Genomic DNA, 112,524 nt, shown 5'->3' on the forward strand with positions numbered 1-112,524 from the left:
GGCGCGAAGTCCGGCAGAGCGATCAGATCGCGCAATTTTTCGGCGATCTGAAGATAGAGACGGCGAGTGTCGGCAGGTTTGGCGGTCACGAAACGATTCCCGGCGATGTAGCTTGTGCAAGCCCGATAAGGCGAGCGCCGATTGTAGATCGAAGCGCCCGGCACGCAAACCGCGCGCCCTCGGCGGCGCGCTGACAGTGTTCGGGATTTCCCCAACTCCGTGTAAATTGGCTTGACCAGTATCGCACGCGCCGTTATTTTTGCAAATTGGTAAGGCCGGATTGACGCCACTTAGACGCCAGCCGTGCAGCCCTGCTGGTCGCTCCGCATCCCGATACCCGATCAATTTCTCCATGACGATGAAGACAGTCATTTGCGAACAACCCGGCCAGCTCGCGCTCGCCGAACGCGCGATGCCGGCGGTTCCTCGATCATCGGCTCGCCGACATCGCGCGAAATCACGAGCAAAAGAAAGAGCGGCGTTTCAAGCCGGTGATCGAACTCGCGCGCGAGCTTGGCGTGCGTGTCGAGCAACCGCGTCTAAGCGCGGCGCTTGCCGCGTGCACGCACGACGGCTAACGACGCGAGCCGCAAATCCGCAGTAGATCTGTAGCAGACCCCGGCAGCACACCCCGGCAGCACACCGGCGGCCACGAGGCCGCATGGTTCATCCAAATAGAGTAGATGCCAGCCCAGGAGGAGACGGTTTCATGAAGAAGAAGATGCGTTGGGTAGTGATTTTTCTGTGCTTTCTCGCGATCGCGGTGAACTACATCGATCGCGCGAATCTCGCGGTCGCCGCGCCGCAAATCGAAAAGGCGCTCGGCATCGGCCCCGCCGAGATGGGCTTCATCCTGAGCGGATTCTTCTGGACCTACGCGTTGATGCAGATGCCGTTCGGCTGGTTCGTCGATCGCGTCGGCGCGCGCATCGCGTTGCCGCTCGCGGTCGGGTGGTGGTCGGTGTTTACCGCGGCCACCGCGGTCACGACCAGCGTCGCGGGCATGTTCGGCTGCCGCCTGTTGCTCGGCGTCGGCGAGGCGGGCGCGTATCCGTCCTGCACGAAGCTCGTCAGCCAATGGTTCGCGCCAAAGGAGCGCGCGATCGCGACGAGCATCTTCGATAGCGGCTCGCGGGTCGGCTCCGCGCTGTCGATTCCCGTGGTCGCGCTGATCATCGGCACGCTCGGCTGGAAGGCCGCTTTTGTCCTCACCGGCTTGCTCGGCGCGGTGTGGATCGTCGGCTGGTTCGTGATTTATCGGAATCCCGTGCGGGACGCGATGGAGAGCGCGCGCAACGCTGCGCCGGCGGCTCGAGCGAGAGGCGGCGGCCAGGACGACGTGACGTGGGCATCGCTGTTTCGCCATCGCACGCTGTGGGGCATGATGCTCGGCTTCTTCTCCCTGAACTTCGTGATCTACTTCTTCATTACGTGGTTTCCGAGCTATCTCGTGCAGACGCGCGGCTTCTCGCTGAAATCGCTCGGCACGCTCGGCATGATTCCGGCGCTGATCGCGATTCCGGGCGGCTGGCTCGGCGGCTATGTGTCCGACGCGCTGTTCCGGCGCGGCTGGAGCCTGACGGCTGCGCGCAAGACCTGCATGGTCGGCGGCATGCTGGTGTCGTCGGTGATCACGCTGTCGGCGTTCACGGAGAACACGTATCTGATGCTCGCGTCCTTCGGTATCGCCTATGGCAGCCTCGCGTTCGCCGCGGCGAGCATCTGGTCGCTGCCCTGCGACGTCGCGCCGACACCGCGCCATGTCGCGTCGATCGGCGGCATCCAGAACTTTGCGTCGAATCTGGCGGGGATCGTGATCACGACGTTCACCGGCGTGATGGTCGCGATGACGAAGGGCTCGTTCACGATCCCGCTCGTCGTCGCGGGCGGCTTCTGCTTTCTCGGCGCGTTCAGCTATCTTTTCATCGTGGGACGCATCGAGCCGCTGTCGCTGGAATCGGAAAGCCGCGATCTGCCGAAGGGCGCGCGCTCCACGATCTGACGTATTCTGTGTCAACGCATACGGATAACCCTGTTTTCGAGGCTTTTCATGTCGACTCAAGCTAGCGTCGCGTCCGCGATCATCCGCCTGCATCCCGGCGACGACGTCATCATCGCGACCCGGCAGTTGTTGCCGGGCACGCGCATCGAGGCGGAACAACTGGTCGTCGCCGGACTGATTCCACCGGGGCACAAGATCGCGACGCGCGACATCGCGCAAGGCGAGCCGGTCAAGCGCTACAACCAGATCATCGGCGTCGCGCGTGAGGCGATCGCGCGCGGCCAGCATGTTCACACGCACAATCTCGGCATGTCGGAGTTCGCGCGCGAGCACGCGTTCGGCGTCGATGCGCAGCCGACCGTCTACGTCGACGAACCCGCGCATTTCATGGGCATTCGCCGCGACGACGGCCGCATCGCGACGCGCAATTACATCGGCATTCTGACCAGTGTGAACTGCTCGGCGACGGTCGCGCGCGCGATTGCCGATCATTTCCGGCGCGACGTGCGTCCCGACGCGCTCGCCGACTATCCGAACGTCGACGGCGTGATCGCCTTGACGCACGGGCTCGGCTGCGGCATCGACATGCAAGGCGAGGGCATTGCGATCCTGCGTCGCACGCTGGCCGGTTACGCGGTGCATCCGAACTTCGCGTCGGTGCTGTTCGTCGGGCTAGGCTGCGAGACGAATCAGATCGACGGCGTGCTCGCCGCGGGCGGTCTCGACGCCAGCACGACGAAGCTGCGCAGCTTCACGATCCAGGACAGCGGCGGTACGCGCAAGACGATCGAACTCGGTATCGCGATGGTGCGCGAGATGCTCGCCGACGCGAACCGCGTGCAGCGCGTGCCGGTGCCGGCTTCGCATCTATGCGTCGGTCTGCAGTGCGGCGGTTCGGACGGCTACTCCGGCATCTCCGCGAATCCGGCGCTCGGCGCCGCGGTCGATCGGCTCGTGCGGCACGGCGGCACCGCGATCCTGTCGGAGACGCCGGAAATCTACGGCGCCGAGCATCTGCTGACGCGGCGTGCGGTGAGCGCCGCGGTCGGCGACAAGCTGCTCGCGCGCATCGCATGGTGGCAGGACTATTGCGCGCGCAATGGCGGCGCGATGGACAACAACCCATCGGCGGGCAACAAGGCGGGCGGCCTGACGACGATACTCGAAAAATCGCTCGGCGCGGTCGCGAAGGGCGGCACGACGAATCTGGTCGACGTCTACGAATACGCGCAGCCGATCGCCGCGAAGGGCTTCGTGTTCATGGATTCGCCCGGCTACGATCCGGTGTCGGCGACGGGACAGGTCGCCTCGGGCGCGAACCTGATCTGCTTCACGACCGGGCGCGGCTCCGCCTATGGCTGCGCGCCGTCGCCGTCGTTGAAGCTGGCGACCAACACCGCGTTGTGGGAGCGCCAGCAGGACGACATCGATATCAATTGCGGCGGCGTGATCGACGGCAGCGCGAGCATCGACGAACTCGGCGAAGCGATCTTTCGCATGATGCTCGACTGCGCGTCCGGCACGCGCACGAAGAGCGAGCTGCACGGCTATGGGCAAAGCGAGTTCGTGCCGTGGCAGGTCGGCGTGGTGACCTGAGCGGGTGCATTGCAGCGACACGACCGAACAGCCGGATGGATCACGCATTGGAGGATGCAATTGGAACGCCGCCTTTATTCAGGCCGCGACGTGAAGCGCGCGCAGCGGCTCTGCCCGTCTGACGAACTGGAGATACCAGATGCAGCACGAACCGATCTCCGCGACCCGCGGTAACGAAGCCGCCGCCGCGCTGCGCGCTGCGCTCGGCGCGGACATCGTGAGCCTGCCGGCCGAATTTGGCGGGCGGCAGTTCGCGGACTGGAGCGGCACGCCATCGACCGATCCGATCGCGCTGATCCGCCCGCGCACGACCGAAGAGGTCGCCACCGCGCTCAGGATCTGCCATCAATTCCGGCAGCCGGTCGTCACGCAAGGCGGCATGACCGGGCACGCGGGCGGCGCCTGCGTGCTTGGCGGGGAGGTCGCGCTGAGCGTCGAGCGGATGAACGGCGTCATCGACATCGATCCGGTCAGCGCGACGATGACCGTGTTCGCGGGCACACCGCTGCAGGTCGTGCAGGAAGCGGCCGATCACGCCGGCTTCATGTTCGCGCTCGACCTCGGCGCGCGCGGCAGTTGCACGATCGGCGGCAACATCGCGACCAATGCGGGCGGCAATCGCGTGATCCGCTACGGGATGATGCGCGACCAGGTGCTCGACGTCGAAGCGGTGCTCGCCGACGGCAGCGTGATCGGCGGCGAGCGCAAGATGATCAAGAACAATACCGGCTACGACCTGCGCAACCTGCTGACGGGCAGCGAGGGCACGCTCGCGGTCATCACGCGCGCGGTGCTGCGCCTGCGGGCCAAGCCGCGCGCGATCTCGACCGCATGGTGCGGCATGCCGGACTACGCGGCGGTGACCACGCTGCTCGGCCGCGCGCAGGAGCGGCTGCCGGCCGGCGTGTCCGCGTTCGAGGTCATGTGGCCGAGCTATTGCGACTTCGTGCGGCAACGCCTGCCCGAACTGCGCGTGCCGCTCGCGAGCGATCACGCCTACTACGTATTGCTCGAGACTTGCGGCGCGGACCCTGAACGGCAGTCTGCGGCTTTCGAGGAATTCCTCGCCGACATGTTGGACGCCGGCGTGATCGCCGACGCCGCAATCGCGCAATCGGACGCGGACGCCGCGGCGTTCTGGGCGATTCGCGACGCGCCAGCCGAATATCCGCGCCTGATCCCGGGACGCATCTCGTTCGACATCAGCTTCGCGGTCGCGCAGGCGGGCGACGCGGCGCAGCGTTGCGACGAGCGGTTGCGCGCGCGCTGGCCGCAAGCGACGATCCTCGTCTATGGGCATCTCGGCGACGGCAATCTGCACGTAGTGGTGCAAGAACCTGGCTGGACCGACGAGGCCATCGACGACGTCGAGCGCGTCGTCTATGAACTGACGGGGGAAATGGGCGGCTCGGTATCGGCCGAGCATGGGATCGGCGAGGAGAAGCTGGGCGTGCTCGGCCTGTCACGCTCGCCGGCCGAACTCGCCGCGATGAAGGCGATCAAGCTCGCGCTCGATCCGCACAATATCCTGAACCCTGGCAAGGTGATCGCGATGTAGTGTGCGCGGCGCGAATCTGCGTGCGCAGCCACGGCGCTTTCAGCCGCTCGGGAACGCGCGCAGCATGTTGCGCGAGTCGCTTGCTCAGGCACTCGATCTCACCGAGCGCGACGTGTTCGAATTCGGCGGGGCGCAGTGCGATCGCATCGTTGCGAGCGTACTCACGGAAATATCCGGCGGCGCGTCATGGCATCGGCGACGCGGTACGCCGGAGCTGTACCGATTCAGGCGTCTTCGCCGGTTGCGAATACGCCGTTTTCCGGTGCCGTCCGTTCGACGTCGATGCATTGCACGCGCCAGTGCCCGCTCACCAGGATGCGGCCGTGCTCGGCGCACCACTGCACGCGGCCGACCTCGCCTTCGAACGGCCCGTCGAGCTGATTCAGATCGAGCCCCTCGAGCGCGCAGACCGGCGCGGAGCTATGCGGCGCGCACACGAGCGTATTGCCGCAATCCATATGCAACGCGCCCCATTCGGGCAACTCGAGCCCGAAATGACCTTCGCGCGACCATTGCCGCGTGTCCTTGTCGAGCCAGAGAATGGCGAAGGCCATCGGGTTGACACGATCGAACGTGTCGAGATGAACAGTCAAACGCATGACATGTCTCCGCAATGTATACAACTGATTCGCATTGCCGGCGCCATCGCGCGTCGGCAGCGGGCCCGCTGCGTGCGCATCGAGGCAACGCCGGCCGTCAGCGCGGACGCCGAGCACACGAGCAGACAGTTTCGGATTCGCGCAATCACGGCACGTACTCCCGTATCAGGAATAAGATCAGTGTACGGGCGGCGAAACCGCCCTCATTGACTTCGATCAAACGGTCTACGGCGCGGGCCGATCGCGCGACACAATGGCGCGCGCCTCGCTGTCTGCCATGACGGCAGCTTGTCGCCGCCGAAGTCTGAAGGAGAACCCGATGCGAGCGATGGTGTTCGACGGCAGCTCGGCGACGCTGACCGAGCGGGAACTGCCTGATCCGCGGCCCGGTGCCGGCGAGATCCTGATCGACGTTCATGCGTGCGGCGTGTGCCGCACGGACCTGCATCTGGTCGACCGCGAGCTCGAGCATCCAAAGCGGCCGGTGATTCCCGGCCACGAAATCGTCGGCGTGGTGGCCGAATTGGGCGCGGGCGTCAGCGGTTTCACGGTGGGCGAGCGGGTCGGCGTGCCGTGGGTCGGGCGCACCTGCGGCCACTGCCGCTACTGTCTGTCCGCCCGCGAAAATCTCTGCGACGACGCTGGCTTCACCGGCTACACGATCGACGGCGGCTACGCCGAGCGCACGGTCGCCGATAGCCGCTACTGCTTTCATCTGCCGCCGCACTACAGCGATATCGAGGCCGCGCCGCTGCTGTGCGCGGGTCTGATCGGCTATCGCACGTTGAGCATGGCGGGCGACGCCGAACGGATCGGCATCTACGGTTTCGGCGCGGCCGCGCATCTCGTCGCGCAGGTGGCGCGTCACCAGCAGCGCACCGTCTATGCGTTCACGCGTCCCGGCGACCACGCGGCCCGGCAACTCGCGCTGCGCCTCGGCGCGGCATGGGCCGGCGGCAGCGACGAGGCACCGCCCGGCGAACTCGACGCCGCGCTGCTGTTCGCGCCGGTCGGCGCACTGGTGCCGCTGGCGTTGCAGGCGGTCGCAAAAGGCGGTGTGGTGGTGTGCGGCGGCATTCATATGAGCGACATTCCGTCGTTCCCGTACGCGTTTCTGTGGGGCGAGCGGCGCGTGGTGTCGGTCGCGAATCTGACCCGCGACGATGGGCTTCAGTTCATGCGCAGCGCCGCCGAGATGCAGCTCGCGATCGAGACCACGACTTACGCGTTGCGCGACGCGAACCGCGCGCTCGACGATCTGCGCAACGGCAACCTGACCGGCGCGGCCGTGCTCGCGGTCCGCTCGTGATCCGCTAGCGAGCCGTTGGCGCTTGATACAGATCAAGCCGCGCGCCGCGTCGGCGTTCATCATGTAAGCGCGAACCGTTGGCGTCCCCGTCGCGGGCCGAGGTGTGAAGCGACGCGGTCGGCGCGCCGCCTCGCGGTGCGACGATCCGAGGAGAGCCGATGAACACTGCTGCCGAGCGCAACACCTTCCACCGCGTGATGATCGCGTCCGCGGGCGGCAGCGGACTGCCGCTCGGCACGCGCGTCGCCCGGCAGTTGGTCGCGGCGGATGCGCGCTTTCGTCTCGTCGATATCGTTTGCAATCCTGCCGCGCTTTATCCGACGCTGATGCTCAGCTATCCGGACTGGTGCGAGGCGCATCGCGCGATGCTGCACGGCGCGCAGGCCGCGCTGCGCGACGCGGTGATCGCGTTGCACGGCGTCGTCGCGGCGACCGACGCCGAGATCGTCGATCTCACCGCGCTGCATCAGGGCGCGGCCGAAGCGCTCGCCCACACGGCGACGCAATGGGACGCGGATCTGGTCGCGGTGGCCGCGCATCCGCGTGAACATCGCTGGGACAGCCGTATCGATCCCGAGGAACTGGTCGCGTCGATCGGGCGTCCGGTGCTGTACATGCCGGCGAGGTCGACCGACGCGAGCGATGCCTCGGCGGTGAGCCGCGTGCTGGTCGCGATCGATGGCAGCGACACCGCGCTCGACGCGCTGCGCACCGCGCTCGCGGTAGCGCCGCCCGACGCGCGCATCAAGGTCGTCTACGCGGCCGACGACCGCTTCGCGTGGTGCGAATGGCTGCCGTTCGAAGTCGTGTCGCAGCATCGAATCGATGTCTTGCGGCGCGGCGCGGCGATGCTCGAACAAAGCCGGCGCGCGGCCGAAACCGCATTGCTCGAGTTCGACGATGATTCCGGCGATGCGTCGAGCGCGATTCTCGACGAAGCGCAACGCTGGCACGCGGACCTGATCGTGATGGGTTCGCACGGCATGCGCGGCGCGCCGCACCCGTTGCCGGGGCACGTGACGTCGCGCACGCTGCGCGACGCGGCGTGTCCCGTGCTCGTGTGTCCGCGCGGCGCGTCGTCGTTGCGGGCGGACGACGTGCCGCACGGCGAGTGGCGGGAGCCGTATCCGGGCAGTCCGGGCGGGCCCTTTTATCTGTAGCAGGAGCGCGCCACGCGCGTTGACAAATCCAACCTCAGTGGAGAATCGGCATGTACCAACATATCCTCGTCGCGCTAGACGGCAGTACTTTCTCGAAACGCGCGCTGAAAGAAGCGGTGAATCTCGCCGCGTTGACGAAGGGCGTCGTGCATCCGGTTTATGTGGTCGACAAGACCCCGCTCTTTTCCTATGCCGGCTATTACGACCCGCTCACGCTCGTCGAAGCCTTGCGCCAGGACGGCCAATTGGTGCTGGAGGAGGCCGAACAGGCCTGCGCCGCCGCCGATGTGCCTTGCCGCCCTGAAATGATCGAGTCGGAGAGCCTGTCCGACGACGTCGCCGCGATCGTGCTGCGCCACGGCGAGCAGATCCACGCCGATCTGCTTGTGCTGGGCACGCATGGGCGACGCGGCGTGCGGCGCCTCGTGATCGGCAGCGTGGCGGAGCGGGTGCTGCGTTTCTCGACCTGTCCGGTGCTGCTCATGCGCGAGCAAAGCACCGAGGATGCGCCTGCAGAGTAACCCGCGACAGCGGGGCGCGACAGCGCGTGAGCATTACGCGAGCGCGTCGGCCGGTATCTGGATCGAGATCCTGAAGCCATGGCCCGGCGAGCTGGTGAACGACACGTTGCCGCGCAACTGCCGCACGCGTTCGCGAATGCCGAGCAAACCGAATGAATCTGTTCCCTGCGACCGATCCAGCGCGACACCCACGCCGTCATCCTCGATATCGAGCGATACGATGGGGCCCGCGCAGGTCATGTCGAGGCGTACGCGGCTGGCCTTGGCGTGCCGCGCGACGTTCGTCAACGCCTCCTGAACGATGCGAAACAGCGCCGTCGCCGCGAATTCGCCGCATACCGGCTCGGCCGGTTCGAGATGCACGCTCGAGCGCACGTTGTAGCGTTTCGTGAAGTCTTCGGCCAGCCAGTCGAGCGCGGCGGCGAGCCCGAGGTCGTCGAGCAGCGGGGGCCGCAGATCGGCGGCGATACGCCGCAGCGAAGCGGCCATCCAGTCGATCTGCTTTTGCAGTTCGTGCGTCTGCGCGGCCAGCGGCTCGGTGTCGGCCTGGCTTTTCAGCTTCGCTTCGAGCAGCGCGACGCTCATTTTCAGCGCGGTCAGCCGTTGGCCGAGATCGTCGTGCAGTTCGCGCGCCATACGTTTTTGCTCGTTTTCGCGGGCGATCTGCACGTGCGTGGATACCTGATTCGCGCGTTCGAGTTCCGCGAGGCGCATACGCTCGGTCAGGTCGCGCGTGATCTTGGCGAAGCCGAGCAGCGCGCCCGACGCGTCGTGCACGGCGGAAACGACCACGTTGGCCCAGAAACGCGAGCCGTCGCGACGTACGCGCCAGCCTTCGTCCTCGGCGCGGCCTACGGCTGCGGCGATTTCCAGTTCGCGGGCGGGCTTGCCGGCCGCGATGTCTTCCGGGGTATAGAACTTCGAGAAATGCTGGCCGATGATTTCTTCGGGCGCGTAGCCCTTGATGCGCTGTGCGCCGGGATTCCAGCTGGTCACGCGGCCGGACACGTCGAGCATGAAGATCGCATAGTCCTGAACCGCATCGATCAACATGAAATAGCGATCCTCTACTGGCACGTCCGACACGGACGCCGCACCGGTGAAGCAGGAAGACTCGCCGCTCGACAGACCCATCGCTCCTCCGGGTGGTCACGCAAGGTCGCGCACCGCAACGCACCGAGTTATATCAGTTCGGGAGCGCTTGTTCCAACCCGCATGTCCCGCGAACAAACGTGAGGCGAGCGTCGCGTCGGCGTTCAAACCCGAGCCAGTCCTTCCGCGTCTTCGATGCGGATCGTTTTGCCGTTCGCCTTGACGAGGCGCTCGCGCTGGAACTTCGAGAACATCCGGCTCACCGTTTCGAGCTTCATGCCCAGAAAGCAGCCGATTTCCTCGCGGGTCATGCGCAAATTAAACTCCGCCGCGGAAAAGCCGCGCGCCTTGAAGCGCTTCGACAGATTCAGCAGAAACGTCGCGACGCGCTGTTCGGCGCTCATCGTGCCGAGCAGCATCATCTGGCTCGATTCGCGCACGATCTCGCTGCTCATCATCTGGTAGATGTGATGCTGCATCGGCTTCATCTCGCGACAGATTGCTTCGAGCTGCGCGAACGGAATGATGCACACGACGCTGTCTTCGAGCGCGATCGCATCGCAATTCTGCTTGCCCTCGCTGATGCCGTCGAGGCCGAGCGAGTCGCCGGCGATCTGGAAGCCAGTCACGTGCTCGCGGCCGTCGCGATGCATGACCACGGTCTTGAACGATCCGGCGCGGATCGCGTAGATGCTTTGAAATGCGTCGCCCGCGCGATACAGCGGATCACCGCGTTTGATCGAGCGCGTCGAGCAGATCAACGTGTCGAGTCGGCTCAGTTCGTCGGATGTCAGCTCGGGCGGCATGCAGATCGCGCGCATCGCGCAGGTGGAGCAGCGCGGCACGGCGTAGCGTGTGGCCGCGGTGCGTGGCACGACGTGGATCGGTACGACGTGCGAAGTGCGGGGCGCGTCGTGGCGGGGTTCACAGACTGCGGCAACTTGCATGATCGGCTCCTGGCGGTCAGACCGGATGCGCACGACGCGCATAGGCAATCGCTTCGATGGCACGGCAGGCGAGTTCGAAGTCCGAGGTCTTGTCGAAGAAGAAGTCGGCGCCCGCCGCTTCGCACGCTCGGCGAAACGCCGTCGCGCAATGATTGGTCAACACGATGCTGACGATGGACGGCCGCACCCGCGACAGCGCCGCGAGCAGCAGCAGATTGGTCTTGCCCGAGAAGCACGGGTCCAGCACCGCGACATCGGCGCGACTCGCGACGATGTCGTCGAACGTGTGCTCGACGCCGGCGGACTCGCCGGCGATTTCGATGCCGGGAATCAGCGCGATCAGGCAAGCAAGCCGGCGTCGGACCTCGGTCGCATCGTCGACGAGGAAGACTCTCGATAAGGTGGCTGGCGGGGCGGTGTCCATACCGACCAGTATTGGCAACCTCATCTCAGAAATATATCGGCGGGGATTTAAGCGGCGCTAGGAGTTCGGGTAATGTTGTAGGAATATTCCTATGGTGTGGCTGCTTTGCTGTTCAATCAGAAGTGACGGGCGAACATATCGGCGTCGAAAATATATTAATACGAAGTGGCATTAAAGAAGTGGAAAGCTGTGCGATAGACCGGCCATTATGTATTTTCAATTATTCGAAGAATAGTAAGTATCTGAGTGGGCTTGTTACTGCCGGGGAAGACGTGCCTACGATGCAAATTATCGATATTTCCCACTCCTGCTCATCGTAGACCGTGCTGGCACGATAGACGATAACGTCTGGACGCTGCCTTCCGAGGCTGCCCGGCGTTTCTAGCCTGTCTGCTGTTAAATACCTCATCGGCGTGCGGCCATTTCGTCCTTGCCTTTTTCTTCTCCTTACCTAAATGCTAGGAGCATCGGAGGTGCCACTATGGCAGCAGCAACTATCACTTCGAAGGGCCAGGTCACGATCCCGGTGGACGTGCGCAACCAGCTCCCGAGCGGCGAGCCATTGACCTGCGTCAAGCCGCGCGGCGGCGCGCGCTTCACACTGTCGGCGCGGACACGCGACGGCACCGCTTCGGTTCATGCCAGCGCTTTCACAGGGAGTCCAACATGTATGCACGAATTCTGGTTGCGCTCGACGACAGTCCCAGCGCGCAGCGCGCCTTTGCCGAGGCGCTGAAGCTCGCGAAGCTGACGGGCGCCACACTCGAAGCCTGCTGCGTGGTAGGGCACGGCAAGTGGTCGGACAATGCCGATGTGGCTTTCGAGCCGGAACCGGCGACCGCGGCGCAAGAATTCGCCAGCCGCGCGCTCGATGCGCCGCGCGAGTTGATGCGCGAGGCGCAGGTGCCCGGCGGCGTGCGGGTGATCGACGCGTACGCCGAAAGCGTGTCCGCGGTGCTCGCGCGCGTCGCCGACGAGATCGAAGCCGATCTGATCGTGATGGGCACGCACGGTCGCCGCGGCGTGCAGCGCTTTCTGCTCGGCAGCGTCGCCGAGTCGCTCGTGCGTGCGACCGACAAGCCGGTGCTGATCGTGCGGCATGACGAACACGGGCACGCGCGGCCCTGAAGCGCCGCGTCGCGGAGCCGTGGCGCGATCGCGTCGGAGCGGCCGCGCAGCAGCCTGGTTTTCGCGGCTCAGGTGAGTTCGTTTTCGGCGCAGGCCGGGACTGACTGATCGCGCGTCGCGCCGTTCGCGTGCGCGGGAACCATCAGCACCGGGCAGCTGGCGCTGCGCAGCACGCGCTCGGCGACGCTGCCGAGCATCAGTCGTTGAACACCACGGCGGCCGTGCGTGCCCATCACGATCGCGTCGGCGTGCCATTCGAGCGCCGCCTCGACGATGCGATGCGCGACGTCTTCGCCGGTGATCGCGGCTTCGACGGTGCGGGCCGTGCCCTTGATCCCGCGCGCGGTCATCCGGCTCTGGGCATCGGCCGCGATCCGCTTGCCTTCCTCGATGAAGGCGTCGTGGATCACGCAAGGGTCGAAGCCGGGCGCGTCGTAGGCGATGACGGGCACGTCGATCACGTACAGCGGCTGCAGCTCGGCGCCCGATTCGGCGGCAAGGGTCAGCGCGGCGTCGAACGCACGGGAGGCAGTGTCGCTGCCGTCGAGCGCGATGAGTAGGCGGTGAAACATGGCGGACTCCTTAAGCGCGCACTTCAGTGCGACAACAGCACCGGCACGGTCATCGACTCGAGCATCGTGCGCGTCGCGCCGCCCAGTACGACTTCGTGCAGACGCGAATGCGCGTAAGCGCCCATCACGATCATGTCGCAGCCGAGGTCGGCCGCCTGCGACAGCAGCGCGTCGCCGACCGGCGTGCCGTCCGCGACGCTCAGTTCGCGCACGTCGATCTTGACGCCGTGACGCGCGACGGTGAGTGCGATGTCGTCGCCCGGAACCGTGTCGCGCGGCGGACGATCGCCCGATGAATGAACCGTCAGCAGCGTCACTTTGGACGCGTGCGCGAGGAACGGCAGCGCGTCGTGGATCGCGCGGGTGGCTTCGCGGCTGCCGTCCCACGCGATCAGCACGTGGCGGCCGGGCGCCGCGAAGGTGCCGCCCGACGGCACCAGCAGCACCGGCCGCCCGGCCGACAGCACGACGTGCTCGACGAACTGTTCGGCGACGAACGCCTCGGGGTCGGTCGGGTCGGTCTGCCCGAGCACGATCAGATCGGCGAGACGCGCATAGGGCGGCACCACGTCGTTCGCGTAGCCGTTCGCGGCGATCCAATGACCGTCGACGTTCGCGCGCGCGAGTTCCGCACGAAACAGCCGCTCCAGCGCGCTGGCACGCTCGTGCCGCAGGCGCTCGTGCTCCGCGTAGTAGTCGGCGGTGCCGGCCATCACGAAGAACGCGTGCCGCGGTGGCACGTACGTCGAAAACAGGCCGGTCAGCGTCGCATGAAAGCGGTGTGCGAGCTGCAATGCGATTTCGAGGCGCGGATGTGCACGAACGCTCGTATCGAGGTGAACGAGAATGCTTTTGTAGCTCATCGCCAAAGCTCCGTGACAGAAACGCGGGGAAACGGGCGCAAGCAGGCTCGAGCCCGTCGTCAAATGGAGTCTAAGGGCCCGGCGGCCGCGGCTGTTGATGCAGATCAAGCGGGGGCCGCCGCGCGCTCAAATTACAGTAGCAGGCGCGCTCGACGGTTTGCAACCGCGCCTGGCAATCCTATGCTGTGCTCTGGAGGGCAGCGATCATGGTTGCCGAATCCGATGCGCCGCCCGGGCGCCCCGCTTCACCGTGGACCTCGACGGCGTCCGGACCGCCCGAAGGCTGGCTCGACTACGCGGCGGCGTATCAGACCGCACAGGGCGAGGCACACGAGTACGCCGAGCGGTGCTTCGCCGACTGGAGCAAGTCGATCGCTTTCGTCGCGCAGCGCGAGGCGGACTGGTTCGGCGAGGCCAACCGCGCTTGCGCCGCCTGGTATGCGTGGTGGCAGGCGGTGTACGGCATCGCGCCAGGCGTCGCGCCGCTCGCGGGCGGCCTGAGCGCATGGTGGTGGAGCTCGCAGAACGCGCTGCCGTTCGCGGGCGTCGTTTAGCCGCGCGCGCCGGCAAGGCCGGCGCGCGCACCGTCAATGGCAGACACGGCAAGGAGGAGTTCAGATGGGAACGGATCGCGTGGCATTGGTCACAGGCGGGATGGGCGGTTTGGGCACGGCGGTCAGCCGGGCGCTTCATGACGCGGGCATGACGGTCGCGGTGACGCACTCGACGCACAACGATCACGTGTCGACATGGCTGCAGCACGAGCGCGACACGGGGCGCGACTTTCACGCTTACGAAGCCGACATCGCCGACTTCGATTCATGCGCGCGCTGCGCGCAACGCGTGCTGACCGAACTGGGCGCGGTAGACGTGCTGATCAACAACGCGGGCATCACGCACGACACGAGCTTCGCGAAGATGAGCAAGGAGCACTGGGACGCCGTGCTGCGCACCGATCTCGATGGCCTGTTCAACATGAGCAAGCCGCTGTTGCCCGGCATGCTCGAGCGGCGCCACGGCCGCATCGTCAACGTGGGGTCGGTCAACGGTTCGCGCGGCGCCTACGGGCAAACCAATTATTCAGCTGCCAAAGCGGGCGTGCACGGCTTCACGAAGGCACTTGCGCTCGAAACCGCGAAGTACGGCGTCACGGTGAACACGGTGTCGCCCGGTTATCTCGCGACCGCGATGGTCGAAGCGGTGCCGCGCGAGATCCTCGACACGAAGATCCTGCCGCAGATTCCGCTCGGCCGGCTGGGACGTCCGGACGAGGTGGCGGCGTTGATCGCGTTTCTATGCTCAGAGGAGGCGGCTTTTATCACCGGTGCGGACATTGCGATTAACGGGGGTATGCATATGCAGTGAGGGTGCTCGCCTTCACCGCGCTTGACCCACGTCAATGACCGCCTTTCTGGCAAGAACAGGATAAGCCCCATCGCAGGCGCCTGGACCCTGAGTCTGCGCGCAACAGGTTCGATCGACACTCGCAAGGGGAGGCGAAGATGGGCATCGACATGCAGATCGTCTACCTTGGCTTTGCGGGTGCCGCTCCGCTCGAAGCGGAAGCTGGTGCGCAACTGGTGCGTCTCGCGCGGTTTGGCGCGCTCGTGTCGCACTGCCATCTCGCCATCGAGGCGTTGCGTCCGGGATCGGCGCATCCGCTGTATGACGTGAGGCTGGATCTGGTCACGCCCGCGCACGAGCTCAAGCCCGTCGCGCACTGCACTGACGACGACGCCAAAGCGGCGATCCGTCGCGCGTTCGATGTGGCGGAAATGACCCTCGAAACAGCGATCGGCACCGAGCGTGGGAACTGACGAACTTGCGTCGTGACGTGACGCTCGGCGTTCGTCAGATGCGGACTGCTGACGTTTTCCCCGGCCACCTCACGCCGATTTGCGGTTTGCCGAACCCCTGGCCGCGCGGCGCGGCCGGCAAACCTTCAACGCGGCGTGCTCGACATCGCGCCAGAATTCGCAGAGCCCCGGATGAACCGCATCGCGCCAACGCGGCCCGATGAAGAGGTCGTAGTGATTGCACTGCTCGATGGTGAGCTGCCGCGCGGCTCGCATCGGCGATGCATCGCACAGCGCATGCGCGCAATGCGTTTGCCCCGCGCCCGTGATCTCGTCGCTGTCACCCTCGATCGTGCACAGCGGGGTATCGCGCAGCGCGGCGATTCGTACCCGGCGCCCGGCGACCGACCACAGATCGCGCGGCAACAGATGTTCGTGAAACACCACCCGAAGCATGTCGAGGAAGTAGCACTCCGCCATGTCGAGCACCGCGGCATATTCGTTTGCCGAGCGCAGCGCCTGCTGCGCACCGGGCATATCGCCGGCGAGCCATCGGGACCAGTAATCCGCTTCGAGTCGCAACTGCCGCTCCGGATGCGCGGCAAAAATCGCGGTCTGCTGGATGAAGCCCGGATACACGAGACGCCCCGCGCCGCAATAGGGCGGTGGAACGATATCGATCGCATGGTCGTGAAACCACTCGAGCGAATGGGAACTGGCGAAGCGGTCGGTGATGGTCGGGTTCAAACGGGTATCGATCGGGCCGCCGAGTAGCGAGAGGCTCGCGATCGGCGCCGCCTCGTCCATGGCGAGCAGCGCCGCGGCGCCGAGCGCAGGCACGCTCGCCTGACAGATCGCGATCACATGAACCGGCGAACCGAACGCGCGGGCGGCGCCGACGAAGCTTTCGAGCGCCTGCACGTAGTCGTCGAGCGATAGCGGGCCCGCTTCGCGCGGCACGTCGCGCGCGTCGGCCCAATCGGTCACGAACACGTCACGTTCCTCGAGCAGCGTTTCGGCGGTCTCGCGCAGCATGACTGAGTGATGTCCGGCGAGGGGCGCGCACAACAGCACCGGCAGTTTTGCGTCGGTAGGGGGTGTAGAGGGGGTGCGCTTGAACCTGAGCAGCGCGCCGAGCGGCAAGGAGGCGACGACGCTTTCGTCGACGGTAACGCGGCTACCGTTGTCGGCAACGGAGTGGATCGCGAATGTCGGCGTTCGTTCGAAAGCGCAGGCGGATCTCAGCAGCCAGTTGCTGAGCGCGTCGGCCGCCTGTTCCGGGCCGAGCCAGCCCGCTTGCGGGCGCGGCCCCGACTCCGGTTCGGACAGAACTCCCCCGACCATCGCGCGCGCGAGGCGTTGCTGTGCATCGATGAAGGCGTACCACATGATGAACTCCGACATTCGTCGATCATGAGGGCAGCGTTGCCGCACCGGCACGAACTCATGACGCGGATACCGTCGCAAAGCTTACCGCGAAACGTCGGGGCGAGGGGCGCGAAATCGGTGCACGCGGCGCGCTAAGCACGCCGCGTGCAAGAGGCGTTGCGCGTTTTCCCGGCAGGGTTTTCACGCGATGGCGTGCGTCTGAAACGGAGCTGAAAGTATCGGGGAAAGCGAACGACGTCGAGCGTGACTCATGGTTCGTGTTGACGGTTGACGTGGATCAACGAGAGAGGCGTTGCGGGTCATTACGCTGACGATGCCAGTCGCTCGCGACAACCCCGAGGAGCATCCAATGGCCATATCAGCAAACGCGCAGGAAGGAACCTGGTCCGTGAGCGTCGAGACGCGGGAGGCGCAGGAAGGCGGGTTTCTGTCGACGATCCATGTCAAACATGTGTCGCCCGAGGGTGACTTCGAACGCACCTTTCATCAGTCGCGGGTGTTCGCCGTGGAAAGAGAAGCGGTACTCGAAGGCTTGCGCGAAGGCATGACGTGGATCGCGCTGAAGACGACGCGGACCATCGGGGTGTAACGGCGCACCGCGCCTCGCGTGCTCGCCGCAACAGGCAACGCGTGCGAGGTAGCGGCGCTCAAGCGTCGCGATGCGTATCTTCAGATTCCGCTCGTCGGATCGACACGTGTCGCGGGATCGCTTTCGACGACACTGCGCGTCGCTTCCCAGTACGGTTCGCGATGATAGAACTGATGGACCGACGTCCCCCATGCGCGATCGGCCATCGCCGGCCAATGGTCCTTGTCGAAGCCCGGCGAGCTTTTCACCTGCTCGGCCGTGGCGTCCAGCTGGAAGCACTTGCGGTCCGTGTCGAGCGTCAGCGAACGCCACGGGATCGCGTGCAAGGTCCCGCCGATGCCGAGAAAAGCGCCCTCCGTCAGCACCGCATACGCGATGCGGCCGCTGCGCACGTCGAGCATGATATCGGAGATTTTGCCGAGGTCCTGGCCATCGGAAGAGATCACCTTGTTGCCGTCGAGCGTCGCGGCGGCCATGACCTCGGGTCCGGGACCGTCGCCGACGCCGCTGCCGGCGATACGTGCGCCGGCGCTGGGCTGTACGGGAGTCGCGGAGGCGTTCGAGTCGAGAGGATCGAGCGGGTTCATGTCGAAACTCCTGATTTCCACGGAATACCTGCCGTTTGCAAGACCCGTACCCGAGACCGGATTCGAAGACTAGAATAAAAACAGGCCGTGTCGAGACGGCTGCGCTGCGCCCGGATAGGGGGAGCGATCATGCGTTGTGGAATCGTTGGTCTATGCACTGGCGTGGCGGGCGTATGTGTGTTGTCTGGCTGCGTCTATTACGGTCCTTATTCGTACTATCCGGGAGCCGGTGGCTATTACGCCTGCACCAGCGCCACTGCCGCTGGCCCCGCGCAAGCATCGTCCGGCAACGCGCCTGTGCCGGCGAGCGGTACGGCGGCCGCGAATGCGGCGCCAAACGACTTGCCGTTGTCGGGACAGAATTGCACGTACGTCGCGGTACCTGCGCCTGCCTATTACGGCTATCCCGGGTATTACGGTTATCCCGGCTATTACGGCTATCCCTATGGCTATTCATGGCCGGGCTACTACGGATGGTGGGGACCGTCAGTGGTGATCGGAGGCTACTGGGGCGGTGGCTATGGCCGTGGCGGCTATTACGGCCACTGGCACGGAGGACATGGCGGGCACGGGCATTGAGCAGCCAGCACGCCAGCCAACTACGAAAACGTCTCCGGATAAAGATCCTCGCTCATGTCGAGATTGCCAGTCTGCGCGTAGATCAGCGGGTCGCCGTCCGCGCCGGCTAGCGCGCCATCGACGACACGCCCAACTATCAGCCGATGATCTCCCGCCTCGATGTCGCCGGTCACCCGGCAGTCGAAATGCGCGAGCGCATCGAGCAGCAGCGGCGCGCCGGTCACGCCGGTACGCCAGCGAGCCACCGCGAGCTTGTCGACGGCTCGGTCCGACTGCGTGCCGAAGTGCTCGGCGAGCTTCTGTTGATCCGCGCGCAACACGCTGATCGCGAACACCGCGCCGCTGCGCAGGAGTTCGTACGATTCATGCTCGGGACTGATGCCGAGCGCGATCAGCAATGGTGCAAACGAAACCTGCATCACCGAGCTTGCGGTGAACGCATTGCGGCGCTCGCCGTCCGCTACGCCGATCACATACACACCCGCAGTCAAATGCCGGAAAAGCTGCGCGATCCAATTGCTCATAGGGCCTTCTGGATAAAATTTCGTCGCGTGTTGCATGCCTGTGCGGCTGCTCCGGAAGATGCAAAACTTAAATATTGAATCGATATAAACATATCGAAATAGAATGAATCTCAGCGCGGTTGTTCGTCGCCAAGATCGGCAGGTGGGGCGTCTGTTTCGGCTTCACATCGGAGAAGGCTTTTTCGAAGCGGTAGAAACGGCCCTCGTGATCGAACGGCCGCTCTTCGGTCCAGGCCCGCGGAAGCAGACGTGACGCGGTGCACGCCTGTGGGACGAATTCAGGCTATCACCGGCTTATGCAAACGATAAATGTTCGGGGCGACCAAAAGCTTTGCACCAAGCGAGTGCGGCCGGCGACCTGAACATCAGTATCGCCCTGCGGCCCGGCGACACGAACAGCCTGATGGCGTCGCTGAAAGCCATGTGCGACGCCCTGGTGCGGGTCGTATCAGAGGTGCGCGAGAACGCCGAAGGTGTCGCGACTGCGAGTGCGCAGATCGCACAAGGCAATCTGGATCTGTCGAGTCGCACGGAGCAACAGGCGGCGTCGCTCGAAGAAACGGCTTCCAGCATGGAGGAACTGACTGCGGCGGTCCGCCACAACACGGACAATGCAACCCAGGCTGCCACGCTCGCGGGTACCGCCTCGAGCGTCGCGCAACATGGCGGCGAGATCGTCGGGCGCGTGGTCGACACAATGCGTGACATCTCCACCAGCTCGGCCACGATGTCCGAGATTATCGGCGTCATCGAAGGTATCGCCTTCCAGACCAATATCCTCGCGCTGAACGCAGCGGTCGAAGCGGCCCGCGCGGGAGAACAGGGGCGGGGCTTCGCTGTCGTTGCGGGCGAAGTCCGCACGCTCGCGCAGCGCAGTGCGACTGCCGCGAAGGAAATCAAGGAGTTGATCTCGGACTCTGTCAGCCGGGTGGAGGCAGGCTCGATGCTCGTCGAAGAAGCGGGCGGTGCGATCAAGGAAATCGTGCAGTCAGTGAAGCGCGTGACCGACATCGTGGGCGAAATCTCGTCGGCATCGAGCGAGCAAAGCACCGGTATCGAACAGGTCAATCAGGCAGTCAACCAGATGGACCAGGTCACACAGCAAAACGCTGCGCTTGTCGAAGAGGCGTCGGCGGCAGCCCAGACAATGGCCCGGCAAGCGGAAAGCCTGCGCAAGACGGTCGCTTTTTTCAAGGTCGATGGCGAGAAGGCTGCTTCATCGCGAGCGACGACGCAAGCGGCAGTACCGCAACGGACGGCCCTGAACCGCGCCCCGTCCTCTGCTGTAACCCCGGCAAAGGTTGCGAGGAGACCAGTCCCCTCTTCAGAAGGTCCGGTAGTCGTCGCCGCCGCGACTGAGACGGACTGGCAGAAATTCTGAGCGATTCCGACCGGTTCCGGGTGCTGGATGACGTCGATTCATACCGTCGGCGCGTGCCAGCCCCGCGGGAGTCGAGCGGGCGAAGATCCGCGATACACGTGCGCCGGATGGCTATCAATTCGCCGCGGCGACTGCCTCAGGCACGCAGGCAGCGTGGATGATCAACGGTGCAGCCAGGGCGTGTGATTGTGGACGGAGACACCCGTGCCCGCCGGTCAAGCGGGTTCGAGGAAATAGCGTGATGCGCGACTGCACTCGACGTGCAGCGCCTTGAATGTCGTCTCGCCGTCTCCGCGCACTGGCCATCGCCGATCTCGTCTCGCGCCGCTCCGACATGCAGCGCGTGACGGGCAGATGCGCAGCGGTGAGATTCGATTAACGGTAACTCGTGAGATCGTAATCAAAACTATGGGATCAAACGCTCCGCTCAATGTCTCGACAATGGTTGTGAACTCGTTGGAGTCCGTCGGAATAGACCACGTGTTCCTGGTCCCGGGAAAACTGATCTATCCGCTGCTGGACGCAATCGACAACTCCCCTTTGACTCGCGGAATCGTCGGCGCTCATGAGACTGGCAGTGCTTTCATGGCCGATGGCTATGCCCGCGCCAGCCGGAAATTCGGCGTTTGCGCAGGGATTTCCGGCCCAGGCACGATGAATTTCGTTCCCGGCATGGCAGCCGCTCACGCAGACCGGATTCCGATGCTCTATATTGCCGGCGGGATCTCGTCGCATGCGGAAGGCAAAGGGGCGTTCCAGGATGCCACGCCCGGAGGCATTTTTGAAAGCGGCGTGGTCAGAAGTCTGGTGACGGATATCGTCGAGCTAAAGAACAAGGAAAATACTCAGGCCGAGATGCGTCGTGCGATCGAAGGGTTGAACTGGATGCGTCGAGCGCAGTCATTCATCAGTATCCCCGTAGACGTTCAAAAGCAGGATGTCCTGCCCGGTCAGGACGTGGCACGGCAACCCTACGCTCACCGCGAATTTAACGCATGCGAAGTGCCCGCGAACCGCGCCGCTCTGGATGCGCTGTGCGATCAGTATCTGTTTCAGTCGAAGAGAGTCGCGTTTCTGGTCGGAAGTCGTGGCAATGATGCGGAAACTGCAAAGCTTCTTCTCGAGGTTGCCGAAGGCTTTCACATTCCAGTCGCAACGACACTATCGGGAAAAGGTGCATTTCCCGAGCAACATGCCCTTGCACTGGGTGTGTACGGATTTTCAAGTCATTCGCGCGCTGCACGGGCGATCAACTCCGACGAACTTGATGTACTAGTCGTGTTTGGTAGCGACCTGAACCAGCGAGACAGCATGAACTGGAGCAGGAGGCTGACAGGGGGGAAGGAGCTATTTATCTTTGATGACAGCTTCGATTCACCGGCGATGGGGCACATTTCGCGTCAAGGAATCTTCTCCGGAATTTCCGCGAGCTTCCGGTTGCTGGCCTAGAAAGCCGCGGACAACCCTCCCGGGCTGCCGCAAGCACTGCAAAGAAGAAAGGGGTGGATTGCCGAGATCAACGACACCCCCCTGTACGACCACCGGTTTGAGCAGTTAGGAGCCCGAGTTTCCAGCGGTGACGAAGCGCTATATCCTGGAGACGTAGTTAAGCACTTGTGCCGGATGCTGCCGAAGGACAGCAACGTCGTGGTGGATTCCGGAGCCCACCGCATCTTCATGGCCCATTACTGGCTGTCGTCAGGTAAGGGCAACTACTTTTCGTCGAGCTCGCTCGCCCCGATGGGCTGGGCCATCGCAGCCGGAATCGGCGTCAAGCTTGCAGCCCCGGAACGCCCGTGTGTCGTGGTGACCGGCGATGGGTGCATGATGATGCACGGCATGGAGATTCAGACCGCGGCTCGATACCGAGTCAAGGTGATCTATGTGGTTCTGAACAACGCCGCACATGGCGCAATCCATATCGACGCTATCAGGAGTGGTTCGATTTCAGAGCAGTTCACCAAATTGCCCTGTCATAGCTGGTCGGCTTTTGCATCGTCGATCGGTGTGGCCGCGCGCGCGGTTGAGCGCATCGACGAGCTTGATGGTGTATTGAGTGAAGCTTGTCAATATGACGGCCCCTTTCTGATTGAAGTCATCACCGGAGTTTTTCCCGCGCCGAACCGGTACTATGCAGAAGCCGAAGCCTGTCCGTGAGATTCCATCCCTCAACGCGACAAAGCCAACCGCATTGAACGCCGCGCCGCGGTTGTCAACGAAATGTCATTCGAACCGCCTAAGTTTAGACGTTCGGGCCGATGGCAAGGCTCGACGCGGCGATGGGCACGCCGGGCCTGCGGAGTGCGCAAGAGAGGGATCGCGGCGCGTAGCTTGCTGCAACCATTGAACCGGTCAGTCAATCTCGTGGAGGCAAACCATGCTGTTAAAACGCGGAATTGCAGTTCTTGCCGTTGCTCTACCGCTCGCGGCCGCGCAAGCGCAAACCGTCGACATCACCGGGGCGGGCAGCACTTTTGCGGCCCCGATCTATAACAAGTGGGCTGACGCGTACCATAAGGCGGGAGGCGGCAAGGTCAACTACCAAGGCATCGGTTCAGCGGGCGGCGTCAAGCAGATCATCGCGAAGACCGTTGATTTCGCAGGTACCGATGCGCCGATGAAGGACGACGAACTGGCGAAGACTGGCCTGTTCCAATTCCCGACCGTGGTCGGCGGCGTCGTGCCGGTCGTGAACCTGCCCGGCGTGAAGCCGGGTCAACTCATTCTGTCGGGTGCCGTGCTTGGCGACATCTATCTGAACAAGATCAAGAAATGGAACGATCCGGCGATCGCCGCGCTGAATCCGGGTATGAAGCTGCCAGATACGGACATCGCCGTGGTGCGCCGCGCCGACGGTTCGGGCACGAGCTTCATCTGGACGAACTTTCTGTCGAAGGTGAACCCGGAGTGGAAGTCGAAGATCGGCGAAGGCACGACGGTGAACTGGCCGACCGGTACGGGCGGCAAGGGCAATGACGGCGTTGCCGCGTTCGTGCAACGCCTGCCGGGCGCGGTCGGTTACGTCGAGTGGGCATATGCGAAGCAAAACAACATGATCTACACCAGCCTGAAGAATTCGGCCGGTACCGTGGTTGCGCCGAAGACCGAAACCTTCAAGGCGGCCGCCTCGGGCGCGGACTGGAAGACGTCCTTCTACCAGATCCTGACGAACGAGCCCGGCAAGGACGCGTGGCCGGTCGTCGGCGCGACCTTCGTGCTGCTGCATGCGACGCAGGACAAGCCGGCGCAAGGCGCGGCAGTGCTGAAGTTCTTCGACTGGGCGTTCAAGAACGGCGAGCAGGCTGCCAGCGAGCTCGACTACATTTCGCTGCCGGATTCGGTCGTGTCGGAAATCCGCGCGCAATGGAGGACCAAGGTCAAGGACGCGTCGGGAAAACCGGTGTTTCAGTGAAGGTCTCGATGCCACCCGCCTCAAACAGCTTGTAAGCGATCATGGAGGAAGTCAATTGACTCGGGTCAATTGACTGACGCATAGAGGCGGGTAACGTGTGTGTGACGGTCCTTTATCACCGCACGCCCGGAGCAAGCCATGGTCACGCGCAACGTCGAGGATGTCATCAGGCAGATTGCCGCCGCTACCGACACTCCTGAGGAAACGGTCTCGCAGATGTACGCGCAGACGTGGATTGAATACAGCGAAGGTGCACGAATCACGGACTACCTGACGGTGCTGGTCGCTCGTCGTGTGCGGGACGACTTGCGTAGGCGGCAAGTGCGGGATTCGCTGGTATCTCTCGGACAAGCTGACTAATATTCTGCGTGTGGGCCCACCACGGTTCACGCGACTCCGGTCGGATTGCGGGCCGATGGCGTCCAACTTCCGCGGAAGGGGGACATATGACACCTTTGTCATTAAGTCGTCCGACACTGCGCGCGCTCTATCGCCGACATCCGTTTCAACACATCTCACCTTTCATCGCCGGATTGTCGTTGGCGCACGCGGCCTTTGCCGGTGGCGTGCTTCCGCAGGGCGGGCACTATGTTGCCGGGGCGGGAACCATCGCCGGTCAGGGCAACGCGATCACCGTCACGCAGCCGAACTCGACTCGCGGCGTGATCGACTGGACCAGCTTCTCGATCGGCAAAGGCAGCACCGTCAACTTCGACAACGGTTCGGGCGCAACGCTCAATCGCGTGACGGCCTGCGCGCCTTCCGCGATTCTCGGCAGCCTGAAGGCAACTGGCAGCGTGTATCTGATCAACCCGCAAGGCATCGTGGTGGGTCGTAGCGGGACTATCACTACCGGCGGACGATTCGTTGCTTCAACGCTCGATCTGCCGAACACACCCTTCGTGAATGGCGGGACGCTGACGCTCACGGGCACATCGAATGGCAATGTGGTGAATCTCGGCAAGATCAGTTCCAGCGGAGGCGATGTTTTCCTCATTGCACGCGGTGTCGTGGTCAATGCGGGCTCGGTCAGCGCACCGAACGGCACCGCGGAATTCGTCACGGGGCAGCAAGTGGCGTTGCTCGAATCGTCGGGCAGCAGGCAGGTATTCGTGCAGATAGGCAGCACAGGAACCGTGATAGATCGCGGTGCCACGCAAGCCGCGCAGATCAATCTGGAAGCGGCCGACGGGAATATCTATGCCCTTGCAGGTGGTGGCTCGCGTATCCGCGCGACGGGCACGGCGATGCGCGGCGGCCACATCTGGCTGGTCGCCGACAACGGGCACGTCACGCAGCAAGGCACGATCGCCGCGACGAATGCCGACGGCAGCGGCGGCACCGTCGATACGCTTGCCGACACACTCACGCTGGCGCATGGCGCCCGCGTGCGAGCAGGGCTTTGGAACGCGTCGACGCCAAACTTCACGATCGATCGCGGCACAGCCGACGCTTTCATGCGCAGTCTGAACGCCGGCACATCCGTCGATGCAACCGCGACCGGCACGAACGGCGCAAGCGGCGACATGACGGTTGCGTCGAATCTCAACTGGCGAGGACCGGCGTCGTTATCGCTCGCGGCTTTTGGCAACGTGACGATCGCACCTGCGACGATGCTCAGGAGCACCGGCAGTGGCAACCTGAGTTTGCGGGCCGACGCGATGGGCATCGATAACGCAGCCAGCGTGACCAACCGCGGCACGATCGACTGGTCGGTAAGTACTGGTTCGGTGAGTTCGTTCTATGACATGAACGGCAGCTACAGCTCAGGGACCATCCGCTCGAATACCGCGTGGACTGCCGCGCCCTATAGCGGTCTTCTGACGCAAGTGACCGGCTACAAGCTCGTCAATTCGCTTTCCGACCTGCAGAACATATCGCTCGATCTGACCGGCAACTATGCGCTCGGCAAGGATATTAACGCGAGTGCGACAAATCTCTCTTCCACTCCCGCCGGCGGCGTCGACTTCATCTCGCTCGGCAGCGCGGCAACACCTTTTTCAGGCCAGTTCGACGGCATGGGACATGTGATCGACCACTTCAGTCAGCAGGAGTATTACTCGCCGTCGGGTACCCGGTCGCTTGGCCTGTTCGGCGAAATCGGGAGCACGGGCGTCGTACGCAACGTCGGCATGACGAACAGCGAACTTACGGCCATCTTCGACATTTCGTTCAACGATCCCATCTCTGTCACGTACGGCATACTGGCCGGCCGGAACCAGGGGTTGATCACCTACGCATATACGACCGGCCTGCGCACGTCGCCCCACTATGGGAACGTTCCGATCGGCGGTTTGGTGGGCACCAATGATGGTCTCATCGAGCGCTCGTGGAGCAGCGTTTCAGTGAATGATGCCGGCGAGGCAGGGGGGCTCGTCGGCGTCAACACCGGCCGGATCGTTCAATCATTTACTACTGCGGATGTTAGCGGAGATGTGCGAATGGAACCGGGCGGACTCGTCGGCATCAACAGTGGCACGGTGTCACAGTCTTATGCCGCCGGCAGGGTGTTAGGGCTTTTTGCGGCTGGCGGATTGGCGTTCGCAAATAGCGGCGTGATCGAGCAGTCGTTCGCGGTTGGTCCGGTGCTAGGACCTTCCTACCAAGGCCCGGGCTACGGCACTTACGGGGGAATCGTGGCATACGGCGCCAGCGGAACGATTGCGGGCAATGTCTACTGGGACAAAGAGACGACGACACGTACGGTGAGCACTGGAGACGTGTCGCAACTGCCCGCGTCAAACGGGTTCACGACTGCTCAAATGAGCAACCCGGCGAGCTTCGACGCATCGTGGGATTTCAGTCCAACCGGCGCGTGGGTCATGCCTGCCGGCGCGACCCACCCCATCCTGCGCTGGCAACTCGGCCAGTAAGCGCTGCTGTGAGGCCGCGGCAGCAGTACCGACGCGCGCCCGTGAACGTGCCCTGCTAGCTCGGCTCGTCCTTGCGTCTGACGATGCCAGACATAACGCGACATGGCGGCAGGCGCGCAATGTGCTTGGAGATAGACCCGTTGATCGCTTTTGCGGCGAGGGCGCCGTGTGCACCGCGCCATGCGCCGCTAGAAGTGCTGTCAGCGGATCATCGGAGCGCACGGTAAATCGTGCAGCGCAGGCAACCGGCGTCATTGGCCGAAACCACAAGGAGAAATCGATGACCCTGCTCATCTATCTGGTCGGATGGATCATTTTCATTGGCGGCGTCGCGTGGGGATTGATGGCGCTGCATGTCGCGCAGCACGTCATCGCAATCGTGGCCGTGATCCTGCTCGGCATTGCGGTGATTACGGGCGCCACGCGTGCGCGTAATCGCGATCGGTCGTCATAGCCATTGGCGTTTGCTTGTCGGATCCATCAGGTGAGAACGCTCATCACACGCCACGCTACGGCACGCTCGCGATGTACCATGTCTGCGTGAAATCTCGCGCTGGATATCGTGGAGTACATCATGGGAAGCGCATGGAAACGCCGCTTCAAACTGTTTATCCAGCGTTTCTGGCAGCCAACCAGCGCGTGCATGACCTGTATGCCGGGGAGCTGGGGCAACATCATGAGCCTCACGCACTGGGCGATCGCATTCAAAACCGGGCTGCTCACCGGTGTGCTCGCCCTGCTGCTCACCTTCACGCCGGCGGCGAAGTGGTACGGGAATCGCTATAGCAACGCACTGCTCGTCGGTTGCCTGACCGCTATCGGCGATGCCTACTCTCATTTCAGCCAGTACCGCTTTCATGTTCTCGAACACGTCGCGACGGGGGTCATGTCAGGCCTGTTCGCGCTCGCTGCGTCGTACCTGTTCGAGGACCGCGCGCGCCGCATACGCGCGGCGTGGTCGCGCTTGTTCGGATAATAAGACTTCGATCTCGAACATCGTGAGACCTCACGATGAGTGTTGCGCGTGACACGTTCGTGCCCGGATACATCGCGGTGAATTGTTCGCGTCAGTGCGGTGACGAAAGCAGTTTGAAGCGCTTCCACAGCTTCTTCAATGTCTGACGATCGGCAGCGACTCGTGACGCGAGGAAGCCGCGTGCGAAGGCCGCGCCCGAGGCTGCTTCCGGCGACGTTTTCAACAACGACTTCAGAAGCTGATCGGCGACGACGGCATCGTTGCGCCAGCCGAGATCATCCTGAAGCGCGGTGAGCGCGTCGACATAATGGCGAACGGCCTGCTTCGGGCATAGCGACGCAAAGAACTCGGTGGCGTATCGAACTTTTTTCGCCGCGATGCGGGCGCGGTGACGACGGTGATCGTCCAGATCGGCCAAACCCTTGCCACGTTTGATCAGTTTCTTGTGCCGACGACACAGGACATCGGCGGCGAATGACTTCACCGGGCCGTTGATTGCGTTGCGCTGTTCGTCGGACATCTCATCTCGCCAACCTTTGCGGTTCACCCAAAGCGCGAACTGGAGCGCGAGCCGCGTGTAGCGAACCGACTCGACCGCGGCAGCCGCGCGCTGCCGGTTGTTGACGGCAATCTGCTCGCACGCCTTTCTGACGGGCCGGATCTCGTCCGCATTGCCGTCGGCGCCGGCATGGTCGAGCGTCGATCCCGCAAGCACTTCCCAGTCGCGCGCGCCACCGAGTTCCAAGGCAATCCAGCGCAACTCCTCGTCGAATCCGGACGAGGCGGGGATGACCTTCGCAAACAGGTCGAGAGCCGAACGCAAGCGACGAAGTCCCACGCGCATCTGATGGACGCTCGATGGATCGTGGCCCGACACGACGCCCCGTTCATTCGCGTGGACCTGGTCCAGACAGTTGCGCACAATCACGCAGAACGCATCCTCGACCGAATCGCGTTTGTTCAGTCGCACTGGTTGCGCTTTCACGGCCTCGGTGTGCTCGTCAATGAGCAGTGCATACCCGACATCTGCCTTGCTGCGATGATCGATACGCAGCGGCACAGTTTCGAGCATTTCCAGCGCGACGCGGTACAGCACATCCGGATTGCCCTGTTTCAGTTCCAGTTCCACCGCGGCGATCTGCACTGATCCAGAATCCGCCTCGACGCTTCCTTCGTCGAGAGCAAGCTCGAGTTCGTCTCCGGACGGCTGGCGCAGCACAAACGCTGACCGGTTGATCCGCGTGACGAACACCGGCTTCAGTTGGGCCGCAACGGTCTCGTCGCGAATCAGCTTTCCGCAGTCGCTGTCGTCGGGGATCTGGTCGTACAGCAGCGTCAGATCGGGCGCGTCGCTATTCACGGGCATCTCGAACTCGTCCCGCTCGAACAACCCCGCCTTGGCCGATCCTTCGCGCTTCAGCGTCTGGATTTTGTCGTTGCCGACGGTGCGCACGCGCAGCGAAGCCCCGCACCAGTGAAATGAAAAATCGGGCGTGTCGAAATAGGTGCTCGTCAGCAGGTGAGGCGTTCCCGCTGTGGCTTCTGATTGCGCAAGCATCGACGCGTTACGCAATTTGCCGAGATCTTCATTCGCAACGCGCAGCTTCAGCTCCCGTTCCATGCTGCCTCCGAAATGAGCACCAGACTGTCAGACTACACCGGATTGCCTGGAGCGCGTCACGGCCGATCGTCCCCAGCGGCCTCAGATAAAAGTCGTACACGGAAAAAGTGGATGAGACGGTGGACGAGCCTGGCGCGAATGCCTGAACACGTTGGGACATCTTGATTAGGAAATGATCATTTCCTATAATCGCCGTATGACTACACGCAACCATGCTGCCAGACAGCCACGTGCTCCAGGTCGTCCACGCGAATTCGACATGGACGTCGCGCTGGACGGCGCAATCCAGATTTTTCGCGAGCGCGGTTATCAAGGGACGTCTCTTGGCGACCTTGGGTCCGCGATGGGGCTCACGGCCGGCAGTATCTACAAGGCGTTCGCCGATAAGCGAGCGGTATTCCTTGCCGCGCTCGAGCGCTACATCCATCTACGAAATGGCCAGTTGCAGAGCCTGCTCGACGCGGAGCAGACCGGCCGCGACAAGGTACGGGCCATTCTGCGGTTTTATGCTGAGTCTGCAATTGGCGAAGAGGGCAAGCGAGGCTGTCTCGTAGTCGGAAGTGCAGTCGACCTGCTGGCCTTCGATGATGAGGTCGCGAGTCATGTGGTCGCGTCTTTGCAGCGAACGGAGCGTCTGTTGTGTCGTTTGATCCGAGTGGGCCAGACAGACGGTTCGATCGCGTCCGCCGTGGATCCGGACGCTACCGGCCGCGCACTGCTGAGTCTGACGCAAGGTTTGAGAGTCGTCGGCAAAGTCGGGCGATCCCGGGCACACATGATGGCGGCGGCGGATCAGGCCATGCGTCTGCTGGACTAAGCACAGCAAGACATAGCATCGCATGACCTCCGCGTGCCGGTCACCCTATTAGGAAACGTCCATTTCCTAACATCATCCGCCAATGAGAAAAGCCGCTCAACGGTGTCATTCCCCAACCCAGAGGAGTTTCGTTCGTGAAAACACATCACTCGCCGGTGCCATCAGGGAGTTCCGGAATCGTAAGCACGTTGCCAGTAGCAAGACCCGTTGCGGGGCTAGCAGGATTCGAGCACAAGTTCGCGACCGTCGACGGACTGAGGCTGCACTACGTCACCGGTGGAAACCCACAGGGCGACGTGGTTGTGTTGCTCGCGGGCTTTCCCGAGAGCTGGTTCGCCTGGCGCAAAGTGATGGGACTGCTTGCAAAGACCTACCGAGTCGTCGCACCGGACCTTCCCGGACAAGGTGATTCGGATCGTCCGATGGACGGCTACGACACACAAACCCTTGCGAGCCATGTTCACGGTTTGCTCCAGCAACTGGGGATGACCCGGTACTTTCTTGCAGCACACGACATTGGAGCGTGGGTGGCTTTTCCTTACGCCGTAATGTTCGGCGACGAGGTCCGGCGACTCGCGCTGCTGGATGCGGGGATCCCCGGCGTGACGTTGCCTGATGCGTTGCCGAGCGCGCCCGAGCGTGCATGGCGTACCTGGCATTTCGCATTTCACGGGCTACCGGACCTGCCGGAAGTGCTGCTCGCCGGCAAGGAACGTGAATACCTCGACTGGTTTTTGCGGCGAAAGGCGGCCAATCCCGATACTTTCACTGACGCCGATATCGATGAATATCTACGCATTCTCAAGAAAGACGGCGGCTTACGCGCGGGCCTTGCGTATTACCGGGCCGCGCATGTGTCCGCCCAACAGAATGCAGAACTGAAGCAACGAGGCATGCTCGACCTGCCACTGCTGACGCTCGGTTCCGATCAAGGTTCCATCGCCGATATGGCAACACCTTTGAGAGCCTTTTTCACCGACGTCCAAGGCCGCACCATCAGTCACTGCGGGCACTTCATTCCAGAAGAACAACCGCGCGCGGTCGCCGACGAACTCACCGCGTTCTTTGGAAGCGCAGAGGGGTAACGGGGCTACGTGGGCGCAAGATGCCGCGCATGGCTCAGGCGATGGGGGCGTGCTGTAGGACGATCCATGCGGACCACACAAGCAACGCAATGCCGAGCGGCTTGCCGATGGAGCTGCCCCAGCGGAAATTCTTCTCGGCCGACATGATCGCGCCCAGCGCCAGCATCCAGCCGACGCTGCCAGTGCCGACCGCGAACATCAGCAGCATCAGGGCCCAACAGCAGCCGATGCAGAAAGCGCCGTGACTGATGCCGAGCGCAAAGCTCTCGCGACGCGCGCTCCTGCCGCGCCAATGCTCGGTGATGAACATCAGCGGCGAGCGGCATTTGTCGAGACATCGGTGCTTGAGGCTGCTGAACTGATAAAGGCCCGCGAGCGCGACGATCGCGGCGCCGATCAGCCAGCCGTTTGCAAGCAAGCTCGCAGACTGGTCCGCGACCAGATGGAGCGCCGCGTCGAAGCCGTGCGCGAGCACGCCGAACAGCGCCCACATCGTCACATAACCGACGATCAGAAGCGCCATCAGCGTGCGCCGGTTTGCGCGCGCGACGGTCATCTGCCGAAAGGTGTCGAAGAGCGGGAAGGCGGTCGGGAGCATCATCGCCGCGATCATCAGCAGCCATGCGACGCTGTGCAGCAATGCCGCAATCGTGAGGCTCGCGCCGGGCACCTCACGGCATATCGTGCCGACGAGCGGCAGTTCGGCCCAACTCGCATGACGCAGAAAACGCGCATAGGGCCCCGCGTCCCATATCCATAACGCGATCCACGCGCTGCCCGTCAATGCGACGAAGAGCGGCGCGAACAGCCGCGAGCGTGCGAGCATCTTCACGACGCGAAGCTGAACGATCCCTGAATGGCGTTATGTCCGGTCAAGGCGAGGTCGAGATCGAGCTTTTCGTGCCGCAGGCGGAATGCGTTCGCCTTGCCGACGAAAGCAGGGGAGCCGGGTATCGTCGAAAAGATGCTTTCGACCAGTTTGGTCGGCTCGCCGGTCGGGCCGCGATAGGGCTCCAACTCGGCCTCGATGGCTTCGCCGACTTTCATCCTGCCCTTGCCGTCGACGACCGCGTATTCGATCGGCGCGCGTTCCACGGACACGACTTCGCCGATCAACTGCACGAGATCCGCGAGGGGGCCACCGCGCTCGCCACGGTGCACGCTAACCAGGGCGTCGAATTGCGCGTCGCTCGCGCGCTCGTCGACGAACATCGCGACGCGCCAGCCGCCTTTGAGCACGTTGCCGGGAATGAACGCCGCGAACGCGATCGTCAGGCCCGATACATCGACGCCGTCGATCATGCCTTGCTCGTAGTGGTACGCAAGCGCGCTGCGGCAAACGCCGTTATCGGGATCTTCCCCGATCCAGCATGGACACAGCACCTTGCATTCACACACTTCGAGGATGCTGCCCATCAGTTGATAGCTCATTCGCGCCTCCGCTGCCGGTTGGATCCGGCCGGGAAGAACATCGCCGGACATCCTCTGTTGTAGCCGTTAAGCGGGCAGGAATCAAAGTGTTCGGGGCACTGCGAATGATTGAAGCGGCTTACACAGTCGGTGCTTTTGCGGTGCAGGAGGGGGCGCGGAGTCAGATTGGCGGTCCTGAAGCGCGTGGCGCATCGACGATTTTCGCGCGCAACTCTTATATAAGACATAAGACATTTGACCTTGGATGGGTATTGCAATTAAAATCGCGATCGAAGCAGTGCCCGGCACAGCTTGGAGTGCCTTAAAAGCCTTTCCCTGAAACGCAAATACCAGCAGGTCCCCCATGCTTGAAAATTTTCGTGCTCACGTGGCCGCACGCGCCGCGCTCGGTATTCCTCCCCTGCCGCTGACGGCTCAGCAGACCGCCGAGCTGGTCGAACTCCTGACGAACCCGCCCGCCGGCGAAGAGCAGACGCTGCTCGACCTGATCACCAACCGCGTGCCCGCCGGTGTGGACGAAGCCGCCCGCGTGAAGGCAGGCTTCCTCGCCGCCGTGGCCAACGGCCAGACCGCCTGCGCGCTGATCTCGCGCGCCCGTGCCACCGAACTGCTCGGCACGATGCTGGGCGGCTACAACATCCAGCCGCTGATCGAACTGCTGTCCGACGCCGAAGTGGGCACCGTGGCCGCCGACGCGCTGAAGAAAACCCTGCTGATGTTCGACCAGTTCCACGACGTCAAGGAACTGGCCGACAAGGGCAGCGCCAATGCGAAGGCCGTGATGCAGAGCTGGGCCGACGCCGAATGGTTCACGAGCCGTCCGGAAGTGCCGCAAAGCCTGACCATCACCGTCTTCAAGGTGACGGGCGAAACCAATACCGACGACCTGTCGCCGGCCCCGGATGCGACCACCCGTCCGGACATCCCGCTGCACGCACTGGCAATGCTGAAGAACGCGCGTCCCGGTATCACCCCGGAAGAGGACGGCAAGCGCGGCCCGGTCAAGTTCATCGAGTCGCTGAAAGAAAAGGGCCACCTGGTCGCGTACGTGGGCGACGTGGTCGGCACCGGCTCCTCGCGCAAGTCGGCCACCAACTCGGTGCTGTGGTTCACGGGCGAAGACATCCCGTTCATCCCGAACAAGCGCTTCGGCGGCGTGTGCCTCGGCGGCAAGATCGCCCCGATCTTCTACAACACGATGGAAGACGCCGGCGCTCTGCCGATCGAACTCGACGTGTCGCAGATGGAAATGGGCGACGTGGTCGAACTGCGCCCGTACGAAGGCAAAGCCCTGAAGAACGGCGCAGTGATCGCCGAGTTCCAGGTCAAGTCCGACGTGCTGTTCGATGAAGTGCGCGCCGGCGGCCGCATTCCGCTGATCATCGGCCGCGGCCTGACCGCCAAGGCACGCGAAGCGCTGGGCCTCGCCCCGTCGACGCTGTTCCGCCTGCCGCAGCAGCCCGCCAACAGCGGCAAGGGCTTCTCGCTGGCGCAGAAGATGGTCGGCCGCGCTTGCGGTCTGCCGGAAGGCCAGGGCGTCCGTCCGGGCACGTACTGCGAACCGAAGATGACCTCGGTCGGCTCGCAGGACACCACGGGCCCGATGACCCGCGACGAACTGAAGGACCTGGCGTGCCTCGGCTTCTCGGCCGATCTCGTCATGCAGTCGTTCTGCCACACCGCCGCTTATCCGAAGCCGGTGGACGTCAAGACCCACCAGACGCTGCCGAACTTCATCAGCAACCGTGGCGGCATCGCGCTGCGCCCGGGCGACGGCGTGATCCACTCGTGGCTGAACCGCATGCTGTTGCCCGACACCGTGGGCACCGGCGGCGACTCGCACACGCGCTTCCCGATCGGCATCAGCTTCCCGGCCGGTTCGGGTCTGGTCGCCTTCGCGGCCGCCACCGGCACGATGCCGCTGGACATGCCGGAATCGGTGCTGGTCCGCTTCAAGGGCAAGATGCAGCCGGGCGTGACCCTGCGTGACCTCGTCAACGCAATCCCGCTGTACGCGATCAAGCAAGGCACGCTGACGGTTGCCAAGCAAGGCAAGAAGAACATCTTCTCCGGCCGCATTCTCGAAATCGAAGGCCTGCCCGATCTGAAGGTCGAGCAAGCGTTCGAACTGTCGGATGCTTCCGCCGAGCGCTCGGCCGCCGGTTGCACGGTGCACCTGAACAAGGAGCCGATCATCGAATACCTGAACAGCAACGTCACGCTGCTGAAGTGGATGATCGCCCAGGGCTACCAGGATCCGCGCAGCCTGCAGCGCCGCATCAAGGCGATGGAGCAGTGGCTGGCCGACCCGCAACTGCTGTCGCCGGATGCCGACGCCGAATACGCAGCCGTCATCGAGATCGATCTCGCCGACATCCACGAGCCGATCGTGGCCTGCCCGAACGATCCGGACGACGTGAAGACGCTGTCCGACGTAGCCGGCGCGAAGATCGACGAAGTGTTCATCGGCTCGTGCATGACCAACATCGGTCACTTCCGCGCCGCGTCGAAGCTGCTGGAAGGTAAGCGCGACATCCCGGTCAAGCTGTGGGTGGCCCCGCCGACCAAGATGGACCAGAAGCAGCTGACCGAGGAAGGCCATTACGGCGTCTTCGGCACGGCTGGTGCGCGTACCGAAATGCCGGGCTGCTCGCTGTGCATGGGCAATCAGGCGCAGGTGCGCGAAGGCGCGACGGTCATGTCGACGTCGACCCGTAACTTCCCGAACCGCCTCGGCAAGAACACGAACGTGTACCTCGGCTCGGCGGAACTGGCGGCGATCTGCTCACGCCTCGGCAAGATCCCGACCAAGGAAGAGTACATGGCCGACATGAGCGTGCTCAACGCCAACGGCGACAAGATCTATCAATACATGAACTTCGACCAGATCGAGGACTTCAAGGAAGTCGCCGACGCCGTGACGATGTAAGTGTGCTGTCGGACTACGGCGTGTGGTTCGCGTCGTAGCGCCAGAAATGGCGCCGTGGGCTGAATGCCTGCGGCGCCATTTTTTTTCGGCGTTCGAGTCGAGGTCCGCGCGGGCCAGCCTCGCCGGGATCGCAGAGGAATCTCAGGGCCTGGCGATAGCCGATCCGCATCGCAAGACAAACCCCGCGACCTGGTCCAACGCGTATCGGGCGCTTGCAAGCTCGTCGGTCGAGCGCTGGAACGCGTGATGGAGTCCCTCGTAGATTTCCAACTGCACCGTGTTTCCCCGCTGCGCAGCGGCAGCCGCGTAGCGCCGGGCGTCGTCGAGCAGCAGTTCGTCCGTACCGACCTGAATGGCGATCGGCGGCAGATGTGCGGGAACGTGGTACAGCGGCGACGCGCGTCGGTCCGCGGGATCGGCTGACCCAAGGTACGCGGCGGCGGCATCGGCGAGTATGGGTAGGGGTAAGGATTCGTGCGGAAATGCGTAACATCACCCGGAGAAGCTCGTCGTTCAAGCTTTTCGCCCGGATGCAGTTATGCAAACAACGAGTCTGGCAGCTGTCCCAATTGAAGCTGTCGAGAAAACTGCCCGCAGTGGCAAGCCCCGTCGGGCGGGATGTTGTCCCGTTCAAAGTAATCTTTAACTGGGACATCGTTTCGATCGTACGCATTTTCGCACGAATCCTTACCCCTACCCAGGCACCTTCAGTGTGCCAGTGTGGCCTTCGATGTCGCTGACGTTGTTCGAGTCCCCCTCGATATGGATGAGGGTGCAGGCTGCGCAGAAGACGGCGCATAGAACGATAAACAGACGGCGCATGGCGGACCTCGCTGTAAAGCGGCTTGACTGATCCGCCATATCACGCCGACCCTGCAGGGTCAACGCGAGCTTAGTCCATCATCGGACGGAGTACAACGCACAGACGACCTTGAGCAGTTCTGAGTATCTGGAGCCGGGGAGGACCTCGATGCCTCCCGCCGCACCCACTTTTGACGGTTACCTAGACCTAGGTGTCGATAAAGCTCCTAAGGTTTCGCGACTGGCGAAGGCAACGCGATACCGCGCGAAGCCATCACTCGACGCAGAACATCCGGATAGTCGGTGATCAATCCATCTACCTTCGCATCGATCAGATAGTTCATCGTTGCGGGGGCATCGACCGTCCACGGAATGACTTTCATTCCCGCAGCGTGAGCGCGGGCAACCAGTTCTGGCGTTGTATAAGGAACGTATCCCTCTTGGCCGTACACACCGTTTTGCGGGTCGCCCGCGACCGGCGATATCGCATCGGCGCCGAACGAGGCAGCGGCCTTAACAAGATCACCACCGAATTGCGGGTCATCGATATCGATCCCTCCAAGCCATGGCGAGGCCCCGGGGACTCCGACCTGAAGGAACTGTTGACCATTGGTAAGTGCGACAATCGGGAGGGTCGGTTCGAGCTTACGGACCAGCATCAGTGCCCCCCAGTCAAAACTCTGAATGGTGATCTGGCGCGTGAGTCCTGAAGCACGGATCTCGTCCAGCACCGTACGCACGAATATGTCGCGCGGCGCAGTTTCGGATGGCGCTCCAGCTTCCACCTTGATTTCAACGTTCATCATGACCTGATCCGCCTTATACGACTTCACAAGATCGAATACTTCCCGCAACGTAGGCATCCGAGCTCCCGGTTCCAGTCGCTGAGTGGGGAAGTCGCTTTGTCTGAGCGAGCCGCAATCCAGCGTCTTGACCTGGGCGAGAGTCAACTCCTTGATATAACGTCCGACGTAGGGGTACAGAGGATCACCCTGCGTAACAGGCCCAGTGTCCAGGCATTTGTTTTTCGAGACCTGACGGTCGTGGGTGACTACCGCGATGCCGTCACTGGTAATTTGCGTGTCGAGTTCGAGTGTGGTGACACCGGTCTCCAGTCCGCTCGCAAACGATTGCAGCGTACTTTCCACAACAAGGCCCAGACCTCCGCGGTGCGCCTGCAAGTCGAACTGGCGCGGCTGGAAAAACAGATGCTGCGTGGGATCAACCGAGGCGACTTTGTCACTGCCACCACCGCAACCGCCTAGCAATGCCGACACGGCACAGACGAACAATCCCCGCTTGATATTACTTTTTGTCACGACTGGGCTCCCTTAAAAGAAGCCGGGAGTTTCCGTTATGATTATGTAATATATATTATGAGATGAAAGAATTGAGGCGTCGCTGCAGTTCCGTAGCGGCTTGGGTAGGGGTAAGGATTCGTGCGAAAATGCGTACGATCGAAACGATGCCCCAGTTAAAGATTACTTTGAACGGGACAACATCCCGCCCGACGGGGCTTGCCACTGCGGGCAGTTTTCTCGACAGCTTCAATGGGGACAGCTGCCAGACTCGTTGTTTGCATAACTGCATCCGGGCGAAAAGCTTGAACGACGAGCTTCTCCGGGTGATGTTACGCATTTCCGCACGAATCCTTACCCCTACCCCTGTCCGTCAGCATACGGCCCGCGCGTCATTGTGATGGCGGCCGATGCAATTCATCCGCCTCAACCTCATGACGGAGGCTCAAATGGAATACCTGTTGATGATCTACTCGGAAGAAAACGGCTGGAACAAGATGACCGAAAGCGAGCGGCAGCAAGGCGTTGCCGCCTATCACGCGTACACCGAATCGTTGAAGAAAGCGGGGGCTCTGGTGGGGGCCAACCGGCTGCAGCACACGAACACGGCCACCACGGTGCGGCTCGTCGACGGCAAGCCGCAGGTGCTCGATGGACCGTATTCCGATTCGAAGGAGCAACTCGCCGGCTACTACCTGATCGACGTGCCGAACCTCGACGCGGCGATGTCGTGGGCGTCGCGTTGTCCCGGCGCGGCGCACGGCGTCATGGAGGTGCGCCCGGTCTGGACCGCCCCTTACGAGGCACCCACTGCATGAGTGCGTCCGGCGGCGCCCCTGGCGATGACGGCGCCGCGCGTTCGATTGCCGAGGCGGTCGCTCGCCGCAGCTACGGCAAGCTCGTCGCGCTGCTGGCAATGCGCACGCGCGACGTCGCCGCAGCCGAGGACGCGCTCGCCGACGCATTCGCGGCCGCGCTCGCGGACTGGCCGGAGCACGGCTGTCCCGCGAGTCCGGAAGCGTGGCTGATGACGGTCGCGCGCCGCCGGGCGATCGACGGCGCGCGTCATCGCCAGGTCGGCGACGACGTGGCGAACCAACTGATGATCCTCGCCGACGAGATCGACGAGAGTGAGGCAGGCGCGTTGCCCGACCGGCGGCTTGCGCTGCTGTTCGCGTGCACGCACCCTGCGCTAGAGGCCGCGATACGGACGCCGCTGATGCTGCAAGTGGTGTTGGGGCTGGAAGCGAAGACGATTGCGTCGGCGTTCCTGATGTCGCCCGCCGCGATGAGCAAACGTCTCGTGCGGGCGAAGACCAAGATCCGCGAAGCGGGCATTCCGTTCAGCGTGCCCGAGCGCAAGGAGCTGCCGGGCCGGCTCGACGCGGTGCTCGAAGCGGTCTATGCGGCGTATGCGGAAGGTTGGACGGACCCGGTCGGCGGCGATACCGAGCGACGCGACCTCGCGGACGAGGCGCTGTATCTCGCGCAACTGCTCGTCGAGTTGCTTCCCGACGAACCGGAGACGTTGGGCCTGCTCGCGCTGATGCTGTTTGCACAGGCGCGACGTGATGCGCGACGCGATGCGGCTGGCGACTACGTGCCGCTGTCGGCCCAGGACCCTGCAACGTGGAACGCGCCGATGATCGAGGCGGCGAACGCACTGCTGCGGCGCGCGAACGCGCTCAACGCAATCGGGCGCTTTCAGCTCGAGGCCGCGCTGCAGTCGGCGCATGTGGATCGCTGCCGGACGCGTCGCCCGAACTGGGACGAAATCGTGCAGATCTACGATGGGCTGTTCGCCATTGCGGCGTCGCCGGTGGTCGCCGTGAACCGTGCGCTTGCCGTGGCCGAACGCGACGGCCCGCAGGCGGCGCTCGACGCACTTGCAACGTATGCGGACGACCCGCGGCTGGCCGACTACCAGCCCTACTGGGCCGCACGCGCCAATTTGCTCGCGCGTGCCGGCGCGACTGCGCAAGCACTCGACGCGTACGATCTGGCAATCGGCCTTGAGCGTGATCCGGCCGTGCGTCGGTTTCTGCAGCGCAAGCGAATGGAGCTTGCATCGACGAGCAGTTAGCGGAGCGGGTTGCGTTTGCCTGCTTCGCCAGGTCGGGCGTGGCGGCTTTGCCCCGACAGGCCTGCGCCTGAACCTCACCGCTCCGGCTGCAACAGCCCCCAGCTCACGAGAATCGCCTGGATGCTGCGCGCGTAGGCGTCGCGCTCGTGCGGCGATTCCGAGTGATACGCTCCGATTGCGCGCCATGTGTTGCCGTATCGCACCATCTTCTGCTTGAGCAGCCAGGCGGCCACGAAGATATTCACGCACGGGTCCGTGAGCGCGCGGTGCGGAATGCCCCGGCTCTCGAGTTCCGGAAAGTGGATCGAATTGATCTGCAATTGTCCCACGTCGATCGAACCGTTGGCGTTGCGGTTGATGGCGGTCGCGTCGCCTTTCGATTCGCGCCATGCTACGGCGCGCAGCACGTGCGGATTGACGCCCTGGTAAGCGCCGGCCTTGTCGAAGCAATCGTCGGCGGACGGGGCGGCTTGCGCGGCCGAACTGCCGAGCGCCAGCAGCGCCGCCCAGGCGCATATGGCCCACGACCGCAAAGGGCGGAAGGCGTTGGTCTTGTGCTGGTCCACGGGTCGGGGCTCCAGGTCCTGCTTTACTGCGCCAGCGCGGAATCGAGCTGCCGCTCGATGTCCTTGAGATAGGTGCGCGACGCATCGGAGACGACGAGGCGCGGCGTCGGCATCGCGCAGCGGCAATCGTGCTGGTGCGTCTTCTTCTTGTTGTGCGACGTCGAGCGCGGCGCGGGAAGGTCGTCGTCGTCCCCGGTCGAGGGCGGCAGCATGGCGAGCGTGGGCAGCGGCGGGTAGACCTTGTCCGCAGAGGCTGTGGTGGCAGCGGTGGCAGTGCTGGCCGCAGTTGCAGGCGCGCTGGCAGCGGGCTGGCCCGCCCATGTGGCCGAACTTAAGCATAGCGATGCCGCGGCGAAAGCAATCAGGCGCATCGTGTCAGCTCCCCGCATGCAGCGGCTGGATCGAGACGCTGTAGGTCTGGTTCGCGCCGGTCGTAAGGTTTTCGAGCGTGGGTTTGAGCCCCTGCTGCGGCACGCCCCGCCAGATCGCCTGGTTGATGTACTTGAAGTCCTGGCCCAGCGCCGTTACGCGGATCACAGTGGGCTGCTTCTGCGCGGCAGCGAGCGCACCCGCCTTGGCGAGGACCGTAGTCAGTTGCGGATCGCGCGCGCCGAGTGCATCGGCGGGAATGTCGAACTTCATGATCACGTCCGACACCGCAGGTTTCTCGGCTTGAGCCGTATTGGGCTGCTGCAGTTGTGCGCAGCCTGTTACAAACATTACGGCAAGTAAGAGCACAACGCGCGTCACGTCGGGGTCTCCAAAGTTTCGTAGCGATGTACGCGTTTTCGGCTTGGGATGCTGAGACTTGATACCTGGCGGCAAACGTTTGCGAAAAAGAAAGAGTTCGCTCTCGCGGCGCCGCTTCCCGGAAAGTTGCTGCGTGCCCCTCCGTCTTCGAGCAAAGAACTTCTTGCCCTGTCGGGTACAGCCACAGCGATTGCTACGCGTAGGCTCGTCGGGACGCCATCGACGTGACGCCCCAACCCGGCAAACCGACTCACGCATACCGCGCGAGAAACATATCCGCCGCCGCCTCCGCGATGCGCTTCTGCTCCTTGGCATCGAGCGGCACTTGCCCCATCGCCACTTGCGGCCAGAAGGCAAAAGCCTTCACGAGCCCCTGCAACTGCAGTGCCGCGAAGACGGGGTCATCGGTCTTGATGCGGCCGTCCGCGGCGGCCGCCCGGACCCACGCCGTCAGATCCTCCTCGCGTTCCCCCATGCGAGCGACCATGTCCCGCGCGCGCTCCGGTGAATGTATGCCAGCCGCGATCGCCACCCGGGCAAGCGACAAAAAGGACTCGTCGTGAAGCAGCCGCAGCTTGCGCTTCAGCAGATCGAGCAACTGCGCGCGCAACGGTTGGTCAGCACGATAAGAGGGTGCATCGCCGTCATGGCTCGCGTCCCACAGCTGATGGAGAATCGCCGCGAAAAGTGCTTCCTTGCTCGGGAAATGGTTATAGACCGTGCGCTTCGAGACGTTCGCGCGGGCGGCGATGCGGTCCATGCTGGTAGCGTCGTAGCCGGCCGCGAGGAATTCCTCGATCGCGGCAGCGACGATCGCGATGCGCTTTCGGTCAGTCAGACGTTGGGGGCGGGCACAGGATTCCATCCAACAATTTTACACTGAGCAGTTTACTTTTCTTGAAAATAAACTACACTGCCGAGTGTACATTTTCTTCGGAAGGTCAACTTCATGACGTCGCTTCGCGCCCTGGTCCGCCGAATGCTCGGCGTGAACGCCGCACAGCGCAGCCGCGCGAGGTTCAGCCTGTCGCCGCAGCATGACGGCGAGCGCTTTCGCAACGTCAAGCCGCGTCCGGCGGAAAGCCTGCGCAAAACGCTCGGCCTCGCGTGGACGATGCTGTTCAACAAGCCGAGCGGCACCGTGCCGGCCGACGCATTGCCGGTCGAAACGCTGACGCGCGCGCAACTCGACGCGGCGCCCGACCGCAGCCTGTACCGGCTCGGTCATTCGACGACGCTGCTGAAGTTGCGCGGCAAGTTCTGGCTGACCGATCCCGTGTTCGCCGAGCGGGCGTCTCCGTTCCGCAATCTCGGTCCGAAGCGCTTTCATGCGCCGCCGATCTCACTCGACGATTTGCCGCCGCTGCACGGCGTGATCCTGTCGCACGATCACTACGACCATCTCGACCGCGAAACCGTGCTGATACTGGCGCAGCGTACCGAGGTGTTTTTGACGCCGCTTGGGGTCGGCGACCGGCTCATCGAATGGGGTATCGACGCGGCAAAGGTCCGGCAGTTCGACTGGTGGCAGGGCACGGAGGTCGAGGGCATCGAGTTCACCGCGACGCCCGCGCAGCACTTCTCCGGGCGCAGCCTGTTCGACGGCAACAGGACGTTGTGGGCGTCGTGGGTGATCGTCGATCACGATTTGCGCGTGTTTTTCAGCGGCGACACCGGTTACTTCGAGGGTTTCAGCGCGATCGGCGAGCGCCTCGGACCATTCGACGTCACGTTGATCGAAACCGGCGCGTACGACGCGATGTGGCCATACGTCCATATGCAGCCCGAAGAAACCGTGCAGGCGCATATCGACCTGCGCGGCCGCTGGCTCGTGCCGATCCATAACGGCACCTTCGACCTCGCGATGCATCGCTGGCAGGAGCCGTTCGAAAGGGTGACGGGGCTGGCGCTCGCGCGCGGCGTCGCGCTGTCGACCCCGCGCATGGGCGAGCGGCTCGATCTGACCGCGGTGCATCGCGGCGAACGCTGGTGGCGCGACGTTGCGCAAACCGTCGCTGCGCCGAAGGCGTCGTGGCGGATGTGCGCGTCGCGTGGAGTTCGGGAAGGGGAGTCGTCCTGAGATCGTTGGCACGGCCACGTTTTTCGGCGGTGGTCGGCATCCGTCACAAGTGCTGATTGCTGGCCTGAATCGTCCGGCCGTATTTGGACGGCCGGTCCGCATGACGCCCGCAACCGTCGATCTGCGGGTTAATTCTTCAGGTCGGCGAGAATGCGTTCCGCGAGAAAATCGCACACAGGTCGTTTCGAAGCGGCACTTCGCGCCAGCACGACTTCAAGCGTGCCGATTTCCGGCAGGCCGTTCGCGGTTCCCAGCAGCGAGAAGTGAGCCGGTACCGCGCACTTGGCCAAAGGGGTCACCGCGAGTCCGGCCTCGGCCATCGTCAGCAGACCCAGCAGACTCGGACTTTCATACGAGGTTCGATACGTGATGCGCGCGCGCTCCAGGCTCCGGATGGCTTTCTCCCGCGCGACGCTGCCGGGCAAAAACACGGCGATGGGCAAGGGCCTTTCACGCCAGATCTCGGTCGCGCCTGGCGCGGCGGCCCAGACCATCGGTTCGTGACGCAGGAACTCGCCGTGCAATCCTTTCACGCGCGTCGCGCAGACGAGATCGACCGTGCCGTCCTTCAACATGGGCTCGAGAGCGACGCTTGGCAGGCCCACTACCTGAATCTCCACCTTCGGATAGGTCGCCGAGAATTTCTTGAGGATCGGCGGGAACAGTGACGTCGCATAGTCGTCAGGCACGCCGATCACCACGCGTCCGGTCACGTCGGGCCGTACCACCGCTGCCCACGCTTCGTCGCGCAGGGCGATCATCCGCCGCGCGTAGGTCAACAGCATTTCGCCGTCCTGCGTCGGCACCACGCTGCGAGGCTTGCGCACGAAAAGCGCCTTGCCGAGCGCCGTCTCGAGCGTCTTGATCTGCATGCTCACCGCCGATTGCGAACGATGCACGACCTGCGCCGCGCGACTGATCGTGCCGGCGTCCGCGACCGCGATGATCATGGACAGCACGTCCAGATCGAGCGCTTTCATTTCCGTTGCCATGATGGTTGATATCAGAAAAGTAGATCGATTCCATCAATATTATGCGATTTTCTTTTGCGAGCACACCCTCGATAGTGGCGCCAAAGGAGCCCTGTGATGAATGCACGTACCAGCCCATCGATTCTGGCCCCGGCCTTTGGCGCGTCCGCGCCATCGTTTGTGACCACCGCATCGAGTCTTGCGATACCGTATGTCGAGTCCGGGCGCGGCGAGCCGATGGTGTTCGTGCACGGCTCGCTTTGCGACTATCGCTATTGGGACGCCCAGATGGCCTCCCTGTCGGGCCGGTTTCGCTGCTTCGCGCCGAGCTTGAGCCATTACTGGCCCGAGATCGATGCATTTGGACACAGCGACTTCAGTTGGGAGGCGCACGTCGAGGAAATTGCCGGATTCATCGCGGCGCTCGACCTTGCTCCCGTTCATCTGGTCGGTCACTCGCGGGGTGGGTGCGTGGCTTTCCATCTCGCGCGCGAATTTCCGCGCCTCGTGAAAACGCTGACGCTAGCCGATCCCGGCGGCCCGCTGCAAACCGAACCGAGGGGGCAGCCCGCGTTCATGCCGCCGGCGACCAACGTGTTGCGCGCACGGGTCGCGGAACTGATCGAGCGGGGCGAGTTCGACGCCGGCTTGTCGATGTTCGTCGACTCGGTGAGCATGCCGGGGTTCTGGAACAAAAGCCCGGAGAGCTTTCGTCGCATGGCGCTCGACAACGCGCTCACGCTGCCAAAGCAGTTGCTCGATCCGCTTCCCGCCTATACGCCGGGAGTCGCGCGCGATATCAAGTGCCGTACGTTGTTGATCGACGGCCAGAAAAGTCCCCGTATGTTCCGCAATACGGTCGACAAGCTCGAACAGTGGATCGAGTTTGCCGAACGCGAAACGATCGACGGTGCGTCGCATGGGATGAATGTCGCGAGACCGGATGCGTTCAACAGGGCGGTAGCGACTTTCGCGGCGTAGCCCGGTTGACGGGAGAGTGCTCCGGCGTGCACGCTGGTTTTCCCGGCCAGCAAGGTATCGATCTTGTGATCCTGGGCCAGCAACTCGGCCGCCGTACTCGAATGAACGACCGAGCCGCGCTCGAGCACCACGGCGTTGTGCGTGATGCCCAGCGCCTTGCGCGCGTTCTGCTCGACCAGAATCACTGAGAGGCCTTCGCGGATGATCTCCGAGAGGATGCGCATCAAGTCCTGCACGATAATCGGCGCGAGGCCCTCGAGCGGCTCGTCGAGCAGCAGCACCTTGGGATTGAGCATCAGCGCGCGGCCGATGGCCAACATCTGCTGCTCGCCGCCGGAGAGCTGGTTGCCCATATTGGCGCGGCGCTCCTGCAGGCGCGGGAACATCCGGTAGATGCGAGCCAGATCCCACGGACCGGACACGGCGATCGACGTCAGGTTCTCTTCGACCGTCAGCGACTTGAAGATATTGCGTTCCTGCGGTACCCAGCCGATGCCGGCCGGCGCGCGCCGGTGCGGCTTGAATGCGGTGACGTCCTTGCCATCGAGCCAGATCCGTCCGCTAAAACGACGCGTGTGACCGACGATGCCAGCCTTGAAGGCTTCCGCGAGCGGGCGTGTGATGCTGCGTGTGATCACCCAGCCGAAACCAACGCTCATGGCAAGGACCGCCGCGCCCAGGCAGGCCAATATCAAACAGCTCTTCTGGGCGATGTCCGTGATGGCGGCGGTGGCCATCGTTGTCCCGGCGACCTGAAACTGGTTGATGTCCTCGAGTGTCGCCGTGTAACCGATGTAGATCGTCAGCAGCTCCTCGTTCAGGGTTTGGATAGCCTGACTACGGAGGCCTTCGGCTTGCAACCCGACGATCTGTTCGACGGCACGGTCGGAGTCCGCGCTTTGCTTCACGAGCCGCGCGCCCACTTCGGGACGCGCCAGCGATTTCGACGGCTTCAGCCGAAGCACGCTGCCTCTTCATCGGGCGGCCAACGGCAGCCGGACACAGTTCTTGCTCGCGTATTCATCGATTCATCAATTCGGCGGGGCCAGGCGCAAAGCCGGCACGCATAGTGCTGACACGCGAGCGCCGTCGTGCCAGCGGGCGACTCGGGCGCAGCGTCGAGCGAACCCGCGGTCACGACGACGCCTGATCCCACACAACCGGGCCCTCGACCGCAAGGAGGACTTTCAATGAAAGACATCGATCTGAACCAGCGCGTAGAAGAAATCGAACTGGCTCTTTCCACACTATTCGAGTCGCCGAAGGCGCCCGCGATCAGCAGCTACGACGACGGCCGGACGTTCTTCATCCAGGCCTCCTGGGTCGTCGAGTCACATGGCGACACGACGCTGGATGCGCGATGCGTGTTCACACTCCACTTTTCGGATTCGCAGATTCAGCGTTACGCGCAGATGGACACGGCACAACGTATCCTCGTGCGCGAACGCCTCTGCCAAATGGTCCGCGATCGACTCCGAGCGGAAGGCGGTGAGCTGCCCTTGCGGGGAGAGTGCGCCGAAGACCTGCATGTGGAGGATCGGCTGCTGGATGTCGACGATCAGCTCTGATCCATCGCGGACGGCGTACGTCCGCGGCTTGGCGATTGGCTGTCCGAGCCGGCGGCCGCCTGCCAATCGAGTTGCGCCCGAATCTCCACGATGTAGCGAGGTCGAAAAGTGAACAGGCCCTAGCACGATTCTTCGCTTGGGACCGGGGGCGGGAGCGACTCGAGCAACTTCACGAGCCTTGCCTGCTGCTGCGGAGTCAGTCCTTGAGTAGCGCTCACCTGCTGAACACGCGCGCGCCAGTAGGTCCGGCTGAACAGCGAATCCGCGCCATCGGAGGACAGGATCCGTTCGAGATGGGAAATCGCATCTCCAGCGGTCAGGGGTGTATAGGGGCTCTCCCTGTCCGGGGGCCCTTTCTTGATTGTTGTTTTCATCCACTCCTCTCAGGTGGTGAGCGGCTGGGTCCGGTCGTATACGTCCGACTTCAATTGGCCGGTTCGTGCCAAACAACCCATGCGGGGCGCGCACCCGTCAGCTACCTGGCGGGCCAGGTAGCATGACGCGCGCGGGGTCGCGTGGCGACGCGACCCATTGCAAGCGGCACGGCCCCGGCGTTCAGCAAAGCTCCGCGGCGGCCACCCAAGGCATCGTCTCGAACTGCCTGAGAACGGTGTGCAGCGATCCGGAGAGCCTGTCGGCAAACGCGATCGTCATGTCTTCGACGTCACGTTTACGGTTGCTCGTAATCCGTACGTCCTCGATGGCATCTGCGACCGGCATCAATACCTGCCACACTGCGGCGACCCGCATGCAGCCGCGCCTCGCACGAACCGTAATCTGATGGCCTGTGGCCTTTAGTTGTCCGGTGGTTTCCGGTGTCATTCTTCAGCCCTCTCGATGTATCTGATTTGTTACTGGCACGAACGATGCACCTACATTCGCCCGCGCGGTTGATGCCACCACTCATGTTGATCCAGATGTCGTAGCAGTCGTGCCCGTCTGCGCTCACGGCGATAGTGATCAATCACCATCAGCATTGCGATGCCGAGGGACGAGCCCCCAATGATCAGGCCCATCCAGGTCTCACTCATGACACGTTCCTCTCATGGAAGCACAGCGGTGTTGCGTGAATGGTTCACGCCGTTTCGTCCGATGTTCCGGGGCGTACCGGCGCGGTGTGTCGCGTTACTGCATGTGCTGGCCGCCGTTGATCGCGATATTGGAGCCGGTCACGAAGCCGGCATCGTCCGAGCAGAGATAGAGCACGAGCGCCGCGACTTCCTCGGGCTTGCCGAGACGGCCCATTGGGATATGCGGCAGGACCTTCGTATCGAGGATCTCCTGTGGAATCGCGGTGACCATCCTGGTGGCCAGGTAGCCCGGCGAAATCGTGTTGACGGTGACCCCTTTGCGTGCCACTTCCAGTGCTAGCGACTTGGTGAAGCCGTGCATGCCGGCCTTGGCCGCGGCGTAGTTGGTCTGGCCGACCGAGCCTTTTGAACCGTTGACGGACGAAATATTGACGATGCGCCCCCAGCCTCGTGCGACCATCTCTTCGCACAGCGGCTTGGTCATGTTGAAGACCGAATCGAGGTTCGTGCGAATGACCGCATCCCAGTTCACCTTGTCCATCTTCCTGAGAGTCATGTCCTGGGTGATCCCCGCGTTGTTGACCAGGATGTCGACCGGGCCGACCTCCGCCCGAATCTTGTCCGCGCAACGCTGGCATGAGTCGTAGTCGGCCACATCGACCGGGTAAGCGCGGAAGCTCCGGCCCTGAGTTTCCATGTCAGCCAGCCATTTGTCCGCACCGGTGTTGTTCGGCGAGTGCGTGACTACCACCGCATACCCTGCGTCGTGCAGTTTCGTACTGATCGCTTCTCCAAGGCCGCCCATGCCGCCCGTTACTACTACGATTCGTTTCGTCATCCTTTCCATCCGTGATCGTAACGTTTGCGAGGATCGTGAATACCCAATGGCCGTCTCGCATACCCGCCATCGCTTTGCCACAATGCGCTGCCGCCTCCAGCGTCGAGGGAGGAACGGCTGCGGCATTGATTGAACTGCGCGGGTTTTTACAGGCTTGTGGTATTGCGCGAATGGAGCCGGGTGCGTCAGCTCGCGGCGATATGCCGCGCCGGCGCACTGCTCAAAGATTCCAGATGCCCCGAATGGTGTTTCTCGCCTGCCGGTTCAGGGCGGCGAGTTTCTGTGCCCTTCAAACGCTTCGCTGGCGAGCGAAAGAAAAATCGACGCATTCGTTCGGCAGAATTTCAGCAAAACTTCGGACGAAAGGTCTTTCATTGCTTCTCCCTGAATTGAATTCGAACCCGCTTGCCCCGGAGACGACATGCGCAATGAATGTGCTCGGTCGGAGAGGATTCCGGAGCAAAAGTGTTATAAGTAAGACTAAATAAACACCACAAAACCAGTTCGGCCCGGATCGCACTTCTGATCGTCGGTATTCAACAGTCGAATGACGACACGGTGTCCATCATCGAGTCGCGGCCGACCGGTTGGCCATAACCCTCGTCAGTCCTGCCGTGCCACTGACCGGATGCTTCGCCCTCTATTTCAACTGTCATGAAATGACATAACAATCGAATTTAGAAGGTTAATTCTAACTTCGAAATGTTAAATTTTTGAGAAGAAAGGCTAGGTGAATACCCCTATCCAGAAAGGTCGGCCGTCAGGGGCGTAGTCGAGCTAAGTCGACGTTTGAACGTCCGAACGAGGGACTCGAATGGCCCGGGATGATGAGTGCGCTCTCCGATTGCTTCGCAGAGCACCCCAACAATGTCACGAAAATGGCCGAAATGACAGGACACTGCAGTGAGCACCACCGGATGCATCATTGCATATTATGCAAGAAAAGGACAATTCAGCCGACCCTGTCAGACACTCCTGCCTGGGCCCGGCCGGCTCGCTGCACGAGGGGGCGGCTGCCCAGGCAGCGTCGCTCGGCCGCGGCGCGTGCTGTAGAGAATGGCGAACGCTGCGGCGCGGCACGCATAGCGAATGCGTGTCGGCGGCGGTGAACGGGACCGGGTTTCGAAGGGCAACGCAGGCGCACATGGAACACCGTTTGCACGCGAGCGTAAGATGGAAGCGATTGATCGATGAGTTTCAAGGGGGCGCCATGAAGGCGGTGTGCCCGCTGCACGGGCCAACGACCATCGTCGGCACGAACGCGTATGGGTTTCCGATCTATGCGTGTTGCCGCGACGACGTTCCTTATGTCACGCCGCCGGACGCCTGTACGCGTGAACCGGCGCAACGCGGACAAGAATCGAAGCCGCCACCGCGGCAGCCTCAGGCAAACAAGGAACCACGCTGACGTTCGCGGGCAACGTCATACTCGCAGCGAAACCTTATCGGCTCCAGTTGCAGTCGATCAACGCATCAACGAGGCGCCAGTCCTGCCAGTCGCAAAAGTCGAGCATCATTGTGCCGCCTGGTTCCGGACGAGCCGCGAGTCGCTCCGCAAGTTGCTCGTGAATGCCGCGATGCCGTGTATCGCCACACGCCACGACGACCGGCGCCGCCGCCATCCCCGTGCCGCTGCAAAAGTTGATGACCCACCGCTCGCCGCACAGAGCGGGGGCGAGGTTCAACAGTGAATCGATGGCGCGCCATTTGTAAGCGATCGATGTCGGCACCGGCACGCGAAACTCGTCCTGAATGGTGAATGGCGTCGGCACGACGTCGATCTCGAACGTCGCATTGTCGGGCCAGACTGTCAGGTCGATGCCGAGCGGCTCTTCACTCGCGAAGCGCCGCAGTAGCACGATGCTCCCGCGTACCGCCTCCAGCCGCGGCCGCCCGGAAGCAAGCCGCCAGCGCACCTCCGCATGTCTTTCCACATACCATTCGAAGGTCGCGGCAAACGCGCGGGCGCAGTCGCGCGCGGGCCATTCGTCCTTGACGGACATGACGATACATTCGCCGCGGTGAAGCGCGAGAAACTGAGCGCATGTCCGCACCACATCGTCGAAAGTCAGACCCAGCGAGATGCCGCCGTGATGAATCGCGAAGCGATCATGCTTATGGCGGCAGCGGATGTCGAGGACCCGCACGCCATGGTGCAACTGATCGTCGAGCGTGGCATGCTGCGTGCGCGCGAGCCGGTCATCGACCGTGTAGGCGCAGGTGTCATGGCTACCCGGCAAGGTCAGTGCGGACAGCAAGCGGCTGCCATCGATGGCCGACATCCAGTCAGCCGGCGAAACGTTGTGATCAGTCAGGGCAGCGCGCAAGAGAACCTCTGGATAAGCAAAGCGTCTGCTGCAGCGGCGGCGTGAAGTCGGAGCCCCCTACTTCAACCCGCCCGAAAAGCCCTGCAGCAGATAGCGCTGCACATAGCCCGCGAGCAGAAGCGTCGGCACCGACGAAATCAGCCCCGCGCTCATCAGTTCGCCCCAGTCGATGCCGTTCTCGGTCACATAACCCGCCATGGCGAGCGGCAGCGTGAAATGACTCGGCGACGAGACGAACAACAGCGCCAGCAGAAACTCGTTCCACGCGATGATGAACACGAAGATGGCGGTGGCAACGAGACCTGGCGCGCACAGCGGCACGACGATGAAGACGATGCGCTGCGCGAGGTTCGCGCCGTCGAGCGCCGCGGCCTCCTCGAATTCGATCGGCACGTCGCGCACGAACGGCAGCAACATCCAGATCGCCATCGGCAGGGCGTACAGCTGATAGGCGAGTATCAGCCCAAACAGCGAATCGAGCAGATGGAGCCACTTGGCCAGCGAGAACAGCGGTACGGCCACCGTAATCGGCGGCATCAGCTTCAGTGCCAGCACGAGCAGCAGGAACAGCAGATCGAGGCGCGCGGGAAACGCAAGCCGCGCGAGGGCATAAGCGGCCGGAAAAGCCAGCGCGAGCGCGAGCAACGTGGCGCCTGGCGCGACCCACACGGAGTTCAGCACCGACTGGGCCATGCCGCTTTCCCACACCGCCGCGAAATGCTCGAACGTGGGCGCCGAAGGCCACAACGCGAGCGGATGGGCGAGGCGTTCCAGCGTCGGCGTGAAGGCCGCGCCAGCCATCCATATGCACGGCAGCAGCAACACCGCCAGCGCAGCGATCCGCAACAGCCCTCGCACCGCGGCAGCGGACGAGCGTCGCGCGAAACCCTGCAAGCGTGCGAGAGGCATCAACGGTCGCGCTTGACGGCCGATTTCCATATGTATCCCGAGACCAGCACCGCGCACGTGAGCAGCATCAGTACCGAAGCCGCGCTGGCGGGTCCTACGTTGAAGAACCGGAAACCCGTGTCGTAGATGTACGTCGACAGCGTTTGCGTGGCATTGCCCGGACCGCCGCCCGTCAATGCGTACACCTTGTCGAACAGCTTGAAGGTGTCGATCGAGCGCAGCAGCATCGCGAGGGCGACGTGGGGTGCAACGAGCGGCAGCGTGATGTATCGCAGGCACTGCCATTCGTTCGCGCCGTCGGTGCGGGCCGCCTCGGCGATTTCCGGCGGAATCGACTGCAGCCCCGCGAGAATGATCAGGAATGCCATCGGCGTCCATTGCCAGACATCGACCAACATCAGCGACCAGAGCGCGAGGTGCGGATCGGATAACCAGGGCACCGCCGGCAGACCTGCCGCCGTGAGCAGCGCATTCAGGAAGCCGCGGTAATTGAGCCAATTGCGCCAGATGGCGGAGCACACGAGCGTGGAGAGCATCATCGGCAGCACGGCGAGCGGCAAGGCGATGCGCCGGCCCGGAAACCCGCGCACGAACAGCAGCGCGAGCGCGAGGCCGAACAGGACTTCAGCGAGCGAGGCCACGCTCATGAACTGGATCGTATTGACGAAACTCGTGCCGAACTCGCCGTCCGCAATGACCGATCGATAGTTGGCGAGCCCGATGAACGAGCGACGCCCCGACGCGTAATTCACCGAGAAAAACGAATCGATCAGCACGCGCGCCATCGGGTAGAGCGCCAGCACGCCGAGCACGAGGGCGGCTGGGCTCATCAGGACGATCAGCGGCAGATAACGTCGCAACCCGCTCATCGACTCTTTCCCACGCTTGTCTGCGCTGTCACCGCCGCTTTCACTGCAATGCGGCGTTGGCCTGGGCGATCTTCTGCGCCGCCTGATGCAAGGCTGCGTCGGGCGCGGCCTGCCCCGTCAGCGCGAGTTGCAACGCGTCGCCGAGAATCGCCTCGATCTGCTGCCAGTCTTTCACGCGAGGCCGCGCACGGCCCGCTTCGAGCGCCTTCAGCTGGTCCGGGTACCAGCGATACTGCTTGACGAGCGTCGGATTGACGAAGACGCTCTTGCGCGTCGGCGGAATGCCGAGCACGGCCAGTTGTGTTTGCGTGGCCGACGAAGTCAGATAGGCGAGGAAATCCGCCGCCACTTTCGCATGTGCCGCATCTTTCGCAATGCCCATTTGCCAGATGCCGAGCATCGGCGCCGGCCCTTTGACCTGACCGGGCGGCGGTTGCAGCGCGACCTGGCCGACGACGCGCGACTTCGCCGGATCGTCGAGCGCGGGCAGCCAGGCGGGCCACACTTCGATGGCCTGCGCGGCCGTGCCGCCTTGCAGGGCGTCTCGCACTTCACCGGCGCCATATACGTCGACGTCCTTCGGCGCCCACTTCTTCAGGGCGAGCAGCATCTTCAGCGCGGCCAGCGCTTCGGGCGAATCGATCGTAACCTTGCCGTTGGTGTCGACGACCTCTCCGCCATAGGCCCAAAGGATCGGCAGAAAACCGGTGACGACGGGGTTACCCTTCACGCCGCGAAACACGACAGCCGAGACGTCCTTGTCGGCAGTGCCGATAGTCTGCGCGATCTTCAGCACGTCGTCCCAACTGCGCGGCGGCTGCAGGCCGCGACTCGCGAGCAGATCCTTGCGATAAGCGAACATCTCGACATTGCCGACGATCGGCATCGCGTACAAGGTTCCGGTCGACGTGCGTCCGAGGGAGATCGTGGACGTCACCATGTCGGCATCCGCGAGCGTGGCGGGCAGCGGCTGAAGCCATCCGTTGGCGATGAATTCGGGGGACCAGGTGTCGTCCATCATCACCAGGTCATAGGCGCGCGTGTTTTCGCGTAATGACAGCTTCAGTTTCTGATACAGGTCGTTGTTCGGCAGCTTCAGCAACTCGATATCGACGCCCGGGTGCTGTTTCTTGTAGCCGTCCACCGCCTGCGCGAGTCCGCGGCCGTAGATGTCGTCCCGGCCTGCGATCACGAGATCCGCGGCATGGGCACCAAGGGCGGCGACGGACAGGCAAGCCGCGACGCAAGCCGCGCGCAGGCAGGCGAACAGGGTCGTCCGCTGGATCATTGAAGCCATGGCTCTTGAATTCCTCCAGGGGAAAGGCGTATGCGTACGATGAGTCCAGAGCAACCCACCCCGCTTTTTTTTGATCGCGCGCAGCGTTGCGAAAAATAGATGCCAGATGCGGCAGCGGGAATTGCAGCAACCTAGCATGACGTACATGTGTCAGCAAGCAGGGTTGCCGGGTAGTGTTCGGACCCGCACGCAGGCACACTTGCCGCGTGGTCCGTTTCCGCGCCGCGACCGCCCTCAGCTGATCATGGCGCGGGTTGGTCCATTGAACCGCCGCACCAACCCCGCAAAGCGATGCGGCCACAATGCTTCGGATGACGAATGAGCGAAAGGATGAAGGCCGCTAATCTCGCGGTCCATAGCCATCGCTCTCACGATGGACAAACCGCGTCCGGCGGCGCGGGCGGCAAAATTTTTTCCGCTCTGCACCATGAAATCCGTAGGGACCCGGTCATCGTTTGTACCGATTGAGCGCTGCGAGGCCCGTGAATATTGTTGTGTGCGCATTCTTCAAATGCTGCAATGTGGCGGGCAAGTGTTGCTCAACGATCCTTTCGAATCGGAGATGCATGATGTCCAGGAACAATGTGTGGCGAAACCTTCATTGCGTCGTCGCGACGGGGATGGCAGCGGCGGGGCTAGGTCTGGCGGCAGGCGCCCATGCGGCGGCAGAGCCGATCAAGATCGGCGTGATCAGCGAAGAATCCTCGGTGGCGGGCGCTTCGATCAGCAAGGCGGCGCAACTCGCCGCGGACCAGATCAACGCCAGCGGTGGCGTCGATGGCCGGCCCATCCAGATCGTCGCGTACGACGACCATTCATCGGCTTCGGACGGCGTGCGCGCCTTCCAGCGCGCGGCGACTCAGGACAAGGTAGTCGCTGTGATCGGCAGCTACATCAGCGAAGTGGCGCTCGCGATGGAGCCGTGGTCGGGACGCCTGAAGATGCCCTTCATCACTCCCGGCGCGGCTAGCAACGACATTTCGAAGCACGTTCACGACGACTACGACCACTACAAGTACACGTTCCACGGCTGGATGACGTCGGCGTTCATCGCACAGTCCATCTGCGACTTCTCACACGACGTTCTGGTCGGCCAGTTCAAGATGAAAACGACGGTCGTCATGAGCGAGGACGCGGCGTGGACCAAGCCGCTCGACGAACGCTACCTCGAATGCCTGCCCAAGGCGGGACTTCAGGTGCTCGATCACATCCGCTTCAATCCTGACACTTCCGATTTCACGCCGATCTTCAACCAGATCGAGGCGAAGCACCCCGACACGATCACCACCGGCATCAGCCACGTTGGCGTGCAGCCGACCGTGCAATGGCACGACCAGCAGGTGCCGATCCCGATGTCGGGCCAAAGCTCGCAGGCCACGACCACGAGCTTCTGGAAGGACACGAACGGCGCGACGGAAGGCGTGATCACGGCCTCGGCCGCGGCGCCGGGCGTGGCGATCACGCCGAAAACGGTACCATTTACGGATGAGTATCAGAAGAAGTTCGGCGTTTCTCCGGCGTATTGCGGCTTCACGAGCTACGACCTCGTCTACATCCTCGCGGACGCGATCAAGCGCAACAAGGGCTCGACCGATCCGGACCAGATGGTCGACGCACTCGAGAAAACCGACTATGTGGGGACGATCGGACGCTGGCAGTTCTACGGCAAGAGCGATCAGTTCACGCACGCGCTGAAGTACGGGCCCGGCTATATCACGGGCATCGACCTGCAATGGCAAAACGGCAAGCAGGTTGCGATCTGGCCCAGGTCGATTGCCAACGGCGTGGTCAAATTCCCGACCTTCATGAAGGTGCAGCAGGCAAGCGCGAACTAGCAGCGCGACGATCGCGACTGTCCGGACCCGCGCGTAGCGAAGGCCCGGACAGCGCACGCATCGACACCTTAACCAACATGAAAGGCCGGGCATGTTGCTACTGCAGATTCTCGTCGACGGCTTTGCAATCAGTTCCCTCTACGCGCTGGGCGCGATCGGTTTCACGTTGATCTTCGGCGTCTCCGGCATCTTGAATCTCGCGCACGGCGGCGTGATGCTGGTCGCGGCGCTGATGGGCTGGATGCTCGCGGGCGAGGCGGGACTTGGCACCTATCTCGGCACGCTGCTCGGCGTGTTGGCGGGTCTCGTGACGGCCTTCGTCACCTACCTGATGGTGGTGCGGCCCATTCAACGCTCGGCCGCGATTCCCGGCGAAGAGAAGGAAATCTTCGTGCTCACCGGCACGCTGCTGTGGGGCATCATGATCCAGCAGGGCATGGCGTGGCTCTTCACCGACAACCCGGTGACGATGCGCCCGCTGATCAGCGGTGTGGCGATGGTCGGCAGCGTGCGCGTGCCGTTCAACGAAATCATGATCGCGGTGGTCTGCTGGGTCGTGATCGCCATGTTGTGGCTGTTCGTGAACCGCACGCGCGCAGGCAAGGCGCTGCTCGCGGCTTCGATGAACCCTCGTGGTCTCACGCTGCTCGGTTTCGAACTCTCCCGAATCTATCTTCTCGCGTGGAGCATCTATGGGGTGCTGGCCGGTATCGCGGGCGTGCTGCTCGCTTCGTTCCTCGGCGTGAGCACCAACAATGCAGGGCAGCTCACGGCCGGCGCATTCTCCATTGTGGTGCTGGGCGGGCTCGGCAGCGTGTCCGGTTCGCTGATGGCCGCGTATGTCGTCGGTTATCTGGAAACCGTTACGGCCTATCTGATCGCGCCGACCCTGCGGCCGCTGCCCGCGTTGCTGCTGCTGGTGCTCGTGGTGTATGTAAGACCCCAGGGCTTCCTGGGACGCCGCTAACAGTGCGAATGGAGCGTACCCCCATGTCCGTTCTTCTCCGTTCGCGTGGCGCATGGATCGCCGTTGCGCTCGTCGCGATGGCGGCGACGTTGCCGTGGTGGCTTTCGGGCTACATCCTCGGCGTGCTCACGGTTGCGTATTACTTCGGCGTGTTCGCCATGTCGTGGGACCTGTTGTTCGGCTTTGCCGGCGAGGTCAACTTCGGGCCGACGTTCCTGATCGGACTCGGCGCCTATTCGGCCGCGATCCTCGACGCCAGATGGGGTCTGCCCATACCCGTTTGCGTGCTCGCTGGCGGCGGCGTCGCGCTGGTGGGCGGCCTGCTGCTGGCGGTGCCCGCGCTGCGGTTGCGCGGTCCTTACTTCGGGCTGGTTACGCTCGTGGCCGTGCTGCTGCTGCAGAACGCCATCGTGATCTTTGCGGGCATAACTGGCGGCGAGATCGGCATGATGGTGCCGGACGTGATGTCGGTCGATGCGAACCATAACTACTGGATCGCGCTCGCGTTCCTGATCGTTTGCGCCGTCCTGCTGTTCGGCCTGTCGCGTTCGGCAGTCGGTCTGATCCTGCAGGCAAGCGGCCAGGACACGATCGGCGCGCAGGCGCTGGGTTTCAATGTCACGCGACACAAGCTCGTGGCCTTTTGCATCAGCGCCGTTTTCTCCGGCGTGGCCGGCGCGATGCTGGTGTTCTACCAGGGCACGGCCTCCGTGAGCACGGTGGTGGATCTCAGCGTGGGAGTACAGATCATCATCGCGGCCGTGCTCGGCGGACGCCGCACGATACTCGGCGCGGTGCTCGGCTCGATCTTCCTGATCGTCGCCGGCGAGTTTCTGCGCCCGCTCGGCCAGCTCAACACATTCGTCGTCGCAGCGGTCGCACTGGCGGCGCTGCTGTTCTTTCCAGACGGTCTGCTCGGCAATCTGCTGCGTGCGAGGGAGCGCCAATGAACGACACGCCGCTGCTCTCCGTACGCGGACTGACCAAGCGCTTCGGCGGTCTCGTCGCCGTCAAGGATATCGGCTTCGACATCCGGCCCGGCGAGATTCTTGGCCTGATCGGACCAAACGGCTCGGGCAAGTCCACCGTCATGAAGCTGATCATGGGCATCGAGCGGCCCAACGCGGGGTCGGTCAAGGTGAACGGCGTGGAGATGGCCGGCTGGGCGCCGCACCGGATCGCGCGCGCGGGCGTGGGCATCGTGTTCCAGCATTCGCGGCCGCTCCATCGGCAGACGGTGCTGGAACACATCAAGCTCGCGCTGCTTCCTGATTCGCTCGTCAAGCTGGCCGCCGAACCGCACGTGCACCAGCGCGCGCAGGAAATTGCCTCGCGTGTGGGCCTTGCCGCCGTCATGCATCGGCATCCCGCGACACTGCCATTTGCGGATCTGCGCCGCATGGAGATGGCCAAAGCGATTGCGCGCGACCCGCAGGTCGTGCTGGTGGACGAGCCGTTCGCGGGACTGACGGTGGCGGAATCGGAGGCGTTTTCCGAGCTGATTCGCGGCTTTCGCGCCGAAGGCCGCGCGGTGCTGCTGGTCGATCACAACGTCAAAAGTCTGTCCGCGCTCGCCGACCGCGTGCTCGCGATGTACCTTGGCGAGCATGTCGCCGAGGGCACCGCCGAACAAGTGATGCAGAACGAGACAGTTCGCCGGGTCTATCTGGGCAGCAAGCTGGAGTTGCGCCAGCGCACCGGAGCCGCGGGCATTGCCAGGCCCACGATCCTCGAGGTGACCGGTGTGCGTGTGCTTTACGACAAGGCGTGCGCACTCGACGACGTCAGTCTGCAGGTGCGCGAGGGCGAGTTCGTATCGGTTGTCGGTCTGAACGGCGCGGGCAAGACGACGCTTTTCAACGCGCTCTCGGGCCTCGTGCCGTACAAGGGGACGATTCGCTTCGACGGGCGCGATCTGCGCGGTAGCAGCGGAGCCGCGATCTCGCGCGCCGGCCTCGTGCAATGCCCGGAAACGCGCGAGCTATTCGGCGACATGACGGTACGCGAGAATCTCGAACTCGGCGGATATCATCTCGCCGATACGGTGCGCGCCGAACAGCTGTCGTGGCTGTTCGATCTCTTTCCGATCCTCAAATCGCGCCAGGGCCAAACCGCGCGCACGCTTTCCGGCGGCGAGCAGCAAATGCTCGCGATCGCGCGCGCGCTGATGACCCGGCCGAAGCTGCTGATTCTCGACGAACCGACATTGGGGCTCGCGCCCGTGATTCTCGAGCAATTGTCGAAAGCGCTGGATTCGCTGCAAAAGTCCACGCCCATTACCGTACTGCTGGGCGAGCAGAACGTCAGGTTTGCGCTGCCGCAGGCGGACCGTGTCTACGTGCTCGAACATGCACGCATCATCTGGGAGGGCAGCGCTTCGCGCTTCGAGGCTGAGATGGGGCGCGGCTTTCTCGAGGCGGTGGCTACCGGTGAGCCCGACGCCACGACCTCCGGCGACGCGCGCAGCTAAGGCCCGCAGCGGCAGGCGAGCCCGTAGCGCGGCATCAGGACAGGGACGCAAAGCGAAATCGACCCGCCGCCTTCGTCAACAGACCGGTCTGCTCGGTCAGCGACGCGGCCGCGGCGGCTGCCTGCTCGACCAGCGCGGCATTTTGCTGCGACATCTGGTCCATCTGCGTAATCGCCCGATTGACTTCCTCGATGCCATCGCTCTGTTCGGCCGAGGCCGTCGCGATGTCGCTCATGATCGACGTGACGCGGCTGACGGCCGTCTGTACTTCGCCCATGGTCTCACCGGCCCGACCGACCAGGCGCGAACCGTCCGCGACGCGGGCCGTCGAGGCGTCGATGAGCTCCTTGATTTCCTTCGCCGCGGTCGCTGAGCGCTGGGCGAGATTGCGCACCTCGCCAGCGACGACGGCAAAGCCACGTCCTTCCTCTCCGGCGCGAGCAGCCTCGACAGCCGCATTCAACGCAAGGATGTTGGTTTGAAAGGCGATGCCTTCGATCACGCCAATGATCTCGCCCATCCTCTTCGCACCGTCGTGAATGTCGCTCATCGCGGCGATGACCTGACGCACCACGTCCGCACCCGCACCGGCCGTCGCCTTCGTCGCGTCGGCCAGCTCGCGCGCTTCACGCGCGTGCGCGGCGTTCTCCGTGACGGCATTGGTGAGTTGCTCCATGCTCGCCGCCGTTTCCTCGATGGACGCCGCCTGCGTCTCGGTGCGCGCCGACAGGTCCGCGTTGCCGGCCGAGATCTGCTGGGTCGCGGATGCGATCGACTCGCTGCCGCGCGCGATCTGTTCGATCATCGTGCCGATGTCCTTCTGCATCTGCCCGACGCTTCTGACGAGGCGACCCATTTCGTCATCACTGTCGAAGCGCAATTGCTGCGACATGTCACCCTGAGCGAGTCGCTCGACATGGCGCACCGTCATATCGATCGGGCGCGCGATTGCGCGAAGCAGCGTGAAACCGCAGGTGACGCAGGTCAGAAGACCGACTGCGATCGCGATTCCGGTAATTGTCACGAGGGTGTCATACCGGTCCTGTGCCGTCTTGTAACGCCCATTGCCCTGCTCGTTGCGAAACTTGTCCAGAGCCGCGGTTTTCTGCGTGAGAGCCGCCGACAGCGGTGGCATCACGACCATCGCATCGTGGTCGGCGGCTTCATGGTCGCCACGGCTCATCGCGTCCATCATCGGCTCGAGTCCGCCATGCAGCATCGCTTCACGGGCGTCGGCCACGGCCTTCGACAAGGCCGCCTCGGCCTCGGAAACGGGCAGTGCGCGGTACTCTTTCCAGGCCTTGTCGGAGACCGCAAGATAGTTGCGCGCCTTATCGATGAGCGCGGCTCTGTCCGCTGCTTCCGGGTGCAGCAGCACGCGGTCGAGCGTGGTACGCACTATCGTCAGGTTCAGGTTGGACCTGCCGAGCGCGGTTGCGGCAGCCACGTCGTTGGTGTACGCCTGCGCAACGGCATGGTTTGAACCACGCATGCCGGCGATCCCCAGCACGCCGTTCACCGTCAGCAGGATCCCGAGCAAGGTGAGTGTGGCGAGAAGACGGAACTTGATGGTCAGTTTCATGCTGAATTCGGTGGAGTGAGATATCTCTGCATTAACGGCACCCACCCGGAAAAGTTCAGTTCTAGCGATGATTCGGCGAGCCGTCGAGAACCGCGGCGGCTTCGGTCGTCGGTGCCGGCGGGATCGCCGGTTGCGCGGCAGGACCAGGTGTGTGGAAGTGAGGCGTATGGTCGCGATCCAGCACCGCGCGCGCCAGCTTCCTGTCGAGTTGCCCCTCCCAGCGAGCGACGACGACGGTGGCAACGCCATTGCCGATCAGGTTCGTGACTGCGCGCGCCTCGTTGAGAAAGCGGTCCACGCCGAGCAGCAGCACGAGGCCTTCCACGGGAATCTTGTGCATCGAGGCGAGCGTCGCGGCCAGTGCGACGAATCCCGCCCCGGCCACACCCGCAGAGCCCTTCGACGTGAGCAGCAGTACGCCGAGCACGAGCAACTGGTCCCAGATGCTCAGGTGGACGTTCATCGCCTGGGCGATGAACAAGGCCGCCATCGTCAGATAAATCGCCGTTCCATCGGCATTGAACGTGTAGCCGGTGGGCAAGACCATGCCGACCACTGGGCGAGGGCAGCCCAGCGCCTCCATCTTGATCAGCATTTGCGGCAACACCGCTTCCGTCGACGCCGTGCCGAGCGTAATCAGAATCTCGTCCCTGATGTAGCGGAGAAACTTCCACAGCGATAGCCCGCACATTTTCATGACGAGGCCGAGCACGACGAACACGAAGAAGAACGAAGTCAGATACAGACAAAGCATCAACTCGCCGAACGATGCCAGGGTGCCGATGCCGTATTTGCCGATGGTGAAGGCCATGCCCCCGAACGCGCCGATCGGAGCAACGTACATGACGATTCGCACGACGCCGAACATTCCTTGAAGGAACATGTCGAGCATGTCGACGAATGGCGCGGCACGAGGGCCGAGCTTTGCCAGCGAGATGGCGAGCAGGACTGAAAAGAAAATGATGGGAAGCATCTCGCCTTTGGCGAATGCCCCGACGATGCTATTCGGAACGATGCTCATGAAGAAGTCGAGCATGCCGTGTTGCTGCGCCGCGTGCGTGTAGGTCGAAATCGCAGCGGCATCGATCTGCGAGGGATCGATGTTCATTCCGCTGCCGGGTTTGATGACATTGACGACCACCATTCCCGCTATGAGCGCAATGGTCGACGCCAGTTCAAAATACAGGAGGGCTTTCACGCCAACCCGGCCCGCTTGATGAAGGTCGTTCATGCGCGCAATCCCGACCACGACCGATGCAAAGATGATCGGTGCAAGCAGCATCCGGATCAGCTTGATGAACAGGTCGCCCAGCGGTTTCATCTGCGAGGCGAGCTCGGGGTAGAAGTGGCCGAGCAGGACACCGGCCACGATCCCGATGAGGACCTGAACGTACAGCTTGGAAAGTGCTCTTCTTACTTTCGATACTGGCATGTCTGTCTCCTGTGCACGGCGTCTTCAAAGGGAAAATGCGGCCCTCCCACGCAGCAGCGTGGAAAGGCCGCATTGAGCCGGCTTCGTTCCGTCTTTATATGAGCCATTCAACCGGGAATACTGGTCGGTGCCGTTGCGCGCGCGTCATTCAGCCAACTTGCGCATCTCGGCGATGAGGTCGGATTTGCCTTCGAAGCCGATGCCGGGCAGCTCCGGCATCGTGATATATCCGTTCTCGACGCGAACGCCGTCGGGGAAGCCGCCGTATGGCTGGAACAGGTCCGGGTACGATTCGTTGCCGCCAAGTCCGAGGCCCGCCGCGATGTTCAGCGACATCTGGTGCCCGCCGTGGGGAATACAACGGCTGCGCGACCAGCCATGCTGATGCAGCATGTCGAGCGTTCGCAGATATTCAACGAGGCCGTAGCTCAACGCGCAATCGAATTGCAGCCAGTCGCGATCGGGGCGCATGCCGCCGTAGCGGATCAGGTTGCGAGCATCCTGCATCGAGAACAGGTTTTCGCCAGTTGCCATCGGCTTGTCATAGTAGTTGCGCAGCGTCGCCTGCAACTCGAAGTCGAGCGGGTCGCCCGCCTCTTCGTACCAGAACAGGTCGTACTGCGACAGGGCCTTCGCATACCTGATCGCCGTATCGAGGTCGAAGCGGCCATTGGCATCGACCGCGAGCTTCTGGCCGTCCTGCAGCACGCTGAGGATCGAGTCGATGCGTCGCAGGTCTTCGTCGAGCGAGGCACCGCCGATTTTCTTCTTCACGACCGTGTAGCCCCGGTCGATGTAGCTGCGCATCTCATCCTTGAGCTTTTCGTGGTCCTGGCCCGGATAGTAGTAGCCGCCCGCCGCGTAGACGAAGATCTTGCGGTTGGCCTGGCCATTGCCGTACCGTTGCGCGAGGAGCTGAAACAGCGGTTTGCCCGCGATTTTCGCCACCGCGTCCCAGACGGCCATGTCGATCGTGCCGATGGCGACGGACCGCTCACCGTGGCCACCGGGCTTCTCGTTGATGAACATCGTCGCCCAGATCTTGTGGGGATCGAGATTGTCGCCGGAGTCGTCGACCAGCGAGGCAGGGGCGGCCTCGAGCAGGCGCGGGATGAAGCGCTCGCGCATCAGCTTGCCCTGGCCGTAACGGCCGTTCGAGTTGAAGCCGTAGCCGATCACCGGCTTGCCGTCGCGAATGACGTCCGTGACGACCGCGACGAGACTCGAGGTCATTTTGCTGAAGTCGATGTAGGCGTTCCGGATCGGGGAACTGATCGGAACGGTTTTTTCGCGGATTTCAACGATTCTCACGCCACTGTCTCCAGAGATTTGAACAGTTATTGAGCCACACCGGCTTCAATGTGTTGCATAGCTTAGCCGCGAAAGAGCTTGCTAGAATTCACTTACGTTCATTACATATTTCACCAAAAGTGAGTACTGCTCCCGCATCCGACTTTGAGTTCTTCATTCTCCTGGCGAAACTCAGGAGCATGTCCGGCGCCGCCCGGGCGCTCGATCTGAGTCCGCCAGCGGCGACCAAGCGGCTGGGGATCATCGAGCAGCGGCTCGGCGCGCGTCTGGTCAACCGGACCACGCGCAGCGTCAGCCTGACACCCGAGGGCGAGACCTATCTGCGCTACGCGTCCCAGATCGTCGGGCAGGTCCGCGAGATGGAGGAGGCCATATCCGGCGCCAGACGCGATCCGCATGGGCCGTTGCGCATCAACGCGACGCTCGGTTTTGGCAGGACGACCATCGCGCCGCTCGTCTCCGACTTTGCAAAGCGTTTTCCGAATGTCGAAGTTCAGTTCGAGGTGACAGACCGGCCGGTCGATCTCGTCGAAGGGGCCTTCGACATGGCGATACGGTTCGGCGAGCTACCCGACAGTCGCCTGAGCGCGAGGCGCATCATGAGCAATCGCCGCTTTCTTTGCGCGTCCCCGAAATATCTGGAACGTTCTGGAACGCCCGAGCGGGTGGAGGACCTGCACCAGCATCGCTGCATCATTCATCGGCAGAACGATGACGCTTATGGCGTGTGGCGCTACATCGTGAACGACCACATCGAGGCGATCAAGGTGAAAGGCGCGCTATCGAGCAATGACGGCGACATTGTCCTTCGGTGGGCGCTCGACGGTCATGGGATTCTGATTCGCTCTGAATGGGATCTGGCCAAGTATGTACAGAGCGGGCGCCTTAAGCTGGTGCTGCCGAATACCGTGCTGCCGTCCGCGGACCTGTTCGTCTATTACCCCAGGCAGCGCAATCAGACCGCGCGGGCGCGCGCCTTCATCGACTTCCTCGTCGATCATTTTCACGCACCGTTCACACCGGTCGACGCCACCGTCGAAGTTCCGGAAAGGAAGAAGAGGGTCTCGCGAAAGTGACGTTCATGTCGCGAGGACAGCGCTCGTGAAAGACCGCCGCAAGAATGGTGACCATTACTGGGTATGCGCGAACGTCACACCGGTGATTGAAGGCGGCAAGACCGTCGGCTATCTGAGCGTTCGTACCAAGCCTTCGCGAGACGAAGTGAAGCTTGCCGAGTCGACCTACGCACAGATGCGTGAGTCGTCGCTTACGGTCGCTCGATGATCGTTCCCTTTCGGGGCGGACCGCCCGGATCGTAGTGGAGGTCTAGCGCATCACCGCCGGTTTTTTCCAGCGGCTCGATCTTTGCAGTCAACCTAGTTCGAATGAACTCACCCCGAACACGCGTTGCACGGGAATGGCGGGCGGGGTGCGAGTGTACATTCGCGCCGTTTCGAACGCGCTAACCATGCCGTAGCGTTCAGCGAGCGCTACGGCTGCCGCGTTGACCTCCGGCACGTCGAACGCGATGACTTCGCCTGCGACGCTCGCGACCAGTCCGTCGAACAGATCGTTGGCGATCCGTGCGTCGTCGGCAAAGAGCGGACCGATCTTGTAGCCGGTCCCGCAACGGCGCAGCACGCCGTACCCCCTTATCTGAGCGTTGCGCACATCCGCCAGGGCCAGCGCCTGTGGTTGCGCGATCCAGTCCGCCAGGAAGCGGGGACGGGCGGTCGAAAAACATGCGCTGTCGTAGGCAACCAGTTGCGCGAAGGGTACCTCCCGCGCGTTCGTCAGGTTTGGCGTCGACGCCGCTTGCACGACGCCCTGGAAGCGGATGTTGCGATAGGCGAGCTGGAAACCGGATTTTTGATAGTTCTGCTGCTGGGCAACGACACCATCGAGGCCGATCGTACGATCTCCCAGATAGCGCATCGCGTGCTGCCAGGTGCGCAGACCGAAACCCCTGGCGCGAAACGCCGGCTTGACGATGTAAAGGCCGATGAAACCGAAGCGCTCATCGTAGGCGATTGCCGAGATACATGCCACCGGCTCCCCGCGCCAGGTACCGACGAAAAAGCCATTGGGGTCTGCATTCCAGAAGCACCTCGCGTCGTCGAGGCCCGGATTCCACCCCTCTGCCGCAGCCCATTCGACCGCCAGATCGACCTCGCGGAACGCCATGTTGCGCACAAGGAAATCGTCACGATCATCCATGATCAAATGCATCAACGTGATTGGCTACAACGTCTACGCAGGTGTGAATACGACAGCGCCATGCTCGGCAACTTGCGCGAAGGTCCGAGCGAAGCGGTAGGCCTGTCCTTCAATGACCAACTGGTTGAATCCTGACCGCGTGGTCTCCAGAAGCGCGTGGACCAGCTTGTTCGGAATGGCCGCGCAGCTTATCCAGTCCGCGTCTGGCTCGCCAGGATCACCAAGGTAGACTTCGCTATTTTCGCCTTGAGAGAGCACCAAAATCAGGCTCTTTCCTTTGTCTAGCGAAAGCTCCAGGTACTCTGAAAGCGTAGATACCGCCTCGGTCGCTACATCGAGCGGGTCGCGAGAGGAAGAGTTCATAAGTGGCCTTTGTGGGTCGGGCGTGGGGTCCAAATAGGTAACACGACATGGCACACCTGGAAGACGATCAGACCGGCAACTGGCCGGGCGCACCATCCAGAATGCGAAGCTTGTCGTCGATGTCGGGAAGCTGATGGCCAGCCGCGCGAAGCTCGTTGACAAGCCGATGCGCAGTTGCGCAACACTGCGCAAGCGTCTCATGCAGTCGCGGTTCGCCCCGCAGACCGGTCACCACCTTTTCCAGCTCGGAAGGGGGCTCGCTTAGCAGGGCGGGAACCACCTCTTCCGGCGGGATCAGCGACCCGTGGCTCAAAAGCTGGGCCGTCCACTCGCATCCATACAGCAGCGTTCGTCGCTCAGCCCGTTTCGCTTCTTCCTGCTCCAGAGTCGCGAGACTGTGCCGGTTCTTGTGAATCGAAGCGCGCCAGGTCGCAAGTATGTCGGCGCGCAACGCTGCAATTGCATTGCCGAGCGACGTGCTCTGTCCGCCAACGACGAGCCGGCGTTCGTCGAGCCTGTCGACGTGGTCCCGGTATCCTTCGAGGAAGGGCTGCCAGTTCAAGGGCAATTCGGTCGTCTCGGAGAACGACCGGCTAGTCTCATTGAGCTCGGTCCTGATGTCCTCGATGGCCCGAGCGTCGGCGAGCCGTGCCTCATAGACCTCGTGAGCCGTCACCATCTGGCGATGAAGGGCGAAAAGGGGATTCTTGTGGCGGCGTTGCAGGTGTCGCTCGGCGGCGCCGGGATGAGCGCTCCATCTCCAGTTGGGCAGCGATTTCGCGTCGAAGTCGACCGCGTCTATCATGGGCCGGAATACCGCCAGCCCCTCTTCGGTTGCATGCTCAAAACAGTCGGCCAGTTTGAAGTCGTTGCCTTGCAGGTCGGTGCCTTCGTTCCCGGCGTAAGGCGAGTCCGGTGCGAGCCTGAGGAAGGCGGTAGCGAGGAAAAACTCCATGGGTAGCTCGACGGACAGACCCTCCAGTCGGAAGGTGCGCTGTTGAGCGGAAAGGTCCTCGACAGAATGCGCGAGGCGGTTTTCGAGGTCGAGGAGCGAGTCGATCTTGTCGCCGGACGACGGTTGCATCGCGTCGGCGAGCAGGCACAAAGACTCGCGCACCATTTTTGCCGCGATCGTGCCGTGCTTCTCGGCAAAAAGCCACAACCAGAGGGCAAGCTGATACCCCCGGACTCCGTTTCGCGCGAGCGTTTCGACTTCGGGCGCAAAAGTAATTCCAGGCGCGGCCCAGTTCGCAAACGGCGGCGAGTCGCTGCCCAGATACATATCCAGAAGCTGCTTCAACGACTCATGCGTGCCGCTCGGCCAGCTTCGCGTCTCGTCGTACCGCTTCTCGGTCTTCCAAAGTTTCCAGGCCATCGTGAACCTCGCAAGAGTGTGCGGGATGCGGCTTGGTGAAGATACTTGCACACTCGGTCGGGGGCGTAAACCGGCGGTTGACCTTGTTGACCCGGAGAGGTCGCCGCGCTGCGATGGGGGTTTAAAGCGGGTCAAAACGCTATGAGGATGAATCGGCTTTTGGTCGATCAGTGCCGCCATAAGCCAGGCTTTCTCTGCCTGCTCGATCCTGGACTGGCGCGACCCGGAAGCGGTGTCAGGGCGCATTCGAATCCCGCGGCTCGTGGTCGGTCGAGGTTTCGCTCACGCGCGGTTAGTACTAGGCTAGAAGCCGGATCGACGAAGACCGGCTGACGCGCGAACCATCCACGGTCGCGTTGGCCCGTGTTCGACGTGTTTTCATCGGCGTGTTGCCGCAATGGAGCGAGGTCCACCATGCAATTGTCCGCCGTCAAGGTCGTCAAGCCCGAAGCGACCAACTTCATTCTCGGGCAAAGCCACTTCATCAAATCTGTCGAGGATATTCACTAAGCGATGGTCGGCACGGTGCCCGGCATCAAGTTCGGTCTCGCGTTTTGCGAGGCTTCCGGCAAGCGCCTCGTGCGGCGCTCCGGCACCGACGAAAGCCTTGTCGAGATGGCATGCCAGAACGCAACCAACGTCGGCGCGGGCCATAGCTTCTTCGTGTTTCTGGGCGACGGCTTTTTCCCCGTCAACGTGCTGAACACGATCAAGGCCGTGCCGGAGGTCTGCCGCATCTTCTGCGCAACGGCGAATCCCGTCGAAGTGCTGATCGCTGAAACAGATCAGGGGCGAGGCATCGTCGGCGTGATCGATGGTTTTTCGCCGGTCGGCACGGAAAGCGCGGAGGACATTCAATGGCGCAAGGATCTTTTGCGCACGATAGGCTACAAGCTGTAGCGGCTGCGCGTTCACCCGCTTCACGCGCGCCGCCACGCCTGCCGACATGCTATGGAACGACAACGACGCCTGATTCCGGGCACGCTATGGCCCGCCATTGTGCGACAGACCGGACATGCGCTGAGCTGCGGCGCGCTGCGACCGATCGACACGCAACAGTCCGTGATCGACAGCGGCGGCATCCGCTTTCTCGTGCGTCAGGTGTCGAGCCTGACGCGCAAGGAACAGCAACGCGAGCAAGCGCGAAAGCTGCAGACGGCAAAGCACCCTCAGGCGAACCCATTTCTTCCCTATGAGCCGGATCTGTTCGTCGCCGACATCTCCGATACTCACCTCGCGTTGCTGAACAAGTTCAACGTGATCGATCATCATCTGCTGATCGTCACGCGCGAATTCGAACGGCAGGAAGCGCTGCTCGATCTTGCCGATTTCGAAGCGCTGCTCGCGTGCATGGCCGAATTCGACGGCATCGGCTTTTACAACGCCGGCACGCAGGCGGGCGCGAGCCAGCCGCACAAGCACCTGCAGATCGTGCCGCTGCCGCTCGGGGAAGCCGATCCGTCCGTGCCTGTCGAGCCCTTGCTCGGTGCGGAGAACGGCTTGCCGGATCTGCCGTTTCGGCATGCGTTCGCACGCTTTCACGCCGATGATCTGGCTCGCGCGGATGCGCCGAAGCTGGCGCTTTCACGCTATCGCGCGCTGCTCGACGCGGCGGATATCGGCGCGCTCGAAATCGACCGTGCCGGCTGTCATGCGACGCCCTACAACCTGCTGGTCACGCGGCGCTGGATGTTGCTCGTGCCGAGATCGCAAGAGCGAGTCGAAGGCGTGTCGGTCAACGCGCTCGGCTTTGCGGGTTCGCTGTTCGTGCGCGATGCGGCTCAACTGGATGTGATCGAAAGGCTCGGCCCGATGACGGTATTGGAACGCGTCGCGCTACCTGCGAATACATAGCGGCCGCGCAACCCGATCGCGCAGCAGTCTCACGCGACGAACTCAAGCGCCGTCCGACTGCAAATACCTGTGCGCGAAAGCAATCGCCATGCTGCCCTCGCCGACGGCCGAAGCGACGCGCTTCACAGGACTCAGTCTCACGTCTCCGCACGCGAACACGCCAGCCACGCTGGATTCGAGCAGAGAAGGATCGCGCTGATGCGACCAGAGTCCGGCCTTGACGACGTCATCGCCGGTCAGAACGTAGCCGCGCACATCGCGCGCGATTTCGGGCGGCAGCCACTCCGTCTGCGCATCCGCTCCGATGAAGACGAACAGACCGCCGCAGTCGTGTCGGCTCACTGCGTCGCTCGTCGAGTCGCGAACGCTGATGGCCGTCAGATGCGTATCGCCATGCGCGCCGACGACTTCGGAGCGCAGCCGCACCGCGACATTCGATTTGCCCGCTAGCTGTTCGACGAGATAGCGCGACATGCCCTTTTCGAGCGAATCGCCGCGCACGACGAGCGTCACGCTGCGCGCATGATTGGCGAAGAACAACGCCGCCTGGCCGGCCGAATTGCCGCCGCCGATCAGATGGACATCGAGGCCGTGCGTCGCGCTCGCTTCGCTGCGCGCCGCGCCGTAGTAAATCCCCTTGCCGATAAAGCGGTCGAAGCCGTCGATCGCAAGCCGCCGCCACGTGACGCCCGTCGCGAGAATGATGGTTCGAGCGTGCACGGCGTCGCCGCCATCGAGATGAATCCGCCGCGCCTGCACATCGATGCGCTCGACCGAGCGCGTCACGAGGATCTCCGCGCCGAGCCGCCGTGCCTGTTGCAGCGCGCGGCTCGCGAGTTCGTCGCCGGAAACACCATTGGGAAAGCCGAGATAATTTTCGATGCGCGAGGACGTGCCCGCCTGTCCGCCCGGCGCCTCGCGCTCGAGCACCAGCGTGCGCAGACCTTCCGACGCGCCGTATACCGCGGCAGCCAGCCCCGCGGGGCCGCCGCCGATGATCGCCGTGTCGTATCCGGCCAGACGCGGCTGCGTCTGGAGGCCGAGCAGTCCCGCAAGCTCGCGGGTCGCGGGCCGTCTCAGCACCGTGCCGTCGACGAGGCGCAACGTGGGGCACTCGCCTTCCGTCGGACACGTGCCAGGCCAGCGCGCGGCCAATTCGGGCGCATCCGGCGCCAGCCAGTCGACGCTGATCTGATTGCGCGCGAGGAACTGACGCAGCAGCGTGCACGCATTGTCCCAACGGTTGCCGACGATCGTCACACGCGCCTTCGGCGGCTCGGCGGAAAGGCTTTGCAGCCCGCCGATGCGTTCGCGCGCGAGCGCGCCCATCTTGAACGCCACGTCGGGCGACGCCGCCGCGAGCGCATAGTATTGCGGCGCGTCGACCCGCATCACGCGCGAAGGCTCGGCCGCTCGATACGCGCCCGGAAACGGTGAGCTCAGCGCGAGCGGCACTTCGCCGAAGATCGTGCCGGGCAGACGCCAGCCCAAGCTTCGCTCGATGCCGTCGAACGTCTTGATGACTTCCATCTTGCCCGACAGCACGGCGTATAACGCGCGCTCGCCGCCTTCATGGACCGCGAACTCGCCCGCGCATAGATGCAGGTCGGCGCACGCGTGCACGAGGATTTCCAGTTCGCTATCGGGGAGGGTCGAGAACAGCGGCACGGCGCGGACGTCGTCGATCGTCAGCATGGCTTGGTTTTCCGTTCTGTCGGGCAGATGACGCAACGCGCGGTCCACCGGGTTTCAGGGGCGTCATGTCGGACGATTGGACTCGTGCAAACGGATGTGCAGACAAGGCGCGAAGTCAGCAACCGCACCGACCCAGTATAGGATTTTCAGATCGCGATGCAGACGATCGAGCCCTGGGTGCGCTTCTGAAAGACCTAAGATGGATGAGCGGCCGCGATATGGATGCCGTATTTCGTCGCTGCCATGCAACCAGTACCAGGCGATCAGCGTGGAGGTGCGCAATGGTGTTGCGATGGGTGCGAATGATATGTCTGGCGACGTACGTGTGTGCCAGCGCGCAAGGATGTCTGGCCGCGGATTCGTCGGCAGCGCTCGCGGCTCCTGTCGCGCCGCCGGTCGTCTATGTCTCCGATTTCGATCTCGACGCCGCGAACATCGCCCCTGACAGCGGGCCAGGCCACCGCGCGCGAGGCATCCTGGGCAATCTCGTGCCTGAGGGCCCGCTGCGTCAGCAGCAAGATCCGCAGGCGCGTGCGCGAGACATGGTTGCGCTGATGGCGCAATCTCTGACGGACGATCTGAAGAAGGCCGGAGTAGACGCGCGCCGCGTCACGCCGGGTGAACCGCTGCCCCACGACGGCTGGCAGGTGCGCGGCGTTTTTCTCAGTGTCGATGAGGGTAATCGGCTGCGTCGCGCGATGGTGGGTATGGGCGCGGGCCAAAGCCAGTTTCAGGTCGCGGTTTCCTGCGATAACCTGGCTACGCCGGAGTTACCGCCGCTCTATGAAACTGTTGAAGAGGGGGCGAGCAGGGATATGCCGGGCGCCGTGATCAAGCTCAACCCGTACGTGATCGCCGCGAAGGTCGTTCTGTCCGGCCGCGATGAAAAAACGGCGGTCAGGAAAAGCGCGGAGCAGATCGCTGACGAACTCGCGCGACGGCTTCAGACGGGTGCAAGGGAGGCCGGCAGCGCAGCCCCCGCCCGATAGGCGGCCGAAGCCGCCCGCTCAGCAGCCCGTCTGCTTGACGCGCTCGACCGCGAGGCCGAACACCGGACGCAGCTTCGTGCCGACCACGTTGCCGAAAAATGCCGAGACGAGCCACAGCCAGCCGTGCAGGCTGCCCGACACGATGCCGCTGAAGTACGCGCCGATATTGCAGCCGTACGCGAGGCGCGCGCCGTAGCCGAGAATCAGTCCGCCGATGATTGCCGCGATCAGCGAGCGCAGCGGCAGACGCCACACCGGCGCATAGCGGCCGGCCAGCGAAGCGGCAACCATCGCGCCGATCACGATGCCGATGTCCATGACCGACTTCACGTCGTGGCTGATCGGTGCGGCAAGGGCGGCCGCGTTCGGGCCGGTGCTCCACACATGCCAGCTCGCGACGTCGACGCCCATCGCGGAGAACGCCTTCGCGCCCCACAGCGCGAACGCCGACGTGACGCCCCACGGATGGCCCGACAGCGCGAGCGTCGCGAAGTTGAGGATCGCGAGCACGACGCCGCCGGTGAGGAGCGGCCACGGGCCATGCAGCCACGGCGATGGGTTCGGGGCGCGATCCACGCCGCTGACGAGACGGCCGTGACGGCGCTTTTCGATCAGCACGCTCAGCGCCGCGATGGCCGCGAACACCACGAGGTTCAGCGCGATCGCCGGGCCGACGCCGAGCGTCTGCACGAGCGAGATCGGCGGCAGATGCGGCAGCGCGGACCAGAACGGCATGTGCGCGGTGCCGATCACCGAGCCGATGATGAACGCGATCAGCGTGACCACCATCCGCGTGCTGCCGCCGCCGACCGTATACAGCGTGCCGGAGGCGCAGCCGCCGCCGAGCTGCATGCCGATGCCGAACATGAACGCGCCGATCAGGACCGACGTGCCGACGGGCGACACTTCGCCGACGACCGGATGACCGAATAGCGTGCCGGCGGAAAGCGCGGGGAAGAACAGCAGCACGCCGATCGCGAGCATCAGCATCTGCGCGCGCAGGCCGGCGCCGCGGCCGTCGGCGATGAACACGCGCCATGCGGACGTGAAGCCGAACGCGGCGTGATAGAGCGTGACGCCGAGCAGCGCGCCGAGGACGTACAGCGCGGCCTGTTTCACGCTGACGGTCTGCGCGAGATAGATCGCGCCGAGCACGACCAGCGCGAGCGCGACGGCGAGCGGCTTCGGATTGATGTTGACGAGACGGCGGGGCGCGCCGAACGGCGTGGAGAGATCGGACATGGTGAGCGGGGCGGGCACGCTTGTCGCGCGAGGGCGGCACGCCTATGAAACGGCGGTCGCTGCGCGGGAGGAGGGCCGCGAATAGTCGTTTTTGGGAAAGCTCGCGAGTATACCGAAATGTCGCGTTGCGGCTGTTGCCCAGCAAGGTTCGCGCTGCCCGATGGCAACTCCGGGCGCGCACGGTGCCGCCAGGCTGCGAGGCCCGCCGCACGGGGGCTTGACGGTGGTCGGCCGCGCTTGAAACCAGTGACTTAATAACCTCCCGTAATAACGGTATTTCAAACTGGCATTGAAATCGTTATCAAGATGGAAGGCGACGGTAATCCCGTCCCGGTCGCGCAACAACATTTCGGGCCGAAATATCGACCAAATCAGCCACGGTCGTTAAGTGGCGACGAGGCGAACTGCTAATCTTCATACGCGGCGACTCACGCGTTTCCGGTCGGCTCCACGGGTCGTTGGCAACCGTTTCGCGCGAGCGTGGAAGGGGGATGTATGAGCACTCGAAGGCCATCTCTGCTGCGGCAACGTCCATCGCAACGCCGTCGTGCAAGCGTGCGAATTTCATTTGCCATCGCCAGTTCGCTGACCGGACTTTCCACGACGCACGTCGCGTGCGCGGCCGGTACCCTGCCGCAAGGCGGGCATTTCGTCGCCGGCTCGGGAAGCATCACTCAGAACGATGCCGGCATGAGCATCACGCAAGCGGGCGCGCGCGGCATCATCGAATGGAACAGTTTTTCGATCGGATCGTGCCGCACGGTGTCGATCAACAACGGCACGGGCGCGACACTCAATCGCGTGACGGGTAACGATGTGTCGGCGATCTACGGCACGCTGAAGGGCACCGGCAGCATCTACCTCGTCAATCCGCATGGCGTGCTCATTGGGCCAGGCGGCGTGGTGTCGACGGGAGGGCGTTTCGTCGCGTCGACGCTCGACGTCCCCAACGATGTCTTTCTCAACCCGCCCGTGTTCGGTGGCTCGGCTTACACAGGCAGTTCCACGGCGGATGTAGTCAATCTCGGCAAGATCAGTTCGTCGGGTGGGGACGTGTTCCTGATATCGGCCAGCAAGGTCACGAACGCAGGGACGATCGATGCGCCGAACGGCAATGCCGAACTCGTCGCAGGCCGTCAGGTCCGGCTCTTCGACGGCAACTTTCAACAAGTCTTCGTGGACATGGGAAGCGGCGGCACGGTGACGAACTCAGGCACGGTACGGGCGGCGATCATCAACGTGCAGGCGGCCGACGGCAATATCTTCGCGCTCGCGGGTCATTCGGGCGCCCTGCGCGCCACCGGCACCGCGACGCGCGACGGCCACGTCTGGCTCGTCGCGAACACCACCGTCAACGGGGTCGTCGTCAACTCCGGCAACGTCGATGCGCGCGGGGCGCAAATCAGCGCGCGTAACGCGGACGGCAGCGGCGGCACGCTCGACATGTCCGGCAAGGACGTCAAGGTCGGCGGCGCGGATGTGCGGGCGAAAGCATGGAACATCACCACTGGGGACTTCACCGCGGACGTCCCCACCGCCAACACGCTCGGCGCAAGTCTGAGCAACGGCGCGTCCATCTCCGTGCTCGCGAACGGCGCGGACGGCAAGCTCGGGGCGACCGGCGAGGGAGACATCGCGATCGAAGCGAGCGTGCGCTGGCACGGAGCCTCCTCCCTGACGCTCGACGCGGCGCACTCGCTGACGATCGCACCGCAGGCGACCATCGCCAATAGGGGCACAGGCTCGCTCACGCTGTCCGCCGACACCTATGGTTTCGACAACGGCGGCAGTCTGACCAACCAGGGCACGATCGACTGGTCGCGAAGCATGGGCATCGTCAGCGGCCTGTACGACATGAACGGCAGCTACACGCCCGGCACGGTGTACACCAACGTATCGTGGCACCCCGCGCCGTTTACTGGGCTCGTCACGCAGTTCACGGCCTATCAGCTCGTCAACTCCATGACGGACCTGAGCGCGGTGAATAACAACCTCTCCGGCAACTATGCGTTGGGCAGCAGGGGGCTGGAATTCGCGGGTGCGCCGGAGTTCGGAGGCATCGGCACCGCCGCGAATCCGTTCACCGGTCAGTTCGACGGCATGGGGCATCTCCCCGCGGATCTGCGTCTCTCAAGCGCGGCCGATACCGGACTCTTCGGCGTGATCGGCAAGAGCGGCGTCGTGCGCAATTTCACGCTCGCGGACGGCACCGCGACGTCCTCGGGAGAAACGGTCGGCTTGCTGGCCGGCATCAACTACGGATACATGGTGAACGTCGGCGCAACGGGCGCCATCGGTGCCCCGGGCAACACGAGCACAGTGGCCGGCGGTCTGGTCGGCGAGAACTTTGGGCGCATCGAGCGCTCGTGGGCGGGCGTGAACATCATCGGCGTGGGCCAGATCGGTGGGCTGGTCGGGCTCAACGATGGCCGCATCGATCAGTCTTTCGCGATCGCCCCCGCATCGGGCGGTGCGCAAAGCACGGTCGGCGGACTCGTCGGCACGAACCATGGCGTCATCGGCCGATCGTACGCCTACGAATTCCTGAACGGCGGCGCGACTGTCGGCGGACTTGTCGGCATCAATACGGGCTTCATCCGCGAGTCGTATGCCGCGTCCAGACTCACGGCGGGCGCGAACTCGACGGAGGGCGGTATCGCGGGCACGAACAGCGGCCGGATCGCGGCGAACGTGTTCTGGAACAGCCAATCGTCGGGGGCGGCGGCGGGTGTCGGTTCGGGCACGGCGGTGGCCAGTTCGAGCGGACTCACGGACACCCAGTTGCTCGAGCCGGCGAGCTTCGGTCCGACGTGGGATTTCAGCGCGAACGGCACGTGGGTCGCGGGATATCCGGGGCCTCAGTTGGGCTGGCTGGCAGGGCACTGACATCGAGGGTCCGACAGAACCCGGCGCGGGCACACTCGGCCTTCGGTGCCGCGATCACGATGCAAGCCGGATTCAGCGGTTTGACGACTGTTCGCGCAGGTAGGCCTGCGCTTCCGCCTCCGTCTCATAGACATAAGGTGACAGCCCGCGCCGCGTAAGGGCGCCACCCAGCTTGGCGCGCATGAAAGCGCTGGTAGTGAAGCGCGTTACGCCGAGATAGTAGCGCTGCACCATATCCTCGACCATTTCGACGTACGCGTCCTCCAGCGCGGGGTCCAACACGAAACCCTCGTAGTTCACCACTGCATAAACCTTGTGGTCCAGTGGTTCGCAGACGCGGCATACCTGAGTCCGGATCGCCGCGATGTCGTCGGGACGCTTCACCTCGAGGCGCGCGAAATTGAGAAACATGATGTTCTTGTCGTCGTCGTAGATGAAGCGCGCTTCCAGCGGCAGTCGCAAAACATTCGAGCGCAGGCCCATCGGTTCAGGCAGGAAAATCCGCTCGTCCATCTGCGTCGGCGAACGCAGGATCGGTGCGAAGTCCATCCTGCCCAGAATATCGCGCTCCAGATCGACGCCCGGTGCAATCTCGATGAGTTCCATGCCCTCGGCGCCCAGCTCGAACACGCAACGCTCGGTGATGTAGAGGACCGGCTTGCCCATTGCCGCCGCATACGGGCCAGAGAACGTGCGATGCTCGACTTCCTCGATGAATTTCCTGGCGGTGCCGTCACGGTGGATACGCAGCTTGCCGTCGACGACTGCAATCTGGCTGTGGCCCGCCATGAAAGTGCCGACGAACACGACTTTCCTGGCATTCTGGCTGATGTTGATGAAGCCTCCGGCACCGGCCAGGCGCGGCCCGAATTTCGACACATTGAGGTTTCCCATGCGATCGGCCTGGGCGAGGCCAAGAAAGGCGACGTCGAGCCCGCCGCCGTCATAGAAATCGAACTGGGCGGGCTGATCGATGATCGCCTGCGCATTGGTCGCCGCGCCGAAGTTCAAGCCTCCCGCTGGAATGCCGCCGATGACGCCGGGCTCGGTGGTCAGCGTCATCAGGTCGAGGATCCTTTCCTCGTTGGCGACGCTGGCGATGCCTTCGGGCATGCCGATCCCGAGATTCACCACGCTGTTTGGCTGGAGTTCCATTGCCGCGCGTCGCGCGACCACCTTGCGCTCACTCATCGGCATCGGCGCCACACTGCTCGCGGGGATCCGGATTTCGCCGGCGTACGCCGGACTGTATGGTGTGGCAAAGGTCTGCTGGTGGTTCTCGGGCGGCGCCAGCACGACGCAATCGACCAGCACGCCGGGGATCTTGACCTGTCGCGGATTGAGCGAGCCGCTTTCGGCGATGCGCTCCACCTGGACGATCACGAGGCCGTGGCAGTTGTGCGCGGCCATGGCGATCGCGAGAGCCTCCAGTGTCAGGGCTTCGCGCTCCATCGTCACATTGCCTTCCGGGTCGGCAGTGGTGCCGCGCACGATCGCGACGTTGATCGGGAAGGCCTTGTAGAACAGATATTCCTCGTCGCCGATCCGCATCAACTCGACCAGATTCTCGGTGGTGCGCTCGTTCAGTTTGCCACCACCGAAGCGCGGATCGACGAAGGTGCCGAGGCCGACCCGGGAGAGATGGCCTGGCTTTCCGGCCGCAATGTCGCGAAACAGGTGGCTGATCACGCCCTGCGGCAGGTTATACGCCTCGATCTGGTTATCCACCGCAAGCTGCTGTAGCTTCGGCACGAGGCCCCAGTGTCCGCCGATGACGCGCTTGACGAGTCCCGGCGTCGCCAGGTGGTTCAGTCCGCGTTCCTTGCCGTCTCCCTGGCCGGCCGCATAGACTAGCGTGAGGTTGGCGGGCTTTGGGAGGGTGACTAACGTATCCTCGTCACGCGCCGTACAGAGTTCCTCGATGGCAATGGCGATGTCTTCGGCGAAGCCGATGCCGACGAAGCCACCCGTCGCGACCGTATCGCCGTCGCGGATCAGGCGCACGGCATCGCGCGCCGACGCCACTTTGCCGGACGAACGGGAAAGGATGGCCGGTGAAAGCGCCCCCACGGTTGATTGCGTGCTCACGTTTCACCTCGCCTGATTCGAGCGCGACTGGCTAATAGGCGCCACCGGTATCAATGGTCAGATGGAGCATGTCGTCCTCGAGAATCCTGATGAAATGCTCGTCCTCCTGCAGGAGTTCCTCCAGCACGTCACTGTTGGAAAGCACGCCGATGACGCGCCCGGATTCGATCACAGGCAGGTGCCGGATCCGCCGGGTATGCATCGACGCGAGGCATTGATCGCAGGTATGCTCGGGCGTCACATAAAGCACCTGGGTGGTCATGATGTCGCCAACCCTGGTGTTCGCGGCGTTGCGGCCAAGCACCTCGACCTTGCGGGCGTAGTCGCGCTGAGACAGCACGCCAACCAGATTGCTGCCCTGCAGCACCAGCACCGTCGTCACGTCCTTGTCGGCCATCAACTGCAACGCGTTCAGCACCGTGTCGTCGGGGCCCACTGAGATAACCTCCCGAGGGTTCCCGGACAGAATTTGCCGTGCTGTCTTCCTCTCCTTTTTCATGACCGCCTCCAGACAGAAAGGGGAGCATGTACGGACTACGCTTGATCAAAGCGAAATCGGAATACGATCGTCCAGACCCAGCCAAGGCTGGCGATCTTTTCTTATTCGTTGAATTGCAGTGTAGATCGCTTGACCTGAGTCGAACGAACATTTTCCGTTCCGGCGCTACGCCACTCGGTGAGTCGAAGCGACGAGGCACCTGCCGCACGAGCGCGCCTTGCCCATTCGCAAGCGTCCGGCGCTAACTGTCGCCTCACCACCGCAGTCGCACCGGCAAACCCACAATCCATCGCCAGCGTACCGCTCGGTCGTCAGCTGGCCGAAAACCTCGCCGCTCTTCAGCGCAGGTGAGCCCGGTCGCGACCGCCACACGCGGCGCTGCTCACGGCAGCCGCAATCACGCACTGCACCGCTCTCTACCGTCTTCAGGGCGGAAGTCACATGGCCGCCGCATCGGCATCGCCAGAGCCACACGTCCGCGCCGCAATATTGAAGCGCGACGAGATCGCCAAAGGCGCGACCAGCGACATCGCGACTTGGCGGAAAGGGCCATCGAGGCTGCAAGGGGCGGCGGGTACGTTTGTTCACAGCAAGCAAAATGGGGTGCGGCGTCGTGTTCTCAAGCATACCTGCGCCTTTGATTCGGAGCGGGTCGACGCTTCGATCAGCTTATAGCCGTGGTGTGGTATTGCTCACACTTTGTTGCAATTTGCTGCAGGCGGCTAGAGTGCCCGCCCGGCAAGGCTTAGCGGCTCACGGCGAAACGTGGACACGGTTCCGCTTCCCACGGCAGGGTGAAGATTTCAAACGCTGAACCGTTAAAGCACTCAACCAGTGGGGAACACACACCATGAAGATTGAATCCAGCGATTATCCGCTCGCGGCTTCGCAGAACGGTCCGCCACGCGCAACGATCAACAGCGATGCGAAGGATGCCGTCGAGTCCGCGCACCAAGTCAGCGCTGCCGGCGCGCAGAATTCGACGGTTAATCTCTCGTCAGTGTTCGCGATGCACACGTCCAGCGATTCGGATATCGACACGGCGAAGGTCGAGTCGATCAAGGGCGCCCTGCGTGACGGCAGCTACAAGGTCGATTCCGGAAAGATCGCCGACGGCATGCTAAGCACCGCGCGCGACCTGCTGCAAACGACTACTCGCTGACCGGCGGCTGAACGTAGCAGGGAGAATTTTCGCTGCGGGCTTGTTCGACAATTCTTCCCGAGACCCACCACCCGACTGCGGGAACGACGCCATTGCGCCGGTCTGCGGCGTTGCAAGGCAGTCCATGAAGACTCGCACGGCGTGATTGGCCGGCCGGGGGCCGGCCCGCCATGCTTACTGGACGACCTTTTTCGCTTCGTCGCGCCAGTAGTGTTGCTGGTTCCACCCAAGAAGGCGCTTGAGCTTCTCGTTGCTGAGCAGGGTCTCGAACTCGCCGAGTTGCTTTTTGAGCGGCACGCCGGGGTAGTAGCGTCGGAGCAGTTCCGCGGTAGGTACGTCGGACGACACGTCGTCGGCCGCGACGTTCATCACCTGAAAGCCGAGGCCGTCCTTTTCGATGGCAAGCCGGCACGCGCTCGCGAGATCGCGCCCGTCGATATAGCTCCACGCAATCCTCTTGCGCAGTGCTGGATCCTTGAGCCACGCCGGAAACTTCGCGTAGTCGTTGGGTTCGAGCACGTTGCCAATACGAAAGCAGTAAATGTCAGAGCCGGTGCGCGCGTGGAACGCCTTCGCCGTCACTTCGTTGATAACCTTCGACGTCGCGTAGCTGTCCATCGGGTTCACCGGGTATTCCTCGTCGAGCGGGAAGTACTCCGGACTGCGATCCCGGTGCGCGAACACCATACCGTATGTGGTTTCGCTCGATGCCACGATCACCTTGCGGATGCCAAGCTTCGACGCTGCGTCGAGGATGTTGTACGTGCCCATCACGTTGATCCGGTAGACCTCGTTGTCGGGCGTGATCATGATGCGAGGGATCGCCGCAAAATGCACAATCGCGTCGATCGGCTTTGGTTCGAGGTCGTCGGCGAATTCTCCCGGCGCGGTGCTCGATGCCAGCGCATTGAATACCTGGCCCGCATCGGTGATGTCCGTAATCAACGTGCGCGCCGTGCGCGCCGCCATCGGCACGCGATCAAGATTCATCACCTCGTAGCCGTGCTCGACCAGGTTCTGGACCACCCATTTTCCGGCCAGGCCGCTGCCGCCGGTCACGATCACTCGCTTCGTCATGTGCTCCTCTTCTCCTGTTTTCCTACATGTTTTAGCGCTTTTCCGCGCGTGTCGCGCGGCCTCATTCCATCATAGGATTGTTGCGCTCCGTGTCCTTGATTCGGCGGTAACAGTTCTGATGTTGAGTCGTGCGGCTCCAACTGGCCGGCCTCCGCCCGATGCGGTCGGCTGGAGACGACGTTCAGGCGTTGATCCAGGCTCGCGCCTGTTCCAGCTCGTTGACGTGGAACGCCTTGATTTCAGCCTTCGTGAAGAACCGGGCCAAATGCATCGAGGCGCGAATCCAGCCCGCGTCGGCCACCACGGCGGCGCGCGTGACCTTGCGGGCGACGGAGACGCCGAGCGTCAGGTCGGTCCATAGCGCCTTCGGCTCGATGCCGCTGAAATGCTCGATGCGTTCGAGCACGCGGGTCTTACCGTTCAGTTCAAGATCACCACGCATGCGCTCGATGGCTTCGCGCAGTTCGTGGTCGGTGATTTTGCCTTCGACGGATATTTCGATGACCGACGAATCGGGGACGGTGTGATACAGGATCATGGCAGGACCTCTAGCCAGAGAGACGTTACACGCTCAGGCACGGATGAGCCTGGCGTCCGACGGCGTACTCATGGTACCTCTTTCCACTCGCTCGGTTAGGTTACGAGCCGATCTTCCCCTGAGAGGCAGTCGAGGCCATCGGCGCCACCTTCGGGGCGATTGCGAGCGTATCGCAGAAGGGCAGAGGACGGCCATGAGCGCGGGCCATCCGACGCATGATCGCCCGCCATGAACACGCCATGTCCCAGCGATGCGCCGCGGCAGGGCGCCCATCTAGATCGCCGTCCAGAAACACGCCGCGCAAAGTGCGATCATGAGCCAGCTCGCGCGGTCCTTCGCGGCAAACAGCACTGGATCGTCGTGCATCTGTCCGCGATGGGCGATCAGCCAGATGCGGCTGACCCGGTACAGCAGGATCGCGCACACCGGCCGGCCGCGGTACGGCGTGATGGGCGCGTGGCTCACGACTGCGGCACGATCACGAACAGTTGGAGTGGTTCTGATGGCGAAAAACTGCGCGTGACAGGCCGCTATCGCGCTCGGCCAAGATGCAAAAGTCGAGCCGTGGTGTGACGGTCACCGTCAGATCCTACTGTTGCGCTTTTACGGTAACGATCTTTCCGTCACAAATCAGTTCAGAGCCTTTAATGTCGATCAAATGTTGTGTGGCATTATGACTTAAATGGTCGGTCAGGTAATAAGAGACCCCATTGTCGTTGTGCAGTGATTTCCATCTTGAGTTGTAATTCCAGCTCGTCTCGTTTAAATCTCGATCGATCTGTATCAAGTTAAAAACTCTATTTGTTCCTTCGAATATGATCTTCGCCGGCCAATACTCTGCATAAACGGTGCTGCCACTTATCCCCTGGCGAGACAGGCAATCAATTTCTCGCTGGAAGTTTTCGTTTTGCGGGATCTTCGGCGCTGCCGCGAGCGCGACCAGCAATATTATCGACGTCAGGGCAACGATATTTTTAATCTTAATTGAGCGATCTATCAGATCATGAAACATCCAGGCAGAAATTATGTAGGTTATGGATAGATAGCGAAATTCATATGTGTTATGAATCAATCCGGCGGCACAGACCACGGCGATCGAAAAAATGGCGGCTGCGCACAGTGATTTGCTATATTTGAACGATTTTGTTTTTATAAAAATAGAAATCATGAAAAACAAAATTATGGCAATATGAAATAAATTTCTAAATTTATCAGTATAATCCTCGGCTGCGGAATTTTTAGCCTGAATGGCCAGCGAGGAATTAATTTCAAGCGAGACAAGAAAGATAAATATTGCCAAAGCGGAGAAGGCCACAGTAAAGGCGAGAAATTTTTTTCTCTCGCCGAATATGGCCTCCGATGCCAACAGTGCCCCAAACCAGAGAACGAAATAAAGATCTGATATGCCGAGCAAAAAAATCACGATTACCAAAACGGCACTGTTCAGGACGGTGAGCTTGAAATGGCTTTTTACGTAGAAATATAGAATTACGGCTAGCACTGCTGCGAAGCCGTGATGTTCGAAGCTAAAGACCGTTTCAATCAGAAAATAAAAGTCTTTTCCGATCACCAGCAGGCCGCTCACCGCGATAGCGATTAACGATATCGCTAGTTTTGTGTATGTTTGGGCGAAAGGGCGTTCCTTCGATGTTAGAAGGCTGCATGCAAATACAAATATCAGTACTTGAACGGGCGCCGTTACCAGATGAAAAAAATACGGAGTTCGAGCAAGAATTTCAAATGGTATTGATAGCAATATATCTGGAAAAAACGATGGCGCACCGGGGTAAGTCCATCCTCTCAAGCTGCCAAACTCAATAAGATCTTTCGCTTGGGAGAATGACACGACATCGTCGGCGTTTATTTCCTTTCTAAGAGAAACTATCCATATTGAAAACAAAACTAAACATACGGTGGATGCGAATATTTTCATTGCATCCGTTCTATTCTTCGAGTTCATCTTGCGATTCTATATAGGTTTTTTGTGTCAATCAGGAAATCGGCGTTTACGTTGGCGATGACATTCGCGGTGCCAGCGTTTTCATGCTGCCGTGTTTCCGCCTCCGCTTAATCCCGCCTTCATGATGCCATACTGAGCCGAACGGTCTGACAGATCAGGGTGGAATGTCTCCCGATACTTCAATGCCGTCACACATCGCGACCGACGCGCGATAACGCGTCTCGAAGTCGCAATTCCTTGAGCGCGACGTGTACCGACGGGTCATGTGCGGCGGATTCGACCGGTCGATGCAATAGTTTGCTGGCATCGTTCGGCTGGGGCCCCATGTTTTGGCTGCAAAACGCGTCGCCATCAGTCGCAAAGCAGCCCCACCATCGGAATCGCCGGGGTTCGTCCCGCGATCAGGTCGGCCGTGATTCGAGCCGATCCGTGCGACATGGTCCAGCCGATATGACCGTGACCGGTATTCAGATAAAGATTGCGATACTTCCTGCGCCCAAGAAACGGCAGGTTCGTCGGCGTCATCGGCCTGAGACCGGCCCACATTTCGGCGCGATCGTAGTTGGCGCCGGCCGGGTAGAGTTCTTGTGTCACGCTTTTCATAAACGCAAAATCAGAAGGCTTATGGCTCGTGTCGTAGCCGGCAAACTCCGCCGTTGCGGTGACCCGGATCCGGTCGCCGAAGCGCGAGACTGCGACCAGGTTGTGCTCGTCGACCACTGCAACGGAGGGCGGCATGGGCCGGCCATCGATCGGAATCGTGAGGGAGTATCCCTTGATCGGATAGATCGGAAGATCGATGCCGATCTGTCGGCCAAGAACCGGACTATAGGGGCCAAGGGCGAGCACATACGCGTCGGCTTTTACAAGGCCTCGACTCGTTCTTATGCCCACCACGTCCTGCCCAGCGGTTTCGAAGCCGTCGATGGTGGTGTGCGTCAGAAGCGTACCGCCACGCGCGACAATCTTTTCCGCAAGGGCGCGGGTGAACTTCGCAGGGTCTCCGGTCTCATCGGTCGGGCAGTAAATGGCACCCGCTATCCTGTCTTTTGCCGAAGCCAGCGACGGGTCGAGTGCGACGACCTGATCGCGGCTGAGAACCCTGATGACTTGCCCATCGGATTCCAGCAGCTTCATGTGTTCGACTCCGCGATCCTGCGCTTCCTGCGTCCGATGAAAATACAGGATTCCGCGGTCATTTCGATCGTATTCAATGGCGTCCTCAGCGATCACATTCTGTAGCACGCGTTGCGAGTACGCGGCAAGCCGATGCTTGAGCAGGGTATTGCGGCGTGCCTTCTCTGATGTGCATTCCATCAGGAAACGCCACGACCAGCTGTAAAGCCTGGGATCCGCCGAGAACTTGAAGCGCAACGCCTGATCTTTCAGCACCAGCGATTTGAGCAGAATCATCGGCGCTTTGGGCGAGGACCAGACAAAGGAATGCCCGGGCGCGATCATGCCCGCGTTGCCCCAACTGGTTTCCGATGCGACTAAAGGCTGCCGCTCGACGATCACGACCTCATGGCCGTCCTTCTGCAACTGGTACGCGGTTGTCACACCGACTACCCCGCCACCGAGCACGACAACTTTCATGATGTCCTCAGATACAAGGGGGCCGGCGGGCATTCAAGGCAGCGCGGTCTCGCTCCGGCTTTTGTGCTGCGCCGCCATCGATTCCTGCTGGACAGGAAGCACCAGTCTCACTTCCATTGCGGCTGATTCAGCACCATTCCGTGCTGCCCTTTGTAGGCAGCCACGGCCGGCGGCGTCCACCCATCCAGCATCTGTGGCGCGAGTTGCCAGACCTCGACGCCAAGCGGCCGGCACACTTCCAGCGGATCGCGCGCGTCGGGTCCCCACATCGGCACTGACAGATCGCCGCCCGGACAGGTCGACAGCGCGCACAGCAAGTCGATCTCCGCGAAGAATTCGAGGTAATCGCCTTTCTTTGCCGGACACGCCTTCATGAAGTATTTGTCTTCGAGATTCAGGCCGGTGCACTGGAACACGTTGAGCACGTCGTGGACGTCGTACTCAGTCAATCCATACGGGGCGATGGCGCGCGTCAGGTTGGAGTGGCAGTGAAAATGAAAATCCTCGCCGGTCAGCATGCGGTTCACGTAGGGGTCGCAGCGCGTGCCGAGCAGATCGTGGACACGGCCGCCGTGCTCGTCGACGCCGTAGCCTGCGAGACTGTCGTCCGTGATGGTCACCATCGGACGCAGGAATGGCAGCGTCGACCACAGACGGTCGAACGTGCTCACGTGCGCCTGCTGCAACTGGCGCGTGCGCGATGCCCACATGCGCTCGCGCGGGTTGTGCCGGTTCCACATGTTCAGATCGGCAACCTGCGGGCCTTCGATCGTGACAATGCGAAACACGTGGCCGGCCGGCACGGTCCACGCTTGCCCCGAGCGGATCGGCACGACGATCGATTCGACCAGCGTGCGGGTGTCGTGCTGTGAGGCGATGCGCTGATAGAACGTCTTGTCGACGTCGAGCGCTGAGCCTTTGGTGGACTGATAGGCAGCAGGATAATTCAGCATGATGCATGCTCCGTCGAACTCAGGCCGGCGCCGTGCCGCGACGAGGCGGCGTCGTCATCGCTCGGGCGACGCAGCACTGCAGCGACCTTTTCCTTATCGATCTCCGACATGTTTTGCCTCCATTACGTCTGACCCGTTTCAGCCAAGGTCGATTGCCCAGTTGGCGGGTTACTCTGCCGAGATGGCACTGCCGCCCAGATAGGCAGAGCGGACCCGGCTATCCTGAGCCAGCTCGCGGGCGGACCCCGCAAGCGCAATGTGCCCGCTCTCCAGCACGTAAGCCCGATGAGCGATCCGCAGCGCCTGGCGGGCGTTCTGCTCGACGAGGAGAATCGAGGTGCCTTCGCGGCAGATGTCGGCGATCATGCCGAAGATCGCGCGGACCAGCTTCGGCGCGAGTCCCATCGACGGTTCGTCCAGCACCACGATACGCGGGCGCAGCATCAGGGCTCGGGCAATCGCCAGCATCTGCTGTTCGCCGCCGCTGAGCGTGCCAGCCAGCTGGCTGCGTCGCTCGCCGAGCCGGGGGAAAGTCGCATAGAGCTGATCCCTTCGCTGTTGCAAGGCCGCACTGTCGCGCCGGATCAGATAGCCGCCGAGATGCAGATTTTCCTCCACCGTCAGCGCCCCGAAAATGCGCCGCCCCTCGGGCACATGACCGAGACCCAGCGCCACGATCTGGTGTGCGCGCAAGCCCGTCAGGCGCTGGCCAGCCATCGCAATGTCGCCCGCGCGCGGCCGGATCAATCCGGAAATCGCCCGCAGCGTGGTCGTTTTTCCCGCGCCGTTGCTGCCGAGCAACGCGACGATCTCGCCTTCCGCGACGTCCAGCGAGATGCCGTGCAGCACTTCGACAGTCCCATAGCTCACACGCAGATCGCGGATTTCTAGGAGTCCCACAGCGATTTCTCCCCGGCAGTATCGTCGCTCGCCTCGTCCTTTCCGGCTGTGCCGAGATAGGCATCGATCACCCGCGGGTCCGCCTGGATCGCGGCGGGCTGGCCCTCGGCGATGATGACGCCGTGGTCCATCACGATGATCCGGTCCGACACGCCCATCACCAGCATCATGTCGTGCTCGATCAGCAGCACCGTCACGCCATGATCCCGGATGCGCCGGATCAGTTCCATCAGCGCGCGTTTCTCGGTCGGGTTCATGCCTGCAGCCGGCTCGTCGAGCAGCAGCAGGCGAGGGCTGCTGGCGAGCGCACGGGCGATCTCCAGCCTGCGTTGGTCGCCGTAGGGCAGATCGGCGGCGCGCTCGCCCGCCCTGCCGGCAAGACCGACGAAGGCGAGCCAGCGCAGGCCCTCGGTGGAATGGTCCGCCGCCTCGGCGCGCGCGGACGGCAACGCCAGAAGCTCGGCTGCGAGCGGTGTCCGAAGCCGATGGTCCATGCCGGTCAGGACGTTTTCGAAGGCCGTCATGTGGCCGAACAGGCGGATGCCCTGGAAGGTGCGCGCCATGCCTTGATGGACGATGCGATGAGGCGCGCCGCCGGCAAGCCGTTCCCCGCACCAGACGATCTGGCCGCCAGTCGGGCGGATGACGCCGGTCAGGCAGTTGAACACGGTGGTCTTGCCGGCGCCGTTCGGACCGATCAGGCTCACGATCTCGCCGCTTCGCACCATGAAGCTGACACCGCCGACCGCCAGCACGCCACCGAAGCGGCGCTGCATGTCGCGCACCTCCAGCAGGATCTCATCGGTGACGGCGTGATCGGGCACAGCGACGCGATCGGCGTCAGCGCCCTTGCGCGCCGGTGCGACGCGGCGCAACGGCGCTGGCCACAACCCCTGCGGCCTTAACAGCATCAGGATCACGAGCCCGATCGCGAAAGCGAAGATGCGCCAGAGGTTGAGAAAACGCAGAATCTCCGGCAGGCCGGCGACGATGATGGCGCCGAGGAGCACACCGGGAATGCTGCCCCGGCCGCCGAGCACGACGACAATCAGGATCGTGACGGACTGCAGATAGGTGAAGCCGGTCGGATCGATGGTGCCGAAGCGGGCGGCGAACAGGCTGCCGCCCAGCCCGCCGATCAGCGCGCCCATCACATAGGCGAGCAGCTTGACGCGCAGCGTCGGCACGCCGACGGCCTCGGCAGCTGCCTCGTCCTCGCGGATGCTAGTCCAGGCGCGGCCCAGCCGCGACTGGCCGAGCCGGATGGCGAACCCGAGCACCAGCACGAGGAACGCCATGCCCAGTTCGTAGAGCGCTAGCGGCGAACTGATCTCGAAACCGAACAGGCTCGGGCTCGCGATGCCGAAGATGCCGTTCGGGCCGCCCGTGATGTCGAGGTTGGTGGCGACGATACGCGTGATTTCGCCGAACCCCAGCGTGACGATCGCCAGATAGTCGCTGCGCAGGCGCAGGGTGGGATAGCCGATGACGATGCCCGATACCCCGGCGAACGCCAGACTGAACGGCAGCGTCTCCCAGAACGAGAAGTGCAGCAGGGTTTCCAGCAACGCCGTCGTGTACGCGCCGATCGCGAAGAAGGCCGCGTAGCCCAGATCGAGCAATCCGGCATAACCGACTACGATGTTCAGCCCAAGACCCAGGATCGAATAGGTGACGATGGTCAGGCCGACATCGACGACATAGTTGCTGACGACAGCGGGCAGCGCCACGGCGGCGGCCAGCAGCGCACCGCCGACAGGCCTGGCCCAACGCGCGGAAGCCTGACTGGCGCTCATGGACTACATTCTCTCGACAACGCGTTCGCCGAACAGCCCGGTCGGCTTGATCACGAGCACGGCGATCAGCACGCCGAAGACGAACACGTCGGTCCATTGCGAAGAGACATAGCCCGCGCCGAAGGCTTCGAGCAGGCCAATCAGGATGCCGCCCGCCATCGCGCCCGGGATGTTGCCGATGCCGCCGAGCACGGCGGCGGTGAACGCGCGCAGGCCTAGCACGAAGCCCATGAAGAAATTGATCTGCGTGTAGTAAAGACCTTCCATGACGCCCGCCACGGCGGCCAGCACCGACCCGAGCAGAAAGGTGAGCTGGATCAGGCGTTCGACGTCGATGCCCATCAGACGCGCGGCGTCCTGATCGATTGCCAGCGCGCGCATCGCGGTGCCGAGGAAAGTGTGGTGAACGAAGAAATACAGTGCCAGCATCAGGGCCAGGCTCGTCACGATGATGCCGATCTGCGCGAAGGTGATCTGCACGCCGTGGAGTTCGAATCCGGCCTGGCTCAGCACGTGCGGATAGGTGCGAAAGCCCGCGCCGTAGATCAGCAGCACCCCATTTTGCAGCGCCAGCGAGACACCCAGCGCCGTAATAAGAATCGACAGCCGCGGCGCGCGCAGCAACGGCTGATACGCGAGCCGCTCGATCAGCAGGCCGAGCGCGCCTGTGACCGTCATGGCGGCCACAAGGGCGATCAGCAGCGCCAGGGCGAGCGGCAGATGCGCGGATGCAAGCACCATCAGACCGGTCCAGCCGATGAACGCGCCGACCATGAACAGGTCGCCATGAGCGAAGTTGATCAGCCGGATGATTCCGTAGACCATCGTGTAGCCGAGGGCGACGAGCGCGTAGAACGAGCCGGTCGTCAGCCCTTCGATGACGAACTGGAAGAAGTCGCTCATGACGGGGGCGCGCGCGCAATGACGCCTACTTCATCGCCACCCAATGTCCGCTCGCATCCTGCCTCTGGTAGGGCTCGAAGTGGTCGTTGTGCACGATGATGGTGATGTACACGGCTTTGCTGCGGTCCCCCTTCGAATTGAAGGCAATCGTTCCGGTCGCGCCCGGGTAGTTCGAGATCTTGTGCAGAGCAGCCGTGATCGCGGCAGGCTGTGCCGATTTCGCGTCCGCGATGGCTTTCGCCGTGACCCCGACAGCATCGTATTCATAGACCGAGTACGGTCCCGGCGCTTGCCCGTAAGCCTTCGTATAGTCATCGACGTAGGCGTGCGCGCCGCTCAGGAACTGCGCGAGCGGTGCCGTCGTGATGATCATGCCGTCGGCGGCGGGACCGGCCGTCTTCATCAGGGTGGGGTCATTGGTGGCGTCGCCGCCCATGAAGGTCATTTTCAGACCCAGTTGCCGCGCCTCCTTGACCAGCAGGCCGGCTTCGGAGAAATAGCCTGTGTAGTAGATCACGTCAGGCTTCAGTGAGGAGACCCGCGTGAGCGTCGGTGAATAGTCCATCTGTCCGGGGGTGATCGAATTGGCGTACACGACATCGACACCGTCCTTCTTCAGGGCTTGCACGGTGTTCTGGGCGAGGCCTTTGGAATAGGTCGTGTTGTCGTCGATCACCGCCACGCGCTTCGCGTGCAGAACGTCTTTCATGAAGCTTGCCGCGAATGGGCCCTGCTGGTCGTCACGGCCGATCGTGCGGAACACGTTGTCGTACCCCATCTCGGTCAGTTGCGGATTCGTCGACGCATCCAGCACGTAGGGAATCCCGGCGCGATGAAAGGTTGTCGATTCCGGCAGCGCCGCGCTTGAGCAATATCCGCCCGCTACCGCGACAACGCCCGCATCGACGAGTTTCTGTGCCGCCTGCACCGCGGTCTGCGCATCACAGGCGTCGTCCTCGGGCACCAGCTCGATCTGCTTGCCGAGCACGCCACCGGCCGCGTTGATTCTGGCGGCGGCGAGCTTCGCGCCATTGACAATATCCGTGCCGGCATTGGCACTGCTGCCCGACAGCGGGACGGGCACGCCGATCTTGATGGTGGCGCCCTGGCTTAGCGCCGAACCGGGAGCCATGCCGACAAGCAGGGCCACGGCGGCCGCCATGCCCGCAAAGGCCGTTTGCCGCGAGCCCCGCTTTGCACCGGACCAGCCAATCGTCAGAGCAAACATGTTAGAGACTCCTTATTGTGAGAGGGATCGGACGATCCGCCGCACGGGTATACCGGTGACATCGGAAAGCGGACGGAAATGGGGCGATTGCGTGTGATTCATACCCACCAGGTCAACGGCGTGACTGCTGGTTTCACCGGAGCGCTGACACTAAAGCGCTTCTTTCATGATAGAAGCCGGTGTGCGTTGGGACGGTATAGGGTATTTGCGTATAAACCATTCCACAAAGGCGCCGGCAATCCCCTACCTTTAAGAGGCAGTGACGACAGAGACTCGCGAGCGGCGAACGCGACATGACAGGACGACTCCGAAATGAGTGCGATTGCACGGCATGACGACGTGTACACGAAGCTCGATTTCACGCTGGACGACGGCATCGGCCGTCGTGCCGCGATTGGGCTCGTGGTGCTCGCCACCGATCATACGATCGAGCATGAGTGGCGGGGCTTGCTGACGCAGGACGGCGTGGCGTTCTACGAAAGCCGTGTGTATAACTCCGCGGACATCACGCCCGAACGGCTAGCGGAAATGGAGGACCGTATTGCGCCGGCGGTCGCGCTGATCCGTCCGGCCGAGCGTATCGATGTGGTGGCGTTTGGCTGCACGTCCGCGTCGATGGTGATTGGGGAGGAAAAGGTGTTCGCGCGGATTCGCGAAGCGCGTGCGGACGCCGCGTGCACTACGCCGATCACCGCGGCGCTGGCGGCGCTTCGCGCACTAGGCGTCCAACGTACGGCCCTGCTTACTCCCTATGTGCGTTCGATCAACGAATACATGCGCGACTATATCGAGTCGCGTGGTCACGGCATTACGCGCATGGCGTCGTTCGAGCATGCGAACGATAACGAAGTGGCGCGGATCGATGCGGCGTCGGTGCGAACTGGTGTTGAGCGACTTGCGCGCAATCGTGACGTGGACGCGATTTTCGTATCGTGCACGAGCTTGCGCATCGCCGGGTTGATTCCGGAGCTAGAGGCGGCGATCGGCAAGCCGGTGATATCGAGCAACTACGCGATGGCGTGGCACGCGTTGCGGCTCGCCGGCGTGGGAGATTGCGAGCCTCATCTTGGGCGGCTGTTTGCGCTGTGACGTTGTACCTTGAAACGCGACGCAGCGCGACGGGGCGACCATGCGGCGATCGACGCCGAGGCCATGTTCCAGACATCGACGCGCACCACGGACGCGGCAGGCGAGTCGGATGAACCGCCGCAGGAATCGCTCATCGAAGCGTCTGCGCGGCGGCAGGACTACGACGACCGTCCGTCATTTCCCAGCATGGTTCGACGACATGCCGGCGCGCCGCAATGACACGCGTACTGGGCGCGAATGTCGTCGGTGACCGCGCCGTCCACTGACAGACCGTAATTGATGAAAAGCTCCTCCCCGGGTGCGATCGTGGCGAGCGCATGAATGAACACCCGGTCGCCCGTCTCGATGGCCTCGCAGTTGGGGGCGCACGCATGGTTCAGAAAGCGGGCGCTGTTGCCGCCGCGGCTGCCGTCGATCACTCGTCCGCTGGACAGCCCAAACACGAACGTGTGGCCCGCGTCGGCTCGCTGACGGGCGGCGGCGCGCCGCCAGCTGGTCACTTCCCCCTTGTACTCGATCACCCGTTCGCCCGGGGCGATCGGCTGCAGGGCAAACAGTCCCATGCCATGCACTGGTGAGCGTCGTGCGGTGATGCGTCGCAATCGCATTTTGTCGTTTCCTTCGCGACCCTCGGTCGTTGCATGTGGTTGAGCGGCGATGCGAAGCATATCGCCACACAGTCAGGCGCTCAATATTTTTCTTTTTAAAAGCGCAACTAACAGCCAAGGACGGACCGCGCCAAGGGTTCCGGCTTTGCCGCAACGAGGCTGGCAACGGTCGACGGTTACAGGGAGGTCATCAAGTCGCATGTCCACGGCATCACGCTGGCACAACAGTCGGCTCAGCCAAACGAGCGGCTGGCCGCCGCTGCGCGCTTGCGCAACCAGTTCATGCAGGCGAACAGGGCGATGGCGAACGCCATCAGCAGTGTGGCCACGGCAAGGATCGATGGGTCGATCTGGTCACGGATGCCACTCCACATCTGCCGCGGCACGGTGCGCTGCTCGGGGCCGCCAATGAACAGAATGACGATCACTTCGTCGAACGACGTCGCGAATGCGAACACACTGCCCGTTGCGACGGCGGGCGTGATCAGCGGGAGCGTGACGCGACGAAACGCGACCCACGGCTGCGCGCCCAGCCCCGACGCAGCGCGAAGCAGGCTTTGATCGAACGACAGCAGCGAAGCCGTCACGGTGATCACCACGAAGGGCGTACCGAGCGCGGCATGCGCAAGCACGACGCCGAGATACGAATTGACCAGGCCGAGCGGCGAAAAGACCAGATAAAACCCTGCCGCGACGACAACGATAGGCACGATCATCGGCGACACGATGATCGGCATGATGATCGAGCGGTAAGGAAACTGCGTGCGGCTCAAGCCGAGCGCGGCGAGCGTGCCGAGCACCGTCGCGATCAGCGTCGACGCAGCGCCGATGCCGATGCTGTTCGCCAACGCGCGTTGCCAGTCCGGCGAACTCAGCGCCTGCGCGTACCAGCGCAGCGAGAAGCCCTGCATCGGGTACGAGAAGAATGAGCCGGAGTTGAACGACAGCGGCACGATCGCGAGGATCGGCGCGACGAGGAAAAAGAAAATGAGCGCGCAATGCACACGTAGTCCCGCGCCCGCGATGCGTTCCGAGAGTAGCCGGGTTCGTCCGTCTTTCATCTGAGTCTGCCTGTTGATCAACCATACGAAGGAGCGACAACCCATTAGCGTCGGTTGCGCGGCGCGTTAGCCGAAGCGCAAGCGGTCGATACCGACCAGCCGGTTGAAGATGAAATAGAACACCGCCGTGAATGCGATCAGATAGCACGACAACGCACCCGCGAGTCCCCAGTTGAGCTGATCGTTGGTCTGCGACGCGATCAGCTGGCTGATCATTTCGTCGCCGGCGCCGCCTAGCAGGGCGGGGGTGATGTAATAACCGAGCGCGAGCACGAACACGAGAAAACATCCCGCGCCGACACCCGGCAGCGTTTGCGGAATATACACTCGCACGAAGGCCACAGCCGGATGCGCGCCGAGGGATTTCGCCGCCCGCATGTACACGGGCGGGACACCTTTCATCACCGAAAAGATCGCGAGGATCATGTATGGCAGCAGGATGTGCGTCATGCCGATCAACACACCCGTGCGATTGAAAATCAGCGACAACGGATGATTGATGAGCCCAAAGCGGAGCAACGCGCTGTTGATCACACCACCCGGTTGCAGCAGCACATACCACGCGGTGGTCCGCACCAGCAGCGATGTCCAGAACGGTACGATCACGAAGAGGATCAGCCGGTTGCTCTGGTTCTCCGGCAATGTCGCGAGCAGATACGCCACGGGATAACCCAGCACCAGGCACAGCAGCGTGACCGTCGCACTGATCGTGACCGTGCGTCCGAAGGCGGCGCGGAAGATGGCGCTGTCCGCCGCGACGGACGTCACCGAGCCATCGGGCGCGACTTGCGCGTCGACGGCGTTCAGCAAATAGTCGGGCGTGGGCGAGATCGACGCACGCTTGAGGAGCCGCCAGGTTTCCGGTGTGTTCCAGCGTTCATCCAGATCGATCAGGGCGGGCTTCCATTGCGCGGGCGTTTGCGAACGTGTGGCACGCGCCGTCTTGAACAGCAGGCTGCGGAACTCTGGTTGAGAGAAGTTCATGCGTCGCGCGATATTGCCGAGCTGGCCGGATTCGCTGGCGTCCTTCAGGTCGTGCGCGAGTGCGGCAAAGGCCGGTTCGCCGGGTACGCCCGCACCGTCCCATCCGGCCAGCGCCGTGCTCAATTGCGGCATGCCGGCGCGCACTTCAGGGTTTCGCACGCTGCGCGCGAGCAGGCTCGCGATCGGCGCGACGAACGTCACCAGCAGAAAGATGAGCAACGGCAAAGCCAGCAGCAACGCGCGCATCGCGGCCTTGCGGCGCGCGGCGCGGAACGACTCGCGGTTCGCGGCCTGCGGGCCGCGGCCAAAAGGGGCGGTGGACGGCAGCTGCGTGTTCATCGTGCTCGATCTCCCGGGTGACGTTCGTTCGATCTGGCGCTACTGCGCCAGCCAGTTCTGGAACCGCTTGTTGATCGCATCCGCGTTGTCGGCCCAGAACGTCGCGTTGATTTGCAGCGGGCGTTTGAAGTTCTCCGGCGCTGTCGGCAGATCGTTCAGACGCGCCTTGTCGATCAGCGGAATGGCGTCCTTGCGCGGCGGCGCGTACGCGATGTACTTCGACAGGTCCGCATAGGCCTGCGGTGTCGAGGATGCGACGATGAACTTCCGCGCCGCGTCGGCATGCTTCGCGCCGTTGACCACGGCCCACCATTCGTAGTCGTACACCTGTGCATCCCAGACGATCTTGAAGGGCTTCTTGTCCTTGTGCACGGCGTCGTCGATCCGGCCGTTGTACGCCTGCGTCATCACGACCGCGCCGTCGGCGAGCAGTTGCGGCGCCTGCGCACCCGCCTCCCACCAGACGATGCTCGGCTTGATGGTGTCGAGCTTCTTGAACGCGCGATCGACGCCAGCCGGCGTGGAGAGCGTCTTGTAGACGTCCTTGGGCGCCACGCCATCGGCTATCAACGCCCATTCCATCGCGACCTTCGGCGATTTGCGCATGCCGCGCTTGCCCGGGTACTTGTTGAGGTCGAAGAAATCGTTGATGGTGGTCGGCGCAGATTTCAGCTTGCTGGTGTCATACGCATAGACGGTGGACCATACCATCGCCGCGACGGCGCAATCACTGATCGAGCCCGGCAGGAAGTCACTGGTGTTGCCGAGCAACTTCTTGTCGAACTTGGCGATGAGGCCTTCGTCGCACGCGGTGATCTCGTCGTTGGTTTCGAGGTCGATCAGATCCCAGGTCGGGTTCTTCGACTGTTCCATCGCTTGCAGCTTGGCGAGGCCGCCATCGTAGGACTCGGTGGAGAACTGGTCGCCGGTTTTCGCAGTGAACGGTTCGAACCATGCCTTTTTCGCGGCAGCTTCATACGCACCGCCAAAGGTGACGACGGAAATCGTTTCGGCCGCGTGAACCGTGGCCGTGGCAAACACCCCGAGCGCGCACGCCGCGATGGTGGTCCGGAAGGACGAGAGTGTGGTCTTCATTTCTAGTTGGCTCCTGCGATAAGTGGCGAGGCGGACGAGGGAACGGAAACGGTGGAATAGTCGACGCCGCCGGACCCGGCGGTGGATTGCGGCGCGGCCGCCATTGCTGGCAGCACCTTGCAGTCGTCGCGTCGCCAGGTCACGGCGGTCTGACGGCCGAGCGCGGGCAGGTCATGGTGCTGTGTGTTCGGCAGCTTGACGACCATGCTTTCGCCATGGCCGAGCTTCAGATGCACGCGATGATGATCGCCGCAGTAAACGAGTTCCTCGACAAGCGCGTGCACGATGTTCATGTTCTGCCGTGTCGCTTCCTGCAAAGCGTCCGGCGTCGCGGCGATGTGCGCGCGCTCGGGACGTAGCGCCAGCACCGCCGTGTCGCCTGACGCGAGCCCGACGCCTGGGCGTCCGCACACGGTGCTGCCGTCGGCGAGCTGCATCGCAGCCCATTCCGTCCCGTAGGAATCGACGCGACCGGTCAGTCCATTGTTCTCGCCGACGAAATTGGCAACGAACGCATTCGCCGCGTTTTCGTAGAGTTCGGTCGGTGCGGCGGCCTGCTGGATGCGTCCATCGGAAAACACGGCGACGCGGTCCGACATCGTCAACGCTTCGTTCTGGTCGTGGGTCACGTAGACGATCGTCAGCGACAGTTCGCGATGCAGCCGCATGATTTCGTATTGCATGGTTTCACGCAGGCGTTTGTCGAGCGCGCCGAGCGGCTCGTCCATCAGCACCACGCTCGGCTCGAAAACCAGCGCGCGGGCAAGTGCAACGCGCTGCTGCTGGCCACCGGACAGTTGCGACGGACGCCGTGCCGCCAGATGCGATAACTCCACCATGTCCAGCACGCGCGTCACGCGCGTTTTCTGTTCGCTACGGCTTATCTTGCGCACCGACAGCGGAAACGCGACGTTCTCGGCAATCGTCATGTGCGGGAACAGCGCATAGTTCTGAAACACCATGCCGATATCGCGCCGATGCGGTGGCTTGTCGTCCAGACGCTTGCCGGCGAGGCGGATCTCGCCGCGCGTCGGCGCTTCGAATCCCGCGAGCATCATCAGTGTCGTGGTCTTGCCGGAACCGGACGGACCGAGCAGCGAAACGAATTCACCGTGCGCGACATCGAGATCGAGTCCCTCGACGACGCTATGCACGCCGTCGTATGACTTGCTGACGCCGTCGAACGAAATAAATGGTTGGCTTGACATGAGTAACTCGGCAGAGTGTTGGCGGTCCACGTGGGGCGGCAAATCACTTCGCGCCCAGGCGTCCCGCCAGATAGCGGGCGAAGTCGTAATTCGGGCGTTCCAGAGGGCTCAGATGGCCAGGCTTCGCGAGTGGCGCGTGCACGCCGCGAAACACGGCCTCGACGCCGCGCCGGTCCTCGGCGTTGACTTCGTCGAGCAGCGTCTTCAGCGTAGCCATGTAATCGGCGGCCCGCGGATCGTCGACGAAATCCGGTGCGAGGCCTCCGCCGAAGCGGATATGCACGCGGCCGACGCCCCGCGGCTGCAGGATCAGATACCAGAAGTAGCCGGGCGTCAGCGTGATCAGGTGTGTCGGGTAGATCGCCAGCAGCGCGGTGGTACGGCGCCAGTGCCCTTGCAGGCGCGTGTTGGCGGGATGCGCGTTGCCGATCGGCAGCGATGCTTCCTTGGTGATCCAGTGATAGTTGAACGCGGGCAAGCCCGGCGGACATTCCATTTCTTCGAGCTTCGAGTGCGGCCCGACCGTTGCGCGATGCAGCATCGGCAAGTGGTAGCTCTCCATGAAATTTTCCGCGAGGATCTTCCAGTTGGTGTCCCACACGTGCTCTTCGTGGAAGGTCTCGACGTAGTTGCTCATGCCGTACGGCTCGATCAGCTTCGTCAGCCCGGACAAATGTGATTCCACCGAAGGCGCGTGCGCGTTGAGCGTTACGTAGATCCAGCCTTGCCACGTCTCGCAGCGCACGGCAGGCAGCTTGTATTGTTCCTTGCAAAAGCCCGGCTGCCGATCCATCAACGGCGCGCCCGCGAGCGAACCATCGAGCGTGTAGTTCCATGCGTGATAGGGGCACACGATCCGGCGCACGTTGCCGCGCCCTTCAAGCAATATCGACATCCGATGCAGGCAAACATTCGAGAATGCGCGCAACGCACCGCTCGCATCGCGCAGCACGAACATCGGCTGGTCGTCGATTTGCGCGGTCAGGTAGTCGCCGCTCTGTGCGAGCGCGCTCGCGCGGCCCACGCACAACCACTCGTTGCGAAACACGTCGCGCCGTTCGAGCGCGAGAAACGCCTCCGACGTGTAGACGGCCGGCGGCATTGCGTGTGCATCCCCGAACGGACGCTCGCAGTTCTCGCGCAGGGCGCGAACGATGTCGAGCTCAGCGTCCGTCGACTGAAGAATGGCTGACATAGGGGGCCCCCCATCAGTGTGTGCATCCGATGAGCACCAATCTAACAATCCAAATTGCTAGGTAAAATATTGTTTTTGCATGCAGTGCATAGCTCAAGCCTATGCCGAGAGGCTTTCCGGGCCGCTAACCGATGTGGAGGCGCCGAATATACGTTTCACAGAATGCCGAGAAGCGCTTCACAACCTCGCGCGGCTTGACGGCGCCCGATAGTGCGATGCCAAGCGTCGTCGCATTGACGCTTTCCTTGAAATGTTTAATCACGAAGTCTTCGCCGTCCACTGTTCGGGTCGACTTCAGCGGGAAGTTGAGTATGCTGTAACCCAAGCCGTTGGCAACCATGCCACGCACCACTTCAGGCTGTGACGACCGGAAAGCCGCGGTAGGGCGGCTGCCGACTGCGTCGAACAGCGCGGAGAAGTACTCGCGGCTATGCGGAAGGTCCAGCATCACATAGGGCTCGGGCAGCAGATCGGCCAGCGACACTTTGCGGGCCCGTGCAAGCCTGTGTGTTTTAGGCAGGATGACATACGGTGGCAGCGAAAGCAGCGGGGTAAACGCGATTCCATCGGCGATATCGAGGCTGTAGGTCAGCGCGATATCGAGCGAGCCGTCGCGCAGGCCGCTCAAAAGCGTGTCCTGATGCGCTTCCGTCGTACGGAAGGTGACTGCCGGATAGTCCCGCACGAAGCGGCTGATGATGCCTGGCATCAGCGGCGGGGCCAGTGACACCATGCAGCCCAGCGAGATGGAGCCCGACATGCCGCCGTCGATTTCCTTCGCGGTCAGCTGCAATTCTTCGGCGTTCTGAAGCAGATTGCGAGCGTGGCCGAGCAGATCGCGGCCCGGTTGCGTGAGCGACAGCCCGCTGGCGTGATGGCGGATGAACAGTTGGACGCCGAACGATTCCTCCAGATCCGCGAGCGACGTCGAGATGGACGGCTGCGAAATGTGCAGGCGCTTTGCCGCGGCGGTGAACGAAAGCGTCTCGGCCGTGACGACAAAATACCTGAGCTGACGCAACGAGTAGCGTATCGAGTTGCCGTCCATCAGTTGCTCCGTGTTCGGTCGAACCGATTGTCGCTCGCCAATTGTCGATTGCATAGCGAAAAACGATGCAAAGCATTTTTAAAATATAGTTTTTGTTGCCCGCCGCGCGGCGTACATTCTGTCCGACCGAAGAGAGAGAGTGACCTGAATCCAGAGCGCTTTTCAGAAGGAGAAGGCCATGTCGGCTGAAAAATTGTCGATCGACACGCTGGTCATAGGCGCGGGTCAGGCTGGCGTGGCAATGAGCGAACACCTGAGCAAACTCGGCGTACCCCATCTCGTGCTGGAGCGCGACCGCATTGCCGAACGCTGGCGTACCTGCCGCTGGGATTCACTGGTCGCCAATGGTCCCGCCTGGCACGACCGCTTCCCTAATATGGAGTTCGAAGGACTCGATCCTGATGGGTTCGCCGCCAAGGATCAGGTCGCCGATTACTTCGAGGCCTATGCGCGCAAGTTCGATGCGCCGATCCGCACGGGCGTCGAAGTCACGAGCGTCGAGCGTCTGAAGGGCCGGGCAGGATTTGCGCTCGCAACGTCCGATGGCACGATCGAAGCCCGTCGCGTGGTCGTTGCGACGGGGCCGTTCCAGCGGCCCGTCATTCCCCCCATCGCGCCACAGGACGTCGAGCTCACGCAGCTTCATTCGGCCCACTATCGGAACCCGGCGCAGCTGCCCGAAGGCGCGGTGCTCGTGGTTGGCGCGGGGTCGTCCGGCGTGCAGATCGCGGACGAACTGCAACGCGCGGGCCGCAAGGTTTATCTGTCCGTCGGTGCGCATGACCGTCCGCCGCGCGCCTATCGCGGTCGCGATTTCTGCTGGTGGCTCGGTGTACTCGGCGAATGGGACAAGGAAGTCGCCGTGCCGGGACGCGAGCATGTGACCATTGCCGTCAGCGGCGCGTACGGCGGCCAGACCATCGATTTTCGCAGGCTCGCTCATCAGGGCATGACGCTGGTCGGCACGACGAAATCGTTCGCGAATGGCGTCGCGACCTTCGAACAGGACCTCGCCGCCAATCTGAAGCGTGGCGACGAAAACCTGATGTCGCTACTGGACGCGGCCGACGACTACGTCGAGCGCAACGGCGTGGACCTGCCGGAAGACCCCGACGCACGCCTGCTTCCACCAGACCCGGAGTGCGTGACGCATCCGCTCCCGGAACTGGATCTGAAGAAGGCGGGTGTGAGCACGATCATTTGGGCCACCGGCTATGCCGTCGATTTCAGCTGGCTGCACGTGAACGCATTCGACGATAAGGGCAAGCCGCAGCATCAGCGCGGTGTATCGAAGGAACCGGGCGTGTATTTCCTCGGCTTGCCGTGGTTGTCGCGGCGCGCGTCGTCGTTTATCTGGGGCGTCTGGCACGACGCAAAGCACATCGCCGATCACATCGTCACGCAGCGCAAATACCTCGCGTATCGCGACGCGTCGCAGCGTCGGCAGGACGCGCGCGGCGTGCATGGCGCGAATCCAACCGATACCGCGTGCGACGAATCGCACGCGCCGACGACCAAAGAAGTGGGAGTGAACTGATGCCTACGCATACCCGCATCCGCATGTTCAATACGAAGGATACGTACCCGAGCCAGTCGCTCGATAACGATCTTTGCCAGGCGGTTCGAGCGGGCAATACGGTCTATGTGCGCGGCCAGGTCGGTACGGATTTCGACGGCAACCTGGTCGGTCTCGGCGATCCGCGCGCGCAGGCCGAGCAGGCGATGAAGAACGTCAAGCAACTTCTCGAGGAAGCGGGCAGCGACCTGTCGCATATCGTCAAGACGACGACTTACATCACTGATCCCCGTTATCGCGAGCCGGTGTACCAGGAAGTCGGCAAGTGGCTGAAGGGCGTGTATCCGATTTCGACGGGGCTGTGTGTCAGCGCGCTCGGCCAGCCGCAATGGCTGATGGAAATCGACGTGATCGCCGTGATTCCGGACAACTGGAAGCCATCCCAGGCGTGAGGAGCTAGCCATGACATTCTCGATCGTTGGACGTTGCGGCAAGACCGGTCAGCTCGGTATCGCGATCAGTTCGTCGAGCATTGCGGTGGGTGCGAGGTGTCCGTGGGCGCGCGCGGGCGTCGGTGCGGTGGCGACGCAGAACGTGACGCTGCCCGCGCTCGGGCCGCAGATTCTCGATCTGCTGGAAAGCGGGCGTATCGCGGCGGATACGGCGCTCGAACGGGCGCTAGGCGCGAGCGAATGGAGCGAATACCGGCAGGTGACGGTGGTCGACAGTGAGGGGCGAACCGCGATGTTCACCGGCAAGGAAGCACTCGGCGTGCATCACGCCGTCGCGGGAAATCAGTGTGTGGCAGCGGGCAATCTGCTCGCCGGCAAGCCGGTGATCGACGCGATGGTGAAAGCGTTCGAGAGCGCACAAGGCGCGCTCGCCGATCGTCTGCTGCACGCGATGCATGCGGCCGTCGAAGCGGGCGGAGAAGCAGGGCCCGTGCATTCCGCGGCTCTGAAGATCGTCGATACACAGGTCTGGCCGATCGTCGATCTGCGTGTCGATTGGGCCGACGACGATCCGATTGGCAAACTTGCCGCGCTTTGGCAAGCGTATCGGCCGCAGATGCGGGACTACATCGCACGCGCGTTGAATCCAACCGCGGCGCCGAGCTACGGAGTGCCCGGCGATGAGTGAGTTGTCGAGCCGTGCGCTGCTCGAACGGCTGACCGGTTTCGCGACTGTCAGCCGCGACTCCAATCTGGAACTGATCGGCTTCGTGCAGCAATACCTCGCGGATCCAGGTGTGGACAGCGAGCTGTTCCATAACGCCGAGCGTACCAAGGCGAACCGGTTCGCCTCGAACGGTCCGCGAGAGCGTGGTGGCATCGTGCTGTCCGGGCATACCGATGGTGTGACGCGATGTTCGCTCGCCTCGCTGAACATCTCAAAAGCGTGAGGTAGCCTGCGCGTCTGCGGTGCAAATCGGGTGTGAGGGGTTCATCAGGACACGCGCTCCGCCACTTCGAGCACGAAGTGCGCGACCACGACCATGCCGGTGATCAGGGTCGCGAGCCAGCAGAGCGCGCGTAACGACCAGTGCGCGACGATTTCGCCGACCGCTTCTCGTTTCGCACTCAGCAGCACCAGAAGCACCAGCACGGGCGTAATCGTCATACCGTTGACGATGGCGCTCCAGTACAGCGCCTTGACAGGGTCGACGTGCCATAGGCCGAGCGCAACGCCAAGCAGCGTGCCGAGCCCCGCGAGCGCAACGAGCAGAACAGCAATGCGCCGATCACGCCGTTGGCCGTGGGGCCAGTCGAACGAACTCGCGACCGCTTGCGCAGCGGAACCCCCGAGCGAAGGTAGTGCGAGCAGCGCTGAGCCGATCAGTGCAAGCCCAAGCAGTGTGCCGGCGTAGCCATCCACTAGCGGCTCGAGCACCCTGGAAAGCTCCATGGGCTCGCCGGGGCGCGTCTGTGCACCATGCAGCGTCGCCGCAGCCGCAATCATGATGCACAATGCGGCCACGCTCGATAGCGCGGTGCGCGTCAAGGTCTGCATGCGCAACCGGCGAAGCTGCTCTGACGAATGCCGATCGCCCCGCGCCGCGTGCTGTTCGTGCTGTCGATGCTGTTCCTGTGCTTCCTGCTCGGCCTGCGAAAAAAGCAGATAGGGACTCATCGTCGTACCGAGCACGGCCATCAGCATCGTGACGAAATCTTCTTTCCACTCGACGTGCGGCACGAGCGAGCGCAGCACGACCGTGTGCCACGGCACATCGACGATCAGCAGCACACCGGCATACGCGAGCATCGGCAGCATCAACCATTTGAGCACCTGCGCATAGCGCGCATAGGGAATGAACCACTGCAACGCAATCGAGGTGCAACCGCATGCGAGGGCAAGTAACCAAAGCGCCCCATGAGTGAAGCGTTGCACGACCGCGGCCATCGCCATCACATTGACGGCGATATTCAGCGTGTTCGCAATCACGAACCGCGCCACCGCCAAATAGAAGAACACCGGCGAATAGTGCGCGCGCATGTTCGCGGTCAGGCCATGTCCAGTGACGGCGGCGACACGCGCCGAGACCAACTGCAACGCGACCATCGACGGAAACGACAGCACGCAGGTCCACAGCAGGTCGTAGCCGTACCACGCGCCCGCGAGTGAATATGTGGCGATACCGCTGGGATCGTTATCGCAGCCGAGACTTGCCAGCCCCGGCCCGAGATCGGCGGCCCACGAGCGGGCGGGCTGCGACGAGGCAGCGTGCGTATTACCTTGTGCGGCGCGGGGCGCCGTGCCCCTGTCGGGGGAAGAGTGCATTCGCCTGACCGTCGGGAAACCAGGGATGCTGTAGCGCTCGCACGAAACGTTCCTTCGTCGACTCGTTTCGCGGTACACATATTGGCACACATATTCAGCGGATGTGACGCTATCGGGGGCGACTATCAGGACTCCCGCAGGCTGACGATACAATGTCACATCTTCAACCGCGCCGACCAGCGCGAAACGCTCGTCGACCGCGGCGAGCGAGCGACCAGTCTCCGCGATAGCTCCCCGCAAGTGAGGTCTCAATGCCCACGCGTCTTTTCCGCGCTGCGGCGATCGGAACGGATTCAAAGCGGTGAATGACACACTCGGCCATACTGCATCGCAGCTGACTCGCTGCGTTTGCCTGAATTCCCGACCTGCTTCGGTAGGGATGCTGGATGTGCCGGACATAGTGACAGTTGCGACGAGCCGCTGAAGAAAATCGCTGGAAAGGAGAAATCTTGAAAAAGACAGGATTCACGGTTCTGATCATGACGCCTTGCAAGGGCGCGCACGCATCGGACTACGCTGAGGTCTGGAATCCACCAGAGGCACGCGCGAACATGCTTCGAGTGACGACTCGCGCCGCGTCCGTCAGGGTCGTGCGCTAATGGAAACGATCGACTACGACGGGTACACGTTGTGGGGGCATGCCATCCTTCAGCAGGAAGGCGAAGGCATCCTGCAACCGGAGCGCTATGCGGCGAGCGGAACCATTACGCGAGGCGGAAAGCTGATCGAAGCATCAGGCATTCTGGGACTATTCGATAGCGAGGAGGAAGCCCACCATGCAGGCCTGGATTGGGCGCGCGCGTGGGTGGATGCTCATGGATGAGCTTGCGCGTGGCAGGGTAGTCGAGAGGCTTGGAGCCGTTGCTGTTGGTGGGCCGGGAGGGACGCGCCAGCGGATCGACTCAAACTACGCTTCCCGCTTGCTGCGCCCATACAGCAGCAACATTGCCGCTATCACCGCGCCGTAGATGATCTGACGTCCCGCCTCGGGCATCTGCGCGACTGAAAGGATCGACTGCAGCAGCGTGATGAGGATCGCGCCAGCCACGGTGCCGAGGTATGAACCTCGTCCACCCAGAATCGATGTGCCGCCGAGCACGACTGCCGCGATCGCCGGCAACAGGTAGGCATCGCCCATCGACTGCGCTGCCTTCGACGCATGACCGGCGAGCAATACGCCGCCGAACGCCGCGAACGCGCTGCACACGGCGAATGCGGCCACGGTCACGGGCCGCGTATTGATGCCGGACAGATACGCCGCGCGTTCGGTATTGCCGATCGCGTACAGCGTGCGGCCGAAGGTCGTATGCGACAACAGGAACACCGTGGCGCCGCCGATCACGAGCCATAGCGCGACGGCATTCGGCACGCCCGGTACGAGCCAGCCCGCCGCGAGCCATCGCATCACCTGTGGCGCGGAATCCTGCGGCGACGATCCGCCGGTATAGACGATCATGATGCCCTGTGCGACCGCATTGGTCGCGACCTTGCCGGTCAGTGCGTCGGCGAGGTCCTCGTTGATCGAGCCGCCGGGCACGGGGCGCAGCAGCAGCGCCGCAGGCGCGCTCCGCCATGTTTAAACTGCCGCGCAGACTGGGCCCGATCGAGACGCTGCGCGCGCGGGCGGTGATCGAAAGCGGGATCGCGGCCTTAGCCGCTACCGAGCGCAAAGATTCAGACCTCGACCGGCTCTTCGCCGCGTTGCGCGCGATGCGCGAAAACATGGACGACAAGGCTGCGAACGAGGCCGCCGACCGTGATTTCCATCTGGCGATCGCGCGGGCGACGGGAAACGAAATGCTCCGGCTCGTGGTGACAGCGATGTGGGACAACTCCCGTGCCGACCCGTTGTGGAAAAAGATCGAGGAGCACTTTCATACTCCCGCATTGCGGGCGGCGTCACAGGATGACCATCAGCGCATCTTTGCGGCCATCATGGCGCGAGATGCGACCGCCGCGCGCACGGCGATGCAGGCGCATCTGGCGCGCGTGGTCGGCGAGTTCACACGAGCCTGGCGTTAGTTAGACCATGTTCTGTGGTGCGCGCCGCAAGCTGCAGCGGCACCGCCCCAATCCGTTCGCCTTCAGCTCGGTCACGGCTCTGATTCATCGCCGGCAATCTGGTCGAGGAACCGGGCCAGTCGTTCGGTATCGGCGTGCGTCCAGCCCTCGGGAGGCACCACGCTGGCCCAGCCGTTGGCGTAGTCCTCCGACGAGTAGTTGTGACCAAAACCCGCCGGCACGCCGAGTTGGTGAATCAGATCGCCCACCGCCTGCACGCCCGAGACGATGGGAAACCAATGCATGGCGTCAGGCACGTCGAAGCCACGTGGCCGAGCCAGCCATTCGGGCGGCCACCAGAACGCACTGGCACTCCAGAACACGGCCGGATCGGCCGGATGCTGAAGGTACACGATTCGCGGGGCCGGCCAGTCGGTGTCCAATGCCACCTGATGCGGATCGCGGCTCAAGAACCGTACCGAACGCCCCCCATCGAAGATCGGCTGCCAGAAGGGCGACCCGCTATCGCGCTCGCGAGTGAGTTGCGAATGGATCGGGTTGCTTTGTTTGGCGCCGACGATCAGCACGCCATCCGTTCGGGCAATCATGTTGGCTACCGAGGCAGAGGCGTCTTTCCCGACGAAAGGCGCTTCCACCCCCGCGGCGCCGAGACTCTTGCCGAACAGAACGAGCTTTGGCCGTCGTTTCGGCGGGAGCATCGACCATCGGGCGCGAACCGCGTTGAAGAGCGTGACACCCGCCTCGTTCGCGAGACCAGCATCCATGAAAATGGCGAGTCGGCTAGGCAGGAAAGAGTATTGGATCGCCACGATCGCCGTGTCGCCACCGTGCAGTTGCTCCAGCGAAGCCGCGGCTTTGGGGACTATCCAGCCCGTGCCGGTGGGTATCCACACGACCAGCACTTTCCGCTCGAACCCGCCGGCGCGCTCGAGCTCGCGGACCGCAATCTGCGCACGCTGCTCGAGGGAGTCCGCGGAACGCACTCCGACGTAGACCCTCACCGGATCGACCAGTCTCGCATCAGTCCCGTGGAACTTCGCGAGCTCTTGCGTGGTTGTCGCTGTCGCCACGAAGCCGCGCCCCATGCGGCCCAAGGTGTCCCATGCGACGAACGACGTGCTGCTGCCGGACACCGTTGGCGACGTGGGGGCCACGATTCCCTCGGTCGTGTTCTCGTTCACCCGCCCGTGGACGAAGTTGGAGACCGTGGTGAGGGCGGGAAAGGCCACTCCGCGACCGAGCGCCATGCCAATCACGATGATGAGCAGCGCTGTTGCCGGCACCGAAACGATCGGGGGCACGTGGCCCTGGATGACCTGCTTGACTGCGGCGGCACCGCGCGCCGTCAATCGCCCGATGACTACCAGCAACACCGCGCTCAACGGCGACAGGACGATCACCAGCACGGCGTCGAACCAGGCGATCGGCGCCATCCCCATGAAACTACGCTGCTCGTTCTGCCAGCCGAGCCATAGCTTCGAGCCAACGAATAGTGCAATGAGCCACGCCGCTGCCAGAACGATCCAGCTGCGCCGTCGGACCTCGCTGCCGGCCACGCGCCCCCATCGCTCCAGCAGCCGATGCACGCCGCGGCCGACCAATGTGCCTATCCCATAGCCGATGGCCAGACAGAACGCGCCGACCACGGTTTGCGTTCCCCACGACCGCGGAATCAGTGTCGGCGTCAGTGACTGCCACCAGAACACGAGCGCGAGCAGCGAGCCGCTGAGCGTCGGCGTCCAGGACGTGCTTCGAAGCCCGGCGGCTACCGGCTCATGGGAGTCCCGCATGCGTGCTCGCTCGGATTGGCACAACTCGCACCTCGTTTCCGCGGGTCACCCGCAAAGGAGTTGATGACGCGACCAGCCTTGATTCAGACTCCGCCAGGAGGGCAGTAATGGAAGATGCCGCCGCATGATCAACCACGACGATGTTTTCCAGATTACCGCGCGCGGCGCGACACATCGGGGCAGCGGAATGGACGGGGCTGCTCCGATCTCGTGCGATGTTTCTCCTGCGTCGAAAAAACGTCAACGATAAACCGGCCATGCGTCGCATTGTATTTACCTTTCTGTCCCCCGAACAACATCGTCGCTCTGCGCGCATCGTGTTCAAACATCGATGAACCGGCCTGTCGGTGGCGACGTCGCCCGAGCGAGGGCTTTACGGAGCTTGCGCGCACGCTGCTTGCTCGTCGCGCTGGTCGCCACCCGGTGGCACGATCAAGCCCGCTCCGAAAGGGCGCGCCGGCGCATTAAAAAACGTCCTGGCGCGTTGCGGGCCGAGCGACCGCGTCGCGGAGCCTGCGCCTTTGAGAAGGCGTCGACAACATCGAATCGACAAAGGTGTGCGCCCGATTTTCTCCATACTTGAACGCTTCATGCTCGGTCAGAAAATCGAACTGTTCCGGAAAACTCAGCAGTTCCTGCTCCGGATTGCCGGGCAACGTCACGGTCCATGACACGCGATAACGGCGATATTTGCCGCCGAGCCAATGCGTCTTCGATAACGTAACGTTCACCTCGATATTGCAGCCGCGATACGGCGCATATTCCTGAATGGACATCGCTTTTCTCCCACAACTGAACGCTTGCCACGTACGTCTGCGTTGCCGGCGGTCGCGCGCGGCCTCCAGATCGGCGGGATAGTCGATCTCGTCCGCGACCGGGACATAGACGCTCGCCCCGCTGGTCGCGCCGTTCGGCCGCGAAAAACGCGCAGCCCAAGGGTGTCTCGTTATGCATTTCGTATTGACGATGCACATCGAGCAACGCGCGTTCCCGCGCGGCAACCATCGTCTCGGCCCGCAGCGCGGCTGCGCTCGTGGCCATTTCCCCGATCTTCGTGACGCGGCGCTCGCGCACCGGCTGAACATCAAGGCGATTCAGGTGGCGGAACGGGACTTCCAGGTCGCCAAACGCCGCAAGGCGCGAAGCGAGTTCGTCGATACGTGGTCCGTCGACGCGTTCGTGGAAGAGGGCATGCAGCCGGCGGAACCACGATGGGGTACGCATGAACGGCATTGGCCTGCGGACGCGCATCGACACGGGTTCGGTAGCGATGCGGCAAGTCATCGACCGCATGCGCAGGCGCATGACGGGCGTTTTTCCGCAGCTCGACGGCGTGAACATCGACTGCATGGGGCGGCTTTGTCGACGTCACGATGAACCGCGCGCCGGATCCTGGTCGTGTCGGCGACAACCTCTACTTCTACTATGTACAAGGCTTCTCCGGACATGGGCTGGTGTTCGCGGGAATGGCCGGCAAAATTCTCGCGGACGCGATCGGCGGCGACGCTTCCCGATTCGACGTATTCAGCAGCATCAGGCATCGACGGTTCCCGGGCGGCAAGATGCTGCGCACCCAGGCTTTGATTCTGGGCATGTGGTACTACAAACTGCGGGAACTCATCTGAGCGCCTGAGGAATGAAGGGTCGATGGCTGCGCCCCAAAGCAAGCCGGTGATCGGCAAGGCGCGTCATCTCCGCTTACGAAAGCGCGCGGGACACTCAGCCGGCCACGCCGCGCCGACGGGCTCGATCGACTCGACGGCACCCGGTGATCAAGGCCCGGGAAGGAACTGGACGTCTCCGTACCAGGCGCGTGTCGTGGTACCGGTATTGTCGGTATCGGTCAGCAGCCCGTAGCCTGTGATTCGTCCTGGCGGTTCGTGAAAGACCCGCTCATAGTCTTGCACGATATTGCGGCGCAGGCTTTGCCACTGACCCGCATCGCCAGGCAGACCGGAGACCACGATCATCTGTACGCGGTTCGTGCGAGGGTTGGCAATGACGGTACCCGGCGCGGCGGTGGTCGACCACACGTACATCAACGTGGCATAGGGCAGATCTTCGCCACTCAGATGCTTGGCCAGCCCCATCTTCGCCCGGTCGAAAAGCGACAGCTTGCTCTTGTCTCCGGCAAACATGAACACCAGCCGCGCTGGCGCGTCTTCCTTCGACGCCACGCGGTTATCGGCGCCTTCGATCGGTCTATCCGCTTTCCAGCGCCATGCCACGACGGGAGTGCGAGCGAGGTCGATATCACCCTCGTGCATCAGCGCGGAAGCAGAGCGGTTCGCGTCCGCCTGCAGCACAGTGGTGTGGTCGTCGCGAACGAGCGTGTATTGCGTGATGGGCTTGCCGCGCACGACCGGCATGTTCTTCCAGCCCGCGGGCAGCGATGCGCCGGGCTCGATCGAGGAAAAGGCGATACCGGGCTTTTCGTCCTGGGCAAGGATGGGTGGCGACAACAAAAGAAGCGCGACGCATGCGGCGATCCAGGCTGACGGGGCTGTTCGTTTTTGCGCTCGACGGCGCGAGGCAAGATGCATGGCAGGTCGCATTCGTATTTTGGATAGCGTCCATTGTAATGGGCTCCTCGGGCGACATTTCAGCGGAGCTTTCATGCCGGCGGTTGGGGTTCTGTTTGCTGCGTCGTAGCGTTTGCATGACGAGGCTCGCAACGCGCCGCGCGGTATTCCCGTCGCGTCGCGTCGTGCGGCGCGCGAGGGGTTCGCTCCACTCATCACAGGCGTCAATTTCCCACATATTGGGGAAACTCCCTGGCTCATAAAAATCGTAACCCGAATTAACAAAGTTAGAATGGCTGCTCTAAGACAGCTTCAGACCGTCTGCCTGGCCAACGGCCCGGTGTGGGAACGACCTTCACGAATCGCAGTGGCAGCGATCGCCGTGTCCGCGAGAACCTGAGAGATATTCCGTGAGCAGCCCAAAACAGATGCCATTTACCCTATCCGTTCCGACCGACGTGTCGCAACTGCCCAACCAGTTCCTCGCCGGTTATTGCGCGCTGATACGGCTGAACGTGGATACCTACAGGTCCGCGGTCACGGGTGCCGCGCTGCACTGGGAAAGCGTATTGCGCGCCCAGACGCCTGAACAGTTCCTCAGACGTCAAGCGGATGTGATGCCTTGGCTTACCCTGCAGTTCGCCGGATACACCCGCGGCTGGATGGACATCGCGTCTAAAACAATCAGACCGTGCCACGCCGGCGGCGATCACGACGACAAGCGTGAGCTCCACGAGGACACCAGGCCCGCTGGCCTGCCGGTCTGCGCAACGGGCGTCGACGCGATGATGCGCGCGGCCGTGCCGCCGGAAGTGCAGCCGGACGGCGCGTCCGTCGCCGAGGCACAGGTCGGGGAAATGGTCCGTGCCTTTCTCGAGCGCGTCGAAAAGGCGACGCCTGACACGGCGGAACGACGAGGTCCGCCTCGCACACGTCGCTCGTCAACCCGATAGGCGACGAGCTTCCACCAATCCTGCCGGTTCCGGTATTCGCGTGCTGCCGATGCAGCCGTGGCCGGATCTGGTCACCCGTTCCTTCGCTCCCGCCGTGAAGTAAACGACATGTTGAGCCCGCACGAAGTGGCCACGTTGCTGCTGTTGAAGGATGCGCCTGAACGAATTGATTCGGATCGGGCAGAGCTTGGCGCGCTCCGCGAACTGCAGTTGATTGCGAATGAGCCAGCTGGGCCGGGCTTCCGGTTACCTCACGTGACGCCGCGCGGCGACGCCGTGCTGCGAGCGTTCGCACGGGTCCGCTGACCGGTGCGCAGACAACGTATCTGACGACCTATACACGTTGGGTGGGCCGCCTTCGCCGCCGCTCGGCAATCAACTTTTCAATCGCATCACGAGCGGCAAGTTCCGCTCGCTCGTCGGCGAGTCGGTGCGCATCGATCAATCGATCAGTGAGCTCTGGCATCAGCCCGGCGTCATCATCCGCTACCTGCTCATCTGGCAATCACTCCAATGCATCGCGACGGCGCTCGAGCTATGGCTCGCGCTCTATTTTCTGTCGGCAAAAGCAGGTTTCCTGCAGGCAGTCGTACTCGAGTCGCTCATCCAGGCGCTCAGTAGCGTCGCGTTCTTTGTGCCTGGCGCACTCGGCGTTCAGGAAGGTGGATTTCTGCTGATCGGCACGGTGCCTGGTTTCCATCCGCAGCTTTGCCTCGCGCTCGCGGGTGCGCGCCGTATTCGTGACATCATCGTCTTTCTGCCTGGACTCATCGCCTGGCAGGTGGAGGAGTGGCGCGACAAGCGGCGACTTCGTACCGAGGGAGGTCGGGGCCCGAATCATGATGCGAGACACAGGAAAACATGATGCGGTCGTGGTGTTCGGCGCCTTCGATCGCCACAACCTGGGTGACCTGCTGTTCCCTCACGTCGTCGCAAAACTGCTTGCGTGCGACGACGTGATCTTCGCCGGGCTCGCGGAGCGCGACCTGCGCGTCCACGGCGGCCACGCTGTTCAGGCGCTCGCGCAACTGGCCGCCGAACGCGGCAAGGACCGTGTGCATATCGTGCACGCAGGCGGCGAGATCCTGACTTGCGGCGACTGGGAGGCGGCGGTGATGCTGCTGCCGTGGGACCAGGCACAGAAGATCATCGCGCGACTGGAAACGCACAACGACGAGCGACGCGCGTGGGCACGTGCGCTGACGCGTCTCGATGCGCTTGCCCCCTACATGACGTCTCGCGCGATGTTTCCCTGTGCGTCGAGCGTCA

At 62.9% G+C, this 112,524-nt stretch carries 104 protein-coding genes and 10 pseudogenes (2 of these 114 running past the window's edge); 52 read left to right on the top strand and 62 right to left on the bottom strand.

What is annotated here, in order from left to right:
* On the bottom strand, nt 1–89 hold the beginning of the coding sequence (locus HDG32_RS18065) for a FadR/GntR family transcriptional regulator (protein WP_184069522.1). It extends 622 nt beyond the left edge of the window; the window shows 89 of its 711 coding nt (coding positions 1–89); it begins with the start codon at nt 87–89; its stop codon lies off the left edge, out of view.
* Between the two features lie 333 nt (nt 90–422).
* Between HDG32_RS18065 and HDG32_RS36460 the strand changes: the two are divergent.
* The 4 genes and pseudogenes from HDG32_RS36460 to HDG32_RS18080 form a co-directional block, all read left to right on the top strand.
* Nucleotides 423–578: pseudogene (locus HDG32_RS36460) on the top strand (mannitol dehydrogenase family protein); the annotation flags it as partial.
* 131 nt (nt 579–709) lie between these two features.
* Nucleotides 710–2,002 (top strand): MFS transporter, encoded by a 1,293-nt coding sequence (locus HDG32_RS18070; protein ID WP_184069524.1) that lies wholly within the window; start codon nt 710–712, stop codon nt 2,000–2,002.
* A gap of 48 nt (nt 2,003–2,050) precedes the next feature.
* Nucleotides 2,051–3,598 carry a UxaA family hydrolase gene (locus HDG32_RS18075; protein ID WP_184069526.1) on the top strand — a complete coding sequence of 516 codons (1,548 nt, stop codon included), beginning with the start codon at nt 2,051–2,053 and terminating at the stop codon, nt 3,596–3,598.
* 139 nt (nt 3,599–3,737) lie between these two features.
* Nucleotides 3,738–5,156 (top strand): FAD-binding oxidoreductase, encoded by a 1,419-nt coding sequence (locus HDG32_RS18080; RefSeq protein ID WP_184069528.1) that lies wholly within the window; start codon nt 3,738–3,740, stop codon nt 5,154–5,156.
* Between the two features lie 224 nt (nt 5,157–5,380).
* On the opposite strand, the gene HDG32_RS18085 is transcribed toward HDG32_RS18080, so the two are convergent.
* Complete coding sequence (locus HDG32_RS18085) at nt 5,381–5,755, bottom strand: DUF3564 domain-containing protein (protein WP_184069530.1); 375 nt, start codon at nt 5,753–5,755, stop codon at nt 5,381–5,383.
* 319 nt (nt 5,756–6,074) lie between these two features.
* Here HDG32_RS18085 and HDG32_RS18090 point away from each other — a divergent pair, with 319 nt between their 5' ends.
* The 3 genes from HDG32_RS18090 (at nt 6,075) to HDG32_RS18100 (ending at nt 8,745) form a co-directional block, all read left to right on the top strand.
* Complete coding sequence (locus HDG32_RS18090) at nt 6,075–7,064, top strand: zinc-dependent alcohol dehydrogenase family protein (protein WP_184069532.1); 990 nt, start codon at nt 6,075–6,077, stop codon at nt 7,062–7,064.
* A 158-nt stretch (nt 7,065–7,222) separates the two neighbouring features.
* Nucleotides 7,223–8,224, top strand: coding sequence for a universal stress protein (locus tag HDG32_RS18095; protein ID WP_184069534.1), 1,002 nt, complete (start codon nt 7,223–7,225; stop codon nt 8,222–8,224).
* Nucleotides 8,225–8,274: 50 nt separating this feature from the next.
* The gene (locus tag HDG32_RS18100; RefSeq protein WP_184069536.1) at nt 8,275–8,745 is read left to right on the top strand and encodes a universal stress protein; all 471 of its coding nucleotides are present in this window, start codon (nt 8,275–8,277) and stop codon (nt 8,743–8,745) included.
* A 33-nt stretch (nt 8,746–8,778) separates the two neighbouring features.
* Here the strand turns inward: HDG32_RS18100 and HDG32_RS18105 are convergent, their stop codons facing one another.
* The 3 genes from HDG32_RS18105 to HDG32_RS18115 form a co-directional block, all read right to left on the bottom strand.
* Complete coding sequence (locus tag HDG32_RS18105) at nt 8,779–9,879, bottom strand: PAS domain S-box protein (protein ID WP_184069538.1); 1,101 nt, start codon at nt 9,877–9,879, stop codon at nt 8,779–8,781.
* Between the two features lie 122 nt (nt 9,880–10,001).
* Complete coding sequence (fnr, locus tag HDG32_RS18110) at nt 10,002–10,784, bottom strand: fumarate/nitrate reduction transcriptional regulator Fnr (protein WP_184069540.1); 783 nt, start codon at nt 10,782–10,784, stop codon at nt 10,002–10,004.
* A gap of 16 nt (nt 10,785–10,800) precedes the next feature.
* Nucleotides 10,801–11,208, bottom strand: coding sequence for a response regulator (locus tag HDG32_RS18115; RefSeq protein WP_184069542.1), 408 nt, complete (start codon nt 11,206–11,208; stop codon nt 10,801–10,803).
* Between the two features lie 666 nt (nt 11,209–11,874).
* Here HDG32_RS18115 and HDG32_RS18120 point away from each other — a divergent pair.
* Entirely contained in the window at nt 11,875–12,336 is a 462-nt protein-coding gene (locus HDG32_RS18120) for a universal stress protein (protein ID WP_184069544.1), read from the top strand.
* A gap of 68 nt (nt 12,337–12,404) precedes the next feature.
* Here HDG32_RS18120 and HDG32_RS18125 read toward each other — a convergent pair whose 3' ends face one another.
* Complete coding sequence (locus tag HDG32_RS18125) at nt 12,405–12,908, bottom strand: universal stress protein (protein ID WP_184069546.1); 504 nt, start codon at nt 12,906–12,908, stop codon at nt 12,405–12,407.
* 23 nt (nt 12,909–12,931) lie between these two features.
* The gene (locus HDG32_RS18130) at nt 12,932–13,771 is read right to left on the bottom strand and encodes a universal stress protein (protein ID WP_184069548.1); all 840 of its coding nucleotides are present in this window, start codon (nt 13,769–13,771) and stop codon (nt 12,932–12,934) included.
* Nucleotides 13,772–13,977: 206 nt separating this feature from the next.
* Between HDG32_RS18130 and HDG32_RS18135 the strand changes: the two genes are divergently transcribed.
* The 3 genes from HDG32_RS18135 (at nt 13,978) to HDG32_RS18145 (ending at nt 15,588) form a co-directional block, all read left to right on the top strand.
* On the top strand, nt 13,978–14,325 hold the full coding sequence (locus HDG32_RS18135) for a polyketide synthase (RefSeq protein WP_221307785.1): 348 nt from the start codon (nt 13,978–13,980) through the stop codon (nt 14,323–14,325).
* A gap of 64 nt (nt 14,326–14,389) precedes the next feature.
* A complete protein-coding gene (gene phbB, locus HDG32_RS18140) occupies nt 14,390–15,136 on the top strand; it encodes an acetoacetyl-CoA reductase (RefSeq protein ID WP_184069550.1) in 747 nt (248 codons plus the stop codon).
* A 137-nt stretch (nt 15,137–15,273) separates the two neighbouring features.
* Nucleotides 15,274–15,588 carry a hypothetical protein gene (locus HDG32_RS18145; RefSeq protein WP_184023903.1) on the top strand — a complete coding sequence of 105 codons (315 nt, stop codon included), beginning with the start codon at nt 15,274–15,276 and terminating at the stop codon, nt 15,586–15,588.
* A gap of 69 nt (nt 15,589–15,657) precedes the next feature.
* On the opposite strand, the gene phaZ is transcribed toward HDG32_RS18145, so the two are convergent.
* Nucleotides 15,658–16,956: a polyhydroxyalkanoate depolymerase gene (phaZ, locus tag HDG32_RS18150; protein ID WP_184069552.1), complete on the bottom strand. Its 1,299-nt coding sequence runs from the start codon at nt 16,954–16,956 to the stop codon at nt 15,658–15,660.
* 349 nt (nt 16,957–17,305) lie between these two features.
* Between phaZ and HDG32_RS18155 the strand changes: the two genes are divergently transcribed.
* Nucleotides 17,306–17,545 carry a hypothetical protein gene (locus HDG32_RS18155; RefSeq protein WP_184069554.1) on the top strand — a complete coding sequence of 80 codons (240 nt, stop codon included), beginning with the start codon at nt 17,306–17,308 and terminating at the stop codon, nt 17,543–17,545.
* 80 nt (nt 17,546–17,625) lie between these two features.
* Here the strand turns inward: HDG32_RS18155 and HDG32_RS18160 are convergent, their stop codons facing one another.
* On the bottom strand, nt 17,626–18,132 hold the full coding sequence (locus tag HDG32_RS18160; protein WP_184069556.1) for a PRC-barrel domain-containing protein: 507 nt from the start codon (nt 18,130–18,132) through the stop codon (nt 17,626–17,628).
* Nucleotides 18,133–18,261: 129 nt separating this feature from the next.
* On the opposite strand from HDG32_RS18160, the gene HDG32_RS18165 reads away from it, so the two are divergent.
* The gene (locus tag HDG32_RS18165; RefSeq protein ID WP_184069558.1) at nt 18,262–18,711 is read left to right on the top strand and encodes a hypothetical protein; all 450 of its coding nucleotides are present in this window, start codon (nt 18,262–18,264) and stop codon (nt 18,709–18,711) included.
* A 20-nt stretch (nt 18,712–18,731) separates the two neighbouring features.
* Here HDG32_RS18165 and HDG32_RS18170 read toward each other — a convergent pair whose 3' ends face one another.
* The gene (locus HDG32_RS18170) at nt 18,732–19,235 is read right to left on the bottom strand and encodes a flavin reductase family protein (protein ID WP_184069560.1); all 504 of its coding nucleotides are present in this window, start codon (nt 19,233–19,235) and stop codon (nt 18,732–18,734) included.
* A gap of 133 nt (nt 19,236–19,368) precedes the next feature.
* Nucleotides 19,369–19,482: pseudogene (locus HDG32_RS36470) on the bottom strand (alkanesulfonate monooxygenase); the annotation flags it as partial.
* A 93-nt stretch (nt 19,483–19,575) separates the two neighbouring features.
* On the opposite strand from HDG32_RS36470, the pseudogene HDG32_RS18175 reads away from it, so the two are divergent.
* From HDG32_RS18175 to HDG32_RS18205, 8 genes and pseudogenes are all read left to right on the top strand, one after another.
* A pseudogene (locus tag HDG32_RS18175) lies at nt 19,576–20,616 on the top strand (methyl-accepting chemotaxis protein); the annotation flags it as partial.
* Between the two features lie 441 nt (nt 20,617–21,057).
* Nucleotides 21,058–22,065, top strand: a complete 1,008-nt coding sequence (locus HDG32_RS36475; protein WP_260336521.1) for a thiamine pyrophosphate-binding protein — start codon at nt 21,058–21,060, stop codon at nt 22,063–22,065.
* A gap of 174 nt (nt 22,066–22,239) precedes the next feature.
* A complete protein-coding gene (locus tag HDG32_RS36480) occupies nt 22,240–22,773 on the top strand; it encodes a thiamine pyrophosphate-dependent enzyme (RefSeq protein WP_260336512.1) in 534 nt (177 codons plus the stop codon).
* Between the two features lie 220 nt (nt 22,774–22,993).
* Nucleotides 22,994–24,028 (top strand): phosphate ABC transporter substrate-binding protein PstS, encoded by a 1,035-nt coding sequence (gene pstS, locus HDG32_RS18185; protein ID WP_184069561.1) that lies wholly within the window; start codon nt 22,994–22,996, stop codon nt 24,026–24,028.
* Between the two features lie 138 nt (nt 24,029–24,166).
* Nucleotides 24,167–24,388, top strand: coding sequence for a DUF3562 domain-containing protein (locus HDG32_RS18190; RefSeq protein ID WP_184023913.1), 222 nt, complete (start codon nt 24,167–24,169; stop codon nt 24,386–24,388).
* An 86-nt stretch (nt 24,389–24,474) separates the two neighbouring features.
* Nucleotides 24,475–26,901, top strand: a complete 2,427-nt coding sequence (locus HDG32_RS18195; protein ID WP_184069563.1) for a filamentous hemagglutinin N-terminal domain-containing protein — start codon at nt 24,475–24,477, stop codon at nt 26,899–26,901.
* Between the two features lie 280 nt (nt 26,902–27,181).
* A complete protein-coding gene (locus HDG32_RS18200) occupies nt 27,182–27,355 on the top strand; it encodes a hypothetical protein (protein WP_184069565.1) in 174 nt (57 codons plus the stop codon).
* 120 nt (nt 27,356–27,475) lie between these two features.
* Nucleotides 27,476–27,877 (top strand): hypothetical protein, encoded by a 402-nt coding sequence (locus HDG32_RS18205; protein ID WP_184069567.1) that lies wholly within the window; start codon nt 27,476–27,478, stop codon nt 27,875–27,877.
* 91 nt (nt 27,878–27,968) lie between these two features.
* Here HDG32_RS18205 and HDG32_RS18210 read toward each other — a convergent pair whose 3' ends face one another.
* Nucleotides 27,969–29,498 carry a CYTH and CHAD domain-containing protein gene (locus HDG32_RS18210; protein WP_184069569.1) on the bottom strand — a complete coding sequence of 510 codons (1,530 nt, stop codon included), beginning with the start codon at nt 29,496–29,498 and terminating at the stop codon, nt 27,969–27,971.
* A 259-nt stretch (nt 29,499–29,757) separates the two neighbouring features.
* Between HDG32_RS18210 and HDG32_RS18215 the strand changes: the two genes are divergently transcribed.
* On the top strand, nt 29,758–30,315 hold the full coding sequence (locus HDG32_RS18215) for a TetR/AcrR family transcriptional regulator (RefSeq protein WP_184069571.1): 558 nt from the start codon (nt 29,758–29,760) through the stop codon (nt 30,313–30,315).
* A 134-nt stretch (nt 30,316–30,449) separates the two neighbouring features.
* Nucleotides 30,450–31,400 carry an alpha/beta fold hydrolase gene (locus HDG32_RS18220; protein WP_184069573.1) on the top strand — a complete coding sequence of 317 codons (951 nt, stop codon included), beginning with the start codon at nt 30,450–30,452 and terminating at the stop codon, nt 31,398–31,400.
* Nucleotides 31,401–31,434: 34 nt separating this feature from the next.
* On the opposite strand, the gene HDG32_RS18225 is transcribed toward HDG32_RS18220, so the two are convergent.
* Both HDG32_RS18225 and HDG32_RS18230 read right to left on the bottom strand, forming a co-directional pair.
* A complete protein-coding gene (locus HDG32_RS18225; protein WP_184069715.1) occupies nt 31,435–32,226 on the bottom strand; it encodes a DUF2182 domain-containing protein in 792 nt (263 codons plus the stop codon).
* A 2-nt stretch (nt 32,227–32,228) separates the two neighbouring features.
* Nucleotides 32,229–32,831, bottom strand: a complete 603-nt coding sequence (locus HDG32_RS18230) for a DUF1326 domain-containing protein (protein WP_184069575.1) — start codon at nt 32,829–32,831, stop codon at nt 32,229–32,231.
* 343 nt (nt 32,832–33,174) lie between these two features.
* On the opposite strand from HDG32_RS18230, the gene acnB reads away from it, so the two are divergent.
* Nucleotides 33,175–35,760, top strand: a complete 2,586-nt coding sequence (gene acnB, locus HDG32_RS18235) for a bifunctional aconitate hydratase 2/2-methylisocitrate dehydratase (RefSeq protein ID WP_184069577.1) — start codon at nt 33,175–33,177, stop codon at nt 35,758–35,760.
* 141 nt (nt 35,761–35,901) lie between these two features.
* Here acnB and HDG32_RS18240 read toward each other — a convergent pair whose 3' ends face one another.
* Nucleotides 35,902–36,216: an alpha/beta hydrolase fold domain-containing protein gene (locus tag HDG32_RS18240; RefSeq protein WP_311540091.1), complete on the bottom strand. Its 315-nt coding sequence runs from the start codon at nt 36,214–36,216 to the stop codon at nt 35,902–35,904.
* Between the two features lie 572 nt (nt 36,217–36,788).
* Entirely contained in the window at nt 36,789–37,880 is a 1,092-nt protein-coding gene (locus tag HDG32_RS18245) for a glycerophosphodiester phosphodiesterase (protein ID WP_311540086.1), read from the bottom strand.
* Between the two features lie 428 nt (nt 37,881–38,308).
* Between HDG32_RS18245 and HDG32_RS18250 the strand changes: the two genes are divergently transcribed.
* Nucleotides 38,309–38,677: a YciI family protein gene (locus tag HDG32_RS18250; RefSeq protein WP_184023933.1), complete on the top strand. Its 369-nt coding sequence runs from the start codon at nt 38,309–38,311 to the stop codon at nt 38,675–38,677.
* Nucleotides 38,674–39,942 (top strand): RNA polymerase sigma factor, encoded by a 1,269-nt coding sequence (locus HDG32_RS18255; protein ID WP_184069580.1) that lies wholly within the window; start codon nt 38,674–38,676, stop codon nt 39,940–39,942. The genes HDG32_RS18250 and HDG32_RS18255 overlap by 4 nt, the downstream gene beginning before the upstream one ends.
* A 74-nt stretch (nt 39,943–40,016) precedes the next feature.
* Here HDG32_RS18255 and HDG32_RS18260 read toward each other — a convergent pair whose 3' ends face one another.
* From HDG32_RS18260 to HDG32_RS18275, 4 genes are all read right to left on the bottom strand, one after another.
* Nucleotides 40,017–40,508, bottom strand: coding sequence for a lytic transglycosylase domain-containing protein (locus HDG32_RS18260; protein ID WP_184069581.1), 492 nt, complete (start codon nt 40,506–40,508; stop codon nt 40,017–40,019).
* A 23-nt stretch (nt 40,509–40,531) separates the two neighbouring features.
* A complete protein-coding gene (locus tag HDG32_RS18265; protein ID WP_184069583.1) occupies nt 40,532–40,879 on the bottom strand; it encodes a hypothetical protein in 348 nt (115 codons plus the stop codon).
* Between the two features lie 4 nt (nt 40,880–40,883).
* Complete coding sequence (locus HDG32_RS18270) at nt 40,884–41,258, bottom strand: hypothetical protein (RefSeq protein WP_184067907.1); 375 nt, start codon at nt 41,256–41,258, stop codon at nt 40,884–40,886.
* A 250-nt stretch (nt 41,259–41,508) separates the two neighbouring features.
* Nucleotides 41,509–42,123 carry a TetR/AcrR family transcriptional regulator gene (locus HDG32_RS18275; protein WP_184069586.1) on the bottom strand — a complete coding sequence of 205 codons (615 nt, stop codon included), beginning with the start codon at nt 42,121–42,123 and terminating at the stop codon, nt 41,509–41,511.
* An 84-nt stretch (nt 42,124–42,207) separates the two neighbouring features.
* Between HDG32_RS18275 and HDG32_RS18280 the strand changes: the two genes are divergently transcribed.
* The gene (locus HDG32_RS18280; protein WP_184069588.1) at nt 42,208–43,338 is read left to right on the top strand and encodes an MBL fold metallo-hydrolase; all 1,131 of its coding nucleotides are present in this window, start codon (nt 42,208–42,210) and stop codon (nt 43,336–43,338) included.
* A 128-nt stretch (nt 43,339–43,466) separates the two neighbouring features.
* Here HDG32_RS18280 and HDG32_RS18285 read toward each other — a convergent pair whose 3' ends face one another.
* Nucleotides 43,467–44,318 carry a LysR substrate-binding domain-containing protein gene (locus HDG32_RS18285; protein WP_184069590.1) on the bottom strand — a complete coding sequence of 284 codons (852 nt, stop codon included), beginning with the start codon at nt 44,316–44,318 and terminating at the stop codon, nt 43,467–43,469.
* 108 nt (nt 44,319–44,426) lie between these two features.
* Here HDG32_RS18285 and HDG32_RS18290 point away from each other — a divergent pair, with 108 nt between their 5' ends.
* The gene (locus HDG32_RS18290; RefSeq protein WP_184069592.1) at nt 44,427–45,290 is read left to right on the top strand and encodes an alpha/beta fold hydrolase; all 864 of its coding nucleotides are present in this window, start codon (nt 44,427–44,429) and stop codon (nt 45,288–45,290) included.
* A 44-nt stretch (nt 45,291–45,334) separates the two neighbouring features.
* Here HDG32_RS18290 and HDG32_RS18295 read toward each other — a convergent pair.
* A pseudogene (locus tag HDG32_RS18295) lies at nt 45,335–45,877 on the bottom strand (ABC transporter ATP-binding protein); the annotation flags it as partial.
* 603 nt (nt 45,878–46,480) lie between these two features.
* Here HDG32_RS18295 and HDG32_RS18300 point away from each other — a divergent pair.
* Nucleotides 46,481–46,858, top strand: coding sequence for a DUF3022 domain-containing protein (locus HDG32_RS18300; RefSeq protein WP_184069594.1), 378 nt, complete (start codon nt 46,481–46,483; stop codon nt 46,856–46,858).
* A 119-nt stretch (nt 46,859–46,977) separates the two neighbouring features.
* Here the strand turns inward: HDG32_RS18300 and HDG32_RS36485 are convergent, their stop codons facing one another.
* The 8 genes from HDG32_RS36485 to HDG32_RS18335 all read right to left on the bottom strand — a co-directional run bounded on the left by HDG32_RS36485 (nt 46,978) and on the right by HDG32_RS18335 (nt 54,633).
* Nucleotides 46,978–47,232, bottom strand: coding sequence for a hypothetical protein (locus HDG32_RS36485; RefSeq protein ID WP_090810919.1), 255 nt, complete (start codon nt 47,230–47,232; stop codon nt 46,978–46,980).
* Between the two features lie 181 nt (nt 47,233–47,413).
* The gene (locus HDG32_RS18305) at nt 47,414–47,680 is read right to left on the bottom strand and encodes a hypothetical protein (protein WP_184024008.1); all 267 of its coding nucleotides are present in this window, start codon (nt 47,678–47,680) and stop codon (nt 47,414–47,416) included.
* Between the two features lie 303 nt (nt 47,681–47,983).
* Entirely contained in the window at nt 47,984–48,727 is a 744-nt protein-coding gene (gene phbB / locus HDG32_RS18310; RefSeq protein ID WP_184069596.1) for an acetoacetyl-CoA reductase, read from the bottom strand.
* A 1,442-nt stretch (nt 48,728–50,169) separates the two neighbouring features.
* Nucleotides 50,170–51,009, bottom strand: coding sequence for a phosphatidylinositol-specific phospholipase C (locus HDG32_RS18315; protein WP_184069598.1), 840 nt, complete (start codon nt 51,007–51,009; stop codon nt 50,170–50,172).
* A gap of 102 nt (nt 51,010–51,111) precedes the next feature.
* Nucleotides 51,112–51,963, bottom strand: coding sequence for a carbohydrate ABC transporter permease (locus tag HDG32_RS18320; protein ID WP_184069600.1), 852 nt, complete (start codon nt 51,961–51,963; stop codon nt 51,112–51,114).
* Entirely contained in the window at nt 51,963–52,832 is an 870-nt protein-coding gene (locus HDG32_RS18325; protein WP_184069602.1) for a carbohydrate ABC transporter permease, read from the bottom strand. Before HDG32_RS18325 ends, HDG32_RS18320 begins: the two co-directional genes overlap by 1 nt.
* 40 nt (nt 52,833–52,872) lie before the next feature.
* Nucleotides 52,873–54,129 carry an ABC transporter substrate-binding protein gene (locus HDG32_RS18330; RefSeq protein WP_184069604.1) on the bottom strand — a complete coding sequence of 419 codons (1,257 nt, stop codon included), beginning with the start codon at nt 54,127–54,129 and terminating at the stop codon, nt 52,873–52,875.
* Between the two features lie 234 nt (nt 54,130–54,363).
* Nucleotides 54,364–54,633, bottom strand: coding sequence for a hypothetical protein (locus tag HDG32_RS18335; protein ID WP_184069606.1), 270 nt, complete (start codon nt 54,631–54,633; stop codon nt 54,364–54,366).
* Nucleotides 54,634–54,698: 65 nt separating this feature from the next.
* Between HDG32_RS18335 and HDG32_RS18340 the strand changes: the two genes are divergently transcribed.
* The 4 genes from HDG32_RS18340 to HDG32_RS18355 all read left to right on the top strand — a co-directional run bounded on the left by HDG32_RS18340 (nt 54,699) and on the right by HDG32_RS18355 (nt 59,401).
* A complete protein-coding gene (locus HDG32_RS18340) occupies nt 54,699–55,964 on the top strand; it encodes an ABC transporter substrate-binding protein (RefSeq protein WP_184069608.1) in 1,266 nt (421 codons plus the stop codon).
* A gap of 91 nt (nt 55,965–56,055) precedes the next feature.
* Nucleotides 56,056–56,931: a branched-chain amino acid ABC transporter permease gene (locus HDG32_RS18345; RefSeq protein WP_184069609.1), complete on the top strand. Its 876-nt coding sequence runs from the start codon at nt 56,056–56,058 to the stop codon at nt 56,929–56,931.
* 23 nt (nt 56,932–56,954) lie between these two features.
* Complete coding sequence (locus HDG32_RS18350) at nt 56,955–57,881, top strand: branched-chain amino acid ABC transporter permease (RefSeq protein WP_184069611.1); 927 nt, start codon at nt 56,955–56,957, stop codon at nt 57,879–57,881.
* Nucleotides 57,878–59,401: an ATP-binding cassette domain-containing protein gene (locus HDG32_RS18355; protein WP_184069613.1), complete on the top strand. Its 1,524-nt coding sequence runs from the start codon at nt 57,878–57,880 to the stop codon at nt 59,399–59,401. The genes HDG32_RS18350 and HDG32_RS18355 overlap by 4 nt, the downstream gene beginning before the upstream one ends.
* Nucleotides 59,402–59,435: 34 nt before the next feature.
* Here HDG32_RS18355 and HDG32_RS18360 read toward each other — a convergent pair whose 3' ends face one another.
* The 3 genes from HDG32_RS18360 to HDG32_RS18370 all read right to left on the bottom strand — a co-directional run bounded on the left by HDG32_RS18360 (nt 59,436) and on the right by HDG32_RS18370 (nt 63,726).
* A complete protein-coding gene (locus HDG32_RS18360; protein ID WP_184069719.1) occupies nt 59,436–60,983 on the bottom strand; it encodes a methyl-accepting chemotaxis protein in 1,548 nt (515 codons plus the stop codon).
* Between the two features lie 61 nt (nt 60,984–61,044).
* Nucleotides 61,045–62,415, bottom strand: coding sequence for a dicarboxylate/amino acid:cation symporter (locus tag HDG32_RS18365; RefSeq protein ID WP_184069615.1), 1,371 nt, complete (start codon nt 62,413–62,415; stop codon nt 61,045–61,047).
* 144 nt (nt 62,416–62,559) lie between these two features.
* Complete coding sequence (locus HDG32_RS18370) at nt 62,560–63,726, bottom strand: mandelate racemase/muconate lactonizing enzyme family protein (protein ID WP_184069617.1); 1,167 nt, start codon at nt 63,724–63,726, stop codon at nt 62,560–62,562.
* 179 nt (nt 63,727–63,905) lie between these two features.
* Here HDG32_RS18370 and HDG32_RS18375 point away from each other — a divergent pair, with 179 nt between their 5' ends.
* Together HDG32_RS18375 and HDG32_RS18380 are read left to right on the top strand one after the other, a co-directional pair.
* Nucleotides 63,906–64,802 carry a LysR substrate-binding domain-containing protein gene (locus HDG32_RS18375; protein ID WP_409340040.1) on the top strand — a complete coding sequence of 299 codons (897 nt, stop codon included), beginning with the start codon at nt 63,906–63,908 and terminating at the stop codon, nt 64,800–64,802.
* A gap of 16 nt (nt 64,803–64,818) precedes the next feature.
* Nucleotides 64,819–64,983 (top strand): annotated as a pseudogene (locus HDG32_RS18380) (chemotaxis protein); the annotation flags it as partial.
* Nucleotides 64,984–65,097: 114 nt separating this feature from the next.
* On the opposite strand, the gene HDG32_RS18385 reads toward HDG32_RS18380, so the two are convergent.
* The 3 genes from HDG32_RS18385 to HDG32_RS18395 all read right to left on the bottom strand — a co-directional run bounded on the left by HDG32_RS18385 (nt 65,098) and on the right by HDG32_RS18395 (nt 67,681).
* Nucleotides 65,098–65,943, bottom strand: coding sequence for a GNAT family N-acetyltransferase (locus tag HDG32_RS18385; RefSeq protein WP_184069723.1), 846 nt, complete (start codon nt 65,941–65,943; stop codon nt 65,098–65,100).
* A gap of 33 nt (nt 65,944–65,976) precedes the next feature.
* Nucleotides 65,977–66,306, bottom strand: a complete 330-nt coding sequence (locus HDG32_RS18390; protein WP_184069619.1) for a hypothetical protein — start codon at nt 66,304–66,306, stop codon at nt 65,977–65,979.
* A gap of 67 nt (nt 66,307–66,373) precedes the next feature.
* The gene (locus HDG32_RS18395) at nt 66,374–67,681 is read right to left on the bottom strand and encodes a tryptophan leader peptide (RefSeq protein ID WP_184069621.1); all 1,308 of its coding nucleotides are present in this window, start codon (nt 67,679–67,681) and stop codon (nt 66,374–66,376) included.
* 414 nt (nt 67,682–68,095) lie between these two features.
* On the opposite strand from HDG32_RS18395, the pseudogene HDG32_RS18400 reads away from it, so the two are divergent.
* A pseudogene (locus tag HDG32_RS18400) lies at nt 68,096–68,581 on the top strand (adenosine-specific kinase).
* 51 nt (nt 68,582–68,632) lie between these two features.
* A complete protein-coding gene (locus tag HDG32_RS18405; RefSeq protein WP_184069623.1) occupies nt 68,633–69,535 on the top strand; it encodes a DUF4922 domain-containing protein in 903 nt (300 codons plus the stop codon).
* 42 nt (nt 69,536–69,577) lie between these two features.
* On the opposite strand, the gene HDG32_RS18410 is transcribed toward HDG32_RS18405, so the two are convergent.
* Nucleotides 69,578–71,230, bottom strand: a complete 1,653-nt coding sequence (locus tag HDG32_RS18410) for a cyclic nucleotide-binding domain-containing thioredoxin-disulfide reductase (protein WP_184069626.1) — start codon at nt 71,228–71,230, stop codon at nt 69,578–69,580.
* A 203-nt stretch (nt 71,231–71,433) separates the two neighbouring features.
* Between HDG32_RS18410 and HDG32_RS18415 the strand changes: the two genes are divergently transcribed.
* Nucleotides 71,434–72,219 carry a DUF4410 domain-containing protein gene (locus tag HDG32_RS18415; protein WP_260336513.1) on the top strand — a complete coding sequence of 262 codons (786 nt, stop codon included), beginning with the start codon at nt 71,434–71,436 and terminating at the stop codon, nt 72,217–72,219.
* A gap of 18 nt (nt 72,220–72,237) precedes the next feature.
* Here the strand turns inward: HDG32_RS18415 and HDG32_RS18420 are convergent, their stop codons facing one another.
* Nucleotides 72,238–73,461, bottom strand: coding sequence for a YeeE/YedE family protein (locus HDG32_RS18420; protein WP_184069628.1), 1,224 nt, complete (start codon nt 73,459–73,461; stop codon nt 72,238–72,240).
* Nucleotides 73,462–74,016: 555 nt separating this feature from the next.
* Here HDG32_RS18420 and HDG32_RS18425 point away from each other — a divergent pair.
* Entirely contained in the window at nt 74,017–76,347 is a 2,331-nt protein-coding gene (locus tag HDG32_RS18425; protein ID WP_184069630.1) for a filamentous hemagglutinin N-terminal domain-containing protein, read from the top strand.
* A gap of 72 nt (nt 76,348–76,419) precedes the next feature.
* On the opposite strand, the gene HDG32_RS18430 is transcribed toward HDG32_RS18425, so the two are convergent.
* Together HDG32_RS18430 and HDG32_RS18435 are read right to left on the bottom strand one after the other, a co-directional pair.
* Nucleotides 76,420–78,435, bottom strand: coding sequence for an acyl CoA:acetate/3-ketoacid CoA transferase (locus HDG32_RS18430; protein ID WP_184069631.1), 2,016 nt, complete (start codon nt 78,433–78,435; stop codon nt 76,420–76,422).
* Nucleotides 78,436–78,466: 31 nt separating this feature from the next.
* The gene (locus HDG32_RS18435) at nt 78,467–78,934 is read right to left on the bottom strand and encodes a CBS domain-containing protein (RefSeq protein WP_184069633.1); all 468 of its coding nucleotides are present in this window, start codon (nt 78,932–78,934) and stop codon (nt 78,467–78,469) included.
* Between the two features lie 850 nt (nt 78,935–79,784).
* Here HDG32_RS18435 and flgM point away from each other — a divergent pair.
* Nucleotides 79,785–80,096: a flagellar biosynthesis anti-sigma factor FlgM gene (gene flgM / locus HDG32_RS18440; RefSeq protein WP_184069635.1), complete on the top strand. Its 312-nt coding sequence runs from the start codon at nt 79,785–79,787 to the stop codon at nt 80,094–80,096.
* 174 nt (nt 80,097–80,270) lie between these two features.
* Here the strand turns inward: flgM and HDG32_RS18445 are convergent, their stop codons facing one another.
* The 10 genes from HDG32_RS18445 to HDG32_RS18490 all read right to left on the bottom strand — a co-directional run bounded on the left by HDG32_RS18445 (nt 80,271) and on the right by HDG32_RS18490 (nt 91,047).
* Entirely contained in the window at nt 80,271–81,173 is a 903-nt protein-coding gene (locus HDG32_RS18445) for an NAD(P)-dependent oxidoreductase (RefSeq protein WP_184024092.1), read from the bottom strand.
* 181 nt (nt 81,174–81,354) lie between these two features.
* A complete protein-coding gene (locus HDG32_RS18450; RefSeq protein ID WP_184024102.1) occupies nt 81,355–81,711 on the bottom strand; it encodes an STAS/SEC14 domain-containing protein in 357 nt (118 codons plus the stop codon).
* Nucleotides 81,712–81,984: 273 nt separating this feature from the next.
* Complete coding sequence (locus HDG32_RS18455) at nt 81,985–82,176, bottom strand: hypothetical protein (protein WP_184069735.1); 192 nt, start codon at nt 82,174–82,176, stop codon at nt 81,985–81,987.
* Between the two features lie 124 nt (nt 82,177–82,300).
* Nucleotides 82,301–83,671: a hypothetical protein gene (locus HDG32_RS18460; RefSeq protein ID WP_184069637.1), complete on the bottom strand. Its 1,371-nt coding sequence runs from the start codon at nt 83,669–83,671 to the stop codon at nt 82,301–82,303.
* A 351-nt stretch (nt 83,672–84,022) separates the two neighbouring features.
* Complete coding sequence (locus HDG32_RS18465) at nt 84,023–85,267, bottom strand: D-amino acid dehydrogenase (protein WP_184069639.1); 1,245 nt, start codon at nt 85,265–85,267, stop codon at nt 84,023–84,025.
* A gap of 107 nt (nt 85,268–85,374) precedes the next feature.
* Nucleotides 85,375–86,220 (bottom strand): DUF1989 domain-containing protein, encoded by an 846-nt coding sequence (locus tag HDG32_RS18470; RefSeq protein ID WP_184069641.1) that lies wholly within the window; start codon nt 86,218–86,220, stop codon nt 85,375–85,377.
* Nucleotides 86,221–86,388: 168 nt separating this feature from the next.
* On the bottom strand, nt 86,389–87,120 hold the full coding sequence (locus tag HDG32_RS18475; protein WP_184069643.1) for an ABC transporter ATP-binding protein: 732 nt from the start codon (nt 87,118–87,120) through the stop codon (nt 86,389–86,391).
* The gene (locus HDG32_RS18480) at nt 87,108–88,916 is read right to left on the bottom strand and encodes an ABC transporter permease subunit (protein ID WP_184069645.1); all 1,809 of its coding nucleotides are present in this window, start codon (nt 88,914–88,916) and stop codon (nt 87,108–87,110) included. Before HDG32_RS18480 ends, HDG32_RS18475 begins: the two co-directional genes overlap by 13 nt.
* A 3-nt stretch (nt 88,917–88,919) precedes the next feature.
* Nucleotides 88,920–89,819 (bottom strand): branched-chain amino acid ABC transporter permease, encoded by a 900-nt coding sequence (locus HDG32_RS18485; protein ID WP_018422469.1) that lies wholly within the window; start codon nt 89,817–89,819, stop codon nt 88,920–88,922.
* 25 nt (nt 89,820–89,844) lie between these two features.
* Complete coding sequence (locus HDG32_RS18490; RefSeq protein WP_184069647.1) at nt 89,845–91,047, bottom strand: branched-chain amino acid ABC transporter substrate-binding protein; 1,203 nt, start codon at nt 91,045–91,047, stop codon at nt 89,845–89,847.
* Nucleotides 91,048–91,359: 312 nt separating this feature from the next.
* On the opposite strand from HDG32_RS18490, the gene HDG32_RS18495 reads away from it, so the two are divergent.
* On the top strand, nt 91,360–92,136 hold the full coding sequence (locus HDG32_RS18495; protein WP_184069649.1) for an aspartate/glutamate racemase family protein: 777 nt from the start codon (nt 91,360–91,362) through the stop codon (nt 92,134–92,136).
* A gap of 158 nt (nt 92,137–92,294) precedes the next feature.
* On the opposite strand, the gene HDG32_RS18500 is transcribed toward HDG32_RS18495, so the two are convergent.
* The 7 genes from HDG32_RS18500 to HDG32_RS18530 all read right to left on the bottom strand — a co-directional run bounded on the left by HDG32_RS18500 (nt 92,295) and on the right by HDG32_RS18530 (nt 99,674).
* Entirely contained in the window at nt 92,295–92,744 is a 450-nt protein-coding gene (locus tag HDG32_RS18500) for an SET domain-containing protein (protein WP_184069651.1), read from the bottom strand.
* 233 nt (nt 92,745–92,977) lie between these two features.
* Nucleotides 92,978–93,805, bottom strand: coding sequence for an ABC transporter permease (locus tag HDG32_RS18505; protein ID WP_090810989.1), 828 nt, complete (start codon nt 93,803–93,805; stop codon nt 92,978–92,980).
* A gap of 66 nt (nt 93,806–93,871) precedes the next feature.
* A complete protein-coding gene (locus HDG32_RS18510; RefSeq protein ID WP_184069653.1) occupies nt 93,872–95,128 on the bottom strand; it encodes an ABC transporter permease in 1,257 nt (418 codons plus the stop codon).
* Nucleotides 95,129–95,167: 39 nt separating this feature from the next.
* Nucleotides 95,168–96,223: an ABC transporter substrate-binding protein gene (locus HDG32_RS18515; protein WP_184069655.1), complete on the bottom strand. Its 1,056-nt coding sequence runs from the start codon at nt 96,221–96,223 to the stop codon at nt 95,168–95,170.
* A 2-nt stretch (nt 96,224–96,225) separates the two neighbouring features.
* Complete coding sequence (locus tag HDG32_RS18520; protein ID WP_184069657.1) at nt 96,226–97,431, bottom strand: ABC transporter ATP-binding protein; 1,206 nt, start codon at nt 97,429–97,431, stop codon at nt 96,226–96,228.
* 43 nt (nt 97,432–97,474) lie between these two features.
* The gene (locus HDG32_RS18525; RefSeq protein WP_184069659.1) at nt 97,475–98,626 is read right to left on the bottom strand and encodes an SRPBCC family protein; all 1,152 of its coding nucleotides are present in this window, start codon (nt 98,624–98,626) and stop codon (nt 97,475–97,477) included.
* A gap of 124 nt (nt 98,627–98,750) precedes the next feature.
* The gene (locus HDG32_RS18530; protein WP_090811864.1) at nt 98,751–99,674 is read right to left on the bottom strand and encodes a LysR family transcriptional regulator; all 924 of its coding nucleotides are present in this window, start codon (nt 99,672–99,674) and stop codon (nt 98,751–98,753) included.
* A 178-nt stretch (nt 99,675–99,852) separates the two neighbouring features.
* Between HDG32_RS18530 and HDG32_RS18535 the strand changes: the two genes are divergently transcribed.
* The 4 genes and pseudogenes from HDG32_RS18535 to HDG32_RS18550 all read left to right on the top strand — a co-directional run.
* Complete coding sequence (locus tag HDG32_RS18535) at nt 99,853–101,211, top strand: NAD(P)/FAD-dependent oxidoreductase (RefSeq protein ID WP_184069661.1); 1,359 nt, start codon at nt 99,853–99,855, stop codon at nt 101,209–101,211.
* Nucleotides 101,211–101,642, top strand: coding sequence for a RidA family protein (locus HDG32_RS18540; protein ID WP_184069663.1), 432 nt, complete (start codon nt 101,211–101,213; stop codon nt 101,640–101,642). Before HDG32_RS18535 ends, HDG32_RS18540 begins: the two co-directional genes overlap by 1 nt.
* 10 nt (nt 101,643–101,652) lie before the next feature.
* The gene (locus tag HDG32_RS18545; RefSeq protein ID WP_184069664.1) at nt 101,653–102,330 is read left to right on the top strand and encodes a DUF1028 domain-containing protein; all 678 of its coding nucleotides are present in this window, start codon (nt 101,653–101,655) and stop codon (nt 102,328–102,330) included.
* Nucleotides 102,323–102,550, top strand: a pseudogene (locus HDG32_RS18550) (acetylornithine deacetylase); the annotation flags it as partial. The gene HDG32_RS18545 and the pseudogene HDG32_RS18550, both read left to right, overlap by 8 nt.
* A gap of 86 nt (nt 102,551–102,636) precedes the next feature.
* Here HDG32_RS18550 and HDG32_RS18555 read toward each other — a convergent pair.
* The gene (locus HDG32_RS18555; RefSeq protein WP_184069666.1) at nt 102,637–103,968 is read right to left on the bottom strand and encodes an NRAMP family divalent metal transporter; all 1,332 of its coding nucleotides are present in this window, start codon (nt 103,966–103,968) and stop codon (nt 102,637–102,639) included.
* A gap of 598 nt (nt 103,969–104,566) precedes the next feature.
* Here HDG32_RS18555 and HDG32_RS18560 point away from each other — a divergent pair.
* Nucleotides 104,567–104,791 carry a hypothetical protein gene (locus tag HDG32_RS18560; protein ID WP_018422453.1) on the top strand — a complete coding sequence of 75 codons (225 nt, stop codon included), beginning with the start codon at nt 104,567–104,569 and terminating at the stop codon, nt 104,789–104,791.
* A gap of 84 nt (nt 104,792–104,875) precedes the next feature.
* Here HDG32_RS18560 and HDG32_RS18565 read toward each other — a convergent pair whose 3' ends face one another.
* Entirely contained in the window at nt 104,876–105,505 is a 630-nt protein-coding gene (locus tag HDG32_RS18565) for an ABC transporter permease (protein WP_409340041.1), read from the bottom strand.
* Nucleotides 105,506–105,513: 8 nt separating this feature from the next.
* Here HDG32_RS18565 and HDG32_RS18570 point away from each other — a divergent pair.
* Nucleotides 105,514–105,990, top strand: a pseudogene (locus HDG32_RS18570) (FadR/GntR family transcriptional regulator); the annotation flags it as partial.
* 71 nt (nt 105,991–106,061) lie between these two features.
* Here HDG32_RS18570 and HDG32_RS18575 read toward each other — a convergent pair.
* Nucleotides 106,062–107,780 (bottom strand): alpha/beta-hydrolase family protein, encoded by a 1,719-nt coding sequence (locus tag HDG32_RS18575; protein ID WP_260336514.1) that lies wholly within the window; start codon nt 107,778–107,780, stop codon nt 106,062–106,064.
* A gap of 464 nt (nt 107,781–108,244) precedes the next feature.
* Complete coding sequence (locus tag HDG32_RS18580) at nt 108,245–108,556, bottom strand: hypothetical protein (RefSeq protein ID WP_184069668.1); 312 nt, start codon at nt 108,554–108,556, stop codon at nt 108,245–108,247.
* Between the two features lie 512 nt (nt 108,557–109,068).
* On the opposite strand from HDG32_RS18580, the pseudogene HDG32_RS18585 reads away from it, so the two are divergent.
* Nucleotides 109,069–109,405 (top strand): annotated as a pseudogene (locus tag HDG32_RS18585) (FAD-dependent oxidoreductase); the annotation flags it as partial.
* Nucleotides 109,406–109,552: 147 nt separating this feature from the next.
* On the opposite strand, the gene HDG32_RS18590 reads toward HDG32_RS18585, so the two are convergent.
* Nucleotides 109,553–110,323: a DUF3047 domain-containing protein gene (locus HDG32_RS18590; protein WP_184069670.1), complete on the bottom strand. Its 771-nt coding sequence runs from the start codon at nt 110,321–110,323 to the stop codon at nt 109,553–109,555.
* 407 nt (nt 110,324–110,730) lie between these two features.
* Between HDG32_RS18590 and HDG32_RS18595 the strand changes: the two genes are divergently transcribed.
* The 4 genes and pseudogenes from HDG32_RS18595 to HDG32_RS18610 form a co-directional block, all read left to right on the top strand.
* The gene (locus HDG32_RS18595; protein ID WP_184069672.1) at nt 110,731–111,255 is read left to right on the top strand and encodes a phasin family protein; all 525 of its coding nucleotides are present in this window, start codon (nt 110,731–110,733) and stop codon (nt 111,253–111,255) included.
* Nucleotides 111,256–111,363: 108 nt separating this feature from the next.
* On the top strand, nt 111,364–111,561 hold the full coding sequence (locus HDG32_RS18600; RefSeq protein WP_184005715.1) for a hypothetical protein: 198 nt from the start codon (nt 111,364–111,366) through the stop codon (nt 111,559–111,561).
* Between the two features lie 70 nt (nt 111,562–111,631).
* Nucleotides 111,632–112,120: pseudogene (locus HDG32_RS18605) on the top strand (lysylphosphatidylglycerol synthase domain-containing protein); the annotation flags it as partial.
* On the top strand, nt 112,095–112,524 hold the beginning of the coding sequence (locus HDG32_RS18610; RefSeq protein WP_184069674.1) for a polysaccharide pyruvyl transferase family protein. The gene runs 794 nt beyond the window's last position; only the first 430 of its 1,224 coding nucleotides appear in the window; it begins with the start codon at nt 112,095–112,097; the stop codon falls past the right edge of the window. The pseudogene HDG32_RS18605 and the gene HDG32_RS18610, both read left to right, overlap by 26 nt.

This window comes from Paraburkholderia sp. CI2, assembly GCF_014201055.1.
GTDB classification, from domain to species: Bacteria; Pseudomonadota; Gammaproteobacteria; order Burkholderiales; family Burkholderiaceae; genus Paraburkholderia; species Paraburkholderia tuberum.

What these genes read in the sequence shown, in the direction of transcription:
- HDG32_RS18070 (WP_184069524.1), top strand. Translation starts at nt 710, where the DNA reads ATGAAGAAGAAGATGCGTTGGGTAGTGATTTTTCTGTGCTTTCTCGCG.
- HDG32_RS18075 (WP_184069526.1), top strand. Translation starts at nt 2,051, where the DNA reads ATGTCGACTCAAGCTAGCGTCGCGTCCGCGATCATCCGCCTGCATCCC.
- HDG32_RS18080 (WP_184069528.1), top strand. Translation starts at nt 3,738, where the DNA reads ATGCAGCACGAACCGATCTCCGCGACCCGCGGTAACGAAGCCGCCGCC.
- HDG32_RS18085 (WP_184069530.1), bottom strand. Translation starts at nt 5,755, where the DNA reads ATGCGTTTGACTGTTCATCTCGACACGTTCGATCGTGTCAACCCGATG.
- HDG32_RS18090 (WP_184069532.1), top strand. Translation starts at nt 6,075, where the DNA reads ATGCGAGCGATGGTGTTCGACGGCAGCTCGGCGACGCTGACCGAGCGG.
- HDG32_RS18095 (WP_184069534.1), top strand. Translation starts at nt 7,223, where the DNA reads ATGAACACTGCTGCCGAGCGCAACACCTTCCACCGCGTGATGATCGCG.
- HDG32_RS18100 (WP_184069536.1), top strand. Translation starts at nt 8,275, where the DNA reads ATGTACCAACATATCCTCGTCGCGCTAGACGGCAGTACTTTCTCGAAA.
- HDG32_RS18105 (WP_184069538.1), bottom strand. Translation starts at nt 9,879, where the DNA reads ATGGGTCTGTCGAGCGGCGAGTCTTCCTGCTTCACCGGTGCGGCGTCC.
- fnr (WP_184069540.1), bottom strand. Translation starts at nt 10,784, where the DNA reads ATGCAAGTTGCCGCAGTCTGTGAACCCCGCCACGACGCGCCCCGCACT.
- HDG32_RS18115 (WP_184069542.1), bottom strand. Translation starts at nt 11,208, where the DNA reads ATGGACACCGCCCCGCCAGCCACCTTATCGAGAGTCTTCCTCGTCGAC.
- HDG32_RS18120 (WP_184069544.1), top strand. Translation starts at nt 11,875, where the DNA reads ATGTATGCACGAATTCTGGTTGCGCTCGACGACAGTCCCAGCGCGCAG.
- HDG32_RS18125 (WP_184069546.1), bottom strand. Translation starts at nt 12,908, where the DNA reads ATGTTTCACCGCCTACTCATCGCGCTCGACGGCAGCGACACTGCCTCC.
- HDG32_RS18130 (WP_184069548.1), bottom strand. Translation starts at nt 13,771, where the DNA reads ATGAGCTACAAAAGCATTCTCGTTCACCTCGATACGAGCGTTCGTGCA.
- HDG32_RS18135 (WP_221307785.1), top strand. Translation starts at nt 13,978, where the DNA reads ATGGTTGCCGAATCCGATGCGCCGCCCGGGCGCCCCGCTTCACCGTGG.
- phbB (WP_184069550.1), top strand. Translation starts at nt 14,390, where the DNA reads ATGGGAACGGATCGCGTGGCATTGGTCACAGGCGGGATGGGCGGTTTG.
- HDG32_RS18145 (WP_184023903.1), top strand. Translation starts at nt 15,274, where the DNA reads ATGGGCATCGACATGCAGATCGTCTACCTTGGCTTTGCGGGTGCCGCT.
- phaZ (WP_184069552.1), bottom strand. Translation starts at nt 16,956, where the DNA reads ATGTGGTACGCCTTCATCGATGCACAGCAACGCCTCGCGCGCGCGATG.
- HDG32_RS18155 (WP_184069554.1), top strand. Translation starts at nt 17,306, where the DNA reads ATGGCCATATCAGCAAACGCGCAGGAAGGAACCTGGTCCGTGAGCGTC.
- HDG32_RS18160 (WP_184069556.1), bottom strand. Translation starts at nt 18,132, where the DNA reads ATGAACCCGCTCGATCCTCTCGACTCGAACGCCTCCGCGACTCCCGTA.
- HDG32_RS18165 (WP_184069558.1), top strand. Translation starts at nt 18,262, where the DNA reads ATGCGTTGTGGAATCGTTGGTCTATGCACTGGCGTGGCGGGCGTATGT.
- HDG32_RS18170 (WP_184069560.1), bottom strand. Translation starts at nt 19,235, where the DNA reads ATGAGCAATTGGATCGCGCAGCTTTTCCGGCATTTGACTGCGGGTGTG.
- HDG32_RS36475 (WP_260336521.1), top strand. Translation starts at nt 21,058, where the DNA reads ATGGTTGTGAACTCGTTGGAGTCCGTCGGAATAGACCACGTGTTCCTG.
- HDG32_RS36480 (WP_260336512.1), top strand. Translation starts at nt 22,240, where the DNA reads ATGCTGCCGAAGGACAGCAACGTCGTGGTGGATTCCGGAGCCCACCGC.
- pstS (WP_184069561.1), top strand. Translation starts at nt 22,994, where the DNA reads ATGCTGTTAAAACGCGGAATTGCAGTTCTTGCCGTTGCTCTACCGCTC.
- HDG32_RS18190 (WP_184023913.1), top strand. Translation starts at nt 24,167, where the DNA reads ATGGTCACGCGCAACGTCGAGGATGTCATCAGGCAGATTGCCGCCGCT.
- HDG32_RS18195 (WP_184069563.1), top strand. Translation starts at nt 24,475, where the DNA reads ATGACACCTTTGTCATTAAGTCGTCCGACACTGCGCGCGCTCTATCGC.
- HDG32_RS18200 (WP_184069565.1), top strand. Translation starts at nt 27,182, where the DNA reads ATGACCCTGCTCATCTATCTGGTCGGATGGATCATTTTCATTGGCGGC.
- HDG32_RS18205 (WP_184069567.1), top strand. Translation starts at nt 27,476, where the DNA reads ATGGGAAGCGCATGGAAACGCCGCTTCAAACTGTTTATCCAGCGTTTC.
- HDG32_RS18210 (WP_184069569.1), bottom strand. Translation starts at nt 29,498, where the DNA reads ATGGAACGGGAGCTGAAGCTGCGCGTTGCGAATGAAGATCTCGGCAAA.
- HDG32_RS18215 (WP_184069571.1), top strand. Translation starts at nt 29,758, where the DNA reads ATGGACGTCGCGCTGGACGGCGCAATCCAGATTTTTCGCGAGCGCGGT.
- HDG32_RS18225 (WP_184069715.1), bottom strand. Translation starts at nt 32,226, where the DNA reads ATGCTCGCACGCTCGCGGCTGTTCGCGCCGCTCTTCGTCGCATTGACG.
- HDG32_RS18230 (WP_184069575.1), bottom strand. Translation starts at nt 32,831, where the DNA reads ATGAGCTATCAACTGATGGGCAGCATCCTCGAAGTGTGTGAATGCAAG.
- acnB (WP_184069577.1), top strand. Translation starts at nt 33,175, where the DNA reads ATGCTTGAAAATTTTCGTGCTCACGTGGCCGCACGCGCCGCGCTCGGT.
- HDG32_RS18250 (WP_184023933.1), top strand. Translation starts at nt 38,309, where the DNA reads ATGGAATACCTGTTGATGATCTACTCGGAAGAAAACGGCTGGAACAAG.
- HDG32_RS18255 (WP_184069580.1), top strand. Translation starts at nt 38,674, where the DNA reads ATGAGTGCGTCCGGCGGCGCCCCTGGCGATGACGGCGCCGCGCGTTCG.
- HDG32_RS18265 (WP_184069583.1), bottom strand. Translation starts at nt 40,879, where the DNA reads ATGCGCCTGATTGCTTTCGCCGCGGCATCGCTATGCTTAAGTTCGGCC.
- HDG32_RS18275 (WP_184069586.1), bottom strand. Translation starts at nt 42,123, where the DNA reads ATGGAATCCTGTGCCCGCCCCCAACGTCTGACTGACCGAAAGCGCATC.
- HDG32_RS18280 (WP_184069588.1), top strand. Translation starts at nt 42,208, where the DNA reads ATGACGTCGCTTCGCGCCCTGGTCCGCCGAATGCTCGGCGTGAACGCC.
- HDG32_RS18285 (WP_184069590.1), bottom strand. Translation starts at nt 44,318, where the DNA reads ATGAAAGCGCTCGATCTGGACGTGCTGTCCATGATCATCGCGGTCGCG.
- HDG32_RS18290 (WP_184069592.1), top strand. Translation starts at nt 44,427, where the DNA reads ATGAATGCACGTACCAGCCCATCGATTCTGGCCCCGGCCTTTGGCGCG.
- HDG32_RS18300 (WP_184069594.1), top strand. Translation starts at nt 46,481, where the DNA reads ATGAAAGACATCGATCTGAACCAGCGCGTAGAAGAAATCGAACTGGCT.
- HDG32_RS36485 (WP_090810919.1), bottom strand. Translation starts at nt 47,232, where the DNA reads ATGAAAACAACAATCAAGAAAGGGCCCCCGGACAGGGAGAGCCCCTAT.
- HDG32_RS18305 (WP_184024008.1), bottom strand. Translation starts at nt 47,680, where the DNA reads ATGACACCGGAAACCACCGGACAACTAAAGGCCACAGGCCATCAGATT.
- phbB (WP_184069596.1), bottom strand. Translation starts at nt 48,727, where the DNA reads ATGACGAAACGAATCGTAGTAGTAACGGGCGGCATGGGCGGCCTTGGA.
- HDG32_RS18315 (WP_184069598.1), bottom strand. Translation starts at nt 51,009, where the DNA reads ATGTCGGCCATCGATGGCAGCCGCTTGCTGTCCGCACTGACCTTGCCG.
- HDG32_RS18320 (WP_184069600.1), bottom strand. Translation starts at nt 51,963, where the DNA reads ATGCCTCTCGCACGCTTGCAGGGTTTCGCGCGACGCTCGTCCGCTGCC.
- HDG32_RS18325 (WP_184069602.1), bottom strand. Translation starts at nt 52,832, where the DNA reads ATGAGCGGGTTGCGACGTTATCTGCCGCTGATCGTCCTGATGAGCCCA.
- HDG32_RS18330 (WP_184069604.1), bottom strand. Translation starts at nt 54,129, where the DNA reads ATGGCTTCAATGATCCAGCGGACGACCCTGTTCGCCTGCCTGCGCGCG.
- HDG32_RS18335 (WP_184069606.1), bottom strand. Translation starts at nt 54,633, where the DNA reads ATGCGCACACAACAATATTCACGGGCCTCGCAGCGCTCAATCGGTACA.
- HDG32_RS18340 (WP_184069608.1), top strand. Translation starts at nt 54,699, where the DNA reads ATGTCCAGGAACAATGTGTGGCGAAACCTTCATTGCGTCGTCGCGACG.
- HDG32_RS18345 (WP_184069609.1), top strand. Translation starts at nt 56,056, where the DNA reads ATGTTGCTACTGCAGATTCTCGTCGACGGCTTTGCAATCAGTTCCCTC.
- HDG32_RS18350 (WP_184069611.1), top strand. Translation starts at nt 56,955, where the DNA reads ATGTCCGTTCTTCTCCGTTCGCGTGGCGCATGGATCGCCGTTGCGCTC.
- HDG32_RS18355 (WP_184069613.1), top strand. Translation starts at nt 57,878, where the DNA reads ATGAACGACACGCCGCTGCTCTCCGTACGCGGACTGACCAAGCGCTTC.
- HDG32_RS18360 (WP_184069719.1), bottom strand. Translation starts at nt 60,983, where the DNA reads ATGAAACTGACCATCAAGTTCCGTCTTCTCGCCACACTCACCTTGCTC.
- HDG32_RS18365 (WP_184069615.1), bottom strand. Translation starts at nt 62,415, where the DNA reads ATGCCAGTATCGAAAGTAAGAAGAGCACTTTCCAAGCTGTACGTTCAG.
- HDG32_RS18375 (WP_409340040.1), top strand. Translation starts at nt 63,906, where the DNA reads ATGTCCGGCGCCGCCCGGGCGCTCGATCTGAGTCCGCCAGCGGCGACC.
- HDG32_RS18385 (WP_184069723.1), bottom strand. Translation starts at nt 65,943, where the DNA reads ATGGATGATCGTGACGATTTCCTTGTGCGCAACATGGCGTTCCGCGAG.
- HDG32_RS18390 (WP_184069619.1), bottom strand. Translation starts at nt 66,306, where the DNA reads ATGAACTCTTCCTCTCGCGACCCGCTCGATGTAGCGACCGAGGCGGTA.
- HDG32_RS18395 (WP_184069621.1), bottom strand. Translation starts at nt 67,681, where the DNA reads ATGGCCTGGAAACTTTGGAAGACCGAGAAGCGGTACGACGAGACGCGA.
- HDG32_RS18405 (WP_184069623.1), top strand. Translation starts at nt 68,633, where the DNA reads ATGGAACGACAACGACGCCTGATTCCGGGCACGCTATGGCCCGCCATT.
- HDG32_RS18410 (WP_184069626.1), bottom strand. Translation starts at nt 71,230, where the DNA reads ATGCTGACGATCGACGACGTCCGCGCCGTGCCGCTGTTCTCGACCCTC.
- HDG32_RS18415 (WP_260336513.1), top strand. Translation starts at nt 71,434, where the DNA reads ATGAGCGGCCGCGATATGGATGCCGTATTTCGTCGCTGCCATGCAACC.
- HDG32_RS18420 (WP_184069628.1), bottom strand. Translation starts at nt 73,461, where the DNA reads ATGTCCGATCTCTCCACGCCGTTCGGCGCGCCCCGCCGTCTCGTCAAC.
- HDG32_RS18435 (WP_184069633.1), bottom strand. Translation starts at nt 78,934, where the DNA reads ATGAAAAAGGAGAGGAAGACAGCACGGCAAATTCTGTCCGGGAACCCT.
- flgM (WP_184069635.1), top strand. Translation starts at nt 79,785, where the DNA reads ATGAAGATTGAATCCAGCGATTATCCGCTCGCGGCTTCGCAGAACGGT.
- HDG32_RS18445 (WP_184024092.1), bottom strand. Translation starts at nt 81,173, where the DNA reads ATGACGAAGCGAGTGATCGTGACCGGCGGCAGCGGCCTGGCCGGAAAA.
- HDG32_RS18450 (WP_184024102.1), bottom strand. Translation starts at nt 81,711, where the DNA reads ATGATCCTGTATCACACCGTCCCCGATTCGTCGGTCATCGAAATATCC.
- HDG32_RS18460 (WP_184069637.1), bottom strand. Translation starts at nt 83,671, where the DNA reads ATGAACTCGAAGAATAGAACGGATGCAATGAAAATATTCGCATCCACC.
- HDG32_RS18465 (WP_184069639.1), bottom strand. Translation starts at nt 85,267, where the DNA reads ATGAAAGTTGTCGTGCTCGGTGGCGGGGTAGTCGGTGTGACAACCGCG.
- HDG32_RS18470 (WP_184069641.1), bottom strand. Translation starts at nt 86,220, where the DNA reads ATGCTGAATTATCCTGCTGCCTATCAGTCCACCAAAGGCTCAGCGCTC.
- HDG32_RS18480 (WP_184069645.1), bottom strand. Translation starts at nt 88,916, where the DNA reads ATGAGCGCCAGTCAGGCTTCCGCGCGTTGGGCCAGGCCTGTCGGCGGT.
- HDG32_RS18485 (WP_018422469.1), bottom strand. Translation starts at nt 89,819, where the DNA reads ATGAGCGACTTCTTCCAGTTCGTCATCGAAGGGCTGACGACCGGCTCG.
- HDG32_RS18490 (WP_184069647.1), bottom strand. Translation starts at nt 91,047, where the DNA reads ATGTTTGCTCTGACGATTGGCTGGTCCGGTGCAAAGCGGGGCTCGCGG.
- HDG32_RS18495 (WP_184069649.1), top strand. Translation starts at nt 91,360, where the DNA reads ATGAGTGCGATTGCACGGCATGACGACGTGTACACGAAGCTCGATTTC.
- HDG32_RS18500 (WP_184069651.1), bottom strand. Translation starts at nt 92,744, where the DNA reads ATGCGATTGCGACGCATCACCGCACGACGCTCACCAGTGCATGGCATG.
- HDG32_RS18505 (WP_090810989.1), bottom strand. Translation starts at nt 93,805, where the DNA reads ATGAAAGACGGACGAACCCGGCTACTCTCGGAACGCATCGCGGGCGCG.
- HDG32_RS18510 (WP_184069653.1), bottom strand. Translation starts at nt 95,128, where the DNA reads ATGAACACGCAGCTGCCGTCCACCGCCCCTTTTGGCCGCGGCCCGCAG.
- HDG32_RS18515 (WP_184069655.1), bottom strand. Translation starts at nt 96,223, where the DNA reads ATGAAGACCACACTCTCGTCCTTCCGGACCACCATCGCGGCGTGCGCG.
- HDG32_RS18520 (WP_184069657.1), bottom strand. Translation starts at nt 97,431, where the DNA reads ATGTCAAGCCAACCATTTATTTCGTTCGACGGCGTCAGCAAGTCATAC.
- HDG32_RS18525 (WP_184069659.1), bottom strand. Translation starts at nt 98,626, where the DNA reads ATGTCAGCCATTCTTCAGTCGACGGACGCTGAGCTCGACATCGTTCGC.
- HDG32_RS18530 (WP_090811864.1), bottom strand. Translation starts at nt 99,674, where the DNA reads ATGGACGGCAACTCGATACGCTACTCGTTGCGTCAGCTCAGGTATTTT.
- HDG32_RS18535 (WP_184069661.1), top strand. Translation starts at nt 99,853, where the DNA reads ATGTCGGCTGAAAAATTGTCGATCGACACGCTGGTCATAGGCGCGGGT.
- HDG32_RS18540 (WP_184069663.1), top strand. Translation starts at nt 101,211, where the DNA reads ATGCCTACGCATACCCGCATCCGCATGTTCAATACGAAGGATACGTAC.
- HDG32_RS18545 (WP_184069664.1), top strand. Translation starts at nt 101,653, where the DNA reads ATGACATTCTCGATCGTTGGACGTTGCGGCAAGACCGGTCAGCTCGGT.
- HDG32_RS18555 (WP_184069666.1), bottom strand. Translation starts at nt 103,968, where the DNA reads ATGCACTCTTCCCCCGACAGGGGCACGGCGCCCCGCGCCGCACAAGGT.
- HDG32_RS18560 (WP_018422453.1), top strand. Translation starts at nt 104,567, where the DNA reads ATGGAAACGATCGACTACGACGGGTACACGTTGTGGGGGCATGCCATC.
- HDG32_RS18575 (WP_260336514.1), bottom strand. Translation starts at nt 107,780, where the DNA reads ATGCGGGACTCCCATGAGCCGGTAGCCGCCGGGCTTCGAAGCACGTCC.
- HDG32_RS18580 (WP_184069668.1), bottom strand. Translation starts at nt 108,556, where the DNA reads ATGTCCATTCAGGAATATGCGCCGTATCGCGGCTGCAATATCGAGGTG.
- HDG32_RS18590 (WP_184069670.1), bottom strand. Translation starts at nt 110,323, where the DNA reads ATGCATCTTGCCTCGCGCCGTCGAGCGCAAAAACGAACAGCCCCGTCA.
- HDG32_RS18595 (WP_184069672.1), top strand. Translation starts at nt 110,731, where the DNA reads ATGCCATTTACCCTATCCGTTCCGACCGACGTGTCGCAACTGCCCAAC.
- HDG32_RS18600 (WP_184005715.1), top strand. Translation starts at nt 111,364, where the DNA reads ATGTTGAGCCCGCACGAAGTGGCCACGTTGCTGCTGTTGAAGGATGCG.